Source organism: Roseobacter sp. N2S (assembly GCF_031454055.1).
GTDB lineage: Bacteria > Pseudomonadota > Alphaproteobacteria > Rhodobacterales > Rhodobacteraceae > Amylibacter.
The window spans coordinates 1-115343 of sequence record NZ_JAVDQB010000009.1; the positions used below are offsets into that span (position 1 = coordinate 1).

The 115343-nt window shown below is 56.0% G+C and carries 110 protein-coding genes, 1 tRNA gene, 1 pseudogene and 1 riboswitch (1 of these 113 running past the window's edge); of the genes and pseudogenes, 52 read left to right on the forward strand and 60 right to left on the reverse strand.

The genetic code is table 11. The features are described 5' to 3' along the window. Positions 1-17: 17 nt before the first annotated feature. A tRNA-Met gene (locus GGE09_RS17700) sits at positions 18-94 on the forward strand. A gap of 332 nt (positions 95-426) precedes the next feature. Here GGE09_RS17700 and GGE09_RS17705 read toward each other — a convergent pair. Next, on the reverse strand, positions 427-873 hold the full coding sequence (locus GGE09_RS17705) for a hypothetical protein (protein WP_309747507.1): 447 nt from the start codon (positions 871-873) through the stop codon (positions 427-429). A gap of 213 nt (positions 874-1086) precedes the next feature. Between GGE09_RS17705 and GGE09_RS17710 the strand changes: the two genes are divergently transcribed. Continuing rightward, complete coding sequence (locus GGE09_RS17710; protein WP_309747508.1) at positions 1087-2628, forward strand: DNA cytosine methyltransferase; 1542 nt, start codon at positions 1087-1089, stop codon at positions 2626-2628. A gap of 42 nt (positions 2629-2670) precedes the next feature. After that, a complete protein-coding gene (locus GGE09_RS17715) occupies positions 2671-3459 on the forward strand; it encodes a hypothetical protein (RefSeq protein WP_309747509.1) in 789 nt (262 codons plus the stop codon). A gap of 122 nt (positions 3460-3581) precedes the next feature. Here the strand turns inward: GGE09_RS17715 and GGE09_RS17720 are convergent, their stop codons facing one another. From GGE09_RS17720 to GGE09_RS17755, 8 genes are all read right to left on the reverse strand, one after another. Further along, entirely contained in the window at positions 3582-4664 is a 1083-nt protein-coding gene (locus tag GGE09_RS17720; RefSeq protein ID WP_309747510.1) for a response regulator, read from the reverse strand. Continuing rightward, entirely contained in the window at positions 4661-6853 is a 2193-nt protein-coding gene (locus GGE09_RS17725; RefSeq protein ID WP_309747511.1) for an ATP-binding protein, read from the reverse strand. The genes GGE09_RS17720 and GGE09_RS17725 overlap by 4 nt, the downstream gene beginning before the upstream one ends. 514 nt (positions 6854-7367) lie before the next feature. Beyond that, positions 7368-7955 (reverse strand): helix-turn-helix domain-containing protein, encoded by a 588-nt coding sequence (locus GGE09_RS17730; RefSeq protein ID WP_309747512.1) that lies wholly within the window; start codon positions 7953-7955, stop codon positions 7368-7370. Positions 7956-8077: 122 nt separating this feature from the next. Beyond that, on the reverse strand, positions 8078-9685 hold the full coding sequence (locus GGE09_RS17735) for a phage/plasmid primase, P4 family (RefSeq protein ID WP_309747513.1): 1608 nt from the start codon (positions 9683-9685) through the stop codon (positions 8078-8080). Continuing rightward, on the reverse strand, positions 9678-10193 hold the full coding sequence (locus tag GGE09_RS17740; RefSeq protein ID WP_309747514.1) for a bifunctional DNA primase/polymerase: 516 nt from the start codon (positions 10191-10193) through the stop codon (positions 9678-9680). Before GGE09_RS17740 ends, GGE09_RS17735 begins: the two co-directional genes overlap by 8 nt. Further along, complete coding sequence (locus GGE09_RS17745; RefSeq protein ID WP_309747515.1) at positions 10190-10405, reverse strand: helix-turn-helix domain-containing protein; 216 nt, start codon at positions 10403-10405, stop codon at positions 10190-10192. The genes GGE09_RS17740 and GGE09_RS17745 overlap by 4 nt, the downstream gene beginning before the upstream one ends. A 44-nt stretch (positions 10406-10449) precedes the next feature. Beyond that, positions 10450-11073, reverse strand: coding sequence for a hypothetical protein (locus GGE09_RS17750; protein ID WP_309747516.1), 624 nt, complete (start codon positions 11071-11073; stop codon positions 10450-10452). After that, positions 11070-12203, reverse strand: a complete 1134-nt coding sequence (locus GGE09_RS17755; protein WP_309747517.1) for a tyrosine-type recombinase/integrase — start codon at positions 12201-12203, stop codon at positions 11070-11072. The genes GGE09_RS17750 and GGE09_RS17755 overlap by 4 nt, the downstream gene beginning before the upstream one ends. A gap of 388 nt (positions 12204-12591) precedes the next feature. Here GGE09_RS17755 and GGE09_RS17760 point away from each other — a divergent pair, with 388 nt between their 5' ends. Further along, positions 12592-13794 (forward strand): GAF domain-containing sensor histidine kinase, encoded by a 1203-nt coding sequence (locus GGE09_RS17760; RefSeq protein ID WP_309747518.1) that lies wholly within the window; start codon positions 12592-12594, stop codon positions 13792-13794. A 25-nt stretch (positions 13795-13819) separates the two neighbouring features. On the opposite strand, the gene mprF is transcribed toward GGE09_RS17760, so the two are convergent. Both mprF and GGE09_RS17770 read right to left on the reverse strand, forming a co-directional pair. Further along, positions 13820-16420: a bifunctional lysylphosphatidylglycerol flippase/synthetase MprF gene (gene mprF / locus GGE09_RS17765; RefSeq protein WP_309747519.1), complete on the reverse strand. Its 2601-nt coding sequence runs from the start codon at positions 16418-16420 to the stop codon at positions 13820-13822. Positions 16421-16497: 77 nt separating this feature from the next. Continuing rightward, on the reverse strand, positions 16498-16821 hold the full coding sequence (locus tag GGE09_RS17770) for a DUF202 domain-containing protein (protein ID WP_309747520.1): 324 nt from the start codon (positions 16819-16821) through the stop codon (positions 16498-16500). A 216-nt stretch (positions 16822-17037) separates the two neighbouring features. On the opposite strand from GGE09_RS17770, the gene GGE09_RS17775 reads away from it, so the two are divergent. After that, positions 17038-17268 (forward strand): hypothetical protein, encoded by a 231-nt coding sequence (locus GGE09_RS17775; protein ID WP_309747521.1) that lies wholly within the window; start codon positions 17038-17040, stop codon positions 17266-17268. A 192-nt stretch (positions 17269-17460) separates the two neighbouring features. Further along, positions 17461-17838 carry a hypothetical protein gene (locus GGE09_RS17780; RefSeq protein WP_309747522.1) on the forward strand — a complete coding sequence of 126 codons (378 nt, stop codon included), beginning with the start codon at positions 17461-17463 and terminating at the stop codon, positions 17836-17838. Positions 17839-17911: 73 nt separating this feature from the next. Here the strand turns inward: GGE09_RS17780 and GGE09_RS17785 are convergent, their stop codons facing one another. Next, positions 17912-18478, reverse strand: coding sequence for a hypothetical protein (locus GGE09_RS17785; protein ID WP_309747523.1), 567 nt, complete (start codon positions 18476-18478; stop codon positions 17912-17914). Positions 18479-18742: 264 nt separating this feature from the next. Here GGE09_RS17785 and GGE09_RS17790 point away from each other — a divergent pair, with 264 nt between their 5' ends. After that, complete coding sequence (locus GGE09_RS17790) at positions 18743-19564, forward strand: hypothetical protein (RefSeq protein WP_309747524.1); 822 nt, start codon at positions 18743-18745, stop codon at positions 19562-19564. Positions 19565-19738: 174 nt separating this feature from the next. Next, the gene (locus tag GGE09_RS17795; RefSeq protein ID WP_309747525.1) at positions 19739-20281 is read left to right on the forward strand and encodes a DUF2127 domain-containing protein; all 543 of its coding nucleotides are present in this window, start codon (positions 19739-19741) and stop codon (positions 20279-20281) included. Here the strand turns inward: GGE09_RS17795 and GGE09_RS17800 are convergent. Together GGE09_RS17800 and GGE09_RS17805 are read right to left on the reverse strand one after the other, a co-directional pair. Beyond that, positions 20273-20707 (reverse strand): EamA family transporter, encoded by a 435-nt coding sequence (locus GGE09_RS17800; protein WP_309747526.1) that lies wholly within the window; start codon positions 20705-20707, stop codon positions 20273-20275. The two genes, GGE09_RS17795 and GGE09_RS17800, sit on opposite strands and share 9 nt — an antisense overlap. Before the next feature lie 36 nt (positions 20708-20743). Continuing rightward, positions 20744-21412 (reverse strand): GntR family transcriptional regulator, encoded by a 669-nt coding sequence (locus GGE09_RS17805; protein WP_309747527.1) that lies wholly within the window; start codon positions 21410-21412, stop codon positions 20744-20746. A gap of 263 nt (positions 21413-21675) precedes the next feature. Between GGE09_RS17805 and GGE09_RS17810 the strand changes: the two genes are divergently transcribed. After that, on the forward strand, positions 21676-23106 hold the full coding sequence (locus GGE09_RS17810; protein WP_405048568.1) for an NCS1 family nucleobase:cation symporter-1: 1431 nt from the start codon (positions 21676-21678) through the stop codon (positions 23104-23106). 26 nt (positions 23107-23132) lie between these two features. Here GGE09_RS17810 and GGE09_RS17815 read toward each other — a convergent pair whose 3' ends face one another. The 3 genes from GGE09_RS17815 to GGE09_RS17825 are packed head-to-tail and all read right to left on the reverse strand — an operon-like array spanning position 23133 to position 25203. Further along, on the reverse strand, positions 23133-23780 hold the full coding sequence (locus tag GGE09_RS17815; RefSeq protein WP_309747528.1) for an aspartate/glutamate racemase family protein: 648 nt from the start codon (positions 23778-23780) through the stop codon (positions 23133-23135). A 5-nt stretch (positions 23781-23785) separates the two neighbouring features. Beyond that, entirely contained in the window at positions 23786-24463 is a 678-nt protein-coding gene (locus GGE09_RS17820) for a flavin reductase family protein (protein WP_309747529.1), read from the reverse strand. A gap of 47 nt (positions 24464-24510) precedes the next feature. After that, positions 24511-25203, reverse strand: coding sequence for a GntR family transcriptional regulator (locus GGE09_RS17825; protein WP_309747530.1), 693 nt, complete (start codon positions 25201-25203; stop codon positions 24511-24513). A gap of 256 nt (positions 25204-25459) precedes the next feature. Between GGE09_RS17825 and GGE09_RS17830 the strand changes: the two genes are divergently transcribed. The 7 genes from GGE09_RS17830 to GGE09_RS17860 all read left to right on the forward strand — a co-directional run bounded on the left by GGE09_RS17830 (position 25460) and on the right by GGE09_RS17860 (position 33710). Continuing rightward, a complete protein-coding gene (locus GGE09_RS17830) occupies positions 25460-27031 on the forward strand; it encodes an ABC transporter substrate-binding protein (protein WP_309747531.1) in 1572 nt (523 codons plus the stop codon). A gap of 66 nt (positions 27032-27097) precedes the next feature. Then, positions 27098-28069 carry an ABC transporter permease gene (locus GGE09_RS17835; protein ID WP_309747532.1) on the forward strand — a complete coding sequence of 324 codons (972 nt, stop codon included), beginning with the start codon at positions 27098-27100 and terminating at the stop codon, positions 28067-28069. Continuing rightward, positions 28066-29007: an ABC transporter permease gene (locus GGE09_RS17840; RefSeq protein WP_309747533.1), complete on the forward strand. Its 942-nt coding sequence runs from the start codon at positions 28066-28068 to the stop codon at positions 29005-29007. Before GGE09_RS17835 ends, GGE09_RS17840 begins: the two co-directional genes overlap by 4 nt. 12 nt (positions 29008-29019) lie before the next feature. After that, on the forward strand, positions 29020-30216 hold the full coding sequence (locus GGE09_RS17845; RefSeq protein WP_309747534.1) for an amidohydrolase family protein: 1197 nt from the start codon (positions 29020-29022) through the stop codon (positions 30214-30216). Further along, entirely contained in the window at positions 30216-31688 is a 1473-nt protein-coding gene (locus GGE09_RS17850; RefSeq protein ID WP_309747535.1) for a chlorohydrolase family protein, read from the forward strand. The genes GGE09_RS17845 and GGE09_RS17850 overlap by 1 nt, the downstream gene beginning before the upstream one ends. A gap of 1 nt (position 31689) precedes the next feature. Beyond that, positions 31690-32703 (forward strand): ABC transporter ATP-binding protein, encoded by a 1014-nt coding sequence (locus GGE09_RS17855; protein ID WP_309747536.1) that lies wholly within the window; start codon positions 31690-31692, stop codon positions 32701-32703. Then, the gene (locus GGE09_RS17860; RefSeq protein WP_309747537.1) at positions 32700-33710 is read left to right on the forward strand and encodes an ABC transporter ATP-binding protein; all 1011 of its coding nucleotides are present in this window, start codon (positions 32700-32702) and stop codon (positions 33708-33710) included. The genes GGE09_RS17855 and GGE09_RS17860 overlap by 4 nt, the downstream gene beginning before the upstream one ends. Here the strand turns inward: GGE09_RS17860 and GGE09_RS17865 are convergent. The 4 genes and pseudogenes from GGE09_RS17865 to GGE09_RS17880 all read right to left on the reverse strand — a co-directional run. Next, positions 33707-34849 (reverse strand): annotated as a pseudogene (locus GGE09_RS17865) (Fic family protein); the annotation flags it as partial. The gene GGE09_RS17860 and the pseudogene GGE09_RS17865 overlap by 4 nt on opposite strands. 79 nt (positions 34850-34928) lie before the next feature. After that, on the reverse strand, positions 34929-36149 hold the full coding sequence (locus GGE09_RS17870; protein ID WP_309747538.1) for a CaiB/BaiF CoA-transferase family protein: 1221 nt from the start codon (positions 36147-36149) through the stop codon (positions 34929-34931). Continuing rightward, on the reverse strand, positions 36142-36639 hold the full coding sequence (locus GGE09_RS17875) for a PaaI family thioesterase (RefSeq protein WP_309747539.1): 498 nt from the start codon (positions 36637-36639) through the stop codon (positions 36142-36144). Before GGE09_RS17875 ends, GGE09_RS17870 begins: the two co-directional genes overlap by 8 nt. Before the next feature lie 3 nt (positions 36640-36642). Then, a complete protein-coding gene (locus tag GGE09_RS17880; protein WP_309747540.1) occupies positions 36643-37428 on the reverse strand; it encodes an IclR family transcriptional regulator in 786 nt (261 codons plus the stop codon). A gap of 148 nt (positions 37429-37576) precedes the next feature. Between GGE09_RS17880 and GGE09_RS17885 the strand changes: the two genes are divergently transcribed. From GGE09_RS17885 to GGE09_RS17910, 6 genes are all read left to right on the forward strand, one after another. Further along, entirely contained in the window at positions 37577-39136 is a 1560-nt protein-coding gene (locus GGE09_RS17885) for an AMP-binding protein (RefSeq protein ID WP_309747541.1), read from the forward strand. Between the two features lie 36 nt (positions 39137-39172). After that, complete coding sequence (locus GGE09_RS17890; RefSeq protein ID WP_309747542.1) at positions 39173-40309, forward strand: MaoC family dehydratase N-terminal domain-containing protein; 1137 nt, start codon at positions 39173-39175, stop codon at positions 40307-40309. Between the two features lie 32 nt (positions 40310-40341). After that, positions 40342-40833, forward strand: coding sequence for a TRAP transporter small permease (locus tag GGE09_RS17895; RefSeq protein ID WP_309747543.1), 492 nt, complete (start codon positions 40342-40344; stop codon positions 40831-40833). 41 nt (positions 40834-40874) lie between these two features. Continuing rightward, a complete protein-coding gene (gene dctP, locus GGE09_RS17900) occupies positions 40875-41876 on the forward strand; it encodes a TRAP transporter substrate-binding protein DctP (protein WP_309747544.1) in 1002 nt (333 codons plus the stop codon). Positions 41877-41950: 74 nt separating this feature from the next. Continuing rightward, positions 41951-43240, forward strand: a complete 1290-nt coding sequence (locus GGE09_RS17905; RefSeq protein ID WP_309747545.1) for a TRAP transporter large permease — start codon at positions 41951-41953, stop codon at positions 43238-43240. A gap of 126 nt (positions 43241-43366) precedes the next feature. Beyond that, positions 43367-44422, forward strand: a complete 1056-nt coding sequence (locus tag GGE09_RS17910; RefSeq protein WP_309747546.1) for a GlxA family transcriptional regulator — start codon at positions 43367-43369, stop codon at positions 44420-44422. Here GGE09_RS17910 and GGE09_RS17915 read toward each other — a convergent pair. Genes GGE09_RS17915 through GGE09_RS17940 form a run of 6 tightly spaced genes read right to left on the reverse strand, consistent with a single transcriptional unit; the run spans position 44419 to position 50501 of the window. Next, complete coding sequence (locus GGE09_RS17915; RefSeq protein WP_309747547.1) at positions 44419-45402, reverse strand: DUF6925 family protein; 984 nt, start codon at positions 45400-45402, stop codon at positions 44419-44421. The genes GGE09_RS17910 and GGE09_RS17915 overlap by 4 nt on opposite strands. Continuing rightward, positions 45395-46066 carry an adenosylcobinamide amidohydrolase gene (locus GGE09_RS17920; protein ID WP_309747548.1) on the reverse strand — a complete coding sequence of 224 codons (672 nt, stop codon included), beginning with the start codon at positions 46064-46066 and terminating at the stop codon, positions 45395-45397. The genes GGE09_RS17915 and GGE09_RS17920 overlap by 8 nt, the downstream gene beginning before the upstream one ends. Continuing rightward, on the reverse strand, positions 46063-46821 hold the full coding sequence (locus tag GGE09_RS17925; protein WP_309747549.1) for an ABC transporter ATP-binding protein: 759 nt from the start codon (positions 46819-46821) through the stop codon (positions 46063-46065). The genes GGE09_RS17920 and GGE09_RS17925 overlap by 4 nt, the downstream gene beginning before the upstream one ends. Continuing rightward, positions 46818-47798 carry an iron ABC transporter permease gene (locus GGE09_RS17930; protein ID WP_309747550.1) on the reverse strand — a complete coding sequence of 327 codons (981 nt, stop codon included), beginning with the start codon at positions 47796-47798 and terminating at the stop codon, positions 46818-46820. The genes GGE09_RS17925 and GGE09_RS17930 overlap by 4 nt, the downstream gene beginning before the upstream one ends. Continuing rightward, positions 47798-48661 carry an ABC transporter substrate-binding protein gene (locus GGE09_RS17935; protein WP_309747551.1) on the reverse strand — a complete coding sequence of 288 codons (864 nt, stop codon included), beginning with the start codon at positions 48659-48661 and terminating at the stop codon, positions 47798-47800. Before GGE09_RS17935 ends, GGE09_RS17930 begins: the two co-directional genes overlap by 1 nt. After that, positions 48636-50501: a TonB-dependent receptor domain-containing protein gene (locus GGE09_RS17940; protein WP_309747552.1), complete on the reverse strand. Its 1866-nt coding sequence runs from the start codon at positions 50499-50501 to the stop codon at positions 48636-48638. Before GGE09_RS17940 ends, GGE09_RS17935 begins: the two co-directional genes overlap by 26 nt. Before the next feature lie 127 nt (positions 50502-50628). Next, positions 50629-50834: riboswitch (cobalamin riboswitch) on the reverse strand. A gap of 104 nt (positions 50835-50938) precedes the next feature. Between GGE09_RS17940 and GGE09_RS17945 the strand changes: the two genes are divergently transcribed. Then, positions 50939-51517 carry a histidine phosphatase family protein gene (locus tag GGE09_RS17945; protein WP_309747553.1) on the forward strand — a complete coding sequence of 193 codons (579 nt, stop codon included), beginning with the start codon at positions 50939-50941 and terminating at the stop codon, positions 51515-51517. 8 nt (positions 51518-51525) lie between these two features. Here GGE09_RS17945 and cls read toward each other — a convergent pair whose 3' ends face one another. After that, positions 51526-52956 (reverse strand): cardiolipin synthase, encoded by a 1431-nt coding sequence (gene cls / locus GGE09_RS17950; RefSeq protein ID WP_309747554.1) that lies wholly within the window; start codon positions 52954-52956, stop codon positions 51526-51528. After that, positions 52956-53672 (reverse strand): endonuclease/exonuclease/phosphatase family protein, encoded by a 717-nt coding sequence (locus GGE09_RS17955; RefSeq protein ID WP_309747555.1) that lies wholly within the window; start codon positions 53670-53672, stop codon positions 52956-52958. Before GGE09_RS17955 ends, cls begins: the two co-directional genes overlap by 1 nt. 387 nt (positions 53673-54059) lie before the next feature. Here GGE09_RS17955 and GGE09_RS17960 point away from each other — a divergent pair, with 387 nt between their 5' ends. From GGE09_RS17960 to GGE09_RS17995, 8 genes are all read left to right on the forward strand, one after another. Further along, entirely contained in the window at positions 54060-54536 is a 477-nt protein-coding gene (locus GGE09_RS17960) for a hypothetical protein (protein ID WP_309747556.1), read from the forward strand. 95 nt (positions 54537-54631) lie between these two features. After that, the gene (gene rnk, locus GGE09_RS17965; protein ID WP_309747557.1) at positions 54632-55060 is read left to right on the forward strand and encodes a nucleoside diphosphate kinase regulator; all 429 of its coding nucleotides are present in this window, start codon (positions 54632-54634) and stop codon (positions 55058-55060) included. Between the two features lie 460 nt (positions 55061-55520). Next, positions 55521-56342 carry a DeoR/GlpR family DNA-binding transcription regulator gene (locus GGE09_RS17970; RefSeq protein ID WP_309747558.1) on the forward strand — a complete coding sequence of 274 codons (822 nt, stop codon included), beginning with the start codon at positions 55521-55523 and terminating at the stop codon, positions 56340-56342. A gap of 229 nt (positions 56343-56571) precedes the next feature. Next, positions 56572-57555, forward strand: coding sequence for a phosphate/phosphite/phosphonate ABC transporter substrate-binding protein (phnD, locus tag GGE09_RS17975; protein ID WP_309747559.1), 984 nt, complete (start codon positions 56572-56574; stop codon positions 57553-57555). A gap of 58 nt (positions 57556-57613) precedes the next feature. Further along, the gene (gene phnC, locus GGE09_RS17980; RefSeq protein WP_309747560.1) at positions 57614-58390 is read left to right on the forward strand and encodes a phosphonate ABC transporter ATP-binding protein; all 777 of its coding nucleotides are present in this window, start codon (positions 57614-57616) and stop codon (positions 58388-58390) included. Beyond that, the gene (gene phnE, locus GGE09_RS17985) at positions 58387-59190 is read left to right on the forward strand and encodes a phosphonate ABC transporter, permease protein PhnE (RefSeq protein WP_309747561.1); all 804 of its coding nucleotides are present in this window, start codon (positions 58387-58389) and stop codon (positions 59188-59190) included. The genes phnC and phnE (GGE09_RS17985) overlap by 4 nt, the downstream gene beginning before the upstream one ends. Next, the gene (phnE, locus tag GGE09_RS17990) at positions 59187-59990 is read left to right on the forward strand and encodes a phosphonate ABC transporter, permease protein PhnE (protein ID WP_309747562.1); all 804 of its coding nucleotides are present in this window, start codon (positions 59187-59189) and stop codon (positions 59988-59990) included. Before phnE (GGE09_RS17985) ends, phnE (GGE09_RS17990) begins: the two co-directional genes overlap by 4 nt. Further along, a complete protein-coding gene (locus GGE09_RS17995) occupies positions 59987-60907 on the forward strand; it encodes an HAD hydrolase-like protein (protein WP_309747563.1) in 921 nt (306 codons plus the stop codon). The genes phnE (GGE09_RS17990) and GGE09_RS17995 overlap by 4 nt, the downstream gene beginning before the upstream one ends. Positions 60908-60910: 3 nt before the next feature. Here GGE09_RS17995 and GGE09_RS18000 read toward each other — a convergent pair whose 3' ends face one another. From GGE09_RS18000 to GGE09_RS18025, 6 genes are read right to left on the reverse strand one after another with little or no spacing between them, the layout of a single operon-like run. Beyond that, entirely contained in the window at positions 60911-61756 is an 846-nt protein-coding gene (locus GGE09_RS18000; RefSeq protein WP_309747564.1) for an alpha/beta hydrolase, read from the reverse strand. Continuing rightward, positions 61753-62832 carry a branched-chain amino acid ABC transporter permease gene (locus GGE09_RS18005; protein ID WP_309747565.1) on the reverse strand — a complete coding sequence of 360 codons (1080 nt, stop codon included), beginning with the start codon at positions 62830-62832 and terminating at the stop codon, positions 61753-61755. The genes GGE09_RS18000 and GGE09_RS18005 overlap by 4 nt, the downstream gene beginning before the upstream one ends. Next, a complete protein-coding gene (locus GGE09_RS18010) occupies positions 62833-63825 on the reverse strand; it encodes a branched-chain amino acid ABC transporter permease (RefSeq protein WP_309747566.1) in 993 nt (330 codons plus the stop codon). 8 nt (positions 63826-63833) lie between these two features. Then, positions 63834-64538 carry an ABC transporter ATP-binding protein gene (locus GGE09_RS18015; protein ID WP_309747567.1) on the reverse strand — a complete coding sequence of 235 codons (705 nt, stop codon included), beginning with the start codon at positions 64536-64538 and terminating at the stop codon, positions 63834-63836. Continuing rightward, positions 64535-65302 carry an ABC transporter ATP-binding protein gene (locus GGE09_RS18020; protein WP_309747568.1) on the reverse strand — a complete coding sequence of 256 codons (768 nt, stop codon included), beginning with the start codon at positions 65300-65302 and terminating at the stop codon, positions 64535-64537. The genes GGE09_RS18015 and GGE09_RS18020 overlap by 4 nt, the downstream gene beginning before the upstream one ends. 59 nt (positions 65303-65361) lie before the next feature. Next, on the reverse strand, positions 65362-66561 hold the full coding sequence (locus GGE09_RS18025) for a substrate-binding domain-containing protein (protein ID WP_309747569.1): 1200 nt from the start codon (positions 66559-66561) through the stop codon (positions 65362-65364). A 112-nt stretch (positions 66562-66673) separates the two neighbouring features. Between GGE09_RS18025 and GGE09_RS18030 the strand changes: the two genes are divergently transcribed. From GGE09_RS18030 to GGE09_RS18075, 10 genes are all read left to right on the forward strand, one after another. Next, complete coding sequence (locus tag GGE09_RS18030; protein ID WP_309747570.1) at positions 66674-67264, forward strand: LuxR C-terminal-related transcriptional regulator; 591 nt, start codon at positions 66674-66676, stop codon at positions 67262-67264. A 245-nt stretch (positions 67265-67509) separates the two neighbouring features. Next, complete coding sequence (locus GGE09_RS18035; protein WP_309747571.1) at positions 67510-68529, forward strand: substrate-binding domain-containing protein; 1020 nt, start codon at positions 67510-67512, stop codon at positions 68527-68529. Between the two features lie 89 nt (positions 68530-68618). Continuing rightward, positions 68619-70166: a sugar ABC transporter ATP-binding protein gene (locus GGE09_RS18040; RefSeq protein WP_309747572.1), complete on the forward strand. Its 1548-nt coding sequence runs from the start codon at positions 68619-68621 to the stop codon at positions 70164-70166. Next, a complete protein-coding gene (locus tag GGE09_RS18045) occupies positions 70163-71155 on the forward strand; it encodes an ABC transporter permease (RefSeq protein ID WP_309747573.1) in 993 nt (330 codons plus the stop codon). Before GGE09_RS18040 ends, GGE09_RS18045 begins: the two co-directional genes overlap by 4 nt. Positions 71156-71165: 10 nt before the next feature. Further along, positions 71166-72146, forward strand: a complete 981-nt coding sequence (locus GGE09_RS18050) for a sugar-binding transcriptional regulator (protein WP_309747574.1) — start codon at positions 71166-71168, stop codon at positions 72144-72146. Further along, positions 72136-73131 (forward strand): aldo/keto reductase, encoded by a 996-nt coding sequence (locus tag GGE09_RS18055; protein WP_309747575.1) that lies wholly within the window; start codon positions 72136-72138, stop codon positions 73129-73131. The genes GGE09_RS18050 and GGE09_RS18055 overlap by 11 nt, the downstream gene beginning before the upstream one ends. 59 nt (positions 73132-73190) lie before the next feature. Next, entirely contained in the window at positions 73191-74897 is a 1707-nt protein-coding gene (locus tag GGE09_RS18060) for a glycerol-3-phosphate dehydrogenase/oxidase (protein ID WP_309747576.1), read from the forward strand. A gap of 12 nt (positions 74898-74909) precedes the next feature. Next, positions 74910-75752, forward strand: a complete 843-nt coding sequence (locus GGE09_RS18065) for a class I fructose-bisphosphate aldolase (protein ID WP_309747577.1) — start codon at positions 74910-74912, stop codon at positions 75750-75752. Next, positions 75745-77244, forward strand: a complete 1500-nt coding sequence (locus GGE09_RS18070; RefSeq protein ID WP_309747578.1) for an FGGY-family carbohydrate kinase — start codon at positions 75745-75747, stop codon at positions 77242-77244. The genes GGE09_RS18065 and GGE09_RS18070 overlap by 8 nt, the downstream gene beginning before the upstream one ends. Further along, on the forward strand, positions 77241-78860 hold the full coding sequence (locus tag GGE09_RS18075; protein WP_309747579.1) for a GMC family oxidoreductase N-terminal domain-containing protein: 1620 nt from the start codon (positions 77241-77243) through the stop codon (positions 78858-78860). The genes GGE09_RS18070 and GGE09_RS18075 overlap by 4 nt, the downstream gene beginning before the upstream one ends. Positions 78861-78865: 5 nt before the next feature. On the opposite strand, the gene ureG is transcribed toward GGE09_RS18075, so the two are convergent. From ureG to GGE09_RS18110, 7 genes are read right to left on the reverse strand one after another with little or no spacing between them, the layout of a single operon-like run. Next, positions 78866-79501 (reverse strand): urease accessory protein UreG, encoded by a 636-nt coding sequence (gene ureG / locus GGE09_RS18080; RefSeq protein ID WP_309747580.1) that lies wholly within the window; start codon positions 79499-79501, stop codon positions 78866-78868. Then, on the reverse strand, positions 79498-80145 hold the full coding sequence (locus GGE09_RS18085; RefSeq protein WP_309747581.1) for an urease accessory UreF family protein: 648 nt from the start codon (positions 80143-80145) through the stop codon (positions 79498-79500). Before GGE09_RS18085 ends, ureG begins: the two co-directional genes overlap by 4 nt. Then, a complete protein-coding gene (locus tag GGE09_RS18090; RefSeq protein ID WP_309747582.1) occupies positions 80135-80608 on the reverse strand; it encodes an urease accessory protein UreE in 474 nt (157 codons plus the stop codon). The genes GGE09_RS18085 and GGE09_RS18090 overlap by 11 nt, the downstream gene beginning before the upstream one ends. A gap of 7 nt (positions 80609-80615) precedes the next feature. Continuing rightward, on the reverse strand, positions 80616-82325 hold the full coding sequence (gene ureC, locus GGE09_RS18095; protein ID WP_309747583.1) for an urease subunit alpha: 1710 nt from the start codon (positions 82323-82325) through the stop codon (positions 80616-80618). Further along, a complete protein-coding gene (locus GGE09_RS18100) occupies positions 82325-82630 on the reverse strand; it encodes an urease subunit beta (RefSeq protein ID WP_309747584.1) in 306 nt (101 codons plus the stop codon). The genes ureC and GGE09_RS18100 overlap by 1 nt, the downstream gene beginning before the upstream one ends. A gap of 9 nt (positions 82631-82639) precedes the next feature. Continuing rightward, positions 82640-82942, reverse strand: a complete 303-nt coding sequence (locus tag GGE09_RS18105) for an urease subunit gamma (RefSeq protein WP_309747585.1) — start codon at positions 82940-82942, stop codon at positions 82640-82642. A gap of 3 nt (positions 82943-82945) precedes the next feature. After that, positions 82946-83710: an urease accessory protein UreD gene (locus GGE09_RS18110; protein ID WP_309747586.1), complete on the reverse strand. Its 765-nt coding sequence runs from the start codon at positions 83708-83710 to the stop codon at positions 82946-82948. A gap of 505 nt (positions 83711-84215) precedes the next feature. Between GGE09_RS18110 and urtA the strand changes: the two genes are divergently transcribed. The 5 genes from urtA to urtE all read left to right on the forward strand — a co-directional run bounded on the left by urtA (position 84216) and on the right by urtE (position 90169). After that, complete coding sequence (gene urtA / locus GGE09_RS18115; protein WP_309747587.1) at positions 84216-85493, forward strand: urea ABC transporter substrate-binding protein; 1278 nt, start codon at positions 84216-84218, stop codon at positions 85491-85493. A 74-nt stretch (positions 85494-85567) separates the two neighbouring features. Continuing rightward, complete coding sequence (urtB, locus tag GGE09_RS18120) at positions 85568-87553, forward strand: urea ABC transporter permease subunit UrtB (protein ID WP_309747588.1); 1986 nt, start codon at positions 85568-85570, stop codon at positions 87551-87553. Between the two features lie 4 nt (positions 87554-87557). Beyond that, positions 87558-88733, forward strand: coding sequence for an urea ABC transporter permease subunit UrtC (gene urtC / locus GGE09_RS18125; RefSeq protein ID WP_309747589.1), 1176 nt, complete (start codon positions 87558-87560; stop codon positions 88731-88733). Continuing rightward, positions 88730-89470, forward strand: coding sequence for an urea ABC transporter ATP-binding protein UrtD (gene urtD, locus GGE09_RS18130; RefSeq protein ID WP_309747590.1), 741 nt, complete (start codon positions 88730-88732; stop codon positions 89468-89470). Before urtC ends, urtD begins: the two co-directional genes overlap by 4 nt. A gap of 3 nt (positions 89471-89473) precedes the next feature. After that, on the forward strand, positions 89474-90169 hold the full coding sequence (gene urtE / locus GGE09_RS18135) for an urea ABC transporter ATP-binding subunit UrtE (protein WP_309747591.1): 696 nt from the start codon (positions 89474-89476) through the stop codon (positions 90167-90169). Between the two features lie 6 nt (positions 90170-90175). Here the strand turns inward: urtE and GGE09_RS18140 are convergent, their stop codons facing one another. Genes GGE09_RS18140 through GGE09_RS18165 form a run of 6 tightly spaced genes read right to left on the reverse strand, consistent with a single transcriptional unit; the run spans position 90176 to position 96140 of the window. Beyond that, on the reverse strand, positions 90176-91624 hold the full coding sequence (locus tag GGE09_RS18140) for an aldehyde dehydrogenase (protein ID WP_309747592.1): 1449 nt from the start codon (positions 91622-91624) through the stop codon (positions 90176-90178). A gap of 12 nt (positions 91625-91636) precedes the next feature. Beyond that, positions 91637-92359, reverse strand: a complete 723-nt coding sequence (locus tag GGE09_RS18145; RefSeq protein WP_309747593.1) for an ABC transporter ATP-binding protein — start codon at positions 92357-92359, stop codon at positions 91637-91639. After that, complete coding sequence (locus GGE09_RS18150; RefSeq protein WP_309747594.1) at positions 92352-93080, reverse strand: ABC transporter ATP-binding protein; 729 nt, start codon at positions 93078-93080, stop codon at positions 92352-92354. The genes GGE09_RS18145 and GGE09_RS18150 overlap by 8 nt, the downstream gene beginning before the upstream one ends. Beyond that, positions 93077-93994, reverse strand: coding sequence for a branched-chain amino acid ABC transporter permease (locus tag GGE09_RS18155; protein ID WP_309747595.1), 918 nt, complete (start codon positions 93992-93994; stop codon positions 93077-93079). The genes GGE09_RS18150 and GGE09_RS18155 overlap by 4 nt, the downstream gene beginning before the upstream one ends. Position 93995: 1 nt before the next feature. Continuing rightward, entirely contained in the window at positions 93996-94862 is an 867-nt protein-coding gene (locus GGE09_RS18160; protein ID WP_309747596.1) for a branched-chain amino acid ABC transporter permease, read from the reverse strand. A 60-nt stretch (positions 94863-94922) separates the two neighbouring features. After that, positions 94923-96140, reverse strand: a complete 1218-nt coding sequence (locus GGE09_RS18165; RefSeq protein WP_309747597.1) for an amino acid ABC transporter substrate-binding protein — start codon at positions 96138-96140, stop codon at positions 94923-94925. A gap of 183 nt (positions 96141-96323) precedes the next feature. Between GGE09_RS18165 and GGE09_RS18170 the strand changes: the two genes are divergently transcribed. Next, positions 96324-97175, forward strand: coding sequence for a helix-turn-helix domain-containing protein (locus GGE09_RS18170; protein WP_309747598.1), 852 nt, complete (start codon positions 96324-96326; stop codon positions 97173-97175). 65 nt (positions 97176-97240) lie between these two features. Here the strand turns inward: GGE09_RS18170 and GGE09_RS18175 are convergent, their stop codons facing one another. The 5 genes from GGE09_RS18175 to GGE09_RS18195 form a co-directional block, all read right to left on the reverse strand. Continuing rightward, positions 97241-98527 carry a 4-aminobutyrate--2-oxoglutarate transaminase gene (locus GGE09_RS18175; RefSeq protein ID WP_309747599.1) on the reverse strand — a complete coding sequence of 429 codons (1287 nt, stop codon included), beginning with the start codon at positions 98525-98527 and terminating at the stop codon, positions 97241-97243. Between the two features lie 282 nt (positions 98528-98809). Beyond that, positions 98810-100207, reverse strand: coding sequence for an FAD-dependent oxidoreductase (locus GGE09_RS18180; RefSeq protein WP_309747600.1), 1398 nt, complete (start codon positions 100205-100207; stop codon positions 98810-98812). A gap of 45 nt (positions 100208-100252) precedes the next feature. Next, positions 100253-101251 carry a polysaccharide deacetylase family protein gene (locus tag GGE09_RS18185; protein WP_309747601.1) on the reverse strand — a complete coding sequence of 333 codons (999 nt, stop codon included), beginning with the start codon at positions 101249-101251 and terminating at the stop codon, positions 100253-100255. A gap of 144 nt (positions 101252-101395) precedes the next feature. Then, entirely contained in the window at positions 101396-101719 is a 324-nt protein-coding gene (locus GGE09_RS18190) for a hypothetical protein (RefSeq protein ID WP_309747602.1), read from the reverse strand. 287 nt (positions 101720-102006) lie between these two features. Continuing rightward, positions 102007-103278: a polysaccharide biosynthesis/export family protein gene (locus GGE09_RS18195; protein ID WP_309747603.1), complete on the reverse strand. Its 1272-nt coding sequence runs from the start codon at positions 103276-103278 to the stop codon at positions 102007-102009. A 108-nt stretch (positions 103279-103386) separates the two neighbouring features. Between GGE09_RS18195 and GGE09_RS18200 the strand changes: the two genes are divergently transcribed. From GGE09_RS18200 to GGE09_RS18220, 5 genes are all read left to right on the forward strand, one after another. Continuing rightward, positions 103387-104817 (forward strand): hypothetical protein, encoded by a 1431-nt coding sequence (locus tag GGE09_RS18200; RefSeq protein WP_309747604.1) that lies wholly within the window; start codon positions 103387-103389, stop codon positions 104815-104817. 123 nt (positions 104818-104940) lie between these two features. Further along, on the forward strand, positions 104941-105549 hold the full coding sequence (locus GGE09_RS18205; protein ID WP_309747605.1) for a sugar transferase: 609 nt from the start codon (positions 104941-104943) through the stop codon (positions 105547-105549). Beyond that, on the forward strand, positions 105546-106247 hold the full coding sequence (locus GGE09_RS18210; protein WP_309747606.1) for a PIG-L deacetylase family protein: 702 nt from the start codon (positions 105546-105548) through the stop codon (positions 106245-106247). The genes GGE09_RS18205 and GGE09_RS18210 overlap by 4 nt, the downstream gene beginning before the upstream one ends. 4 nt (positions 106248-106251) lie before the next feature. Next, positions 106252-107412, forward strand: a complete 1161-nt coding sequence (locus GGE09_RS18215) for a DegT/DnrJ/EryC1/StrS aminotransferase family protein (RefSeq protein WP_309747607.1) — start codon at positions 106252-106254, stop codon at positions 107410-107412. Continuing rightward, entirely contained in the window at positions 107409-108494 is a 1086-nt protein-coding gene (locus GGE09_RS18220; RefSeq protein ID WP_309747608.1) for a glycosyltransferase family 4 protein, read from the forward strand. Before GGE09_RS18215 ends, GGE09_RS18220 begins: the two co-directional genes overlap by 4 nt. On the opposite strand, the gene GGE09_RS18225 is transcribed toward GGE09_RS18220, so the two are convergent. The 7 genes in view from GGE09_RS18225 to rfbF are tightly spaced (at most 39 nt apart) and all read right to left on the reverse strand, a layout consistent with a single transcriptional unit that may run on beyond the window. Then, positions 108484-109488 carry a glycosyltransferase family 2 protein gene (locus tag GGE09_RS18225; protein ID WP_309747609.1) on the reverse strand — a complete coding sequence of 335 codons (1005 nt, stop codon included), beginning with the start codon at positions 109486-109488 and terminating at the stop codon, positions 108484-108486. The two genes, GGE09_RS18220 and GGE09_RS18225, sit on opposite strands and share 11 nt — an antisense overlap. Positions 109489-109500: 12 nt before the next feature. Then, complete coding sequence (locus tag GGE09_RS18230; RefSeq protein WP_309747610.1) at positions 109501-110442, reverse strand: NAD(P)-dependent oxidoreductase; 942 nt, start codon at positions 110440-110442, stop codon at positions 109501-109503. Positions 110443-110455: 13 nt separating this feature from the next. Continuing rightward, complete coding sequence (locus GGE09_RS18235) at positions 110456-111682, reverse strand: class I SAM-dependent methyltransferase (protein ID WP_309747611.1); 1227 nt, start codon at positions 111680-111682, stop codon at positions 110456-110458. After that, positions 111675-112760 (reverse strand): acyltransferase, encoded by a 1086-nt coding sequence (locus GGE09_RS18240; protein WP_309747612.1) that lies wholly within the window; start codon positions 112758-112760, stop codon positions 111675-111677. Before GGE09_RS18240 ends, GGE09_RS18235 begins: the two co-directional genes overlap by 8 nt. A gap of 24 nt (positions 112761-112784) precedes the next feature. Then, positions 112785-113972 carry an aminotransferase class I/II-fold pyridoxal phosphate-dependent enzyme gene (locus GGE09_RS18245; protein ID WP_309747613.1) on the reverse strand — a complete coding sequence of 396 codons (1188 nt, stop codon included), beginning with the start codon at positions 113970-113972 and terminating at the stop codon, positions 112785-112787. A 39-nt stretch (positions 113973-114011) separates the two neighbouring features. After that, a complete protein-coding gene (gene rfbG / locus GGE09_RS18250) occupies positions 114012-115088 on the reverse strand; it encodes a CDP-glucose 4,6-dehydratase (RefSeq protein ID WP_309747614.1) in 1077 nt (358 codons plus the stop codon). Positions 115089-115100: 12 nt separating this feature from the next. Continuing rightward, on the reverse strand, positions 115101-115343 hold the final stretch of the coding sequence (rfbF, locus tag GGE09_RS18255; protein ID WP_309747616.1) for a glucose-1-phosphate cytidylyltransferase. The gene runs 573 nt beyond the window's last position; the window shows 243 of its 816 coding nt (coding positions 574-816); its start codon lies beyond the right edge, outside the window; it ends in the stop codon at positions 115101-115103.

Genomic DNA, 115343 nt, shown 5'->3' on the forward strand with positions numbered 1-115343 from the left:
TCACCACTCTAAACTGTCGCGGGGTGGAGCAGCCCGGTAGCTCGTCAGGCTCATAACCTGAAGGTCGTAGGTTCAAATCCTACCCCCGCAACCAATAAAACAAGGCCTCAGAGCGATAACTCGTTCGAGGCCATTTTTGTGTGTCCGGCTAGTGTCCGGTTCCCGTTCCATTTTGATAACTCCTTTTAATGGTCAATCTGAGGATAGTCAGAACCCACTAGACCCTTTCTTATGTCCTTTTGCAAACAAAGCAGGGAGACAGTGGCGCATTCAGTCACAGGAAAATTTTGGAATTTCTAGTGGTTCATTTTGGTGCAAAGAACCGAAATGGCCATTCTAGCATGGGCATACAGAAATATTTGAGCTCGGGTTTGCCAGGATGAACGCGAGTTGCAAAAAATGGCAATTAAACATCACCCTGTTTGATCATTTACCTTTGGAAACGGACGGGCTGGATAATTGGGTTGCCATCTCTCGATGAGAAAGAGCGCAGCCGCACTTGCAGCATGGATCGCTAAGTGAACGATCCGCAAATTGACACGGGGATACCGTCCCAAGATGTTGAAACGCAGCATTGCTGAAACCGGCAAGCCGGGTAGAATCCAGAAGTTCGCTGCATTTGCCAGTCAAGCCTTCCATATCGCGAAACCAAACATTGCGAGTCCCACACTCACTCCATTTTCGTGTAATGATGTGTTCGAATCCCTTGGCCGCCGCCACCTTTGGTCTTATTGAAAACGTCAAAGCGGTTGACAGGTAAAAAGGAACGCTGGCCTCAAAGGACCAAACTTTCAATCCGTTTAAATCGTTATAGTCATGCGTGGCAAAATATGAGAGTGTCAACGTAAAATAAAAGTCGCCGAGTTCGCTCATATCACTTAAGCGATTGGGATGGGCACGCAAGAGATTCTTAAAGCTGTGTCTAGAGCCGAATTCTTGAGGTAATACTATCACTCGTCATCTAATTTGAAGCCGAACGAAAATTGTTTGTTAAGCGATTGATTCTCAATTTTTTCGATTTCATGGCCTGGATGAACAAAGAAAAGAAATGTATGCCTAGGGGGTCCTGCTAGGGCGACTGGGTAGGTGACGGTGAGTTCCAAAATTCATATTGTTGATTTGTTCTCGGGGCCTGGGGGGCTCGGTGAAGGTTTTTGTGCCTACACGACTGAGAAAAACTCCTTGAAGTATCACCTTGCGGTTTCTATCGAAAAGGATGCGGCGGCTCACAAAACCCTACGTTTGCGTGCATTCTTAAGGCGTTTTGAAAAATTTCCGGATGAGTACTATAGGTTTTTGGCGGGAGAAGGTGCACTTCCGGATTGGTCAGCATTACACCCAACTGAGTGGAAGGCTGCGATTGAAGAAGCTTGGCACGCGGAGCTTGGAACACCTGAGACGGCTGCGGCATTGGCTGCAAGAATTCAAACAATTAGGAAAACCACTCAACGGCGAACACTACTGATCGGTGGACCGCCTTGCCAAGCTTACTCCTTAGTCGGAAGATCGCGAAATGTTGGTGTTAAGAACTACATCCCGAGTAAAGATCAACGGCATTACCTATATAAGGAATATTGCCGTGTGCTTTCCGAGTTCTCCCCCAGTGTCTTCGTAATGGAGAATGTGAAAGGTATGCTCTCTTCTTCTGTTGGGGGTTCGGGGATATTTGACTCTGTTCTTAATGACTTAGAAATGTCTGGGGAAGGCTATCAGTTGTTTGCGTTGTCTGGGAAAGGGCAGCGCTTTGGCCGTCCTAATCCAAAGGATTTCGTTCTACGGTCAGAAGAGTTTGGAGTACCACAAGCCCGTCACAGGGTAATTATTGTTGGTATCAAACGTTCAATCGTTGAAAGACTTCCCGCTGATATTCTGCCGACGCTTCCGGTACATGTGAGTACATCAAAGGTCAAAGATGTTCTGCAATGCATGCCGAAACTACGAAGTGGCCTAAGTCGTAATGATGATCAGTCAAGCTGGTACGCTGCGCTTTCCGAAGCTCTTGTCGCGGTTCGGAGAGAAACATATGATTATTCAGGATCAAACAAGAAAAAGTTTCTGAACGAGTTAGACCGAGTTGCATCCACTAGTTCCAAACAAACCAAATCACGTAGATCTTCGAATTATGGCGTTTATCCGAAAAGTATCAGTGAAGACCTAAAAAACTTCCTCTTTGATGAGTCAATTTTAGGGCTCTCATGTAATGAAACTCGTGGTCATATGAGATCTGACCTTTCTCGCTATCTATTTGCGAGCTGCTTCACCCACGCTGAGGGAAGGAGCCCTAAGGCTAAAGAGTTCCCTAAGAACCTTGCACCTAACCATGCAAATTGGGAAACTGGCAAGTTTAGCGATCGTTTTCGCGTCCAAAGTTGGAATTCGCCGGGGACGACAGTAACCAGCCATATTTCTAAGGACGGTCATTACTATATTCACCCGGACGCATCACAATGCCGGAGCTTGACCGTGCGCGAGGCGGCTAGGCTGCAAACGTTCCCTGACAACTATCATTTCTTGGGAAACCGCACAGAGCAGTTTGTGCAAGTAGGCAACGCTGTACCTCCGTATTTGGCCCGCCAGATCGCCGAAGCAATCTGGCCAGTGTTCGAATGGATACATCGCGAAGAGTAGATGACTTGGCTATCTTGGGTCAGGGAAATGAGAGGATTTGACTTGGAAATTCAGATTTTTGGAGACGACGAGCGGCCCATCGATGCGTTGGTTGAGATAAAGGAAAACTCACTAACACTTCAAAGTCGTGGTGGAACAAAAGGGACTTCCCGAGCCAAAAATACAGATTACTCACTCGGTTTAAGGCTGCTTTTGAAGCGCCTCCATGAGCAAGGTTTTGACTTCATCGAGGCCTTTGTGGATAGCATTCGCGTGCAAGAATTATCCCTAGATGATCGGCGAGTATTGTCTGTTGATGAAATTGACAACACCTCAACAGAACAACTTTTTACTCTCGTTAGCAAACGAATGCAGGCGGTTGGAAAGGTTGATAAAACCAAGCTACATACGGGTAATGCTAACAAAAGGCTTAAGTTCAGCTTTTTTGAAGCGTCGGTAGAAGACTTGTTAGAACTTGTGAAGAGTACACGCGCTGACCATGGATTAGGACGACGGTCCCATCTCTCCTCAAGCGAACAGATTTGGACGGAAGGGAAGCCAGTCCTTGTTTCGCATCTGCGGCGGGAGCGTGCCGGAGGGCTAGCTCGGGCGAAAAAAGAAGCATTTATTCGCGTAAATGGTAAATTATTCTGCGAACGCTGCAAACTTGATCCCGTAGCTCATTACAGTGATCCGGTTGCCGAAGCCTGTATCGAAGTTCATCACAGTGTGACAGAAGTGGCAAACATGCTCGAAGGCCACATGACACGGTTGGAGGACTTGGAGTGCCTCTGTGCCAACTGCCACAGGCTCGTTCATGCTATATTGAAGCGGGATGCTCTTAGGTCGTGATCGATTTGGCTATAATTTAGCAAATGATCGAAAAAGTTATAGCTGCCCTTCCGAGGCTTTAATAGTCCGCTACATAGCACATAGATCACTGCATGACTGTCAGAATTTTGCCATCGAACGGGCTAGCTTTCAAAGAAGTGCACTATGTCAATGTTGGGTTGGCCAGTTCTACTGACGAACGCTCCAAACCTTTGTATAAGGTTGCTTAAAAAGGGGGTGGAAACAGAGCCAAGTCGATGATCAAGAATCTTATTTAGCTCTTCAAGAGGTTTGGTTTGAATAACTGAGAAATCAACCAACAAGGGCTCGTTTTCACCGGGCAGCGGAGGCAAGAAGTGCTTCGACTTTGAAAAATCTTGGTCAACGAACTTCTTGATTACTTTCCTAGATCTATCGCGATCTGGGGTCACTTTTAGATGGTCAATGTGAGTAGTCCAGTCTTTGTGACCTATTGTGCACTTAGCCAAAAGTACGTTCGGAACATTGGCATTTGCCATGTCACACTGCGGGCTGAGCACAATCCAAATGTCATCTGTCAGATTGAATAAGTCACCTGTGTGAGTTCTTTCAGAAGTCAAAGCCGGAACAATGTAGTTTTCGTAAGGGTGCCAGTCAGGGTTTTGATCGGTATCGAGGCCAAGTAGATCAGAAATATGACTTGCAAACTGCCGGGTCACTATTTTTGCTTGCCGTTCCGGGCTGCTGCCTGACAGAGCAGGAGTATTTTGCCATTGCGGCCAAAGTCTCTTCGAAAAGACCTCGGCGCTTGCGGCTTCAATCTGTTCTCTAGACTTTCGCAATGTGGTCATCAAATCCCATTGGTCTGATAACCAGTCTACTACAGGGCCATAACCATGACTTTTGGAAAATTTTCGGAAATGCTCCAGCTTTTCCAGCTCTGCCGATAACTCAACTACGTGTCCTGATACAACCGCCACAGGGATGCCTCGAGAATTCACCATTGAAGCGGCAAAGTCATTACCATTATCTGCGGAGCTGCCCTCGTTGTTTTTGTCAGGAAGTCTCAAATCCACGATTGCCGCATCAAATCGGCTTTGGTGGGCTCGCAGCAAACTTTCGGCATGTATCACATTGAGCTGTTTCCCTTGTTCCTTGTTGTTAGCGTTCCATTCCTCGACGGTCGTATCGAACATGTCAATCATCGCCGAGTCATCATCAAGGATTAAAATATCTAAATAATTCATGCACTTATCTTTTTGGCCGGAAATCTAATTTCAAATTGCGTTCCACCCACAAATCCTTCGTGGAAGAAAAGCTTCGCGTCTGATCGAGCAAGGGTCTCCCTCGCAATGTTGAGGCCCAAACCAGTGCCATTGTTTTTCAACGAAAACCCAACCTCAAATATTTGCTCAGCGAATTCTGTGGGAACTCCTGGTCCATTATCTTCAATTAATATGATGGCAATGTCGTCATCGCGACTGATTTTCACTTTGACGTATGGGTTCGGAATTTTGTGTTCTGTTAGCCAATAAATTGAGTTCCCAATTATGTTGATAATCGCAGTAGTAAGATCAGACGGGTATCCAATAAGTTCAAGATTTTTTGTTTCTGCAATAGTCTCGATGGGGATGTTGTGGCTAGCAAAAAGCTCTCTAGCGCCGTCAATCGTTCTGCTTGGATAGAAAAACTGCGGTTTTCCTCGTTTCCCACCGGCCAAGGGCTCCAAATTTATAAACAGGCTATTGAGTTGGAAACCGTAGTCCTTGATAAACGGTAACTTCCGTGAAAAGAACTTTTTACTTGCATCAAACCCTGGGCCTTTGCCCTTCAAAAGCGACTTGTACCTTAATAACAACTGGTCTGACGCTTCAGCTATGTAACGCGCAGCTGGAGTACCTTCATGTAGGATCTCACCAACAATTGCTCCCAAAGAAGACTTAGCCTCCAGTATCCGATGCCTCTCTTGGAGCTGCTCGATGCGATCCTGAAGTTTCGCAGATTGCTCAGAAATAATACGTTCTGCCTGCGCTCGCTCCTTGGGTTCGAGCTTTGAAACCAGCTTTCGAATTTTCGTTAGTTCTGCTAGTTCACGTGTTTCGTCAAAGGTTACATCTCTTTTGCGGGCGATCCCGGCATCACTTCGAAAAGCGTACCTCTTCGGTTCAGCGAATTGATCCAACAAAAGCAGAACGAGATCTGTAAGTCGTTGAAATGCAGCATTATCCTCAAATCCTTCCCGGCTGCTACGTTCGAGAAGGCCTGTGTCATGTTGGTCTCCAACTGAAATGACCCCGGAGATTTGATTGCGGCCAATTTTCATGGACGGGTTCTGAACTCGGCGAGAATCCAAGGTTAGCCAGTCATTCTGACTGTCACCGTAAGGCCTAATACGGAAGCCATTTCGAAATATCGAAACCCCAGAAATGCTATCTAGCATCTTTTTCGCTTCGGCCGCGGTCGTATCGCTCATACCCGCAGCCCTCATATTATTTTTTATAGTCTCTGATTCACGGTCAAAGATTGAAAGTTGAACATGAAATGCTCCAGGTGAAAGTGCACCATCATTTTTCGGAGCTTCAATTGCGATTGTTTCTGGTGCGCGGCCCGCACGTTTTATTTGGAATGTTCCGTCGAATTTTCCGGCCTCATCAAAGCTACCAATCAGTTCGTAGTCACAGGCCGTTAACAATGGAAACGCTAGAACTTGATGCTTGTCCTTCGGTTTTAGGTTAGCACTTGGAGTAACGATTTGGTCACCTGAAAAGCCACAGATGCTCTTCGTACACAACGATAAATCAAGGAAAATTTTAAAATCCTGCCCCTCATCATCAAGAACAGCTCTTGGAGATATTAACTTTCTTAGCTCCAAGTGAAGTTGCTTCAGGCGGGCTTCGTTCCAAGTCTCTTTTGTATTTCTGATCTCAATTAGTGTGCCTGTGTTGTCAGACGCAGGTTGCGAAATATAGTCAATCTCAATGTCTTTCAAGTAAACATCATCAGTGAAAATCGACCAATCCAGCTCCGGAATGAGAATTGTTTGTAATCGCCCACTGTCCTCTGCCGTCGAAACAAGTGACATTATGTCACCAAGCTTTGCTGAAGCAAAACGTCCAATTCCTTTTGAGCCCATTACCTTTCGGCTTTTCGATCTAGACAGCCTTTGCGTGGTCTTTGAAGCAGTGGCAGGTTCCATCCACTTCTGTCGAATGTCATCCAAAGTCATTCCATGCCCGTCATCCGAGACTTCGATGCGGCACTCACCTTCGTTCAAGGGTGGGAAAAATTTAACCGAAACGTAGCTTGCGTCTGCATCATAAGAGTTTTTGACGAGTTCTATTATCGCCGCTTCCGGACCGCTGATGAGCTGATCACCAATTGTTCGGATAATTTTGGCTCTAGGTTGGAAGGTTAGTTTTTTTGCCTCGCCCTGCATCGTACATATTTCCGTTGTGAAGCACCCCATCAAAGCAAGGGCGAACCTATTAAAATGGGCAGAAATTCGATATACTGAATCCCGTTTTTCGAGCCAATGTGTTTAGCCTATTATAAGAATGATAACAGGTCCATTGCCTTTGCGTCATAACGACTTATCGAAGTCTCAGGAAGAGTTCGGGATTATCTCGAGGTGGGGAGCGCTGCAGGCAGGGATGATCATATTCAAGCTTAGTTTAGTGTAACATATGGTAAGAAGTAAAACTTGTTTTGGCCAATATGTCTGACGTCAGCGCCCACTCCTTACTGAGTTTGGCATGAACGTCACTTGTGGGGTTGGGAGCAGCCGTTAGATATGTTTGTCATCGACGACGGCTTTGGGCCGGAAGTACCTTCAACACAAAGGGTGGAAAGCGGGAGTTCGGCCTCAATAAGAGCGGTGATCAAGGTCGTTTGCAGTTGTTTAAGTCAGAAAAGGCCAGACTCCCCATTAGTCTGGCCTAAGGTTGAGATCTTTAGGTGGGCAGGAGGTGTTCCAAACCCTCAGTGGGAATGTCGATTTCGAACTCGAATGGGCCACAAAATGGAGGTTTTGAGGCGGGGTTCCTGAAGCGGGGCTGTTTAGCGAAATATGTGTCCAAATACCCAAGGTAGTTCTCTTCCCAAAGGGTTGCTTCCGCTCCTACTCCAGCAAAGAATAGGGGGCCGAGGCCAATTTGGATGCGTTTTCGATCCATCTGAAAAACATGGTCGAAAGTTCTAGCTGACTTTTCCAATGGAGAGGCCGATTTTGCCATAGGTGTGTCTTCGCTTTTCAAAAACCCGTTCAACTGAGTGTCAAAAGAGAACGAGAGCCCGAGGCAGGACGCTGCCCATTCTCGAATATCCCCGTAGCGGTAATACATAGGGTCACCCTGTGTCGGGTGCAAATACATAGGAGGGACCGGATCGGGCCCTTCGCCACGGATGCGCCAGCTCTGCAGGGTCGCTGGTTTAATATTCAGGAGGGCTGCGGCTTGTGGGCTTGGCAGCAGCCACCAAGGGGGGATTAGCGGCCACTGCGCCGGTTCTTTAAATAGTTTTGCTACGGTTTTAGTGCTCATTATTTTCCTCGGTTTAGTTATCAAAGTTGGGGAGTGTAGGGTGTGCAGCCTGAGAATATACTTTCCCTTTTTTTCTTCCCTATCGGGGGTTAGAAAAAAGAATACACACCCTACACAATCTATCAGACCTGCGGCGGCGAATGCCGCACCCCAATCCCTGGCCACACGTTCCCTTTACTTGTTCGTTTCTGGCTCTGGTTCGTCCGTTTGGTAATCTCCGCCTTGAAGGTTGGCTGAGTGAAGGGCTTGGTTCCACCGCTCTCTGACCAGCGTTGATATGATCGATACAGGGCAGATGCGGAAACCTGCTGGCAAGTGCCCAGTAAACAACAGTCATCGAGGAATGCTTGAATTAAGTCCGAGCCTTCCACGTAGCGATCAGCAGCAGACGCCAGAGTGCCTGGTACCTGTAAGCCATTTTCTAAATAGTCGGCGCAGCCGTCAAGGATGCGGTTGAAAATCCCGCTCGCTTCTGCACGCAGTTTGGCAGGAAGTTCTGGGTCACAATCTGCGATGGGGATAATTTTTTCAAATGGAACCAAGATCAAGCGGCGCGCCAAAGCAGAGTCACCGCCATCGATTACCGGCAAATTGTTGGTGACCATGAACATGACGAACTCGGCTCGGAACTCGAAATGTTCTTTGTACAAAGCCCGTGCAGCGATAGTATCACCGCCTGTGATGCGCTTTACCAATGCCGCGTCGAGGATCTCGCCTGTTGAGAGTTCGGAAGTAGAAACCATCCGGGCACCCTTCAGGCGGGCGAGATCATTCCTTACACTCGCATTTTTCTGTTTGATGAAGCTGCTAGGTTCCGCGCTGCAGGCATAGTCCCCCATGATGTGCGAAATAATCTCTACCAGTGTGGACTTGCCGTTTCGTCCTGGCCCATGGAGGATTGCAAAAACTTGCCGTTTGGGCTCGCCCAACAAAGCATAGCCGAAAAGGCGAAGGACAAAAGCGGCCTCTTCTGGAGCCAAACAGGCCGTCAGGAAGGCGTCGAAAGTAGGGCATGCGGCTGCTTCATCGTAGTGCGCGTTGGCAATTTTGGTCAGATTGTCCTCCTTGGAATGGGAGCGGAGTTCCCGTGAGACCAGCGATAAAGTACCATTCGGCAGGTTGATTTCGTTGGGGGCCTTGTCAAACTCATCGAATGGCTGGACGATCCGCGGATCGGTGGCGATCAATTCGACCATACGCTTCACCTTTGACGCAGTTAGAAGCTGCCCCGCAGCCTTGAGCGCGGTACGGTCTCCCGTGGCAGTCATTTGTGCAGAGTGATTTTCAAGCGCACATTTCACCTGCTCTGTGACGTGCGCAGCCCCGAAGTCGGGAACCCAGTGGGTCCCAGCGTAACACAACCAGTTGGTTGCTCCTGTACGACATACAGTAGGGGCTACTTCTTGGGCGATGCGACGGGCAAGGGGAATGTCATCCACTTCCACAGATACTGCCGGTTCGTAGCGGGCGATGCTCGTGGCGATTGCATCTACTTCATCCAAAGGGAGTGGAAACGCTGCCATTTGATTTGTTAAATGCAGCTGACTTGCGATTTGTTCCTCAGAATGCCCTTTGCGGCGTAACCATCCAGCTTGACTTGCAAGGTCACTGTTGCGAGAGCCCGGCTGCATCAAGCCAGTCGGCGCGCGGTTGGAGTTGGCTGCAGGGCGCTGCAGGGTGGTGAGGCGTGCCATAAGTTTGGAGGGAGCTTCGGGAATTCTTTTAAACATCTTCGTTCATCCATTCGTATTGGAAACCGGACTTGTGGGTAGAGGGTGGAGCGATGACGTACCCCCCGTTGGCGCGGACATCGATGTGTTCCGCAATCTTGCTGGCTGAGTTATTGATCTCTTGGTTATGCATTTTCAGGTAGATGTGAAGACCACCGCTACCTGTCTTTACGAGGGCATCTTTAGGCAGGCTTCCAACTTCGGTTTCGAGAAACTTCAACGATGCCGCGCCCGACTTTCCGTTGGCGACATCGACGTCGATCACGAAGACACCGGAAACTTCTCCGGTTGCGATTGCGACGTTGGCGTTGGGGTAATCATTCCACCATGCCTTGATGGTTTCAGCATCCATCGAAGCAATCTTGAAACCTCCTCCAAGGATCGGATGCTTGCCTGGGCTTGAGCAGGCGATGTTGCCGCAAGAACACTGACCGTCTTCGATCCATTGGGTCGGAAAGACGGCGAGCCCTTCCTCAGCATATCTGAGAGCGTATTCCAACGTGTTCATGCGACACCTCCCGTAAAGGAACGGGTTGGCTGTGTTTCGTTGGCTACCAGCCATGCCTCTACTGCGTTTTTACGGTAGAGAATGGTTCGGCCGACGGATACTCGGGGAGGTCCGACGCGAAGGGCGTGCCAGCGGCTCAATGTCCGCCGAGAAACGCCGAGACACCTGGCTACTTCTCCTGGGGTCAGGTGGTTTGCATTGTTTGACATCATATTTCCTCATGTTGCTTCGAATGAGGAAATAATATCTCTACCTGTCAGACACCGCTGGCGATTGAAACGTCGATGCCGGTATCTCCCATGTCAAAAGCGCCTTCGAATTCTTCAAGAGCGCTTAAGTATTCCTTGACTGCGTCCAGCCCTCGACGGCCATCGATCACACCTGCGCTTCCCCAAAGGTCGTGTTTTCCTTCCAGGATCGAAAGAAGCATTTCTGGGTCGGTAACGAACGACTCTCGAGAATACCAAACTGCGAGAAAAGCGTATAGGCGAGGAGGCATTTTTGGTTTTTGGCCACCGCCTTGCCGTGTGAGACCCAGAATTCGATTCACATGAGAGGAGGTAAGTGTGATGTCTTTGTGTACTTGATCGCTGTTGTAGTCCAACAAGTAAACATGCTCTACGCCTCGATGCTTACCTGGCAGTCGCAAGTCAAAGTACTTCCAGCTTTCGCTGCGCAACTCGTGTTTCTTGTTATCGAACCGCGAACTCGTGTCATTACCAAGCCAATGGATGAAGGCAGTAGCCTTGAGTCCCCCTTGGCGGAGATTTGAAAGCACCCTTTCAAATTGAAGGTCGTCCAAGTGTTTGAAAAGATAGTCGGCCGTTACAGTTCTGTTAGGCAGCGGGTCTGAAAGGCCAGATTTGAGTGAGATATTCAATTCGAAATCATCCCCGGTATTTTGTTTGCAGCACGTCTCAATGGGTCGTCCATCAGGTGCGCGTAACGCATTGTTGTTTGGTGCTGGGAGTGCCCCAACAGCTTTCCAATTGTTTCAAGGGTTTCTCCGCTGGACACCAGGATTGAAGCAAAGGAGTGGCGCAAGTCGTGAATGCGTAAATCGGGAAGTTCCACTTCTAATCTCAACCACCGCCATGGGCTGTTGAGATCAGACATATGTGTCCCTGTTGACGTTGGAAACAGAAATTTACTGCCCGCCGTTTCATGCATACTCGCCAACAAAAGCAATGCTTCGTTGGATAACGGGATCCGTTTTTTCTTTCGATCTTTACTTTTGTGTGGCGGGCGATTCCATATCCCAATATCTAGATTCAGATCCTCCCACTCCAAACCGAGAACTTCTCCTCGGCGCGCGCCAGTCAGGATTAGTAGTCGAACGGCATTGGCTGCCTTTTGGTTTTTCATATTTTCCAAAGCCGCAAATACACGCTCATATTCTTCAGCGGTCAGGTATTTCTCACGAGCATGCTCGGAGTTGCGTCGAAACCCATCTGCGGGATTTTTCTCGATCCATTCCCACCTGATAGCAAGGTTGATAGCCTTCCTAAGAACCTCCAAAACCCGGTTTGCGCGGGTCGGGGTCCTTTCGCTAATTTTGGCATGCAGGCGGTCAATTTGGCGACTACTCAGCTCTCTAAGTGGAATTGGGGACAGTTCCGGTAGGATGTGGTTCGCCCACATCCCTTTTTGGTCTGTCTGGCTTCTCTGAGATAGGGTTGGAAAGTGAACCTTCTCGTATTCCAACCAAAGGTCTCCTACGGTTGGAGCCTCTCGGCGCTCAATTCTCTTGTCTAGAGGGTCAATCCCCTGATCGATTAGGCGACGCAGCTCACGGGCTTTCTCACGGGCTGCAGCCGCGCTCCAGGCAGGCCACTTGCCTATCGTGAACCTGCGCTCTCGTCTGTTGATATGGTAATTCAGAATGAAGGACTTGGTACCGGCCTTAGTGGCTCGAATACCAAAGCCAGGGATTTCGCTGTCGTAATGAATTTTGTGGTTGGCTGTTGGGGGTATTATTTTTTTAACAATAGTCTCGTTGAGCTTTGGCATAATATGTCCGTGCTGTGTCCGGCAAAGTGAAGGTTGTTAGTGGCATTCCGTGACGCCTTGTGTCAAACAGAAGTCAATCAATTTCATGAAATCAAAGGGAAAATCACCATATTCATGTGATTGTTGTCCCCATGGCACGCAGGCTCATAACCTGAAGGTCGTAGGTTCAAATCCTACCCCCGCAACCAAAATCATGGTTTAGAATAAAGCCCCCTGTTAAATACGCAAAGCCGAATTCTTGCCTCGATGTGACGTGCGAGCGTCTGGCTGGTGTCTTACCGCAACTAAGACGGAAAAGATGGCTGGTCGGCCGTTCTTGAACTTCCTTTGTGTCACCAAGCTGCTATGCCCCGCGCACAAGAATAAGCTACAGCAGGCACAGAGCACCATGATCACGCATCCTATTCCTTTTAATGAAGACTCTCGCGTACAGGCGACGTTGAATGTTCCCGGTCTGACACGCGAGAATGAGGTGCTTTTTGACACGCTGTGTTCAGCGGCGGCATCGCTTTTGGGCTGTCCGATTTCCCATATCAGCGTCGTTGAGGAAAGCACGCAGTGGTATAAGTCCGTGGTGGGCATTGCGCTGGATGAGATGCCGAAGAACAATTCTTTTTGCACGCATACAATCATGTCCGGCGCGCCGATGGTGATCCCCGATCTTAGCAAAAACCCGAAATTCATGGATCATCCCATGGTGGCGGAAGGCGGGCCGCAGGCGCGGTATTATGCGGGTGTGCCGCTGATCCTGTCGTCCGGGTTTCGGTTTGGCAGCCTGTTTGTGCTGGATTTTGTACCCCATGACAGGCCGACAGACAGCGAACTGGCAACACTTGAACATCTGGGCCGTGCTGTTGTTGCCGCCTTGGAAAAAGCCCCTGCGGCCCCCGCGAAAGAGCTGGGGGGATCAGTTGAGGACACGTTTTTGACCTTGGTGGGGCATGAATTGCGCACCCCTTTGACGGTGATCCACGGGGCGATTGGCATGTTGGATGCGCGGATGACGGACGCGCTTAACAAAAAATTATCCACCAGTGCGGTAAAGTCCAGCCAACACCTGTCAAAACTGATTTCAACGATTCTGGATTTCAGCGATCTGCGCACCGGGGAGTTGCGTTTGAATGAAGAAGCCACCGACCTTACTGCACTGGTCGCCGAGTTGCACCAAGATCACGTCGCCGCGACGCTTGCGGCTGGCAAGACGTTTGCAACGCCGATCTGCGAGCTGACACAGCCCGTTCTGGTTGATGGAGCGCATATTAAGGTCTGTATGATCTCTTTGTTGATGAATTCTGTGCTGCATGGCGGCCCGTCGATTGCGCTGAATGTTGGGCGGGATGCTGATGGGAATGTGGAAATTCGGGTCAGTGATGACGGGCAAATTGATGACAGTGTGGAACTGTCACGGCTGTATAAGCCCTTTATTGTGGGCGGTAATCTGAACAATCGCGGCACGCAGGGCGGGCTGGGGCTTGGGTTGCCGCTGACCCGTCGTTTAACCGAATTGCACGGGGGCGAATTCGAAGTGATCGTCAGCGAGGCGGGCACCACGGCTTGTATCCGTCTGCCAAAATGGCGCTGTATGGTTTAACCTTTTGCAAGGGGCTGGTCTGCCGTTAAGGTTTTGCCAACCCCTGCCGCAACCCGCCTGATACAAGCGTTGCTGCGTCGGCGGCGATCAGCAGAACGTTTGCGTGGGGCGGGGCGACCAGATATCTGGGGTGCCAGTTTGGGTCGAACTTGTTCTTAAAGTTTCGCAACCCGTCGAAGTTGTAAAAATGCCCACCGTACCGATAGACAAATGCGCCAAGCTTCATGGTCCAGCGGCTGCCACGGCGGGTTTCCAGACCGGCCAGCGGGGCCATGCCAAGGCTGAAATTTGCGTAGCCTTCAGCTTTGAGGTGCAGCATCAATTCGGTGAACAAATAGTCCATCAATCCAGAGGGGGCATCATCAACGTGGCGCATCAGATCAATGGTTGCGGTGGCTTTCTGGGCGGTGCTTAACACATTGGCAAAGGCCACAACGCGGCCTTCAAAACGCACCACGGCGATGGGGAACTGACGCAGGTAATCGGGGTCAAACCGCCCGACAGAGAACTGCTTTTCCGTGCTGTTTTTATCGGCCAGCCATTGATCGGAAATGATCCGCAAAGTGGACAGGGTATCATCGTCAACGGGGGCGGGCAGAATGTCAAAACTTAGCCCGTCGCGGCCTGCGCGACTGTGGGCGGTGCGCAGTTTTTTACGCGCGCTGCCGTCCAGTGAAAATTCTGCCAGCGGGACCACGGCTTCTTCGCCCATTTTATGCAGGGCGAACCCCATTTCGATCCACAGGCCCAGATTGTCTGGTGGGACTTCGTAAAACACGGGCCGCGCGTTTGCGGCATTTGCCGCATCGACGAATTCCCAAGCCAGTTGCGCGGATTCTGCGGGGTCGCCCACAGGGTCGCCAAGGGCAATCCACGAGCGGCCTTGGACGCGGTACATCAAAAATGACCGTCCGCTGTCAGAAAACAGCAAGGATTTGTCACCGGTGAGTGCGAAATTTGCGTCCGGATTGGGTTGGGTGGCGATGACGTTTCGGGCTTGGGCGATTTCGTCAGGGCTGGCCAGTCGGGTGGCCACACGGGGTGGACGCAGGGAGGCCAGCAAGGCAAACAAGCCGATGGCCAAGGCTCCGATTAAACCCGCTCGCATAGCGCGGGGCGCGCTTTGGTCGGTGGCGAATTGCCACCATAATTCATGGCGATAAAGCGTGGCTTTATGGGCAAAGAAATAGACCGCGAGTGCAGCGATGATGATGGAACCCAGCAAAAGCAACCAGCGCAGGGACAGCGGGTTTCGAGTCAGGCGGGCGCTGCGGTAGAACTCGCGGCGGCAGGGCAGCAGGATCAAGGTCATCAGGAACAGTATGGCGGCCCGTTCATAATCCAGCCCGTGCAGAAGCGAGGCGACCATGCCAGCGATCAGGGCGGTTAACGCCAGCCAATAAGCGCCCTCAACCCGCCGGAACAACCCGTGCGCGATGATTAAAAGAGCAGCCCCGATGGCGCTGGACAGCAAGGCGCCGCCTTCAACAAAGCCAAGGGGCAGGATCATTTCCATTTCCTCGGCCACGGCGCTGGAGGCGGGGATCAGGGCGGACAGCAGCAAAAAAACGCCAGAGACAAAGATCATGCCGGACAGCGCAAGGGGGGCGACCGAGCTGACCGCCTTGAAGATCGGCGCAAGGGCTTGCATCTGCACAGATTGGGTTTTGGCGCTGGCCATGCGCAGCTCGCTTAACGCAAGAATGACCAAGGCCAAAGCGAAGGGGACGATGTAGTAAATCAACCGATATAGCAGCAGGCCTGCGGCGGCTTGGTCGACGGGCACCGAGTCGGGAAGGGCGGTGAGGATGACGGTTTCAAACACGCCCACACCGCCCGGCACATGGCTGGCAACCCCTGCAAGGATCGCGGCGGCAAAGACCGCAAGGAAGGTGGCAAAACCCAGATCGCTGGGGGGCAGCAACAGGTATAAAACGGTGGCGGCCATCAGAATATCCACGGCTGTAAACAGGATTTGGCCCCCGATCAGCGGCAGGCTCGGGCGTTTAAAGCGGTGGCCGCGAAAGGTTATTTCGGATTTGCGCAGGACAAGGGCCAGCAATAGTCCAACGGCGACCAACAGCGCGGCGATGCCGATCAGCCGCAGGGTGTGGGGCGCAACCGTGGTTAACGATTGTAGCGCATAGGGGTGATAAGCCAACGCACCAAAGCCGATGATCGTAGCCCCCAGCCCAAAAGCCACAGAGCCAAACACCGCGATGGCGGCAATATCATAGCCCGTCAGCCCCAGCGAGGCGTAGATCCGATAGCGCACAGCCCCCCCTGTGACGGGTCCAGCGCCGATGGTATTGCCCAATGCATAGCCCAGAAACCCGCCTGTCATGATCACCGGCAGGGGCAGCTTTTTACCCAGATAGCGCAGGGCGGACCAGTCGTATCCGATCAAGGCGGCGTAGCCTGTCAGCATGGCCAGAAGGGACAGGGCGATAATGTGCCAGGGGGTGCCACGCACCTGTGCCATCACGTCTTTGAAATTAACCGGTTTTAGCAAATGATACAGCGCAAAAGCCCCAAGCGCGAACAACCCCGCTGTCAGCAGATAGGGAAACGCGGCTTTCAAGCGGCTCAAGACAGAGGTTTGTGTCGCATTTTCGGTTTCAGCCATGGGTTCATACTCTATTGGTTGGTGTGGTTTGCTCATGGGTTCTGCGCGTGGATTAATCAATCTGCGCGTTTGCGGGGCTATTGAACAAGGCGCAGCAGGAAAACGAACAGGGTGGCCAGAAGGAGCGCCAGCATCATGGCGAACATGACCTCTATCCAGCCGAATAACACGCCGTCAGAATGCTGCCTGTTCAACTGTCCGCGCGTTGCCAGAAAGCGCAGCGTTGACAAGATAACCAGCAGCGCGCTGAGCCCGACGAGGGCTTGGCCTGTCCACAGGGCGGGGCTGACGTCGGGGATTTTTTCAATCAGGATGCCAAAACCGGCAACAGCGACGGCTGTTCTGATCCATGACAGGAAGGTTCTTTCATTGGCGGCGTGGTTCTGGAAATTGTCGATCATTGGCGGCCTCTGGTGGGGGTGCCTGTGGTCTGAACCGAAGGCGGGCAATTGGTTTTGGTCTAGTTTAGTGGATTTATCAGATTTTCAGAGGATTAACTTGAAGAGTGGCAGCACATAAACCCCAAGAAAGAAACATTACACAGATGTAATAAAGCGGGCAGGCAGGTGTCATATCCAATTCTCAGATCTGTAGAGAAGCGAAAAGGAGAGTGAAACATGGACAAGATTAAAACAGCAGTGGCCAGCGGCCTGACCGCGATGGTTCTATTGGCGGGCTTGGGGCTAAGTGTGATGATGCTGGGCTTTGCAGTTATTTTGGGCGGGGTGCTGGCGCTTGCGTTGCGGTTGGGTGCGGGCGTGTCGTTTGAGCAATCAAACCCGCCCCGCACGAATGATGACACGTCGGTCCAAGGCCGTGACACACACGGGCAGGCAGCACCGGTTTAACCCTACACATCCCCGTAATCCTTCAGGGCGGCAAGGAAACTTGCCACCCTTTTTGGTGTTGGGTTTCGGGACGGGCAGGCCCGCAAACAAGATTACAATTTGGTAATGCCCCGTGCAGGGTCGCGACATGCCAAGGGTCCATATTGCGGGTATTGGACGACACACCGTTGTCCTGCACACAGGAGACTACCGATGAAACGGAACAGATTTTTCACCGCTGCCACGACAACTTTACTGGCGCTGAGCGCGGTTTCGGGGGCGGCTTTGGCCTCGGAAACCCATGATGCTGCGGAATTGCAGCAATTTCTAAAGGACAACCCCTCCATGACCGCTTTGGTTGATCCTGTCCAAACAGCCACGGGGGGCACCGTTGTCGGAATGGAGTTGGACGATGAAAAAACCGCAGATGTGACGCTGGTAGAGGTCGATGTGAAAATGGCCGATGGGTCAACGCAGGCTTTTATGGTGAACCCGCAGACCAAAGCGGTGATGGCGCAGCAGGAAAAGCGCGATGACGAAGATGGCGACGGCGTTGATAGCGGCGCTGAAACCGAGGTTGAAAACGACTAGGCGCACGGTCTGTTTTTTGATTTGCGAAAATCTGTGTGGCCTTACGGGGCCGCACACTTATTTGTTTTAAACGTTATTTTACGCTGTGCCGCGTCAGGGCAGACTCGGCCAGAACCCCCAAGGGCAGCATCAGCAAATGGGCAAAATCGGCGATCGGATCGGGTAGGAAAATAAGTTTGGCCACAAGCAGGGTCATCAGCCCCGCCACAGCGATGCCACGCCAGTGCAGGTGATAAAGGCTTGCGCCGATCAACCCGAAACCACCCGCCGACATGCCCACATCAAAAGTATCTGCAAGGTTTGACAGCCCGTCGAATACGGCCCATTCAAGGCCATTGATCAGGCCGAACATCAAAATCAACGTCCCACTGATATCAAGTGTAAAGAACATCAGGATCGCCCGTTTGGTGCCTTGATGCCATTCATACCAACCGATTGCAGCAGTGGCCAAAAGCACCTGACGGATCAGCATGCCCGTGTCATGGGACAAAAAAGACCCGCTGATCAGGCGATACCATTCGCCCTGTTCAAGACGGGTCAGGCTGACACCATAGCTGGCCAGATCGCTGAAACGCAGGTCTTCAAAAACCACGCCAAGGCGGGTGTTGCTGATCAACATGATCCCGACAAAAACGGGCATAAACAACAACCGCAAGCCAGGCCTCGGGCGCGGTGAGGGGGTGTTTTTCATGGCGTGACGGCTCGGGTTAAACAATCAGGGCTGGGGTTTTACCTGTCTGACATCAACACGATGTGGCGGGCGGGTGCAAGTCTGCGGCGGGGCGCAAATATTACCAAATTGTATTGTGCCCCGAATGTCAGCGTAACGCGGGGATGTTCAGCAGGGGCACCGGATCCCGCAGGCAGCAGGACACCGGTTCACCCCTTTGAAAGGAACCGACCCATGGGACAGACCCCCGCAGTGAATGTAAGCAGTGGTAATGCGCAATCGATGACCGACGCGACAACAGGGAGGGTGATTTACAACCGCGTTCCGCAAGTGACCTGGGATTTCTGGTTGGTCAAATTGCTGGCCGTAACCGTGGGCGAGACCGCCGCCGATTTGATCGCGGGCAATCTGGGGATGGGGCTGACCAATACCTCGGTGATTATGTCGGTGTTTCTGGCTGTGGCGCTGGTAGTGCAGTTTAGGCAACAAAAATATGTGCCATGGATTTACTGGCTGACGGTTGTTCTGGTCAGTGTGGTTGGCACGCTGGTGACAGATAATTTCATCGACAATCTGGGATGGGCCTTTACGCCAATCACCTTGATGTTCGCAGCGGCACTGGCGGCGACCTTTGCGCTGTGGGCCTTGGTTGAAAAAACCCTGTCGATCCATTCAATCTATACCTTCCGCCGCGAGGCATTTTACTGGCTGGCGATCCTGTTCACCTTTGCGCTTGGCACATCCGCGGGGGATCAACTGGCCGAGGGTTTAGGCGCTGGCTTCCTGTTGTCCGGCGTGATGTATGGCGGTGTTATTCTGGGGATTACGGCCTTGTTCTACACCGGAAAAATGAACGGTATTCTGGCCTTTTGGCTGGCCTATATCGTGACCCGCCCGATGGGGGCCTCGTTCGGGGATTTCCTGTCACAGCCTGTGGCGGATGGCGGGCTTGGCTTGGGCACCATCGTTACAAGCCTGATCTTTTTCGCCGCAATCGGGGGGACGGTGCTGTATATGACCCGTTCCAAAGACGGGTTGGAGCAAGCCGCGCAATAGCCGGTTCCGCATCCCATATACACTGACGCGAAACAGACCCGCCTTATTCCGAAAGGCGGGTTTTTCGGCCCCTTCCGACCAGCATCGGGGATTGGGGCAAGCGGTGTCGGGCTTGGGTGGTTTACAATCCTTGCAAGACGGTTATAGCCCTATGTGTTTCTACAGGAGTTCACCGTGAAAAGCACCGTTTCGCCAAGCCCGCAAGACAGAGCAGAGCTCTGGAGCCACCGGTTGTTCCTGTTGACGATTCTTGGCAAGGGACTGTTGGGGGTGATCCAGATTGCCACGGCGATTGCGATCCAGATGGGGCTTATTCAGGCGTTGCCTGCGATTGCCAAGTGGGTGTTCAAAGAAGAACTGGCCGATGATCCGAAAGATTATCTCGCCACTAAAATTGTGGAACTGGCGGGCATCATTCCCCAATCGGAACTGACCTTTTACACGGTCTATTTTGCCGCCCACGGGGCGTTGCATGTGGTAGTGGTTGCGGCGCTGTTATACGGGGCCAGATGGGCCTATCACGCGGCGATTTTTGTGCTGGCGGCCTTTGTCGTCTATCAGATGATTGAATGGTTTTCGGTCGGTGGACCGGTGCTTCTGGTGCTGACAGCCATTGATCTGGTGGTGATTTATCTGACGGTTCTGGAAGAAAAGCGCAAAGAAAAGCACGGGTTTAACACGGCCTCGAAAAACCCGCCTGAAAACCAGTCAGCTTAGGGCGACCAGAACCGATCCGGTGGCGATAAATGCCACGCCAGCCCAGCCCATCGCGCTGAGCTTTTCGCCAAGGAAGATCGCGGCGATCACAGCGACGAAGACAACGCTTAACTTATCGACAGGCGCCACTTTAGAGGCCTCGCCAAGATGCATGGCGCGGAAATAACACAGCCAGGATGCGCCTGTTGCCAGCCCCGACAGCACCAGAAATCCCGTGGCTTTCGGGGTTAAATGGGACAGGCCCGTGGCGTTTTGCTTCCATAAAACGATCAAGCCCAGCAGGATAACGATGACGATGGTGCGCAGAAATGTCGCCATATCGGGGTCGATTTCAGACACGCCAAGTTTGGCGAAAATTGCTGTCAGGGACGCAAAAACAGCCGCCAAAAGCGCCCAGAATTGCCAGTAGCCTGCCAAATATGCCATGTTATCGTCTTTCTGTTAGGGTCAGGTTTGCGCGTTTCAATCCGGAATGCCCCACCAAACCAACGTGCTACGCAAATGGGTGCGGATGGCGGTGAGGGTTGCTTCTGTATCGCGGGCTTCAAGGGCGGAAATGATTGTCAGGTGTTCTTCCATGGCCGATGCGATGCGATTGGCAAGAAACGGGCGGGTGTTCTGGATGATCGAAATCCGCTCGCGGTTTTCAGTATAAAGCCGCGTGGCCAGCGGCGAGGTGTTACCCGCCGCCAGCGCATTGTGCAGCGATAAATCGGTTGTGATTGCCCGCAGGGTCAATTCGGGGCTCATCTGTGTTTGGGCGGCATCGCGCAATTCTTCATGGGCGTCACGCAGGGCGGCGAGGGGGATATGCTCGGACTGTTCGATCAAACGGCGCGCGCCCTCGCAATCAAAAACCATCCGCAATTCCATACATTCGCGCGTGGTGTCCGGCCCCGCATCCATGATCATCACGCCCCGTTTGGGGATGACGCTGACAAGGCCACCTGCTTCGGCCCGTTTAACAGCGTCGCGCACGGCGGCCATGGGCAGCTCCAGCTGTTTCACCAACACTGGCATGGACAAAAAGGTGCCGCTGCCCAAACGACCGTCGCGCAATTGGGCGATCAGCGCCTGATAGGCCTGTTCGGTCATCAAATCCGGCGGGGTTGAACCCGAATTATCTGGCATAAGCTGAAAGTCCTTCTGGATTTTAGAGTGTATCGCCTGAAAGAGATATTATCTAACATTTTACATGCAATAGCACGTAAAATCTAGGACAACATTCCAACACATAAGGGATTGGTTAAACGGGTAAGGCGTTGAAATATAATCCGTAATGCCAGTTTTGGCACTGCGGCTGTGCCCGTTTCCGGTGGTTCGCATTGCGTGATCCTACAGGGGGCAACAGCCGGAGGGCCGCTACAACAAACAAAAGACAAGGGAGTCTACACATGGACAGCACGACAGTCGGAGCAATGACAGGCGATGGGGGCGGCGATGCGCTGCGCCCTGTAACGCCGGATGAAAAAACATGGGGCTGGTTCGCCATCTTCAACATTTGGGCCAATGATATTCAATCGCTGTTCGGCTATTCGCTGGTGGCGTCTTTGTTTATTTCATACGGGGTGAGCGGCTGGACCGCCTTTGCCGCGTTGATTGTGGCCGGTTTGATGGTGATGTATCTGGTCAATCTGTCTGGTGCCGCGGGGGAACGCTACGGGGTTCCCTACCCGGTTTTTGCACGGGCCAGCATGGGCACGGCGGGTGCGAAACTGCCTGCGGTCTTGCGTGCGACGGTGGCGGTTTTCTGGTACGGGGTGCAGGTATATTTTGCGTCCACAGCGGTTGCTTTGCTGATCCGGTCCGTCACAGGTGCCAGTGGCGGTGCCGAGTTTTTGGGCCTGACGGGCATCGACTGGCTGTCATTTATCATCGTCTGGGGCTTTCACATCGTCATTTTCTGGCGCGGCATGGATTGGGTTGAAACCTTTTTGAACATCGCAGGCCCGTTTGTCTATCTGGTGATGATCGGCCTTCTGGCGATTCTCTGGGTGAAATCGGACGGTCAGCTACTGTCACAGGCGCAGACGATTTTTGTGAATCCGGATGCAACCTGGGGGACCGAGTTCACAGGCTTCATCGCAATTATCGGCACGATGGTGGCCTATTTCGCCGCTGTGATGATCAACTTCAGCGATTTTTCCCGTTACGCCAAAGACAAATCCGCCATGGTCAAAGGCAATCTGGCAGGGTTGCCGTTCAACATGATTCTGTTTTCTGCGCTGGCTTTGCTGACAACAGCAGGGGCGGCGGTTGTTTATGGTGAAAAAATCACCAATCCAACAGAGATCGTGGCGCGCACCGATAGTGTTTTGCTGGGGGTGATTGCGGCAATCACCTTTTTTGCGGCCACTGTGGGGATCAATCTGGTGGCGAATTTCATTCCTGCGGTGAACGGGATCGCCAATCTGTCCCCCTCCACCATCAGCTTTCGCAAAGCGGGTCTGATCACTTCGGGGTTTGCGCTGGTGATTGGGGGGCTGTGGACCGCCTTTATCAGCCAGTTCGGCATCGGCGGGTTTGTGAACACGCTGGGGGCCACGCTTGCGCCGCTATACGGGATTTTGATCGTGGATTACTACATCTTGCGGAAACAAGAGCTGAAACGCGATGATCTCTACAATATGCAGGGTGGTGACTATCACTATGGCAACGGCTGGAACGATCATGCGCTGGTGGCGTTTTGTATCGCTGCAGTGTTTTCGGTGGCCACGGTCTGGGTGCCTGCGCTGGGGCAATTGTCGGGCTATGCCTGGATCATCGGGTCGATCCTTGGCGGGGTGATCTATTACATGCGCAGCCGGAAATCCTTTGGAGTTTAGGTAAAAGACCACCGGCCTGATCGGTTTTAGGATCGGGCCGGTGCTTTCATCAGGGCAAGGGCGGCGTCTATGGCGGCTGGGATCGGGTCGATTATGGCGATGTCCACAGCGTTTTGCAGTTCGGCGGCCAGCCCGCCCATCCCTGCACAGCCCAAAACGATGGTTTCGATTTCGGGATGATCGCTTAGCAACACCTGTGCGGCGGTTATCAAGCGGGCAGAGGCCAAGGCTCTGTGTGTTTCAAAGTCCAACACTTCAATCTTGCTGGCGCGGATACAGACCAGATTTACGTCCGCACCGTAGGCCTGCGCATTGGCGGTCAGGATCGGTACAGACAATTCCGAAGTGGTTAACACAGCATAAGGCTGCCCGGTTTGATCCGCCTGCCGCATGGCAGATTCACCCAGCCCGATCACCGATTTGACAGGGGTCTGTGACAGGCCGGTATCGTCAAAACAGCCGATCACAGCCACGTCAAACGGGGTCTGCGCCAACAGCGCGAGCGTGCCGGGTTGGGCCGCAAGGCCATCGGCGTGCCCTTGAATAGAGGCAGGGCCGTCCAGATTGGTGCGCAGGATCAGATCAATGCCCTTGGGCAGATGGCGCGTCACTTCGGCCCCGATCCGGTCGGTCATTTCCGTGGTGGCATTGGGGTTCAGAACCAGCAGGCGCATGGGCATTATTCGGCTGGGGTTGGGGCGGGGACGGGCTGTTGAGCCGCCCGCCACTGGGGTTCGGACGGGGTGGCCAGATCAAAGGTTTCGGTGCTGCGGCAATAGCCGTGACCGCCCATCCGCCCCAGCGCGTCCAATGCGACGGGGTCCACGTGGTAGCGGTCATTCACAAGGCCCGAGCGGGCGTGCATGGCCAGTACTTCGCCCAATATGATTTCGCGGGATTTGCCGATGTTCAGGGTGACGTGGCGTTTGCATTCAAAGCGGATCGGGGCCTCGGCGATTTGCGGGCATTTGACGAATTCGCCGGGGATCATGGTCAGGCCCGCCGCTTCGATTTCATTCACGTCAGCGGGGAAATTGACGGCTGTTGTGTTCATGGTGTGCAGGTTGGCGTAATCCACGATGTTGACGGTGAATTCTTCGGTGACGCGGATGTTGTGGCCAGTGTCTTTGAAGCGCATGTCGTCGTGGTTTTCGACACCGAGGGCAAGGATTGCGGGGTCTGATGACAGGCAGTTGAAAAAGCTGAAAGGCGCGGCATTCGGGCGGCCCGCGGCGTCTACGGTTGTGACCCAGGCAATCGGGCGCGGCACGACCGACCCGATCAGCAGTTTGTAGCGATCCCGCGCGGCAAGTTTAGCAAAGTCAAAACGGTCGGATTTTGAGTCGGACTGGTCCATGAATACACCCATAAGTTAGCAGTAATGAAAGAAAGAAACGTGCGGAATCAGGCGTTTGGCGTGACGTAGCGCGCAAGGATATCGCTGACGTTGTCTTTATCCTGATCATCGGGATTTAGCAGGGCGCGGTCTTGGACACCGTGCAAATGCGTGTGCATTTGTGCGATGGCGCGTTCTGCGTCGCCCGCTTCAATGGCGGCGATGATTTCCGTGTGTTCATCCAGCCCGCATTTGGCCGAATGGGCCTGTGCAAATCGCGCAAGAACTAGGGAACAGCGAGACACGATTTCATTGACGTAATTGGCAAGGATCTTTGATCCTGTCAGTTCCGCCAGCAAAATGTGAAACTCTCCGGCCAGTCGGATCGAGCGTGTGGTGTCCACATGCAGGTATTTCTTTTCCTCGGCCAGATGGGCTTTCAGCGCTTTGATGATGGGTTTGGAATCCATTTTGCACAGGCGCTGCATGACCTCGCGTTCCAGACATTGACGCATTTCGAAAATGTCATGGGCTTCTTCGATCGTTGGCACCGCAACAGAGGCCCCGCGATTGGGTTGCAGGTCTACCAGTCCCTCGGCGTCCAGACGGACCAAAGCGCTGCGCACGGTGGTGCGGCTGACGCTGAAAGTGTCACCGATCGAATCCTCGGGCAGCTTTACGCCAGGCTTGAGCGCTTGCTCGATAATGGCCTGTCGAAGCGAATCGTATACCGGAAAACTGCGAGTCGAAGCTTTGTACATGTGGAACCTATATCATATGCGCCAAAAACATTGTCAGCGATTGTGCTCAGAGTATTGGATACAATGATTGAATACAATCTTTTATTTTTTTGTAGCCAAATCGAATTTTTGACCCTAACGTCCCATGGTTATAGGGCTGTATTGCGAATCTTGGCGCCGAATAACACCAGTGGCGCCCTGTGTAAGGCAGGTCTTTCAAGAAAACATGTATACAAACTGTGATTAATTTGTGTGCAATAACAGGGAAGCCGAAACAATGAACTTGTCACAAAAACTACACCGCGCTGCTTTGGGGGGGATTGCTGCTGCACTGCTTGCAACCTCTGCTTCTGCTGAAACCATTCGCTGGGGGGCGCCGCGTGATATCGTGTCGCTGGACCCGTATTCTTATGGCGACAGCTATACGATCAACTTTCTGAACCACATTTACGAAGGTCTGGTGCGGTATAATCGCGATTTACAGATCGAACCGGCGCTGGCCACAAGCTGGGAAATCGTGTCGCCGACCACATGGCGGTTTACCTTGCGGGACGGTGTGAAGTTCCACGATGGTGCAGATTTCACCGCCGAAGATGTGCTGGCCAGTCTGCAACGGGTCAGTGATGACACCTCGCCTTTGAAGGGCAATCTGCCTGCCTATAAAAGCGCCACTGTTGTGGATGACCACACGATTGATATCGAACTGACAGGGGCCTATCCGCTGTTGCTGAACGATCTGACCAACATTCATATTTTTGACAAAGGCTGGTTGGTTGCCAATAACGCCGAGAAGCCGACGGACGTTAGCGCGGGTATCGAAGGCTATGCCACGTTCAACACCAATGGCACCGGTCCGTTCATTCTGGAATCCCGCACCCCCGAGGCGCAAACCATTCTGACGGTGAATGAAAACTGGTGGGATGAGGCGAAACACAATCTGACGCGGATCGAATTCCAGCCGATTTCATCTGCCGCCACACGGGTTGCGGCCTTGTTGTCTGGCGAGGTTGATTTCGTCGATTCTGCCCCTGTGCAGGATTTGCCCCGCCTTGCTGCCGCTGACAATCTGGAGGTGTTGGAGCGCACCGACCTGCGCACTGTGATGCTGGGCTTTAACCGCCGCGACGAACTGGTTGCGGGGGGTAAGAACCCGATGAATGATTTGCGGGTGCGTCAGGCTATGCAAATGTCTGTGGATATGGAATTGATCCAGGCCAAAGTGATGCGTGGCAAATCCCGCAATGCAGGTGCGTTGGTTGCGCCGTCCATTCCGGGATATGCTGAGTCGCTGGACACCCCCGCAGCCTATGATCCTGAACAAGCCAAGACCTTGCTGGCCGAAGCAGGCTACGGCGACGGGTTTGAATTTGATTTTGTTTGCACCAACGAAAGCTATGTGAACGAAGAACAATTCTGTCAGGCAATTGCGTCCATGTGGTCGCGCATCGGGCTGAAGCCGAAGTTGGATATCGGGCCGACCGCCAAACAAACCCCGAAGCGGGCCAATGGCAAAGCGGATGTTTACACGCTGGGCTGGGCGACGCTGCCGGTATTGGACACCTATTCGCTCCTTGTGCAGGTTTTGCATTCCAAAGTCGGCAATTCCGGCGTGTTCAACTGGGGGGGCTGGTCTTATCCCGAACTGGACAAACTGACCCAATCCGCTGCGGTTGAACTGGATCAGGACACTCGTTTGCAGATGGAAACAGATGCGCTGAAGATCGCCAAGGATGAAATCATCATGATGCCGCTGCACCAGCAGCCGATGGCTTGGGCCGTGTCCAAAGAATTCAGTGACTTGCCACAGTTCCCCGACAACAAGCCGCGGATGTGGTACGTTACCAAGTAATTCTCCCCCCCTGGGGCGGCGCAGAACCGTCGCCCCTTTTTTCCTCTGATTTCAGGGATTTTTGATATGCTGGCTTTTATTATCAAACGCCTCGCCAATGCCGTCTTTGTCATGCTGTCCGTGACGTTTCTGGCTTTTGTTATCTTTCGCTTTGTGGGCGATCCTGTGGATCAGATGCTGAACGAACAAGCCACCCAGGAACAGCGCGACGATCTGCGCGAACGTCTGGGGCTGGATAAACCGTTTCTGATGCAATTCACCACTTTCGTCGGGCGTGCCGCAACGGGCGATTTCGGGATTTCCTTCCGCAACCAGCGTGATGTGCTGGATATGATTTCCGAACGGTTTCCGGCCACCTTTGAACTGGTGCTGGTGGCCACTTTTATTTCCTTGATCGTCGGGGTGCCCATGGGGGTGATTACCGCGATCAAACGGCAAAGCTGGTATGCCGAGACCATGCAGTTTACCTCAATCATTGGCATATCCCTGCCCAGTTTTGTTGTCGGGATCGGGTTGATCCTTGTATTTTCGGTCTGGCTTGGCTGGTTCCCTGCTTTCGGGCGCGGCGACACGGTGGATCTGGGCTGGTGGACGACGGGGCTGCTGTCTCATTCGGGGCGGATGTCGATTGTTTTGCCTGCGCTGTCCCTGTCGCTGTTCCAGATCACTTTGGTGATGCGACTGGTGCGGGCTGAAATGCTGGAAGTGTTGCGATCCGACTTTATCAAATTCGCGCGGGCACGGGGTATTCCGGCGCGATCCATCCACTTCCGCCATGCGTTGCGCAATTGTTTGATGCCGGTTGTGACCATGACCGCCATGCAGATCGGCGGGCTGATCGCCTTTGCCCTTGTAACCGAAACCGTCTTTCAATGGCCGGGTATGGGGCTGCTGTTCATACAGGCTGTGACCTTTGTGGATGTGCCGATCATGGCCGCTTACCTGTGTATCGTCGCCCTGATCTTTGTGGTGCTGAATGCCATCGTCGATATGACCTATGCGGTGATTGACCCCCGCCTGCGAGGAGCCGAAAAATGAGCGACCAAACCTCTGGTAAAGCCGTGCCGACACGGATGGAACGTTTTTGGGACAGTGATCTTTGGTGGTCTTTCAAATCCCACAAATCCGCAGTGGGGGCCGCGATTGTCCTGTTGCTGGTGATCATTACCGCCTTTCTGGCGCCTGTGCTGTCCCCCCAGAACCCCTATGATCTGGCTGCGCTGGAGCTGTGGAACGCCGAGCTGCCGCCGATCTGGATGGAAGGCGGGCAGATGCCCTTCCTTTTGGGGACCGACGTGCAGGGGCGCGATATTCTGTCGGGTATTTTATATGGCACACGGATTTCGATCATCATCGGCATAGCATCTGTTGCGGTGTCGCTGGTGGTGGGTATCGGGTTGGGCCTGATGGCGGGCTATTATGGCGGCTGGATTGACAATGTGTTGATGCGGATTGGTGATGTGCTGCTGTCGATCCCGATTGTGCTGGTGGCGATCCTTGTCAGTTCGGTGGCACAACAATTCCTGCCCCCTGCGTTTCGCGAAATTGGTGTGGCGGCGGTGCTGGTGCTGGCGATTGCGATGTATTCATGGGTGCAATACGCCCGTGTGGTGCGTGCGCAAACTATGGTGGAGCGGCGCAAGGAATATGTGATGGCCTCACGCTTGGTGGGAACCCCTGCGCGGCGTCTGATGCTGAAACATATCCTGCCCAACACGCTGACACCGATTTTTGTGGCGGCCACGCTGAACTTTGGTCTGGCCATCCTTATCGAAGCGACCCTGTCGTTTCTGGGTGTCGGGATGCCGCCCAACCAACCCTCGCTTGGCACGTTGATCCGTGTGGGCAATCAATACCTGTTTTCAGGGTCTTGGTGGATCGTGTTGTTCCCGTCGATCCAGCTGTGCATCCTTGTGGTTGCTGTGAATATGCTGGGCGACTGGCTGCGCGACGCGCTGAACCCGAAACTGCGTTAAGGAAAAGAACCGATGACTAATCTACTGATCAAAAACCTGCGCGTTCTGGATGGCGAACCTACCGATCTGCTGATCGAAAACGGTCGCATCGCGAAAATCGCGCCGGATCAGGACGCGGGCACCACACCTGTAGAGAACGCAGGCGGGTGCATCGCGATCCCCGCATTGAGTGAGGCGCACACCCATCTGGATAAATCCCTGCTGGGGTATCCGTGGTATCACAACGATGTGGGCGGCGGCAATCTGATGGCGATGATTGATAATGAGCGCCAGATGAAAACCCGTCTTGGTATGGACCCCCATGTGCAATCCATGCGCCATGCCTTGAAGACCGCCGCTTACGGCGCAACCCTGATCCGCAGCCATGTGGATGTGGATACCACAGGCGGGTTGCGCGCGCTGGAAGGGGTGATGGAAACCGCAGAAAAACTGGCCGATGTGGTGGAAATCCAGACCGTGGCCTTTCCGCAATCGGGTCTGATGATCAGCCCCGGCACTGCAGAATTGCTGGATGAGGCGCTGAAAATGGGCGCGGATTTGATGGGCGGATTAGACCCTTGTGGTGTGGATCACGATCCCAAAGGCCATCTCGACACAATCTTTGCGCTGGCTGACAAACACGGCAAGGGCATCGACATTCACTTGCACGAGCGGGGCGAACTGGGCGCATTTTCCATGGAGCAGACCCTTGATCGGGCCGAGGCTTTGGGCATGAAAGGCATGATCAGCATTTCCCATGCCTTCTGTCTGGGGATGCCGGATCAGGCGCGGGTCGAGGGTTTGCTAGAACGGCTCGCCGCGCTGGACGTGGCGATTATGACCACAGCGCCCGCCAGCAGCCCTGCGCCGATGATCAAACAATTGCAGGCCCATGGTATTCGGATCGGGGCGGGCAATGACGGTATCCAAGACACTTGGGGTCCCTATGGCAACGGCGACATGCTGGAGAGGGCGAAATTTGTCGGGCTGCGCAACAACCTGCGATCTGACAAGGAAATGTATCAGGCGCTGGATATTTGCGCAGGCGGTGGGGCGGTTTCAATGGGGCTGGAACGGCGCGAATTGAAAGTCGGCGCGCCCGGTGATCTGGTGCTGGTCGAAGGCGTTGCCGTGGCCCATGCCATCGTCACCCACGCACCGCGCAAGCTGGTGGTGAAAGCGGGCAAAGTGACCGCTCGCGACGGGGCAACCCTGATGGAAGCCCCATAATGCGCTTTACCGATCTTCCCCTTGGTGAACGCCCCCCCGGTCGTTGGGCGCTTGCGGCTGACTGGATTGTGCTGGACACAGCACAGGGCAGGCGGCTGCTGCACAAGGGCGAGGTCGTGATCGAAAACGACCGTATCTTATGGGTCGGCCCGCGGTTTGAAGGAACGGTGTCTGCGCGGTTCGACATGGGCGCGGCGCTGGTTGCACCGGGGTTTGTGGATCTGGACGCGCTGTCCGATCTGGATACAACCCTGCTGGCCCATGACAATTGGCCAAGCGAGCAGAAAGGCCGCGTCTGGCCCCAGTCCTATGTGGATCGCGGGCCGTATGAAATGTATTCCCCCGAAGAACTGGCCTTTCAAAAACGCTTTGCCTTTGGGCAATTGCTGTTGAACGGGATCACCTCTGCCGCGCCGATTGCGTCGTTGTTTTACCGTGAATGGGGCGAAACCGTTGCCGAATTCACCGCCGCTGCGGATGCGGCCGAAGATATGGGGCTGCGGGTCTGGCTTGGCCCTGCCTACCGCGCGGGCGGGATGGTGGTGGACGGGTCCGGCAAGATGCGCGCGGTCTTTGATGAACCCCGCGGGCTGCAAGGGCTAGAGAATGCCATCGGCTTTGCCCAACAGATGCAGGGGCGCGATCTGGTGTCACCGATGCTAGCCCCTGATCGGGTGGAAACCTGCACGGCCACCCTGTTGAAACGGACCATGACGGCGGCCGAGGATCTGAATTGCCCTGTGCGCCTGCATATGGCGCAGGGGCAGATGGAATTGCAAACCGTGCTGGCGTTGCACGGGATGACCGCACCGCACTGGCTGGATTCTTTGGGGTGTTTGTCACCGCGATTGCTGGCCCCCCATGCCACGGTGGCCACGGACACCGATCTGGAACGCTATCGCAACAACGGGGTGACGGTGGTGCATTGCCCGCTGGTTTCCACCCGTCATGGTGGCGCGTTGCGCAGCTTTGCCAAGCTGCGTGCGATGGGGATCAATCTGGCCATGGGCACGGATACCGCCCCGCCTGATATGGTGCTGAATATGGCCGTGGGCCTGATGGCCTGCCGACTGAATGACGGGCTAGAGTCGGTGACATCCGCCCATATGTTTGACGCGGCCACGATCAACGGGGCCAAGGCGTTGAACCGCGATGACATCGGTGTTTTACGGGCTGGTGCCAAGGCGGATATTGCGGTGTTTGACATGAATGACGCCTATATGGCGCCGCGGATTGACCCGGTGCAGACCCTGATCCTCGGGGCGACGGGGCGGGTGACGCGGGCCACGATTGTCGACGGGCGCCTGTCCATGCGCGACGGCGCGGTTGCGGGCATCGACATGGCCGCAGCGCGCGCGCAGGTGCAGGCGCAATTCGACGGTTTGATCGAAAAATACCCCGAGCGCACTTTGGGCCACCCCCCAGTGTCGCAGATATTTCCACCGACTTTTCCAATGATGAATGGAGACTAGCATGATGGTTCAGCCCATTCCCGTGCCTGAACAAGAAAGTGACACAACGCCTGCGCTGGACGTGCAGGGGTTGAGCGTGGAATTCCCCACGCGGCGCGGTGTTTTGACTGCGATTGACGAGGTGTCCATGCAGATCGCGCCGGGGGAAATCCTGGGTGTGGTGGGTGAAAGCGGGGCTGGTAAATCCATCACCGGACTGGCGGTTCTGGGCCTGCTGGAACATCCGGGCCGTATTGCCAAAGGCGCAATCCATGTAGGCGGGCGGCGTGTTGATACCCTGACCGAGGCCGAGTTAACCAAGGTTCGTGGCCGCGAAATGGGCGCGATTTTCCAAGACCCGCTGACCGCGCTGAATCCGTTGTTCACCGTGGGCAAGCAACTGGTGGAAACCATCCGTTTGCACAATGATATGACCCGTCCTCAGGCAAACGAGCGTGCGCTGGAACTGCTGCGCAGCGTCGGAATTCCCGCGCCCGAAGAACGCCTGCGCCAGTATCCCCACCAGTTTTCAGGCGGGATGCGGCAGCGTGTGGTGATCGCGCTGGCGCTGGCGGCGGGGCCGCGTTTGATCATTGCGGATGAACCGACAACGGCGCTTGATGTGTCGATACAGGCGCAGATCACCGCTTTGTTGCGGAAATTATGCGATGAAACCGGTGTGGGTATTATGCTGGTGACCCATGACATGGGGGTGATTGCCGAAACTGCTGATCGGGTCTGTGTGATGTATTCGGGGCGCGTGGTGGAAAGCGGGCCGGTGAAGGATGTGATCCACAATCCGCAACACCCCTATACCAAAGGCCTGATGGCTGCGATCCCCAGCCTGCATGACCGTGTTGAAATCCTGTCCCAGATTGACGGGTCCATGCCACGGTTGAATGCGCGGCCCTCGGGCTGTGCCTTTCATCCCCGTTGTCCCCAAGCGGGGCCGAAATGCGGCGTGGAAAACCCTGCGCTAAAGATGGTGGATACCACAAGTGCCGCCTGCTGGTTGCAACAAGGAGGAACCCGATGACCGTTTCCACAGCGACCCCTGAACCGACAGCTACACCCCTGCCAGCGGGCAGCCCCGCCCTGTCTGTCAGCCATGTGAGCAAAGTCTTTGATGTGTCGGCCCCCTGGCTGAACCGCGTGATCGAACGCCGTCCCAAACTGTTCGTTGAGGCAGTGTCGGATATTTCCTTTACCGTGGAAAAGGGCACCTGTTTCAGCATTGTCGGGGAATCCGGTTGTGGCAAATCCACCGTGGCGCGGCTGGTGACGGGGCTTTATGCCACATCATCGGGGGATATCAGCTTTGGCACCGGGGAAACCGGACGGCCGATCAAGGTGCAGATGATATTTCAAGACCCCCATTCCAGCCTGAACCCCCGTTGGCGGGTGGGGGATATCATTGCCGAACCGATCCGCGAGATGAAGCTGCGCGATAGCGAAAAGGAAACGCTGGATCGGGTGCGCGAGCTGTTGGAGACCGTCGGTCTCGGGGCTGATGACGCGCTGAAATACCCACATGAATTTTCAGGCGGCCAGCGCCAGCGGATTTCCATCGCGCGGGCTTTGGCCTCGGAACCTGAATTGCTGGTCTGCGATGAACCCACCTCGGCGTTGGATGTATCGGTGCAGGCGCAAATCCTGAACCTGATGCGCCGTTTGCAAGATGAACTGGGGCTGACCTATCTGTTCATCAGTCACGACCTAAGCGTGGTGCGCCATATGTCCACCCATATTGCGGTGATGTATCTGGGGCGGATTGTGGAACAGGCCCCCGTCGAGGCGTTGTTCACCAACCCCCAGCACCCTTATTCCAAGCTGTTGCTGGCGACGATCCCCGATATTGAAAACCCCAAACGCCGCGTTGAAGCCCAGGCGGGCGAGCCGCCAAGCCCGTTGAACCCGCCAAGCGGTTGCGCGTTTCACCCCCGTTGCCCTGTGGCCGTGGCCCAATGCAGCGCGGTGGCGCCGGACCTGTTTCAAGCGGTGTCCAGCGGGATGGTGGCCTGTCATCTGGTTGAAAGGGCCTAGGGTGCTGGCAGGTCTGTATCTGCAAACAGGTTCGGGAACAGGCGTTGGCGGTAGTCCAGCGGACAGCCAAGCCGCACAGGGCTTTCACAGAGGCAGATGTAAAAACCTGCCCCTGTCAGGCGTTTTAACGTGTTACGCGCGGTTCGCTCTGAAGTTTTCAAGGCAAATTGCGTCTCGCCCCGTTCCAGCGCGCCGTGGCGCAGCACAGCCGAGATCAGGTCGGGGGCGCGTTTGTCCTCGATCAGATCGGAAACAAGGCGGCGATAGCGCCGGTCCAGCCCGCCCAGATCAAAGAGTTTGGCCGAAAACGTGACCTGATCCAGCGCCACATTCAAAAACCACGCGCAAAAGGTTTTCAACGCCGCCTCTGACAGATTGCCCCGCCCGTCCCTGTCTCCGCGTCGGGGGCTGTCGGCCATATCCATCATCCGTTTGTATTCGCCCCGATCCGTCACTCCCCGCGCAAGACCGCGGGAAATGGACCACAGGGCAATGCCGCCAATCCCCGCATTCAGGGCCATGGCATGGGACATCAAACGGCTGACCCGTCCGTTGCCATCGGGAAACGGGTGGATAGAGTTCAGCCGGTGATGGGCCGAGGCAATGGCGATGATCCGGCCACTGGCAGAGCGGGCGGCGATCTGAAAGCGTTTGTCAAAGTGATCCATAAAAGCCGCGACGCAGGGCGAAGACGGGGGGCGGGACGAAGACGGGGGGCGGTGCCGCCCCACCGCCACTTTGGCATCGCCTGCCTGCCGCATCTGGCTGGGTATAATAGGGCTGGTGGTGCCGTCGGGATGATGGATGACGCGGAATTCCGCAGGCATTTCATCGTAAAACATCCTGTGCACCCCTGTCAGAAACCCGACCGAGGTGGGCGGGGGCAATGTTCCGGCGCGGAACATATCGTCAATGTGGCGCTGCACAATCACATGGGCGCGGGCCTTTAGGGCGAGGGGGCGGGTTTCTTCCACCAGTTTCGCCCCTGCAAGCGCCTTTTCGATGTCACGGGGGCGGGTGTTGTGACCCTCTATCAGGTTGGAATAGTAGCAGTTCATCACCCGCACAAAATCCGCCAGCTCTGCCGCGCTGTCGGGATGCAGACCTTGGCCCAACTGTCCGGCCTCCCGTTGCCGATCTTGAGGATGCTTAAAATCCCGCAATTACAGGCAGTTTTGCGGGATTAACGCAAGTCTTTGCCGATATGTCTTGCCGATGTTAGCTGCCGTTCACCACCCCTTTGGCCTGAAGCCGAGCAATGTCATCCACCGCCATGCCCAGTTGGTCGCGCAGAATCTCGGTTGTGTTTTCCCCCAGCAAGGCAGGGGCGGTGGCAGGCGACGGGCCTGCGCCGTCAAAGCGGATCGGGCCGCGCACCAGTTTCATTTCTCCGATTTGGGGATGGTTCACGGTTTCGATCAGGTTTTTCTGTGCCACATGGTCTTGTTCCAAGGCTTCGCCAATTGACAGGATCGGGGCATTTGGCACGTCAAAGGCCACCAGACGGTCCAGCCAGTAATCGGTGGTGTCCTGCGTCATGCGGTGGTGGATGATCGGTTCCAGCGCGGATCGGTTGGCAAGGCGGTCGGCATAAAGCGCAAAACGCGGGTCGGTGATCAGGTCTTCGCGGTCCAGACTGCGGGCGAAATTATGCCAGAACCGTTCGGTCAGGCAGGCGACAATCACGTGGCCGTCTGATGTGGGGAAAGACCCGTAGGGCAGGATGCTGGGGTGCTGTGTGCCAACGGGTTGCGGGCTTTGGCCGGTGACGAAATAGATTTGCGACAGATAGCCTTGCAGGGCGATCAAACTGTCGAGCATGGCGACCTCTATGTGGCGGCCCTGTCCGGTGGTGTTGCGTTCATGCAGGGCGGCCAGCAGGCCGAACAGGGAAAAGATACTGCCCGCCATATCGCCCATCGGGATGCCCAGTTTGTTGGGGGCCTGTCCGGGTTCGCAATTGACGCTCATCACGCCGGACAGGGCTTGGGCGACAATGTCAAAAGCGGGTTTATCGCCGTGGGGGCTGTTGGTGCCAAACCCCGTAATCGAGCAATAAATTAGCCGTTCATTGGCTGCGCGCAGGGTGTCATAGCCAAGGCCCAGACGGTCCATCACACCGGGGCGAAAGTTTTCCAGAACCATGTCGCTTTGCTGGGCCAGATCTTTGGCGATCTTCTGGCCCTCGGGGGATTTCAGATCCAGTGAAATACTTTTCTTGCTGCGATTAAGGGCGATATAATAATGGCTTAGATCGCCTTGGAATGGGGGGAAGTTGCGGGTCTCGTCGCCCTTTTCGATGGGTTCGACCTTAATGATTTCCGCGCCGAGATCGGCCAGTACCATGCTGGCATAAGGACCAGAAAGGATGCGTGAAAAGTCGAGAACCTTGATCCCCGCCAGCGGGCCGGATCGGGGGGGTGTGGGCGTGTCAGTCATCGGATCGTCCTGTAGATTGTTCTGTCGTCTGTTTTGTGGTCTGTTCTGTTGGAACAGTAAGTTTCATCACCGCTGTGGCGCTGGCGATTGGCTGGTCGGCGCATAGAATTTCTGCGTCAACAAAGGCCAGCGCGCGGGTTTTATGGCGCAGGGTTGCGCGGATTTGGAGGAAATCCCCGACCTTGGCCGCGCCCAGAAACCGTGTGTCCATTTGCACGGTCACAACCGGCTGTCGGTCCACCGCGTTCCATGTCACCAGCGCGATCACCTGATCCAGCAGGCTGGTTAAAACACCGCCGTGGATGATGCCCAGATGGTTCTTGTGCCGCGTGTCGGTTTGCAGGCCGAAGGTGTCACGGGTCGGGCTGTCGGTCGGGTGCAACAACTGCCCGATGTGATCCATAAACCCGTCCAATTTAAGCGCGGTCCAGCCGTCTGGTACGGTCTGTGCCTGCGCATGTGCCTGCGCTTGTGTCTGTATTTCGGTCAAACCCTAGCTCCCCGTGTCAATTTGAATGTCTTCAATACCGGTGCGAATGGCCTGCATGGCTTTGGCCAATTTGGGGACTTCCTTATCCTTCAGACGCTCTGAAATCCCGATGGCCACGATGGAACGGGTCATCCTTCCGCTGGTGCCAAACACCGGAACCGCCACCACGGTCACGCCGGAAATATAGCTGCCCTGATCCACCGCATAGCCCTGCGCGCGGGATTCGTTTACCTGCTCTGTCCACAGATCGAACGAGGGCGGGTGATCCCAGACCAACCTGTCGAATTCTCCGCGCAGGGCGGTCTGGTCCTTGGCGTTATGGGCCGCAAACAGCCGCCCCGTGGCGCTGATCAGGGCGGGGAAGCGGCTGCCCAGATCCACTTGCAGGCGGAAGGGCATGGTGGATTGGGACAGGGCAACCACCACCATCTGACCCGGTTCGGACAGTTGCGTGGCAATGCTGGTGACGTCGAATTTCTGTGACAATTCGGACAGGCGCGGCTGGATCAAAGTGGAAAATGTATTGCGTTGCAGCGCCGATCTGGCCAGCGGCAGGATACCGATTCCGATGGAGTAGCGTTTGGTGTTCGAATCAAAATCCACCAGCCCTTCGTCCTGAAGCACGCGCAAAATATGCAGGCAGGTGCTGGGGATCAAATCCAGTTCCCGTGCAATCGGATTGACCCCGATCGGATCAGGGGAACGGCCCAGAAAACGCAGTATAGCAAGGGCTCTGGTGACTGCGGGCACCTGCCGTTTGGTGGGTGTGGTCTTCTCTTCTTCGGTCATTTTCGCCCCTCTCAGGCCATGGTTTTGTTGTCTATATACAATAGATAAACCATATTGACAATACTTTCCTAAAATCCCTACCATTGTCAACGAACCGGGCAACAGGCTTTCAAGCTGGCTCGCCAGACATTTGAAGAGGGAGACGGGAATGACCCGCCTGACACAATTCACATCTTATGCCGATGCGCAGGCACAGTATTCCAAAGAGAAGCTGTGGGAGCTGTTTGGCGGCGATCGGTCCAGTTTCAACATTGCCCATGAATGTATCGACCGGCATGTGGCGGGTGAAAACGTGGCGCTGCGGATTGCCCATGCGGATGGCCGCGACGAGGTGCTCAGCTTTGCCGAGGTGTCGCGGCGGTCGTCCCAGATTGCCCATTACCTAGAGGCTCAGGGTGTTCAGAAAGGCGACCGTGTTGCCGTAATGATCGAACCGTCTTTGGCGTTTTACAGTGCCATGTTCGGGGTGATCAAAAGCGGCGCTGTGGCGGTTCCGATGTTTTCGCTGTTCGGGCCGGACGGGATTGCCCTGCGGGTGGGGGATTGCACGCCGCAGGTGTTTTTCACCAGCGCCGAGAAAGCCCCCGATGCCACAGCGGGCGGGGCCAAGAATGTGACCGTGGTGGATCAGGATTTCCTGAACGGTTTGGATGATCTGCCCGCGACTTATGACTGGGATACGGCGGGCAGTGATCTGGCGGTGTTGCAATATACATCGGGCACCACGCGCGCTTTGCCTGCCGCGGTGAAGCACAGCCATCAATCCATCGTCACCCTGATGGTGGCGGCGCTGTATGCTACGGGCATCCGCCCCGGAGACCGGTTTTTCTGCCCGTCCTCGCCCGCTTGGGGGCATGGGTTGTGGCACGGCACTTTGGCGCCGCTGGCCATGGGGGTGTCAACGGGCACTTATAGTGGCAAGTTTGATGCGGCACGCTTGTTAAAGGGTTTGCATGATTTCAAGATCACCAACCTGACAGCCGCCGCCACCCACTATCGTATGATGCGCAATTCGGGGGTGGCCGAGAATTTCACCTATTGTTTTGACAAGCTGTCCTTCACCGGCGAACCGATTGATTCCGAAACCGCCGCCTATGTGGAAGCCACCTTTGGCACCAAAGTCTGCTCCATGTACGGCACCACGGAAATCGGCGTGATCATCGCCAATTACCCCGGCGCAACCGATCTGGAAATCCGCGACGGAGCCATGGGCAAGGCGGTTCCAGGGGTAGAGGTTCAGGTGCAACGTCCCGACGGATCGCCCGCCGATGCGGGGGAAACCGGCGAGTTGATGGTGAAAAAACGGGGCGTCTGGTTCCCGACCAAAGACTTGGGCCGTGTGGACGCTGACGGGTATTTCTATCACGGGGGCCGCGCGGATGATGTGATCATTTCGGCCGGTTGGACCATCGGCGCGGTTGAGGTTGAAGACGCGGTTCTAAGCCATCCCGCGGTTTCCGAATGTGCCGTGATTGGCGCACCGGATGCGCTGCGCGGCTTGGTGGTGAAAGCTTACATCATTCTAAAGACGGCCGAAACCGAGGGTCTGACCCAAAGCATTCAGGATCACGTGCGCGCCCGTTTGGCCCGCCATGAATACCCCCGCCAGATCGAATTTGTCACCGAGCTGCCAAAGACACCGGCGGGCAAGGTGAACCGCAAAATCCTGCGGGACCAGCAAGACCAGAACAAGGCCGCAGCGGAATAAACCGCAAGGCATCGCATTATCCAAGGAGAGTAGAAAATGAATAAAATGGTACGGAAATTTCCGAAAATAACGCAGGAAGGCATCGACGATCTGCGCAAGCGTATCGGTGTGAAAATCGAACGCACAGTAGAGCCGTGGTGTTATGAAGCAACCCGCGACAATATCCGCCACTATGCCCATGGCATCGGCGACGACAACCCGCTGTGGTGTGACCCCGAATACGCAAAAACCACCAAATACGGTGATGTGATTGCGCTGCCCAGTTTTCTGTTTGCCACCAGCCGGATCATTTCAGGCTATGTGGGCGGTCTGCCCGGGGTTCATGCCATGTGGTCGGGGGCCAACTGGATCTGGCACAAACCGATCCTGCGCAACACGGAATTTCGCACCGAAGCCTATCTGAAAGACCTGATCGAGCATGACACCCGTTTCGCGGGCAAGTCGATCCAGCAAATCTATCACGTGGATTTCTATGATGCGAACACCGGTGAAATGCTGGCCGAGGCTGACAGCTGGTGTTTCCGCACCGACCGAGATCAGGCCCGCGAAAACGGCACGAAATACACTGAAGCCAAGGAAAAAGGCCGTCGCGTCTATACTCAAGGCGAATTGGATGAATACAACCAATACTACGAGCGTGAAACCATTCGCGGTGCTGAAACCCGCTATTGGGATGATGTGTCCGAAGGCGACGATCTGCCTACAATGGTGAAAGGTCCAATGACGGCCACAGGCTTTATCGCTTATGCGCAGGGCTGGGGCGGGCTGTATATTCGCGCCAATAAACTGGCGTGGAAATTGCAGCAAAAACACCCAAGTGCGGGCATTAAAAACCGCTTTGGCATTCCGGATTGCCCAGAGCGGGTGCATTGGGAAGAAGAGTTTGCTTTGGAAGTGGGCGCACCCGGTGCCTATGACTATGGACCAGAACGCACGTCATGGCTGACACATCAAATCACCAACTGGATGGGCGATGACGGCTTTCTGGCACAGGCTAAATGTCAGGTGCGGCGGCACAATCCCGAAGGCGATATCATCCTGATCCACGGTGCTGTTGTGCGAAAATATGAAGAGGACGGGCGGTATCTGCTTGAAATCCAACAGCGCGCGGAACAGCAAGACGGGGAAATGTCTGCGATCGGCTCTGCCATTGTGGAATTGCCCAAACGATAGGACCATCACCGCAGAACCGCTGGGAGGCAAGGGTGCGATACTTTGGAAAAATACTAAGTAAAACAGAGGATATTCTCCATCTTGGGGGGTGCCTCGGCCTTGTCGCGGTCGCGGTGTTGATCAACGCCGATATTCTGCTCCGGTTGATTTTCAACCGACCGGTGCAGATCCAGTTCGAAGTGACCGAACTTTACCTGATGCCGATGCTGGCCACGCTGTCCCTGTCGCGGGTGTTTCGCGATGGCGGGCATCTGGCGCTGGAGTTCATGCCAGAAGATTTGCCCGGCCGTTTCGGACGGCTGATCAGCAGTTTGCGCCTGTTGTTGCCCGCTGCGTTCTTTGCAGCCGTGACATGGATGTCGGGCAAATTCGCCCTAGAGGCGTTCTTGCACGGGGATGTGGAATACGGGGCGATGGATTGGCCGCTTGGCTGGGCTTACGGCGTGATCCCTTTGGGATGCGGCGTGCTGGTTCTGCGGCTGCTCTATAACGCTGCGGCACAGGGCAAAGCGGTAAAAACATAAATCAACACCACAACCATAATATTTAACGGGAGGAAGATATAATGAAACAGTCAAACGCGATTAAAGGCATATTTGCCACTGCGGTTACCCTTTTGGGGGGATGGGCGCAGGCGGAAACCCTGCGGCTTGGGGATTTCCAGTCCACCAGTCATATTGTGTCTGTGGAAGGCACCAGTAAATGGATGGCCGAGGTGACCAAAGCCACCGACGGGGCGATCACATTCGAACATTTCCCATCCCAGCAAGCGGCGAAATCCAAGGCGCAACTGGATGCGGTGAACAACGGTATTCTGGATGCGGCCCTGCTGGGCACGCTGTATCACGCCGAGGCGTTGCCGCTGAATTCGGTGGTTGGGTTGCCGGGGTATTACGGGTCTGCGGTGCAGGGCACAACCGCGCTGCAAACCATGTTGAAAGAGGGGCCGCTGCGGGACGAAATCCTTGCTTCGGGCGTGACACCGATCTTTGGTTTTGTGCTGCCGCCCTATCAGGTTCTGGCCAAAACGCGGCTGGGGATGCCTGCGGATTGGGATGCGCTGGATGTGCGCACATCAGGGTCCACACAGGCGATGACAGCGCGGGAATTGGGCGCAGTCGGGATTTCAATCCCCGGCCCCGAGGTTTACACGGCTGTGGAACGGGGGCGTCTGGATGCGGTGTTATTCCCGCTGGCATCGGTTCCGGGATATAAGTTGAACGAGGTGGTCAGCCATATTTCCACCAACGCATCTTTTGGCGGCTACAGCTTTGTGATGGTGGTGCGCAGCGATCTGTTTGACGGGTTTTCTGACACTGTTAAGGCAGAGATGCTGCGTATTGGGGATGAAACCGCCAGCCATGTGGCACAGGCCCAAGACGCCTCTGTTGCGGGTTTGATCGACGCATGGAAAGCCGAGGGTATCGACACTTACCAACTGTCTGCCGAGGAACTGGACTCTGTGACCAAAGCGCTGGTGACGGTCAGTGCGGATTGGGTTGAACGGATCAACAACGATCAGGCCAGCGCCGTGCTGGACACTTATCGCAAGCTGACCAGCGAATAATCCGCTGAAATGAAGCCCTGCGGCAGTCGCCACATCTGGCGGCTGTCACCACTTAATAAGGGTGCGCCCAGACCATGCTGACATTTACTGCCATAGTTTTCCTGCTTGCCGTTTTAATGGCATTCCGCGTTCCAATTGCCTTTGCCATGGGGATCACCGGCACCTTGGGGCTGGCTGCGCAACTGGGGTTTAAGCCGGCCCTTGCGGTGCTGGAACGCACGTTTTTTGATACCTCGGCCTCGTTCATTCTGGTGGCGATCCCGTTGTTCATCTTTATGGCCGAACTTTTGACGGCGGGGGATGTGACGCGGCGCGCTATTGTGGCCTGTCAGTCGTGGATCGGCCATGTCAAAGGCGGGCTGGCCATGGCGACAGTGGCGTCATCCGTGTTGCTGGCCGCGCTTGTGGGCAGTTCAACGGCGGCAACAGCGGCGATGGCGTCTTCGGCCTTTCCCGAAATGCGTCGTCACAAATATTCTGACCGCCTGTCTGCGGCAGTGGTCAGTGTGGGCGGGACTTTGGCGGTGGTTGTGCCCCCGTCCATTGTGCTGGTGGTCTACGGTGTGCTGACCGAAACCTCGATCGGGAAACTGTTTATTGCGGGGGTTATACCAGGTCTATTGACGGCCGTGGGTTTGGCGATTGTGATCAAGATTATCGCCCACACCACGGATCAAGCCCCTGCAGGCGAGCCTTTCGAGTTGAAAAAAGCAGTGAAAAACAGCCGTCATGTGATCCCGATGGTTCTGTTGATGGTGGCGGTGATCGGCGCGATTTATGGGGGCATTGCATCGCCTTCCGAAGCGGCGGCGCTGGGGGTGATGGGGTCGCTGATCATCGTGTTGTTCCAGCGCAGTCTGAAATGGGTTGCCTTTAACCAGTCGATCAGCAGCGCCATCCGCGCTACGGTGATGATTGTAACCATCGTGGCCTGTTCGGCGATCTTTTCCAACTATCTGGCCTTCACACGGATCACCCACAGCCTGCTGGAATTTGTCGCCACCACCGATATGCCCCGTGAGATGATTATGGGTATCATCATTTTGACCTTGCTGGTGATGGGCATGTTCATGGACCAACTGGCCATTCTGTCCCTGGCTATGCCGCTGGCTTTCCCAACGGCTATGGCACTGGATTACGATCCGGTCTGGTTTGGCATTGTGGTCACAAAAACCGTGGAAATCGGCCTGCTAACCCCGCCGCTGGGATTAAACGCCTATGTGGCGGCGGCGCAGACGCGGGTGCCGCTGGGTACGATCTTTCGCGGGATCCTGCCGTTTCTGGCGATGGAGGTGGTTGTTCTGATCCTGTTGATGTCATTCCCGCTAATCACCCTGTTCCTGCCCGAACTGATGGCCCGTTAGGGGCAGGCGCGGCGCGATGTAAACTGCACGCGCCGCGGCGACTGTTGGTGACAAAACCCGCTGTTGGGTGCAAAAAGGGTCTGGTAAACACAGGTCTGGCCTGTGATCCCTAAAAAGTACACGTGAATGGTTCCCTCACCCCCAAATCCGCCCAGACACGGCGATGTAGTGCCAGCGGGCGCGTTCAGCTACCCGGTGGCTGTGGTGAAAGAGACCCGCTGGTTCGGGTTTCTGCTGCTGCCTGAATTTACCCTTCTGGCCTTCAGTTCCGCGCTTGACCCGCTGCGGATTGCCAATCAACTGGCGCAAAAGCCGCTGTATGGCTGGGTGGTTCTGTCTGAAACCGGCGGTGCGGTTTGTTCGTCGTCCGGTGTGGATGTGGGGGCCCATTGCGGGTTGGACGGGCTGGCGGCGGATATGCCGCTGTGGGTCTGTTCGGGCAATCGCGGCACCGAGGTGGCCTCGGAGAATGTGCTGAATATTCTGCGCAAACATGCCCGTTTCGGTGGGCCTGTGGGGGGGATTTGCACAGGGGCGGCCAGTCTGGCGCGGGCGGGATTGCTGAAAGACCGACGCTTTACCCTGCATTGGGAAAACCAGCCCGGGTTCATTGAAACCTTTCCCGATCTGACCCCCAGCAATCGCCGGTTCGAAGCAGACCGCGATCTGTATACCTGCGGAGGCGGGGCAGCAGCCACGGAAATGATGCTGTCGATCATCGCGGATGATTATGGCGTGGATTTCGCCGCTGCCGTGTCTGATATGTGCCTAAGCGCAGGGGATTTATCGCCCACGCGGGAACAACGCTCGTCGATTGCCAAAGCGATCAATTCGCGCGATCCCAAGGTTCTGGCTGTACTGCGGGCCATGTATGAAAACATCGAAACCCCGCTCACGCTGGAAGAACTGGCGGATCAGGGTGGATTTTCCCGCCGCCAGATGGAGCGTCAATTCAAAAAGCTGTTCGCAGAAACCCCCGCCACAGTCTATCGCAACACGCGGCTGGACCGCGCGCAGACCTTACTGGCGGAAACCAACATGACCGTGACCGAAATCGCCATGGCGGCGGGGTTCAGTTCGGGCGGGTTGTTCACGCGGCACTATAAAGCGCGGTTCAAAGAAACCCCCTACGGTCGGCGCGGCAAGATGCGCGACGCCAAGGCAGGCGGGGCTGCGGATTAACCGCCGCCCACGCTTTTGGGATCAAACACTGTGCACCAGCGATCCAGCAACGGGCTGTCGCCGTGTATCCGCCGCCATTGCCGCAATCCGTTGCGCAGGCCAGTGCGCCCGACCCGTGTGGCAGGTTCTGTCAGGGATGCAGGCTCTTGGTGCGCATCAAGCGCCGCCCAACAATCTGATTTTGCAGCCAGATAATCAGCGGCGCCCCAAGTTTGCAAAAGCTGCTGGAAGGCGTCAAACGCGGCTGGATCAAAGTCTTTATCCGCGCCCATCGGTCCCTCGACGGGGCTTTCAGGGTAAAGTTCACAGCAGGGCACCCAGCCTTCGGGGATCGGTGTGTTGGCCGCGTGGCTGCGCCCTAATCGCAGCATTTTGTAAAAGATATGGGTGTGCGGCCCGTCAGGTGCCGTGCCGTCAGCCCCCGCGCCGCCAATATTTTGATAGACCTCAATGCGGCCCACGCGGGTCAGGGTCACGCGGTGGGGGTGGCTGGCGATAATGGCATCCATCGCGGGGTTTTCGGGGTCCATAATGGCGCGTCCCTGATTGGCGCGCAGGATTTCCAGCAGATGCGGATCAGCGGTGCGGATGCAAAAATCCAGTTGGGGTTGGGCCAGTCCCAAGTCAAATAAGATACCGTCTTGGTCCTGTGCGCGCAGGGCGTGTGTGTCTGCGCCCAATTCGGTCAGGGTCGCGCGGCGGTGCATCAGGGCGTCGTCCAGCGGCAGGCATAAGGCTAGCGCCTGCGTCCAGCGGTTGACCTTCGGGCTGAGCATTTCATAGGCCACGGCCTGCACCCCTGCCAGTTGACTGATCCGTATGCCACCCAGATCGGTGATTTGCGTCAGCGGAGCGGTAACGGCGGGTGGGGTCGCGCCCCTTCGATAGCAGAATTGCGCAATCGCCCCGAATGAGCCCATTTTCCAGCCTGCTTTGGCCTGTTGCAGACCGGAGTCCAGAACCTGTTCCAGATCAAGCATTGGTGTTCTCCGTGAGTTTGAGTGATGTCATATCCGCTTTCCACTGCTGTGCCCCTGACAAGGTAGCACGATAGACCGCAGCGCCGAGGGCTTGCCCCAGATCAGTGTGCAAACCGGCATAATCATGCGTCCCTTCGGGTGCGGCAACGGCGATGCAGTCGGTTCCCGTACCTGTGGCCAGCCCGTGGGGCAAGGGCAGAGCCATATCAAGGATCGCGGTGGTGCGGGCTTGGGTGGCGATGCTCAAAGCCTCGATCAGGCCGGTTTGAGACAGCGGAGTGCCCAAACGCAGGGCGATGTTAATGGTGCCCCAATCCTGTGCGCGGCGATCCATGCGATGGCCGATGCGTTCCGCATTGGACAGGCCGACAGTGGCAAGGCAATCAGCGGTTACAGGGCCGATAGTGACGCTTTCCCAGCTATAACGCGATACATCACGCGAGGTTAGAAAGGCGACAGTGGCGTTGTATTTGTGGCGTTTCAGTTCCTGTTCGAACCATGTTTTGACGTCCAAATCGCGGGGCAGGTCGGCATTGCGCACTTCGCGCCAGATGATTTTGCGGGCGGTGACAAATCCGGGGCGATTGATCGCCCAGCTTAGCACATGCATGGGGCTGCCCAGATCGAATTCCAACCACGGTCGCTGCAGATGTAGCGATGTCATCCCACCACCTGAAGCGGTTGAAACACCAGTCCTTGGGGGGTGTCCTGTAAAAAGGCGCTGATCCCGAAAGTGTCGCGGATCAGATCGGGGGTCAGCACGTCCAGCGGCGGGCCATCCGCTGCGATCCTGCCTTTGTCGATCACGATCAGACGGGTGCAATGGCGGGCCGCCAAACCCAGATCATGCAGCGAGACCAGCACTGAATGGCCCTCTTGCGCGAGCGTGCCAAAGGTCTGCATGGTGGCAATCTGATGGGCGGGGTCCAGCCCTGCAATCGGTTCATCCACCATCAACAGCGGGGTTTCCTGCGCCAAAGCACGGGCAATCAGCACCCGCGCCTGTTCGCCGCCCGACAGCCGCGTGGTGGTGCGGTTTCGAAACGGGGTCAGTTCCATCCTTTGCAGGGCTTTTTCAACGGCGGCGTGGTCGGTGTCTTGGGGGCGCTGGCCTGCGCCCAGATGGGGCGTGCGGCCCAGCATCACCAGCGTTTCCACATCTATTGGCCAGGCGATTTCGCGCGATTGGGGCATCCATGCCACCGCGCGGCCCTTGGCGCGGGGTGACATTTCCGCAAGGCTGCTGCGCCCTGCAAAGGGGATCAACCCCAGCGCGGCCCGCATCAGTGTGGTTTTCCCTGCGCCATTCGGGCCGATAATCCCAACCAGTTCCCCCGCGCCAATGGTCAGGCTGATCCCGTTCAAAATCGCCCGATTGCGCCGTGTGACTGATAGGTTTTCCAAGGATAACAGCGTCATAGCCCCTGTCTCCGTGTGCGGTAAATCAGGTGCAGGAACAAAGGTGCGCCGACCAATGCGGTGACAACCCCAAGTTTGAGATCCCGTTCGGGCAACACCACGCGCACCAGAATATCCGCCGCCAGAACCATTGCTGCCCCGCCAAACCCCGAGGCCCAGAGCAGCCGCCCCGGCTGGGATTTCACCAGCGGGCGCAGCAGGTGGGGCACCACTAGACCGACAAAACCGATGGTTCCCGCAACAGCGGTTGACGCCCCCACAACGGCGGCGGTGCCAAAGATCAGGGTCAGTCGCAGGCGACGCAGGTTGATGCCCATGGCCTCGGCGGCGTCTTCGCCCAATGTCAGCGCGTCCAGCCCCCGTGACAGGGTGGCAAGCATCCCCGCGCCAACCACAATCAGGGGCAGGGCGATCCACACATGGGTCATGGAACGATCCGCCAGTGATCCCATCATCCAGAACACCATTTCATTGGCCGCAAAGGGGTTTGGCGACAGGTTCAACACCAAAGATGTGAAAGCCCCCGCCAGTGCAGAAATTGCAATTCCCGCAAGGATCAGCGTCAGGGATGACCCTCTTGGCCCCGCCAGAGCCAGCACCAGAAACACGCCAATCAGCGCGCCAGCCAAAGCGGTCAGGGGCAGGCCAAAGGCAAAGCTGGCGGCCAATCCCGTCTGGATGGCCAGCACCGCGCCAAGGGCGGCAGAGCTGGACACGCCGATCAGCCCCGGATCTGCCAGCGGGTTGCGCAGATAGCCTTGCATCGCGGCCCCTGCCAGCCCCAGCGATCCGCCGATCATCACCGCCAACAGCGCACGGGGCAGGCGAATTTCGCGCATCACCAGCGACATCGGGCCTTCATCCCCTGTAAGCAGGGCATTCAGGCTGGGCCAGATGCCGATGTCTGCGGGGCCGATTACAAGGGCAGTGATAAACAGTGCGATCAGCAGGGCCGTCAGGGTCACAAAAAGGCGCATCAGGGCTGTCCCGCTGGTATGGAATGACGCAATTTCACCATATCGTCGATGGCGCGCAACACAAAAGGCGTGCCGCAAATCCAGTCGTGATCTGTCAGGGACGGGCCGGAAACCGCGCCGCGCAGGGCGGTGATGACGGGGTGGTCCTTGATTTCATCAGCGCGAGAGGCGGCGGGGTAGGGCTTGCTGGTGATCACCGTATCAGGGTTCGCCATGGCTAAAACTTCAAGCGGCATCAATCCGCCCGAGGCAAAGCCTGCCTCTGCCGCGATATTGGTTAATCCAGCTGCTTGCAGGATTTGCCCTGCAAGGGTCTTGTCGCCCGATGTATAGCCGTTCGCATAGTATAGCGCGACGCGGGGGCTGTGGGTTCGGTCTTGGCGATAGTTGGCAAGGCGTTGATCAAAATCGGTAATTAATCCGGCTGCACGGTTTTGCTGGCCCAGAACCTCACCCATTTGGGTAAGCCGTGCGCGCACGTCATCCAGGGAATAGGCAGCGTTGAAAATTGCCACCGGAATGCCCAGCCGTTTCAGCATATCCACCGTGGCCCGCGCGCTGAACTTACCCGCCAGCACCAGATCGGGCTGCATCAGATAGATTTCCTCGGCCAGCCCGTGGTTGGTTTCATAGCTGCCCGCCTGATCCACCATGGCAGAACTGCGCGGGTCTGATGCCAGAGCCGATACGGAATAAAGCTGCCCTTTGCCTGCAACCAGCATGGCAAGCTGATCGGTGCACAGGTTCATCGACACAACCCGCAGCGGGCGTGTGTCAGACTGTGCGGTCAGCGGTGCACAACACACCGCTAGGATCAGGCAAAGGGCGCGGATCACATCAGAACCGCGCGCTGAGGCCGACATAGGCCGCGCGGCCCCGTGCGGCATAGCCCCAGACATCTACCGCGTCTGTGTCAAACAGGTTGGTGATCCGCCCGTTCAGGGACACGGCATCCGTCAACTGATACTGCGCTGCCAGATTGACGGTGGTATAAGAGGGCAGTTCAACGGTTTGATAGGCCCCCCAGTATTGGGTGTCAAAATTGCCCGCAACATGGCGGATATCGGCGGAAACAGACCCTTTGCCGCCAAAGGTATCCAAGGTCGCGCCAAGGGTCAGTTCATGTTTGGGGCGGCGGATTTCGATGCTGTTGTCAGGGTTGGTGGCATCAATATAGGTATAGGCCATCCGCAGTTTCAAATCATCCGTGGCCTGAAACCCTGCGGCGATCTCAATGCCTTGGCGTTTGCTGTCGCCTGCTTGGTTGATCAGACTATAGGTTCCCGGGCCAGTGCTGACATCGGTGATTTCATCCGTAAGAACCTCGTTGAAATAGGTCACATCAAGGCTGCCACGTCCTGCGGCAAAGCTGAATTCCGCCCCCAGATCAAAGCTACGATTGCGTTCGGGTTTCAGGTTGGGGTTGCCTGTGTAGCCAAAGGCATTGGCGTAAAGTTCAAAATATGTCGGGTTCACGATACCTGTCCCTGCCGAAGCATGCAGCCGCACATTGCTGTCTGGGATCGCATAAGACAGGCCCAAAGTCCATGTAGCCGCGTCTTGGAACACATCGTTGTCATCAAACCGCACGCCTGCTTGCAGGTCCAGCCCGTTGCTGAAACTGCCGCGATATTCCAGCGCCGCAGAGGTTGATTTGCGGCCATATTGCGGGTTGGAACTGCTGGAATCCTCTTGGTGTTCCAGCAACAGGTTCAACAGGTGATCCGCGTCAGACACCGCGCGCCCGTCTAGGCCAAAGCTCAGTCGGTATTTAATCGCTTCGGTCTGTTCCTTGGTCGGCGCACCGCCGTTGAAGGTTGAGGTGTAATCGGTTTTTGCGAAGGACAGACGGTGTGTCAGGCGGCCGCCCAGCATATCATATTCCGCATAGATACTGGCGGTACGTTCATCGCGTGTGCTGAACTGGGTGGGATCATCGACCACATAACTGGCGGCATCCGTGGCGGTGAAAGGTGATGTGTCATAGTCGTACTCTTCATCTGATCTGCGCAGGGTCAGGCCGAGTTTTAGGTCATCTGTCAGCAGGTAATCGGCAGACAGGATCGCGGTTGTGCGTTCCAATCCGTCTTTTTCCCCGCCATCACCCGATTGATCATAACCCCGATCATCGCTGTGGGAAAACGCCAGTGACACCCCGCCCCGTTCGGTGCGGTTGGCCAGAAAGGCGGTGGCAGTTGTGGCAGCGCCAAATTCAACGGATGCTGAATAGGTCTGGCCGATGCCGCCTTTACGGGTGATGATATTCACCACCCCCGCTGATGCGTTTGACCCGTAATAGACCGATTGCGGGCCGCGCAGGACTTCGATTTTTTCGATGTTGCTGGCCTCTAGCCCGCTTAGGTTATAGGCCGCGTCTCCGCCTGCGGCCTCGATCCCGTCGATCAGGATCAGGGTGTGGTTCGCCTCGCCTCCGCGAATGCGCACCTGAATGGAACTGTTGCTGGTGCCGTTGACCGAAACACCGGGCAGGGCCCGCAGCGCATCTTGAACTGTGGTGATGCCGCGATCCTTGATCTGATCGGCAGTGACAACACTGGCGGCGCGGCCAAGGGCGGATTGTGCAATCGGGGACAGCCCGCCGGACAGGATCAATTCCCCCAGATCAAGGGTGTCTTGCGCGAAAACAGGGGTGAACTGGAAGGTGGACAGGGCCACAGTGGCCAATAAGGTAGAGCGGTGCATAAAAACATCCCTAGGATTTGACCCGAACGGGCCAACAGATACAGACATGTCATCAGAGGGATTTCCCCCCGCAGACGGTGAAAACACCACGAGCGGAAGATCCGCAGTCCAAACGCCCCACGCGCCCAAACAGGGTGATTGCCTCGGCAGGTCTCCTGACTCGCGGGTCGATGCTGGGCCGGTCCTTCCCATTGCGCAGGGCGCAACAGTGGTATTTTCCGGCTTCGCTCTCCGCCTACAGTTGCGGGGGCAGTCGTGGATTTGGCGCAGGCCGGACCACGTTCCCTATTATCCAAGCGGCGAACCGCCCAGACCGAAGTGGGGTTTAGATACGCAGAAATTGCGGTTTTGGAAAGGGGGTTTTATGGCTTGGGTTTGCGGGGTGGATGCTGGTACAGGCATGCGGGGCGCCGCCGATACTGACCAAGGAAAAGACAATGACCAACAGACCCGATGTTTACTTGCTGCGCCACGGGGAAACCGAATGGAACAGTACGGGGCGGATACAGGGGCAGATGAATTCTGACCTGACCGCGCTGGGGCAGGCGCAAGCGGCACAACAGGGTGCAATTTTGCGGCGGCTCGGGGATCAGGTGGCCGAGTTGGACCGTTTCGCCAGCCCGCTCAGCCGCACAAAAGCCACCGCGCGAATTGCGTTTGGCGGGGATGATTTCACCACCGACCCGCGGTTGATTGAAATCGGTTGCGGCGGCTGGGAGGGCATTACGCCAGCCCAAAGACAGGCCCGCGATCCTGAATTGGCGGCCCGCAGCATACGGGATCTGGACCTTTATTTTAACGCGCCCGAAGGAGAAGGTCTGTCTGCCCTGCGCGCGCGCATTATGAATTTTTTGAACAGTCTGAACGCACCTGCAATCATCGTGTCCCACAAGGTTTCGCTGATTGTGATGCGGGCCTGTCTGACGGGGATCACAGACGCGGATATGTATGATTTGACTGCAACACAGGGTACGGTGATCCGGATTTCGGGCGGTATTGAAACCCATCTGTCCTAGGGGTCAGGTTACAAAATCGGGCCGACTGTGGCGATCACATTGTTCCAAATCCGCCGCAGATAGGGCCAGTTTTTCACGTCGGAATGGGACACGGAATCAGAGCGGTCTATATAGTCTTGCTGGCGCGAGCGGATCATTTGGGTCAGCGCTGTATCCTGAAGCAAGATGTTGTTTTCAAAGTTCAAATCAAAGCTGCGGATGTCCAGATTGGATGATCCGATCAGGCCAAGACTGTCATCAATGGTCAGGGTTTTGGCGTGCAGCAACCCGTCCCTGTATTCATAAATTTCACAGCCCGCTTCCAGCAGTTTCAGATAATAGCTTTTGCTGGCGGCCGCGACGATTTTACTGTCGTTCTTTTTGGGAAACACCAGCGTCACCTGCACCCCGCGCAAGGCGGCAGTGCACAGCGCGTCAAGCACGGTTCCATCAGGCACAAAATAGGGCGTGGACAGGACAATCGTGTCCCGCGCACTGCTAAGGGCGGTGGAAAACAGTTGCGGGGTTGCGCCGCGACGTTCGGTTGGGCCAAACCCCAGCGCTTGGGCGGGAAAGCCCCCATCAAACGGCGCAGCAGGCTGGATCAGCGTGTTCAGGCTTTCCCCCGTGGCCTGCGCCCAATCGGTCACAAACAGCAGTTGGTTCTGGGCGACCACCGGGCCTTGGAAGCGCAGCATGATGTCGACCCAAGGGGCATATTTTGCCTTGACCAGAAATGCAGGATCGGCGGAATTTCGGCTGCCACAATAGGTTATGCTGCCGTCGATCACGGTAATTTTACGATGGTTGCGCAGGTCCAGACGGCTGGTCAGGATCGTTAGGAACGGGCGGTCCAGCGGCAGGGCCACAGCAAGCTGGACGCCTGCGTCTTTCATCTGCTGCCACAGCGGTGATTTTATCAGGTGGCGCGATCCCAGACCGTCCGCCATTGCGCGGCAGGTAACACCCCGTTTGGTGGCGCGGATTAACGCCTCGGCCAGTTGGGTGCCGGTGTGATCTTGCAGCCAGATGTAGTATAAAACATGCACATGATCCTGCGCCGCGTCGATGTCTGCCACCATGCGATCCAGCGTTTCAGACCCGTCAGCCATCAGCGCGGCAGTGTTGCCCGCCACAGGAAAAAACCCGTTGATCGAGGCCCCGTAGCGGAACACCGCTTGGTATTGCGCGGGGATCATCTGGCCCAGATCATCCGCCGTGCCTTTGACCCTGCTGGCGCTTTGATGGATGTTTTGCGATATGGAAATCCGCGCCTGTTTGGCCTTTTTGCCCAGATCAATTTCCCCGAACAAAAAGTAAATCGCGCTGCCCACAAAGGGCACCACATTCAGCACCACAAACCATGCCAGACGGGCAGGCGGCGACAGGTCATCGCGCAGTAAAATCCGCAGGGTAAAAAGCAGGACCACAAAGCCGTGGAGAAGGAGCAAAAGGTTCATCAAGGGTCTTTCAACAAGGCGACTTCGATCACAATCGGCAGGTGGTCTGATGCGCGTGCTGCAAGGTCCGATCTGTGAACCCGACTCGATTTATGGCGGATTTTTCCTTTTAGCACAAAACGATCCAGCGGGGTGGTTGGACGTGCGGCGTGAAAGCTTTTGCCGGGAATAACCATTTCACAGCCATCGCCCAACGCGTCGATCACACGGCCATCTTGTGCCCAGATATTGAAGTCTCCGGCCACCAGAACGGGATGCTGCGCGCGGTCCATATAGGTTTTCAGCGCGGCCAGTTGTTTGGTGCGAATGCCCTTTGTCAGGCCAAGATGCACGCCGATGACCTCTATCCTCGGGGTGGCAAACAGGGCCGAAACCGCACCGCGGGGTTCCAATGTGGGCAGATCAATCCGCGTGGTCTGGTCCAGCGTCAACACCTCGGGGCGGTAAAGGATCGCGTTTCCGTGCCAGCCGTGGCTGTCAGGGCGGGTGGAAAATTCTGCAAAAACATAGCCGAGATCCCGTTTTAATTGTTGTTCCGGCAAGACGCCGGACCGTTTGCCGACCCGTTTATCGGATTCCTGCACCACCACCACATCCGCGTCGATTTCTTCGAGAACCTGCAAGATGCGATCCGCATCGCGGCGCCAGTCCAGCCCCACGGCCTTGCGGATGTTATAACTGGCCACGCGCAAAAAGCTGCGGTTTACATCAGGCACAGGACCGTCCTGTTCTGGCCCAATCGGGCTAAACCTGTCTGTATCGCGCGCATTTTGGGGCCTTTGAAAGCGAGTATTAAAAGGAATTTCAGTCTGTTATATAAGACAGTGACAGGGCAAGGCAAACCAGCCTTTTTGGTGCAAATCCAAAACCGCGCGGGTTGATTTCCGCCTATGGGGTCAGAAGATTTTCGGGGAATGATTGACTATTCACCGGATCGTACCTAGCTCTAGGGGTATGTTGGACACTGCAGATCATATCCGATTTCTTTTACTCAACCGCCCCTGACCCCGGGCGGTTCGGGCGCATCTGCGCCTGCCACACCACCTGGGGCTTCCTGAACATTGTGTAGCGAAACAGGACGATCCGTCGTCCAAGGAGACATCATGACCACGAGCAAGCGGACCCCTGATATGTGCGATGACCGTGAAACCCGCGGCGCAGCTTTGCCTGCCGCGCGGCCTGCCAGTTTGCCTGCGCTGACAGGCGGGTTGCCGGATGTGGATCGCGCCCAATTGCAGCGGCATTTGCGTCAGTGTGAAAGCGCGCGGCGTCCGTCTTCGTCTGTGTTGACGGCCGTTTTGAAACGCAAGATTTCAGGGGCGCGGGCTTTGGGCAATGCGCGGCCTGATGATGCGGTCACGGGAGGCTGTGTGGTCAGTTACTCCATTGATGACGGTCCATTGCGATCCGGTTTGCTGGTACACCGCGCCAGACCGGGTGTCGGGGGCGGGGTTATTCCGGTGTCTTCGGTTCTGGGGGCCACGTTGATCGGCATGCGGGTCGGGCAAGGTGCCTTAATGTTGTGTGATGACGGCAGTCGCGCCATGGTTCACGTCGCACAGGTTGACGCCCCAAGCTGACCTGAAATTCCCTTCCAAGTTCCGGTTCAAACGCAAGGTGCGGCCCCTGCCGCGCCTTTTCAATGTTCAATTTTTCACCTTTAAGGAGACAAGCTATGACCCTTCCGGTCGCCGAAATTCGTAAAAACCGCAGGCCCCGTGCGCCCAAGGTCATCATCAATGCAGATGAGCTGGCCCATATTGAATCGCTGGCCGAGGGCGCGATGACGCGCAATCCTGATCTGGCCGACCGTTTGCTGGATGAACTGGGCCGTGCGCGTATCGTAAAACCTGCCAAAATGCCGGAAAATGTTGTCTCTATCGGGCGCACCGTGACCTATCGGGATGAAGCCACAGAGCAGGTGAAATCCGTCACGCTGGTCTATCCCGAGGATGCGGATATTGATCGTCAGAGGATTTCTGTCATGACGCCCATCGGGGTGGCTTTACTGGGCCTGACTGAAGGGGCCACCTTCTTTTGGGACACCCGCGAGGGTGAGCGCCGTACCTTGAGCGTGATTAAAGTGGCGCAGGCGGAGGCCTGATTTTGGCGGGGCATTTCACAAGAACCCGAAATACAGGGACCAGTGCCGCACATGGTATCCCCGAAGCGAGACGACCGACGGTTTAATCCGCAGGCAGGCTTTCTTCGGGGACCACAGCAGTTATCCCTTTTCCCTGCCTTTTCGGAGTGTCCGATGCCCCTTCATTCTTCTGCCTGTCGCAGCTGTGCTGCCTGCCATCAACCTTTGCCCCGCGCCGCGCTATACCGCTGTCCGCTGTGCCGCGAACCGATTGTAACTGCGCAAGCGGGGATTAATGTGCGGTGTCGGACATGCAAATCCCATTTGCCTCGCGCCCATGCGGGAAAATGCCCGATTTGCACTGCTTCTGGCAGGGCGCGGACGACGGGAAAGCGGGTTTCCCTGACTTAGAGTTTGGATTTGTTAGTATTCTGTTACAGAAGTCTGCATAGTTATCGGGAGTCCAGTTCTGAAAGCGGATATGTCAGGCACTACAGAAACCAGCGTTGAAACTACAGCCGAATTGACGGGGGCCCAAACACGGCTGCGCAAGAAAAAGCGTCATGAGCAGATCCTGATGGAACTGCGCCTTGCGTCCCATGTGCGGGTGTCCGATCTGGCGGCGCGCTTCGGGGTTACGACAGAAACCGTGCGCCGCGACATCGAAGATTTGAACCGCGCGGGGTTGCTGGAAAAATCCTACGGTGGGGCGTCTGCCCGATCGCCGGGCGCGCATCGCGGTCTGGATGAACGCCGCCGTGAACGCATTGGCGAGCGGGAGTCGTTGGCCCGCCGCGCGGTGGCGATGGTGCGTGACGGGCAAAGCCTGATGGTGGATGCAGGGGCCACAACCATGGAATTTGCCCGTGCGCTGGCGCTGGCTGGAACGCAGGTCACGGTGATCACCAACAGCTTGCAAGTGGCGATGATCCTAGGCACTTCGCGCAAGGCCCGTGTGGTTATGACGCCGGGGGAATACCTGAACGCCGAGGCTGCATTGGTTGGCCCTGACACCTGCGAATATCTGCATCGCTTCAACGTGGATCGCTGTTTTATCGGGGCATCCGGGCTAAGTGATGGGGGCGTAACGGAAGCGGTTCAAGGGTTTGCCGAAGTGAAACGCGCCATGATGGAACGCAGTCTTGCGCCCACATTCCTGATTGATTCCAGTAAGTTCGGGCAGGTCTATCTGTCACAGGTTGCCACGGTCAGCGAAATCGGCACGCTTATTACGGATGCAAAACCCTCTGACCGGCTGATGAAATCACTGGGATCACAGGGCGTCGAGATGGTGCGTCCTTAATCCCAATCCCTGAATTTTTCTTTTGCACATCATGGCGCGGCTTTGGCCGTGCGATGGTTTTTGTGAAATGTCGGCCAACCCTCCCCATTTTTCCCAGAAAATTTTGCAATTGGCAAATATGTTAATCAATTATGTTGCAACTCCCAACATTTAGTGGTGTCATCCGCGTGACCAAGCCTGCGTTTTCGCGGGCTTAGGCCGTTAGTACTGGAGGAGGAGGAACCCCATTATGCGTAAGGATAAACTTTTAGGCACAGCTTTGCTGGCGATGATGTCACTGGCCGGGCAATCTGCATTTGCCGATGAAACCTGTGCAAGCCGCGGCGATCTGGATGTGATGTATTGCGATGCGGATGGCGATCTGGTGGCGGATGCCCCCACGGATGCCAGCAAATTGCGCGACCCCGGCACGTTGGTTTTCGCCTATACACCGGTCGAAGACCCCGCCATTTACGCCGATATCTGGCAGCCGTTCATTGAACATTTGCAAACTGTAACTGGCAAAAAGGTTCAATTTTTTGCAGTTCAGTCCAATTCAGCCGAGGTCGAGGCCATGCGTTCAGGCCGGTTGCACATTGCGGGTTTTTCAACGGGGCCAACGCCTTATGCGGTGAACCTTGCGGGCAGCGTGCCTTTTGCGATCATGGGATCGGATGACGGGCGCTTTGGCTATAAACTGCAAGTGTTCACGCAGGCCGACAGTGACATCAAAGAAATGGCCGATCTGAAAGGCAAGCGGGTTGCCCACACCTCGCCCACGTCGAATTCAGGCAACCTGGCGCCGCGCGCCTTGTTTCCGGGTCTGGGTGTAACACCTGACACCGATTACGAAGTGACCTATTCAGGGTCGCACGACCAATCCATGCTGGGCGTGGTTGCGCGGGATTATGACGCCGCCCCTGTGGCATCGGAAGTGGTGGATCGTATGGCGGAACGGGGTCTGTATGACACTGATGATGTGCGGATGATCTGGGAAAGCGATCCGTTTCCAACGACTTCTTACAACATGGCCCATGATCTGACGCCCGAGTTGCAAGAAAAAATCCGCGAGGCGTTCTTTAGCTTTGATTTTGCAGGCACGGCCTTGGGTGAAGAATTCAGCGGCGTGCAGAAATTCATCCCGATCACCTATAAAGATCAATGGGCTGTGATCCGTGAAATCCAGAAAGCCAACGGTGTAAAATACACACCCGAAGGTCTGGCGGCCGAATAACCAAACGCCCAAGCGGTCCGGCCCAGTGCTGGCCGGACCCACAGCGGAGCATCCCAAAATGTTAAAAATTACCGACCTTGTGAAACGCTATGGCAGCGGTGAACCGGTCTTAAAAAATCTTGACCTGTTGATCGAAGACGAAAGCGTTGTGTCGATCATCGGGTCATCCGGTGCGGGCAAATCCACCTTGCTGCGCTGTATCAACAAGCTGGTTGAACCGACCTCAGGCAGTATTGATCTGAATGGAACCGAACTGACCAAACTGCGCGGCAGTGATCTGCGCAATGCGCGGCGTAAAATCGGCATGGTGTTTCAGGGGTTCAACCTTGTGGACCGTCTGACGGTGATGGAAAACGTGCAATCGGGGCGGTTGGGGTATATTTCCACATGGGCCGCCGTGACGCGGCGCTATCCCAAAGAAGACATCCGCCGCGCCTTTGAATTAATGGAACGGGTGGGTATCGCGCAATATGCGGACAAGCGCGCCGATGAACTGTCTGGCGGCGAACGCCAGCGGGTCGGGGTGGTGCGGGCCCTGATGCAGCAGCCTGAAATCCTGTTGGCGGATGAACCGACCGCGTCGCTTGATCCCAAGACATCCGAACAAATCATGGGTCTTTTGCGGGATCTGTCGCGGGAATTGAAACTGCCTGTGCTGATCAATATCCACAACGTGAATGAGGCCAAGCAATACACCGACCGCATCGTCGGCATGCGCTACGGACGGATTATTTTTGACGATCTTCCTGCCCAACTGGATGAGACCGCAATGGATGCGATCTATTCCGGAAGCCCCGCTGCCGATCGTGCAGGCGGGTTAAAGGATGCGTCATGACCGCCAAAACCCCAGTTGTGCGTGACACATGGCGGCGCCCTCCGTTCATCGCAAATCCGGTTTTGCGCTGGTCGGTTTACATCGGCGTTGCGGTTTATGTGATCTGGATCATGGCCACCCTGCCGATTGACTGGAACCGCGTCAGCGAGGGTCTGACCCGCGCCGCACGGATTTTCAACGGTGCCTTCCCCCCCAGTTTCGAGCGCAGCGGATTGTTAATAGACGGTTTTCTGGAAAGCCTGAAAATCGCCATTCTGGCCACAGCAGCAGGGGTGATCCTGTCGATCCCCATCGCCTTTATGGCCGCGCGCAATGTGGCCCCTTTGCCGGTATTTTATCTGGGCCGTGCGCTGATCATCATCGCACGCAGCTTTCATCCGGTGATCGTGGCGATCATCTTTGTCAAAGCTGTCGGTTTTGGCCCCTTTGCAGGGGTGCTGACCCTGATCGTCTATTCCATCGGTTTTGTCGCCAAGATGCTGGCCGAACGGATTGAAGAAATTGATTTCGGTCAGGTAGAGGCCATGCGCGCCGCGGGTGCGCCCTATTTTTCAACGCTGTCATATGCGATTTTCCCGCAAATCATGCCGCGTCAGATCGGTCTGACGATCTATCAACTGGATAGCAACCTGCGGGCTTCGGCGGTGGTTGGCATTGTCGGGGCAGGGGGGATCGGGTCGACGCTGGCCAATGCCTTCGGGCGTTATGACTATGACTTTGCACTGGCCATCACCATCGTGATCGTCGGCGCCATCCTTATTTCCGAGGCCGTCAGCGGCCAGATCAGGAAACGCCTATGACTTTGCCAAAAATAACGCGGGACGATTGGACCCGCTACACGCTGCAACAACGGCTGCAACGCTATGGGGTTTTTGCGGTGTCCGCGCTGGTTATCGCTTGGGCGCTGGGGTCGATTGATGTGATTTGGGAATGGGTTTGGGATTCCCCCGAACAGATGGGCGATCTGTTCGGGCGGATGTATCCACCCGACCCGACCAATCTGGGCGTGATCCTTAAGGTGTTGTGGGAAACGGTGAATATCGCCACCATCGCCACCGGATTCGCGGTGATCCTGTCACTGCCTGTGGCCTATATGGCGGCGATGAACACCACGCCAAACCGCGCGACCTTGTGGCTGGGGCGGGTGATCCTTGTGTCCTCGCGCTCGATCAACACGATCATCTGGGCGCTGCTGTTTGTGGCGATCTTTGGGCCCGGTATTGTGGCAGGGATCGTGGCAATCATGTTCCGCTCTATCGGGTTTGTGGGCAAACTGCTGGGCGAGGCGATTGAGGAAATCGACCCCCGTCCGGTTGAGGCGTTGCAAGCCACAGGTGCGTCCCATTTCAAGGTGATCGTCTATGCGATCATCCCGCAAGTGCTGCCCACATTCTGGGCCGTGACCATCCTGCGCTGGGATATCAACCTGCGGGAATCCACTGTGCTGGGGTTGGTGGGTGCGGGCGGGATTGGCATTATCCTGCAAGGGGCCATCGACACGTTCAACTGGCCCGAGGCCGCAACCGTTCTGCTGGCGATCCTTGCGCTGGTGGTGCTGGGCGAAGTGGTTTCGGCGTTCTTGCGGCGGCGTATTCTGTGAAGGATTTGCAGGCGGGCGGGGATACGGCGGAGTGGGTGTTTCAAACCTATGAATCCGTGCGCCACCGCCTGCCATCTGCCCGTTTTACGCGGAATTTCAGCTTTGCCCCGTCACTGGAACAGGTGGCCGCGCCTTTTGATCTGATCCTGTTTGATGCCTACGGGGTGTTGAATGTGGGCGAAACCCCGATTGATGGTGCCGCCGCCCGCATCACTGCACTGCGCACGGCTGGGAAATCGGTGATGGTGGTGTCCAATTCGGCAGGCTATCCCAAGCGGTTGATGATGGAACGCTACGCCCGTTTGGGCTTTGATTTCACCCCGTCCGAGGTGGTGACAAGCCGTGATGCCCTGTTACATCACCTGACGCAAATCCCGCCGCGCCATTGGGGGGTGATGCTGAACCCTGCCCATGGGACCGAGGAATTTGAGTCCCATCACCTGTCGTTCCTTGCCGATGACCCAGCAGTTTATGACGGGGTTGATGGCTTTTTACTGGTGGGGTCGGACGGCTGGAGTGATGACCGCCAATCCCTGCTGGAAACGTCACTGCGCCGTGCCCCGCGCCCCGTTATTGTGGGCAATCCAGACATTGTTGCCCCGCGCGAAGGCGGGTTTTCGCGGGAACCCGGCTATTATGCCCACCGCCTTGCTGATGCCACGGGAATTGCGCCTGTGTTTCTGGGCAAGCCCTTTGCCAGCGTGTTTGAATTGGCCCTGTCGCGCCCCGATCCGCCCGTCAAGAAGACCCGTGTTCTGATGGTGGGGGACACCATGCAAACCGATATTCTGGGCGGGGGGTTGATGGAGGTGTCTACCGCGCTGGTCACAGGGTTTGGCGCGCATTTCGGGGCCGATCCCGCTGATCTGATCGCCCGTTCGGGAATCGTGCCGGATTTCATCATCCCGCATATTTGACCGCTAAGTCATGCCTGACAGAATGCGGCGGATCAGGGCCACGTCCTCGGACCGTGACAGGCTAGGGGCATGCCCGCAGTCTGCGATTTCGGTCAGATCGGCCATCGGGCCGCTGTCACACATCCGCTGTGCAACATCGGCGGGCAGCATGTCGGAGTCTGCGCCGCGCAGCACATGGGTGGGCGTTTTGATCTGGTTCCATCGCGGCCAGCTGGACAGCTCATTTGCCGAGGCGGAAAACTGGATGGTGATCTGCGGGTCATAATGCAGGGTCAAATCCCCCTGCGCGGTGCGGCGCAAAGACGTGCGGGCCATGCGCTGCCAATAGGCGTTTTCGGCCATGCCAAACGGATGATACGCGGCGCGCAACCAAGCCTCGCCCGCGGCAAAACCGCTGAAACGGGGCAGGTCGCCCACATAAGACAGGATGCGGTCAATGGCGGATTTCGGCACCTCGGGGCCGATATCATTGATCACCAGACGGTTGATCCGATCCGCATCATGCCCCGAGGCCAAGCGCATCCCGATCAGCCCGCCCATGGACGTGCCCAGCCACGCCACTTTTTCCAGCCCATAGACATCCAACAAATCCGCGCTGATGCCTGCGTAATATTCAATGGAATATTCCGCCTCGGGGTTGGCGGACCAACTAGACAATCCGCGCCCGATCATATCGGGGCAGAGCACATAATAGCTGTCGGATAGGGTGCGGGCCAATTCGTCAAAATCCCGTCCTGTCCGTGCCATGGCGTGGGACAGGATCAGGGCAGGGTTTGACGGATCGCCCCATTCGGTGACGTGGATTTCATGATCCATCACCGGCACTAGGGCAAAGCGGGGTTCTGTCATCCGCGCGCCCCTTTTTGGGTGATGGTGCCGACGATCCCTTTGGGGAAGAAATAAACCAGCAGGATAAAGATGATCCCCAGCCAGAACAGCCAGCGATCCGGATTTAACAGGTCGGGCAGCAGGGGGATGTTCGCGGTGGCCTCGGCGGCAACGCCCATCAGATCGCGCAGGTAATATTGCGCCGTGACCATCAGAACCGCGCCAATCACAGCGCCCCACATGGTGCCCATGCCGCCAATCACCACCATCAACAGAATGTCGATCATAATGGCAAAAGACAGGCTGGTGTCAGGGCCGGTGTATTTCAGCCAGACCGCGTAAACCGTGCCTGCCAGCGACGCAATCGCGGCGGACAGGCAGAACACAAAGGTGCGGTAGGCGACAACGCGGTAGCCGATCGCCTCGGCGCGGGATTCGTTTTCGCGGATGGCTTTCAACACGGTGCCAAGGGGCGATCCGACCACCCGCAGCATGGCGAAGAACAACAGGGCGCAGCTGACAAAGACGAAGTAATAAGCCGCCAGTTTGCCATTCAGTTTCACATCAAACAGCCGCATCACCTTGCCGTCCGCGTCCGTCATCAGTTTGAATGCAGGTTTGAACAGATCAGGCGCGCGGTAGGTAATCCCGTCCTCGCCTCCTGTCAAATGGGACAATTGTGATGCCAGCACCAGCGCAACCGAAGCGGCTGCAAGCGTGATCATTGCAAAGAAAATCGCCTTCACCCGCAGGCTTAGAAGGCCAATGGCCGTGGCTACCAGCAGGGATACGCCAACGCCAGCCAATCCGCCCAACAGCACCGCGTCCCAACCCGGCCCCATCTGGCGCAGCAGGATCGCCGCGCCGTATGCGCCAAAGCCAAAGAACATGGTGTGGGCAAAGCTGACGATACCCGTGTAACCGATCAGCAGATCGTAGCTGGCCACCAGCACGATAAAGACACAGATACGGGCGGCGACCTCTAGGGCGCGCACATCCTGAAACAGGAAGGGGGCAAAGCACAGCATGGCGCCGATCAGCATCACGGTGGCTTTTACAGCCAGATCGCCATAGCTCATTTTAGTTAAGGTATTCATCTACTTCACCGCCGGACGCAAGCCGTTTGGCCGCCACAAAAGGATTATGGTCATCAGGATCATGTTTGAGGCCAGCGCCAGTTTGGGGGCCAGAAAGCCAACGTAATTTGCCGTCAGCCCAACCATGATTGCGCCCAGCAACGTGCCCTCAATGGACCCCAACCCACCGATGATCACGACGATAAACACGACGATCATCATCTCGCCGCCCAAGGCAGGGGTGATCAGGGTTTCATAGCCCGCCCACATGGCCCCGCCCACAGCTGCAAGCGCCGATCCCACCATAAAGACGCCGATAAACAGACGATCAATGCGAAAGCCGAGCGCTTCGACCATCTCGCGGTTTTCCACGCCTGCGCGGACCAAAAGGCCGATGCGCGAGCGGTTAAGCACCAGATACAGGCCGATAAAGGCCACAAGCCCCAGCACAAAGGCAAACAGGCGGTAGATTTCAACACTGACATTGCCAAGGATGATCGCGCCTTCCAGAAAATGGGGGCGCAGGACGGTGATCGGTGTGCCGCCCCACAGCGCCAGAATGATCTGTTCAGACACGATCAACGCGCCCATGGTGATCAGGATTTGCCGCAAATGATCGTGGTAAACGGGGCGGATGATCACGGTTTCAAAAAACCAGCCCGCCGCCAGACCAAAGGAAATCGCCGCAAGCAGGGCGAACACCAACGCCATGGAATTCAGGAACACACTGTCGGCCCCGACCCAACCGCTCAGCGCGGAAAGAACACTGGCGGCCACAAAAGCACCAAAGCTGATAAAGGCGGAATGGCCGAAGTTCAGCACATCCATCAGCCCGAAAATCAGGCTAAGGCCAGATGCCATCAGGAACACCATCATCCCCATTGAAAGGCCAGCGATGGTCAGCGTGGCCCAGGATGCCGGCGCGCCAATCAGCACAAACGCCCCGAGCGCGAGACCGACAGGCAGCAGGTAAACACCGCCAAAACGCCCTAAAATCTGTGAGAGGTTTTCCATGATACTCCTTACGCAGACAGGCTGAGCAGCCGCTCTTGCAATTGTGTGTCAGCGGCAAATTCCGCCATCGGTCCTGCGTAGGCCACAAGCCCGTCGTCGATCACCGCCATGTCGCGCCCGATGCTTTTGGCGAAGTGAAAGTTTTGTTCCACCAGCAGGATCGTGGCGTTTTGCGAAATCTCGCGAAAGGCCTCGGCCATGGCGGCAACAATAGACGGGGCCAGCCCTTTGGTGGGTTCATCAATCAGGATCAGCGCGCGGGGCTCGATAATGGCGCGGGCCACGGCCAGCATTTGTTTTTGCCCGCCAGACAGGCTCCACGCCTGTTTGGTCCAGAACTGTTCCAGCGCGGGGAACAGTTGGTAAATCCGTTTCAGGCGGGTCTGATCAAAGCGGCCTTTGGCGGTGGCGAGGATCAGGTTTTCCTCTACCGTCAGCCCGCCGAAAATGCCCATGTTTTCCGGCACAAAGGCGATCCCCTTGCGGGCGATGTCCGCGGTGTGCAGGCCGGTAATATCCTCGCCGCGAAAGCGCACCGATCCGGGGGTGGGTTTCCACAGCCCCATGATCGAGCGTAGCGTGGTGGTTTTACCCGCGCCGTTGCGCCCCAGCAGCACAAAGACGCCGCCTTCGGGCACGTTCAGGGTGATCCCGTGCAACACAGCGTATTGGCCGATGTTGGTTTTCATATTGTCGATACTTAACAGGGTCACGCTGTTTCCTCTGTTGCGGTGCCAAGGTAGACGTCGCGCACGATCTGGCTGGACATCACGGTGTCCGGCGCGCCATCAGCCAGCAATTCGCCGTTGTGCAACACGATGATCCGATCCGCCAGTTTGCGCACCACATCCATTTTATGTTCCACCAGCAGCACGGTTTTGCTCGGGTCTGCCTTGATCTGGAAAATCAGGTCCAGCACATCGGGGGCATGATCCAGCGACATGCCTGCGGTGGGTTCGTCAAACATGTAAATGTCAGGTTCCATTGCCATCAGCAGCGCCACTTCCAGCTTGCGCTGATCGCCGTGGGGCAGGGCGGCGGCTGTGGTATGGGCCACCGACGACAGGCGGGTGGCGTCAAGGTATTGTTCGGCTTTTCGGGTCAGGGCAGGGATGCTGCGGGCCGCGCGCAGCACACGCCAGCCATCGCCCGACCGCGCCTGAACCGCCAGACGGATGTTTTCCAGCACGCTGAGTTGCGGGAACAGGTTGGTCAGTTGAAACGCCCGACCGACCCCTTGGTGCGCCCGCGCAGAGGGGGACATGCGGGTCAGATCGACACCGTTCTTTAGCACCTGACCGGACGAGGCCGTCAACTGCCCCGACATCAGGTTGAAATAGGTGGTTTTGCCTGCCCCGTTCGGCCCAACGATGACCGTCAGTTCGCCGGGGTGAAAGGCGCAAGACACTTTGTTTACAGCCACATGACCGCCAAAACGAATGGTCAGGTCCCGCGTGACAAGGGATGGTTCGGACATAAAGATTGGGTTCCTGTTGTCAGGACCGGCGCACGGGTTGCGCGCCGATCCTGTGGCAATCAGTTGTTGTTGCGGCCGATGGGGATGTTCATTTCATCGGGTTCGATAATGCGCACCAGATCGGGGATCGCCCAGTCTACGGCATCATCCACACGGATTTTGAAATGCACCATGGATTGCAGCGCCTGATGATCCTCGGGGCGGAAGGTCATGGTGCCTTTGGGGGTCTCCCAAGACATGCCTTCCATGGCGGTGATCAGATCGTCGGTTTCCAGACTGGCGGATGTTTCGATGGCTTTCACAACAGCCAAAGCAGCCGCCATACCCCCTGCGGTAAAGAAATCCGGCGGGCTGTCAAAACGGGCTTGGTGCTCTTTGACCAGCCAGTTGTTCACTGGATTGTCGTAAGCTTCGTAATAGTAATAAACCGCGCCTTCCATACCGGGGAAACGTTTATAGGTTGGCAGTACCGGCAGGATGTGACCGCCCATGGAAATTTCAATACCATAGCGGCTGGGGTCCAGTGCCTGAATTTTACCCGGCGCATCACCGCCGCCTGCGATGTAAACCAGAATAACCTTGCGGCCTTCTTTGTCTTTCAGCGCGTTGAACATGCGTTCGGCGGCGGCAGTGAAATCGGCAGTGCCTTGAGGCACGTATTCCTCGGACACCACGGTTGCGCCTGTGCCTTCAAGGGCAGTCTTAAAGGCGGCGATGCCGTCCTGACCAAAGGCGTAATCTTCGGCGATGGTGGCCACAAACAGGTTTTCATCAGGCTTAAGCGCCAGCGCCTGTGCCTGCATATCCATAGATGAATTGCGTGAGGTTTTGAAAATATAGCGGTTGCTGTCCGGCCCTGTCAGACTGTCGGCCACAGCCGGTTCCACGATCAGGATTTTTTCGTATTCTTCGGCAATCGGCAGCATGCCCTTGGTCACGCCGGATGATGTGGCACCCACGGCCAGCAGGACTTCGTCGTCGCCATAAGCCTCGGCCAAAACGGCGCGGGCCACATCGGGTTTGAACTGCGTGTCCTTGATGATCACCTCAATCGGGTGGCCCTTGACGGTGTTTGTGCCATTGGTGGCATATTCCAACCCCAGTTCGAATCCGGTTTGCGCTTGTTTGGAAAAAGCTTCAAAGCTGCTGCCTGACAATCCGTGGATCAAAGCAATTTTAATCGGGTCTTCGGCCATGGCCGCACCCGCGAACGTGGCAACGCCCGCAAGTGTGGCGGCCAGACGTGTTAATGTCTTCATAATATCCTCCCATAACAGACTGCACAGCGGTTGCTCTGCACAGAGCCGTTGTTTAGTTTGAAAGGACAGCGTCCTGTATTTGGCAGGTTTGGGCAAGATGGTGGAAATACGTATGACCGAAGGGTTTGGGGATAACGCGTTGGCAGAGCTGGCTTTTATCCATGCGCCTGTGGGTCTGGTTGTGACCCAGAACCGCGTGATCCGTGAATGTAACATCGCTTTTGCCCAGATGTTCGGCTACACGCGCGATGATTTGCGCGACCAGTTATTTTCGATCCTCTACCCCTCGCAAGAGGAATTCGTGAACATCCGGGATCGCGGTGTGCAGCAGTTGCGTGCCACCAACACCTATTGGGACGAACGGATTATGGCGCGTAAGGATGGCACGCTGTTCTGGTGCCGTGTGCGCGGGCATACGTTTACGCCGCAAAGCCCGCTGGACCGCGCGGTCTGGAGCTTTGCCGATCTGTCTGCCAACCGCCCCTATCTGCCCCTGACCCGCCGCGAGCGGGAAATCCTGAGCCACCTGTCCGACGGGCTGACCAGCAAGGAAATCGCCCTGCGGCTGGATATTTCCTATCGAACAGTCGAGGTCTACCGCGCCAAACTGCTGAAAAAATTCGGGGTCAGCAACACCGGCGGGCTGTTCCATTCGCTGGGGGGAATCGACAGCGCCCATGTTGTTTCCGGCACGCGAAAGTAATCGGGATGGCGATTGTGATGCCAGAATTCATAGGGTTTTGCTAAAAAATCCTGTGCTGACGGGTCAAAATCTGCAATAAATTTCAGTTAACGATATTTTACGCACTCAGTGTTGACCGATCCCGTATTCCTGTCCCATTCAGGGCGCATCGCAACAAATTGCGGCAGGCGGGATAACTTGCAAATTTAAGGTTGGCCCGCTCTGATTCATCCTTGGCGCAAGCCAATACTTCTGGGAGGAAGGTTATGAAGAAATTTACATTCGCAGGTCTTGCGGGGACCATTGCCGTGACAGCATCCCTGCTGTCAGGCACTGCCGCATCTGCCGAAGGCACCTTGAAATGCGAAGCGGGCGAGACCTATATCATGAACGTGATGGTTTCCAGCCACCCCTATTGGGTGCCTGTCTATCAGGGCTTCAAACAGGCCGCGGCTGCCTTTGGCTGTGAAACCGTATTTTCCGGCACACCCGATTACGACATCACCAAACAGATTGCGTCATTTGAACAGGATATGGTGAAAAGCCCCGCAGGCATTCTGGTGCATCCGATGCAGGCCGACCCGTTTATCGAACCGATCAACCGCGCCATTGATGGCGGGATTCAAGTGTCCACTTTCGCGGCAGATTCCCCGAATTCAAACCGCGCGTCCTATATTACATCCGACAATCTGGCCGAGGCTAAATTCGCAGCGGATGAGATCGTCAAACAGATTGGCGACAGTGCGGAATATGCGGTTCTGGAAAACCCCGGCCAATCCAACCATGATCTGCGGGTGACAGCGCTGTTGTCATATATGGAAGAGAATTATCCCAATATGAAACTGGTGGGACGTCAGGCGACCAATCAAGACAGCAATGCCGCCTACCGCGCGACGGCCTCGATTGTGCAGGCCAACCCGAACCTTGGGGCGATCTGGATTCCCGAGGCTGGCTCTGCCGAGGGTGCGGTTGCTGCAATCCTAGAGGCCAAGGCCGATGTGCTGATCATGCACGCCGATGTCACCCCCGCCACGCTGGAACAGATTAAGGCAGGCAACATCCACATGGCGCTGAACCCCAATCAGGGCATGCAAGGGTTCATGGGCTTTATGGCGATCTTTATGGCCGCGCATAGCGATGTGTTTGACCCGTTCAACGATTACAAAGTGTCGGGCTATAACCCGATGCGGATTCCCTACATGGACAACGGGTTTGCGGTGATCACCAAAGACAACGCCGACAGCTTTGATCTGAACGCCTATATGGAAGGGCGCGATCCGAAATAAGCGCAGTTCCCCTTAGGGGCGCAAGGACGGTCTGACCCGATCTGCGCCCCTGTTAACCCCATCGATCCACCCCGTATTGGCCTTTTCCCATGACCGACGATCTTCTTTTACAGCTGTCGAATGTCTCAAAATCTTTTGGGCCTGTGCGTGCGCTAAGCCACGTGAATTTCGACCTGCGCAAAGGTGAAATTCATGCGCTGGCAGGGGAAAACGGTGCGGGGAAATCCACCTTGATGAATATCATCGACGGTATTTTACAGCCCGATAGTGGGGAAATCCGGCTGGAGGGCGAGGTCGTCAAGATTACCTCTCCGACGCGGGCACAGCAGTTGGGCATCGGTTTTGTCCATCAGGAAATTGCGCTGTGTCCCGATGTCAGTGTGGCGGAAAACATCTTTATGTCTGCCACCAATATCAGCAAATCGTTTTTCATGGATTACAAAGCTTTGCATCAAAAGGCAGCGGCGGTGCTGGGGCAATTGTGCGATATTGACCCTGCTACCCTGATCCGGGACTTGTCGATTTCCAACCAGCAACTGGTGGAAATTGCCAAGGCTTTGACGCTGGACTGCCGCGTTTTGATTTTGGACGAACCCACCGCCGCGCTGACCGAAAAAGAGGCGCAAATCCTGTTCGGGATCATGCGGCGTCTGGCGGATCGCGGGATTTCCATCATCTATATTTCCCATCGTATGGTGGAAATCTTTGACAATTGCGACCGCGTCACTGTGTTTCGCGATGGCAAGTTTATTATCACCCATGATGTGGCCGATATTGGCCCAAGCGATGTGGTGAACGCCATGGTCGGGCGGGTGCTGGATACGTTTTACCCCGAGAAACAACCCGCCCACGCCCAAAGTGACGCGGTGATCCTTGATGTGCGCAACCTAAGTGACGGGGCACGGTTCTTTGGGGTGGATTTTCAATTGCGGCGGGGCGAAATTCTGGGTCTGGCGGGGTTGATCGGGTCAGGGCGCAGTGAAATTGTCAAAGGTGTCTGCAAACTAGACAGCAGCCCCACGGGGGAAATCCGTCTGAACGGGCAGCCCCTTGAAGCGCGGGATTACCAGCACAGTATTGATGCGGGCGTGGTCTATCTGTCCGAGGATCGCAAAGGCGACGGGATCTTTCTGGATATGCCCATCGCGGTCAATGTCTCGGCGTTGAACCTGTCGCAGGTGTCATCCCGATTGGGGATCATCCGCCGTGAAAAAGAATACGCACAGGCCGCAGAACTGGGCGCGCAGTTGAACCTGAAATACGGGCAGTTATCGGACGCTGTTTCGTCGCTTTCAGGGGGCAACCAGCAAAAGGTTGCGATTGCCAAAATGCTTTCGATCCACCCCAAGCTGATCTTTCTGGATGAACCCACGCGGGGCGTTGATGTGGGGGCCAAGGTGGAAATCCACCGTATCCTGCGCGATCTGGCCCAAAGCGGCGTCGGCATTGTGGTGATTTCATCCGAGTTGCCTGAACTGATCGGCCTGTGTGACCGGGTCTTGGTGGTGCGCGAGGGCCGGATCAGCGGCGAGGTCGCCGGCGCAGATATGACCGAAGAAAACATAATGGGTCTGGCCTCTGTGATGGACAGCCCGATGCCCACCTCTCATTCCTCCAACAAAAGGGTCCACTCGTGAACAGCCTTGCCCAGCCTCGCACAGATCATTCGGACAGGATCAGCCCCTTGGGGCGGATCTTGCGCATGCGCGAAACCGGATTAATCGCCATTATTCTGGTCCTGTTTATCGGCATGTCCTTTGCATCGCCCTATTTCCTGACCTGGGTGAATATGCGTGCCATGGTGATGGCCTTTGCCGTCGAAGGCATCGTGGTGATCGGCATGACAATCCTGCTGATTTCCGGCGGCATTGATCTGTCCGTGGGGTCTGTCACTGCATTGGCCATGGTGGTGGCGGGCTGGTTGTTTCTGGCGGGCGTCGATCCTTGGGTGGCGTCAGCCATCGCGATTATGGTCTGTACCGGCATCGGCGCGATCATGGGGTTTTTCGTCACCCGCGTGGGGCTGCATCATTTCATCGTTTCACTGGCCGTCATGGTGATTGCGCGCGGCGTGTGTTTGCTGGGCACGGGGGGGCGCCCATTGGGGCTGTTCACCCTGCCTGCGGAATTCAAATTCATCGGCCAAGGGTCCATCGGACCGGTGCCCTTGGTGATCATCATTTTCATCGTAGCCGTGGTCGCCTTTGATCTGATGCTGCGCAAAACCACCTTGTTTCGCAAAGTGTTCTACACTGGCAGTAACGAGCGGGCGGCGGCCTATTCCGGCATTCGCACCAAAAAGGTAGTTTTTCTGACCACGACACTGTGTTCCGCATTATGCGGCGTGGCGGGGATCATTTACATGTCCCGTTTTGGCTCGGCGCAGCCCACATTCGGCATCGGGATGGAACTGAACGTGATCGCGGCTGCGGTGATCGGCGGGGCCAGTCTGAACGGCGGCACCGGCACGATCTTTGGCGCGATCCTTGGGGTGGTTTTGTTGTCGGTGGTGTCCAGTTCGCTCGCCCTGTTGGACGTGTCGGTGTACTGGCAAGACATCATCCGCGGCTCTATCCTGCTGGCGGCGGTGTCCATCGACCATTACCTGCACAAACGGCGGCGATAAGGGGACTGATATGAGCAATTCCAGCGAAGATTATGATCTGGTCCGGCAAATCCATAGCGTTCTTGTGCTGCATTTCATCGAAGGTTTGAAACAGTCTGAAATCGCCACAAAGCTGAACCTGTCCACGTCCAAAGTGAACCGCCTGATTGCCCAAGGGCGCAAGATGGGGATGCTGAAAATCGACGTGGAAAGCCGGTTTCAGCGGTTGGCAGATTACGAAACCAACCTGATCGCCGCCACATCCCTGACGGGGGCGGTGATCACGCCAACGGTGTCGGGCAACCCTGATACCACGCTGCAACAGGTTGGGCGCTCTGCGGCCAATCTGCTGCTGGAATCCATCCGCGACGGCGATGTGATTGCCATTACCGGCGGTAAAGCGATCAGCGCCGTAGTGGATAATCTGACAACGGAACGGTCTTTTGACGTGACGGTTGTGCCTTTGACGGGCGGGGTGCAGGGCAAATATTTCACCGATGTGAACCATCTGGCCACCCAACTTGCGGATCGTTTGGGGGGCAAGGCCATGCTGGTCCACGCCCCGCTGTTTGCTGAAAGCAGCGCACAGCGCGACATGCTGCGCGAGGTCGGTTCGGTGCGTGAAGTGTTCGATCTGGCCCGCAAGGCAAATGTGGCGCTGGTGGGCGTTGGTTCGATCGAACCCACAGGATCAAGTTATTATGACCTGAATCCTGTGCCCGATGCGGATCGCAAAATGCTGGTGGGCATGGGCGTGGTCGGGGAACTGCTGGCCTATCTGATCGGCGCGGATGGCAGCGTGGCGAATTATGCTTTGAACACCCGTCTTGTGGCACTTAACCCCGGTGAACTCGGGGCCTGCGGGCGGGTGATTGGCGTAGCCACGGGCGCGCAGAAAACATGGCCGATCCGCGCTGCGCTGAACGGAAATTATCTCGACGCTTTGGTGTTGGATGAAGAAACTGCACTGTCGGTGCTGGATATTACAGAAAGGTCTCATCATGTTGCATGACATGCTTACACGCCCCATCGGGGCCAGCGGAATAGAGGCCTCGGCCATCGGTCTGGGCACATGGGCCATTGGCGGCTGGATGTGGGGGGGCACCGATGAAACCCGCTCAATCGCGGCGATCCAGGCCTCGATTGACGAAGGAGTCAGCCTGATCGACACAGCGCCCGCCTATGGTCAGGGGGTGGCGGAAGAGATCGTCGGCAAAGCCATCAAGGGACGGCGCGACAAGGTGGTTCTGGCCACCAAATGCGGGCTGGTCTGGCACACCCAACAGGGCAATCCCTTTTTCGATTATGACGGCAAACCGGTCCACCGCTATCTGGGCAAAGACGCCATTGTCTATGAGGTAGAACAAAGCCTGAAGCGGCTGGGCACTGATTACATCGACCATTACATCACCCACTGGCAAGACCCCACCACCCCTATCGCCGAAACCATGGAGGCGTTGGAGACCCTGAAAACCCAAGGAAAAATCCGTTCTATCGGGGCCAGCAACACCAGCGCGGCGGATATTACGGCCTATGTGGCCGCAGGTCAGCTGGACGCAATTCAGGAAGAATACAGCATGGTAAAGCGGGATATCGAAACCACGCTTTTGCCTGTTGCCATGGCGGCGAATGTTTCGGCGCTCAGTTATTCGTCTTTGGCGCTGGGATTGTTATCGGGCAAAATGGGGCCGGATCGCCGCTTTGAAGGCGACGACCAGCGCAAGGATAATCCACGGTTTTCTGCGGCGAACCGCCAGAAGATTGCCGCGCTAATGGAGCAGATTTCCCCTGTGGCCGAGACCCATAACGCCACATTGGCGCAGACGGTGATCGCATGGACATTGCAACAACCCGGCATCAGTTTTTCACTGTGCGGCGCACGCACCCCCGAACAGGCCCGTGAAAACGCGGCGGCAGGACGGTTGCGCCTGTCAGAGCAGGATTTGACCCCCATCGGGGCCGCTGCCTCGGCCCATTTGCAAGACCTCGACGGGTAAAACCGAACGTCCTTTCAGCCTTATGACACCGAAGCGCGCTTTCGGTGAACGGAGACCCTATGTCCGCCCAAAGAGACAGCAGCTTTGCAGCACTCTGTGACACCCCAGCGTTTGACGTTGTGGTGGTGGGTGGCGGCATCAATGGCATCGGGGTCTACCGCGAACTGGCCCTGCAAGGCCTGCGCGTGCTGTTGGTGGAACGCCACGATTTTTGTTCAGGGTGCAGCGCCGCCCCGTCCCGAATGATCCACGGCGGGCTGCGCTATCTGGAAAACGGAGAGTTCGATCTGGTGCGGGAATCCCTTGCCGAACGGGATGCACTTTTGGCAAACGCCCCCCATTTCGTGCGCCCTTTGCCGACCACAGTGCCGGTCACATCGGTGTTTTCGGGTACGCTGAACGGGGTCACGGCGTTTTTCGGGTCTTCGGGGAAACCGGCCAGTCGGGGGGCTTTGCCGATCAAACTGGGGCTGTCGCTGTATGATTGGGTCACCCGCAAACGCCGCGTGCTGCCCCGCCATGTGTTTCGCGGTAAACAGGCCACACGGCGGCGCTGGCCTGCGCTGACGGACAGGCTGCGGTTTTCGGCAACCTATTATGACGCGTGGATCAGCCACCCCGAGCGGTTGGGGCTGGAACTGATCCTTGACACTGCGCGGGATGCGCCAGAGTCAGTTGCGCTGAACTATGCAGAGCTGACGCCGAAGGGCGCGGGCTATCAGTTGCGGGACCGTCTGAGCGGGCAAACCTATGACATCACAAGCCGCGCTTTGGTTAATGCCACGGGGGCTTGGCTGGATGAATCCGTAGCACTGATCGCGCCAGATGGCGGGCCGCAGGAAAAGATGGTATCGGGCACCAAAGGGTCCCATCTGATTTTGGAAAACCCCGCCCTTCTGGCCGCGCTCGACGGTCATATGATCTATTTCGAAAACGACGACGGGCGCATTTGCATCGTTTTCCCCTACCTTGGCAAAGTGTTGGCGGGATCCACCGATATCCGCGTGGAAACCGCAACCCGTGTGCGGTGCGAGCCTGCGGAACGGGATTACATCCTGTCTTCCTTGCAACTGGTGTTCCCGGCAATCGGGATCAACGCCGATCAGATCGTGTTCAGCTACAGCGGCATCCGCCCCTTGCCCAAAAGTGATCTGGATTTTACGGGGCGCATTTCGCGGGGTCATTCTATCAAACGTCTGGCAGGAACCACGCCACAGTTCTGTATGGTGGGGGGGAAATGGACCACCTTTCGCGCCTTTGCCGAGCAAACAGCCGATGCGGTCCTGCAGGAGCTGGGCCACGGACGCTGTCAAGACACCCAGAACCGTACGATTGGCGGCGGGGCAGGCTTTGAACAGGATGGTCTGCCCCTGATCGCGGAGCTGTCGCAAACCTATGGCATTACGGATGCGCGCGCCAAGCATCTGGTTGATCTTTACGGCACCCGCGCCCGCGCGGTTCTGGACTATTGTGCAGGGCAAACAAAGGACCAGCCTTTGCTGACAGACTGCCCTTATACCACCGCAGAAATCGCGTTTTTGGCCACCCGGGAACACGTCACGGCCCTGTCTGATATTATACTGCGCCGCACCGATATTGCCATCACAGGGCAGGTTTCAATCCCGCTGATTGCCCGGATTGCGGCGGTTCTGGCGCAGGAATTGCACTGGTCAGACCGCGAAACCCAACAGCAACAACAGGCCCTTGTGGCAGAATTGCAAAGCTTTCATGGCCTGTCTTTTGACGCGCCACCCCAACCCTCATAAAAGGAAAACACAATGCGTATTAACACCAAAGCCCGAATGAACCGCTTGTTCACCAATGGCGGCTGCCTGGATGTGGCACTGGATCACGGGGTGTGTAACGAACCCAGCTTTCTGGTTGGCCTTGAAAACATGGAAGGCGTCATGAATGCCGTGATCGACGCCAAACCTGACGCGATTCAAGTGGCTTACGGGCAAGCAGACCTGCTGCAACGCCGCCCCGAAAAAGACAAACCCGCGCTGGTGATGCGTATTGATATGGGCAATCCCTATAATGATCAGCGCCACAAGGTCATGTGGTCCATGCTGCAAAATGCTGATGAGCCGATCATCGGGGCGTTGGAAATGGATGCGGCAGCGGTGGTTGTTAACCTTTTCATGCTGCCGGATGAGCCCGAGTTGTTCCGCCAGTGTGTCGAAAATATCAGCCGTGTGCGTGCCGCGTGCAACACCTATGGCATGCCCCTGATGATCGAGCCGCTGGTCATGCTGCCCAATGATGTGCGCGGTGGCTATCAAGTGGACGGCGATGCGGATAAGATCGTGACGCTGACCCGTTTGGCCAGCGAAATGGGGGCCGATATCATCAAAGCCGATCCAACCGATAACCCCGAAGATTTCCACCGCGTGGTGGAAGCTGCGCGCGTGCCTGTTCTGGTGCGTGGCGGCGGCAAAGAAGACCTGCAAACCGTGCTGGCCAAATCCGCTGCAATCATCGCGCAGGGCGCCAAAGGCATGGTCTATGGCCGCAATATCTATCAACACGACAACCCCAAAGCCGTGGTCGCAGCCTTGATGGCGATCATCCACAACGGCGCGGATGGCGCCGAGGCGTGGGACGTTTACAACCGTGGTTAACGCAGAAAAATACCTGCTGGGGCTGGACGCTGGCAACACGGTGATCAAGGCGGTTCTGTTCGATCTGTCAGGCCACCAGATCGCCATGCATGCGCTGGACGGCCAGTCCAGCACGCCGCAACCGGGCCATGTGGAACGGGACTTGAACGAGCTGTGGTCAAACGCCCAAACCGCCATTCGTGGCTGTATAGAATCCGCAGGTATCGACCCTGCACAGATCGCGGCGATCGGCTGTGCCGGCCATGGGAACGGTTTGTATTTGCTCGATAAATCTGATGCGCCGCTGATTGGCATTCAAAGTCTGGATTCCCGTGCGGCGGGGCTTGCTTCGCAGATCAACGGGCAAAACGGCACAGCGATTTATGACATTTGCCGCCAGCGGCCCTGGCCGTCCCAGACGCCAGTTTTGTTGGCGTGGATCAAACAGCATCGCCCTGAAATCTTTGCCTGCACAGGCACCGCCATGCTGTGCAAGGATTTCATGGGGTTCAAGCTGACCGGCGAAAAATTCGGCGATATTTCCGACATGTCAGGCTGCGGGCTGACATCCATGCCCGACTGTGGCTATTCAGACAGGTTAATGGCGCTATACGGTCTGGCCGATGCAACGCCGATGCTGCCCCGCCTGTGTGACCCTGCCGAAATCGCAGGTCACGTCACTGATGAGGCCGCCGCAATCACCGGACTGACCGCAGGCACCCCCGTGATTGCGGGGTATTTCGACGTTGTCTCCTCGGCGCTTGGATCAGGCGTTTCAGCAAACGGCGAGGCGTCAATCATTGTGGGCAGTTGGAGCATCAATCAGGTGTTTTCCGATACCCCCGTCAACGATGAGCGGGTTTTTATGGCCGCAGGCTTTGGCAAAAACCGCTTTTTGAACATCGAATCCAGCGCCACTTCGGCGGCAAATCTGGAATGGTATGTTCGTGAATTTGTCGAACGGGGCCAGCACCATGACGACCCTTTCGGCTATTGCAACGATCAGATTGCAGCCGTCCAACCTGCAAAAGACGACCCGTTTTTCCACCCGTTTTTATACGGCGCACGGCAGGGCGCGGAATTTCGGGCAGGGTTCTATGGTCTGGCTGGCTGGCACACCGAAGGCCACATGCTGCGCGCGATTTTTGAAGGGGTGATGTTTGAACACCGCCGCCACATTGATGTTTTATCCACGGCAGGTGTGGTGATTGAACGGGCCGCACTGTCTGGCGGCGGATCGCGCAGCCCCCATTGGCCGCAGATGTTTTCCGACGGTTTGGGCATGCCCATCACCGTGGCCGAGGCCCGCGAAACCGGTGCCTTGGGGGCTGTGATTGGGGCGGGAATTGCTGTGGGTTATTTTGCAGATTACGAAGCTGGCGTGGCGGCGATGACACGGCCCCGCCAGACTTTTTCGCCCGATCCAGCAAAAAAGGCTTTTTATGACGCCCGTTACGCGGCATGGCTGGACCTGACCGCACGCATGCGTGGATTTTGGAGTAGCCTAAAATGACAAGTGTACAGACGCTGGATGGAACCTATGATTACATCATCATCGGGGCGGGTACGGCGGGCTGCGTGCTGGCCAACCGCCTGACACAAGATCCAAAAACCCGCGTGCTGTTGCTGGAAGCGGGCAAATCGGATGCCTATCACTGGGTGAAAATTCCAGTAGGCTATCTGTACTGTATCGGCAATCCGCGCACCGACTGGATGATGAAAACGGCTGCTGAACCGGGGTTGAACGGTCGGTCGCTGGTTTATCCGCGCGGCAAGGTGCTGGGCGGCTGTAGTTCGGTCAACGGCATGATTTACATGCGCGGGCAGGCGGCGGATTATGACGCTTGGCGGCAGATGGGCAATGGCGGCTGGGGCTGGGACGATGTGCTGCCCTATTTCCTGAAGTCCGAGGATCACCACGGCGGGGCAGGGGAATTGCACAGCGCGGGCGGCGAATGGAAAGTATCTAAGCAACGCCTGAAATGGGATATTCTGGAAGCGGTGCAAGAGGGTGCCAAAGAGTTCGGCATCGACCCACGCGCGGATTTCAACGACGGGGATAATGCGGGCTCCGGCTTTTTTGAGGTGAACCAGAACAACGGCGTGCGGTGGAATACCGCCAGTGGCTTCCTGCGCCCAGCCATGAAGCGCCCCAATCTGCGGGTGGTGACCGAGGCCCATACCGAGCGGCTGATCCTGAACGGAAAACAGGTGACGGGCGTGCGCTATCATCATAACGGCAAGGTGGTCAAAGCCTCTGCCACGCGTGAGGTGTTGCTGGCGGCGGGGGCGATCAATTCCCCCAAACTGCTGGAACTGTCAGGCATCGGCCAGCCCGACCGCATCGCCGAACACGGCATTACGCCCCTGCATGAAAGCATCGGTGTGGGGGAAAACCTGCAAGACCATCTGCAAATCCGCACGGTCTATAAGGTGCAAAACACCAAGACCTTGAACACGATGGCCAATTCCATGCTGGGCAAAGCGCGGATGGGGATGCAGTATTTACTGGCCCAAAGCGGCCCCCTGTCCATGGCACCCAGTCAGTTCGGCATGTTCACAAAATCCGACCCCGCACTGGAAACCCCCGATCTGGAATATCACGTGCAACCCCTGTCCACGGACAAGCTGGGCGACCCGCTGCACCCGTTCCCTGCCATCACTGTGTCGGTCTGTAACCTGCGCCCTGAAAGTGTGGGCAGTTGCCATCTGGCCAGCGCCGATCTGCACCAACAACCCGATATTCGCCTGAACTATCTGTCTGCCGAGCGGGACAAACAGGTGGCCGTGCAATCCCTGCGCCAAGCCCGTGAAATCATGACCGCCAAGGCGCTGCACCCCTATGCCCCCGAAGAAATCCTGCCCGGACCAAAGTTCCAAAGCGATGCGGAGCTGTTGGAACAGGCGGGCAATATTGCCACCACAATTTTCCATCCCGTTGGCACCTGCAAAATGGGCAGTGATCCTGCCGCGGTGGTGGGGGCGGATTTGCGGGTCCACGGGCTGAACGGGCTGCGGGTGATTGATGCGTCCATCATGCCAAAAATCGTGTCAGGGAACACGGCCTCCCCCGTTGTGATGATCGCGGAAAAGGCGGCGGATATGATCCTTAGGGACGCCAAGGCCTAAGGCGGTCAGCCGGCCTTTGATCTGGCAAAACGCAAACCGCCGAAATCGGTGATAAAGTCGATCACCGCATCCACACCTTCGCCGTGGCGCAGGGCGCAGAACACAAAGGGGCGCTGGCCGCGCATCCGTTCACTGTCGCGGTGCATCACGTCCAGTGACGCGCCCACATGGGGGGCCAGATCGGTCTTGTTGATCACCAGCAGATCGGATTTCGTGATGGCGGGGCCACCTTTGCGGGGGATTTCCTCGCCTGCGGCCACATCAATCACATAGATCGTCAGATCGGCCAGTTCAGGGCTGAACGTGGCCGACAGATTATCGCCGCCGCTTTCGATCAAAACCAGATCCAGATCGGCGTGGCGTTTGCGCAGCTCGTCGATCGCGGCCAGATTGATAGAGGCGTCCTCGCGGATCGCGGTATGGGGGCAACCGCCTGTTTCCACACCAATAACCCGATCCTGCGGCAGGATTTGCAGGCGCATCAGGGCCTCGGCGTCTTCTTGGGTGTAGATGTCATTTGTGATCACCCCGATGGATAAATGGGGGTGCAGCGCACGGGCAATCGCTGCTGTAAGGGTGGTTTTGCCAGCCCCCACAGGGCCGCCGATTCCAATGCGCAACGGGCCATTCATCTGGGTCATGAGCGGAAAATCCTGTGGTCTAAAGTTTCATGTGTCATCGCGGCGATGTCGGATAAAAAGCAACTGCTTTGCAGGTTGTCCAGCGGCGTGTTGTCGGTGTCATTGGCAATCTGGTGGCACAGGGGTGACAGGGCAGACAGTACCGCCTGGCCTTCGGTCTGGCCAAGCGGCACAAGGCGCACGGCGGCGGAAATCAGAGTGCTGGTGAAGGCCTGCAGATACATGGCGGCGGCAAGGGGGGCTGGAATATCCAGCCGTTTCGCACCGTACCCAACCGCCACGGGGTAGGTCAGTTCGGGCAGGGGCGGACCGCTGATTGCAGAGGTGGTTTTGCAAAATGCAGCACCTTGCAGGGCGGTTTCGCGCAGACGTTCGGCGGCAGGAACATTGGCCCGCGCAACGGCATCAACGGCGATTGCAGCGTGGTCGGTTTCGCAGGCATAGGCCGCGTGAAACAGGATGCAATCGTTGCGGCCCGATCCAAAGGCCAGCAGGTCGCGCAGCCAGTCCTGAACATCCGCGGCGGTTTGGATTGTGCCATATTGGATCGCGGTTTCCAGCCCGTGGGAATAGGCAAACGCCCCAACCGGATAGGCGGGCGACAGCCATTGAGACAGGGTCAGAATCGACAGGTCAGTGGTCATGGGCGGTGGCGCCGTGTTCGTGGGAATGGGTGCGCCCGTGCCCGTAAGCGCCGCCTTCGGGGGTGAAGGGACCGCTGACTTTGGTCACGGTGGCGCCCAGATGTTCCAGCATATGGCCGATCACAGGATCATCCTGAATCAGCAGATGCCCCGCACCGATCTGGCAGGGCGTGTGGCGGTTGCCAATGTGCCATGCCAGCCGCGTCAGGTTCGCCCCTGTGATCGACAGCAGCGTTTCATCGGCGGCAATGATTTCAATCAACCCACCGTCCGACAGTTCTAGCGCATCCCCCTGATCCAGCGAGAGCGTCTGGGGCAGGTCCACCAGAAAGCCCCGTCCTGCGGTGGTTTCCAGCCTTTTACGGCGCAAAAACCGCGCGGTATAATCCAGTTTGCACGGCTCGGCAGGGCCAGTCCAATGGCCTTGGCGGTGCAGGGTTTGGGCGACGGGCAATTCGGTCATAGCAGCCTCAGAACATGAAATAGCGTTGTGCCATCGGCAGCACTTCGGCGGGTTGGCAGGTTAGCAATTCCCCGTCGGCGCGCACCTCGTAGGTTTCGGGGTGGACGTCGATCTGCGGGGTGGCGTCGTTCAGGATCAGGTCTTTCTTGCCAATGTTGCGGGTGTTTTGCACCGCGATGGTTTGCTTTGCCAGTCCCAAGCGTTCAGCAATGCCACAGGCCTGCGCCGCACCTGACACAAAGGTGACCGAGGACTGTTCCAGCGAACGGCCATAGGCCCCGAACATGGGGCGCGTGTACACTGGCTGCGGTGTCGGGATCGACGCATTCGGATCGCCCATTTGCGCCACAACAATTGTGCCCGCCATCAGCACCATTTCAGGTTTCACCCCGAAAAAGGCAGGGTTCCACAGCACCAGATCGGCCCGTTTGCCCACGGCGATGCTGCCCAGAACATGGCCCACGCCCTGCGCAATGGCGGGGTTGATGGTGTATTTTGCAATGTAACGGCGCACGCGGAAATTATCGTTTTCGCCGGTTTCTTCAGCCAAACGGCCCCGTTGTTTCTTCATCTTATCAGCGGTTTGCCATGTGCGGATCAGCACTTCTCCGACGCGGCCCATAGCCTGACTGTCAGAAGCGATGATCGAAAACGCGCCCATGTCGTGCAGGATGTCCTCGGCGGCGATGGTTTCGCGGCGGATGCGGCTTTCGGCAAAGGCCACGTCTTCGGGGATGGATTTGTCCAAGTGATGGCAGACCATCAACATGTCCAGATGCTCCTCAAGCGTGTTGACGGTGAAGGGGCGTGTGGGGTTGGTGGACGAGGGCAAGACGAATTCTTCGCCGCAGACTTTGATGATGTCAGGGGCATGGCCGCCGCCTGCGCCTTCGGTATGAAAGGCGTGGATGGTTCGGCCTTTCATGGCCCCAAGCGTGTGTTCTACAAAGCCCGATTCATTCAGCGTGTCGGTGTGGATCATCACCTGCACGTCCATGTCATCGGCCACGGAAAGACAGCAATCAATGGCGGCGGGGGTGGTGCCCCAGTCTTCGTGCAGTTTCAGCGCACAAGCGCCGCCCTCGACCATTTCCACCAAGGCTTCGGGCTGGCTGGCGTTGCCTTTGCCCGACAGACCGATGTTCATGGGGATGCCGTCAAACGCCTGCAACATGCGCCCGATATGCCAAGGCCCGGGGGTGCAGGTGGTGGCAAGCGTACCATGGGCTGGCCCCGTGCCGCCGCCAAAACAGGTGGTGACGCCGGAATGCAGGGAATCTTCCATTTGTTGGGGGCAGATAAAGTGGATGTGGCTGTCCATCCCGCCTGCGGTCAGGATGCGCCCCTCGCCTGCGATCACCTCGGTTCCTGGACCAACGATAATATCGACGCCTGATTGGGTGTCAGGGTTGCCCGCTTTGCCGATGGCGTGGATCAGCCCGTCTTTCAGGGCCACATCGGCCTTATAAATGCCCGAATGATCCACGATCAGCGCGTTGGTGATGACCGTATCCACCGCCCCGCCCGCGCGGGTGACTTGGGATTGGCCCATGCCGTCACGGATCACTTTGCCGCCGCCGAATTTCACTTCTTCGCCGTAGGTGGTCAGATCCCGTTCTACCTCGATCACCAGATCGGTGTCGGCAAGGCGCAGGCGGTCGCCTGTGGTGGGGCCGTACATGGCGGCGTATTGGGTGCGGGGTATTTGGACGGGCATCAGAGGTCTCCCATGATTTTGGCGTTAAACCCAAAGATGCGGCGATCGCCCCCGATGGGGATCAACTGCACTTCGCGGCGTTGGCCGGGTTCAAAGCGTACGGCAGTACCAGCGGCGATATCCAGACGCATACCTCGGGCCTGTTCGCGGTCGAATTCAAGCGCGGGGTTGCTTTCGGCAAAGTGATAATGGCTGCCCACCTGCACGGGGCGGTCGCCCGTATTGGCCACCATCAGGGTGATCGCGGTGACGCCTTCGTTCAGGGTTAACGTGCCGTCGGCGCAAAACAGTTCTCCGGGGATCATGGCGCTCTCCTATCGGATCGGGTTGTGGACGGTGACCAGTTTGGTCCCGTCGGGAAAGGTGGCTTCGACCTGAACTTCGTGGATCATCTCGGCGATGCCGTCCATACATTGATCGCGGGTCACAACATGGCCGCCTGCTTCCATCATATCGGCAACCGAGCGCCCGTCGCGGGCCCCTTCGACCACGGTGTCGGTGATCAGGGCTATAGCCTCGGGGTGGTTTAACTTTACGCCACGGGCCAGCCGCTTTCGGGCCACCTCGGCGGCCATTGCGATCAGCAGTTTGTCTTTTTCACGGGGGGTCAGTTGCATTGCTCAAAGTCTCCATGACGTGGGCAGAGTGTTTTGGGTCAAAAGGTTCAGGACAGGCACCAAAGAGCGGCGCAGTTCAAAGCTGTCTGTGGCCAGCAAGCGCAGGACCAGAATATCGTCAGCGATCAGACTGGCCCCCGCAGTTGCGGGCAGCAGGGCGCGTATTTTGGGCAGATAGACAGCAGCATCCGGCACGACACAGACCAGCGAGGCCATCGCGCCTGCGCCTTTGGCAACAGCAGGGCGGGCCAGATGGGCGCTGGCATCGCCGTGCAGATCAACCCCGTCATAATAGATCGGCTGCCCGTCGCGGGTAATGCGGATACGGTCCTGAAAGGTGATGTCGTTCAGGGATTCGCCCATGGCTGCACGGCCGAACACCAAGGGTTCGACCATCAGCAGATGTGCATCTGTTGCAAGGTCTATGGACAGGTGACGGTGCAGGGCGGATTGATCAAACAGGATCATTTCCTGGGGCAGCCAGTTCAACCGCCCACCCGCCGCAACCGTCAGCGTGGTGGTCAGCCGTCCGATTTCACCCGCCTGCGCGCGGTAAGCCCGTTCCGCTGCCTGTGTGGTGATCGACAGGCAAGCCCCCGCGCCCACATGAGCGGTGGTTTTATACTGGTCCCCGCCCGTGATCCCGCCTGCGGTATTTACCAGAATAGCCTCGGCGTCTGGTCGGTGGGTTTGGGGGAAGACCAGCTTTAGCGATCCGGACTGGCGCAGGTTAACCAATCGGGTGCGCCCTGCGGTATCCGCGCGCACAGACACTGCCGCCGCACCGATGGCGCGGGGTTGCAGGGGCGCCGTTTTGGCTGATGTAAGGGGGTAGACTTGGTTGATAACCCGCTCCTGAAACTGGTTCGATTTACTGCACGGTTTTAAAGCGCTGTCATGACTTTCCACCACATTTGGCAGTAAAGCGGCAGTAAATGGCTGTAAAAATCGACGGCAGGTAGCAATTATGGCAAAATTTTGCTCACCTCGGCAAACTATGCACAATATTTAAGCAAACACATAGAAGAACCTCTGTGCCTTGGTTCAAAAACTATTAATCCCGCTGCATCGCAGCAATCATTCCCCATCCCTGCATGACGACTCAAGTCAGAGTTCGAAACGGCATGTAATTGAAGGGGTGTGTGACGGCCGGTCGAATTGGACCTCGGGCCAGCCGCCACACGGAACGCAACACTTGGTTGCGGGGAGAAGGTAGTGCGCGCCCTCAAGCGGGGCAAGGCACAAACCGACCGCCCCGCCTGGAGATTTATTTATGAAAACCACATCAACCGCCCTTGCAACACTGCTTGCCATGGGTGCTGCCCTGCCTGCATTCGCTGTGGATTGCCCGATCAAAGTCGGCGTCCTGCATTCCCTGTCTGGCACTATGGCCATTTCGGAAACCACGCTGAAAGACACAATGTTGATGCTGATCGACCAGCAGAATGAAAAAGGCGGCGTATTGGGCTGCCAATTGGAAGCAGCCGTCGTTGACCCTGCATCCGACTGGCCGCTGTTTGCGGAAAAAGCCCGCGAATTGCTGACCGTGCAAGACGTAGACGTGATCTTTGGCAACTGGACCAGCGTCAGCCGCAAATCGGTTCTGCCAGTGATCGAGGAACTGAACGGCCTGCTGTTCTATCCGGTTCAGTACGAGGGCGAAGAATCCTCAAAGAACGTGTTTTACACAGGCGCGGCCCCGAACCAGCAAGCCATCCCCGCTACGGATTACTTCCTTGAAGAACTGGGCGTCGAAAAATTCGCGCTGCTGGGCACCGATTATGTTTACCCGCGCACAACAAACAACATTCTGGAATCCTACCTGAAATCCAAAGGCATTCCCGCCGAAGACATCTTTGTGAACTACACACCTTTTGGCCATTCCGACTGGTCTAAAATTGTGGCTGACGTTGTGGCCCTTGGCGCAGACGGCAAAAAAGTTGGCGTGATTTCCACCATCAACGGCGATGCAAACATCGGCTTTTACAAGGAACTGGCCGCGGCAGGCATTTCCGCAGATGACATTCCGGTTGTGGCCTTTTCCGTGGGCGAAGAAGAACTGTCAGGTCTGGATACCAGCAACCTTGTCGGGCATCTGGCCGCTTGGAACTATTTCCAATCCGCTGACACACCTGCAAATGCAGAATGGATCGCCGCATGGAAGGCCCGCATGGGCGAAGAGCGTGTGACCAATGACCCGATGGAGGCCCATTACATCGGCTTCAACATGTGGGTGAACGCGGTAACGGCTGCGGATTCAACTGACGTTGATGCCGTGCGCACGGCTATGTACGGTCAGGAATTCCCCAACCTGACAGGCGGCACAGCCGTTATGTTGCCAAACCACCATTTGGCGAAACCTGTGCTGATCGGTGAAATCACCGAAGACGGCCAGTTTGACATTATCAGCCAAACTGCCGAAGTACCCGGCGATGCCTGGACAGATTTCCTGCCAGAATCCGCCAAGCTGAAATCCGATTGGAAAGATCTGGGATGCGGTATGTACAACACAGAAACCAAATCCTGCGTACAGATCCTGTCCAACTACTGATCTCTGTCTTTTGACAGCCTCGGGGGCGCAGAACATTTTGCGCCCCCTTTCTCTGGACCCTCCGGAAGATTATTATGAAGTCGATGCTTTTTGCGGTGCTCGCGGCACTGTTCACGATCCCTGCGGCCTTTGCCCAGACGGACCCTGCACAAACCGACCTTACATCGGCTGATCCGGTACAGGCAGTGCTGCAAACCCACCGCGCACTGATCGAGGAAAGCTCGCGCCGCACCATCGGTCCTGCCATTGACGGGATTGCCAACAGCGGATTGCCCCAGATGCAGGCGGTTTTGGAAGCATGGCAAGCCAAGGACATGTGGCAGCGCAGCAGCGACGGGTGGTTCTTTGCCGCTACTAAATCGGGTGCAGACAGCTATGAGCTGACCAATTTTGCAGATGGCAGCGTTGTTGGCACCTACCCCAAAGGCGAAGTGGCCCAGATCAAACCCAACAGCGGTATCCGTGCCATGATCGCCACCGCGCTGGTGCAGTTCCAGCTTTCCGATCCTGATACAATGCGGCGCAGCGATGCGCTCGATTCCATTTCCCGCAACCCCGAGGCCGCTTTGCTGGCCCCCTTGCGTGCGTCGATCCCGACCGAGTCCGACCCTGATCTTTTGGCCCGCAAAATCCGGATCGAGCGGCTGATGACCATGGCCTACGACCCTGAGGCAGATGCCCGCGTGACCGCGATACAGGCGATGGCGGGTGATCTGGGCGTGGATTTCCGCGCGACGCTGAACCCGATCCTTGCCACACGGATTCAGGTGCTTGGCGCAGGTGAATCCCCTGATGGCAATATCGCCCGCGACGTAACACCGGGCGGGGATGAGTTGACCCGCGCCCAAGCCTATGCGCTGCTGGTAGGGGCTGGCAAAGCACAGGTCGAAGTGACCGAGGACGCCCGCGATGCCGCCCTAGAGGCCCATATCACAGACGGGTTGGTAGCAGGCACCCGCGTCGCCCAGCTAGATTCCGAATCCGCCCGCGACGCCGCCTATAAAACACTGGCGGACCAAGGGCTTGTGCCCGCCTTGGTCACCGCCAACGATGTGGATACAACCCTGCAATCCTACCGCTTTGTGGCGATCTATGCAGAGCCGTCCAGACAGGTCACAGATGCCGCCGCCGCCGCTTTGGCGAAGTCCGAAATCCGTGTCCATGTGGGTCAGGCTGTTGATCTGGGGCTGGATGCGCTGTCGCTTGCGTCGATCTATTTTCTGGCGGCCATCGGGCTGGCGATCACCTTTGGGGTGATGGGCGTGATCAACATGGCCCACGGCGAATTTATCATGATGGGCGCTTACACGGGCTATGTGGTGCAGCAGATCATTCCGAACCACACCGCATCCATCATCGTCGCTGTGCCGCTGGCATTTGCGGTGACGTTCGCCGCAGGTGTGGCGCTGGAACGGCTGGTGATCCGCTGGCTGTATCACCGCCCGCTGGAAACCTTACTGGCCACGTTCGGTGTGTCCGTGGCGCTGCAACAACTGGCCAAGAATATCTTTGGCACGCAGGCACGCCCGCTAACATCACCTGCGTGGCTGGACGGGGCTTGGGTGATCAACGATGTGGTGGCAATCAGCTATATCCGCATTGCGATCTTTATACTGGCGCTGCTGTTTCTGGCCCTGTTCCTGTTCATAATGAAGCGCACACGGCTGGGGCTTGAAACCCGCGCAGTGACCCAAAATCCGCGTATGGCGGCGGGGATGGGCATCAATCCGGACCGCGTCAACATGCTGACCTTCGGGCTGGGATCTGGCATCGCAGGCATTGCAGGCGTGGCCATCGGGCTGTTCGCCAAAGTCACGTCTGAAATGGGCGGGGATTACATTGTGCAAAGCTTCATGACCGTGGTTGTGGGCGGCGTTGGCAATATCTGGGGCACGCTGGCTGGGGCGGCGATGATCGGCGGCTTCCAAAAAGGGGTTGAATGGCTGAACCCGTCCAACACCCTGGCCGCGCAGACCTATATGATCATCTTCATCATCATTTTCATTCAATTCCGACCTCGGGGCATTATCGCGCTTAAGGGTCGGGCGGCGGGGGATTAACGCCATGAACCGTTCCTTTATCGCGCGCAATCCGTCTGTCTTGATCTTTCTGGCCTGTCTTGCCCTGTTCACCCTAGGTGTCACCGCCCTGTCCGAAGGCTTTGGCGTCGGGATTATTTCCACCAGTTTTGTCAAAACGCTGGGCAAGACCCTGTGCCTGTGTCTGATCGCTGTGGCGATGGATCTGATCTGGGGCTATGCGGGTATTCTGTCGCTGGGCCATTTCGCGTTTTTCGGGCTGGGGGGCTATATGATCGGCATGTGGCTGATGTATGAACGCACCCGCCAGATCGTGGAATCCGCCCTGTCCGATGGTATCCTGCCGCCAACACCCGAAGAAATTCAGGCGGGCATCGGCAACCAGATTTTCGGCGTGGTGGGCAGCAGTGACTTTCCGCTGATCTGGATGTTCGCTGACAGCCTGACCCTGCAACTGGCCCTTGTGGTGCTGGTGCCGGGGCTGCTGGCGCTGGTGTTTGGCTGGCTGGCGTTTCGCAGCCGCGTCACAGGGGTTTACCTGTCGATCCTGACCCAAGCCATGACGCTGGGCCTGTCGCTGTATCTGTTCCAGAACGCCAGCGGCTTGCGCGGCAACAACGGGTTGTCGGGCTTGCAAAACCTGCCCGGTGTGACCGCGCCCCAATCGGCGGTGTCGCTGTGGTTTTTCTGGGCCTCGGCGTTGGCGCTGGGGCTGGGATATCTGCTGGTGGCTTGGGTGGTGTCGGGCAAATTCGGCTCGGTCATTCGGGGCATCCGCGACAATGAAGCCCGCGTGCGGTTTTTGGGCTATTCGGTGGAATCCTACAAACTGGCGGTGTTCACCCTGACCGCCTGTATTTCGGGCATCGCGGGGGCGCTGTATTACCCCCAAGCGGGCATCATCAATCCGACCGAGGTCGCGCCCATCGCGTCCATTTACCTTGCCGTCTGGGTCGCCATCGGCGGGCGCGGCAGGCTGTATGGTGCTGTGATCGGCACCGCCTTTGTCAGCCTTGTGTCCAGTTGGTTCACAGGTGGGCAAGCCCCTGATATTGCGCTTGGATTTTACACCATAAAATGGGTGGATTGGTGGCTGGTGCTGCTGGGCATCAGCTTTGTGCTGGTCACGCTTTACGCGCCGCGCGGGATCGGCGGGCTGTTTGATCTGATCCCACGTCGCAAATCAGAGGATGCGCCATGAGCAGCTTGTTAGAAGTCTCGGGTGTGTCCGTCAGCTTTGACGGGTTTCGCGCCATCAACAACCTGACCTTCCAGATCGGATCGGCCGAATTGCGTGCTGTAATCGGGCCAAACGGGGCGGGCAAAACCACCTTTATGGATATTGTCACGGGCAAGACCAAACCTGACAAAGGCGTGATCCTGTGGGGTGAAAAATCCGTGTCCCTTATCGGCATGTCGGAAGCAAAAATCGCGCGGGGTGGTATCGGGCGCAAGTTCCAGAAACCCACCGTGTTTGAAGACCAAAGCGTGCAGGAAAACCTGCTGATGGCCCTGCGCAAAGACCGCAGCCCGCTGGCGGTGCTGTTCTTTAAGCCAAGCGCCGCCGATCTGGACCGTGTGGCGGAACTGGCGGGGGATATTGGCCTGTCAGACGCGCTGTTGCGGGTGTCAGGAGAGTTGAGCCACGGGCAAAAACAATGGCTGGAAATCGGTATGTTACTGGCGCAGGAACCCCGCTTGTTGCTGGTGGATGAACCCGCTGCAGGGATGACGCCCGCCGAACGGGAAAAGACCACGGCCATTCTGGTAGAGGCCGCAAAAACCCGCGCTGTGGTGGTTGTGGAACATGACATGGAATTCGTGCGTCGCCTGAATTGCAAGGTGACGGTGCTGCACGAAGGGTCTGTTCTGGCCGAAGGATCACTGGATCACGTGACAAAAAACCAAGACGTAATTGACGTCTATCTGGGGCGCTAGGATATGTTGAACGTTGAAAATCTGAACCTGCACTACGGCAATTCGCAAATCCTGAACGGGGTATCCATGTCTGCACAAGCGGGGCAGGTGACCTGTGTGATGGGCACCAATGGCGTGGGCAAAACCAGCCTGTTGCGGGCAATTTCAGGGGCGCATCCGCGATCTGGCGGCGATGTCAGTCTGGACGGCGCAGCGCTTGGGGTGCTGCCTGCCCATCAACTGGCCCGCGCGGGCATCGGCTATGTGCCCCAAGGGCGCGATATTTTTCCACTGCTGACGGTGCGTGAAAACCTGCAAACGGGGTTCGCCTGTCTGCCAAAGGCGGATCATAAAATCCCCGATCACATCTACGATCTGTTTCCTGTGCTGAAAGACATGGATCATCGCCGTGGCGGCGATCTGTCAGGGGGTCAGCAACAACAACTGGCCATTGCCCGTGCGCTAATCACCCGCCCGAAATTACTGCTGCTGGACGAACCAACCGAGGGTATCCAGCCCAACATTATCCAGCAAATCGGCAAGGTTATCAGCCTGCTGCGTGAACAGGGCGACATGGCGATTGTATTGGTGGAACAATACTTTGACTTTGCCTTTGACCTGGCAGACCGCACGGTTGTGCTGCGCCGTGGCGAGGTGATCAAAAACGCCGCCAAATCCGAGATCAAACGAGAGGAACTGCTCTCGCTTGTCTCGGTCTGACCGCGCTTAAAGCGGATAGTGGATCGGCCCGTCCTGTAGTGTTATCCAGCGCAGTTCGGTGAATTCCGCAATCCCCCAATTGCCGCCGAACCGCCCGTAGCCAGAGGCTTTGACACCACCAAACGGCATTTGTGCCTCATCATGCACAGAAGGTCCGTTGATGTGGCAAATCCCGCTTTCAATCCGCTTGGCCACAGCCAAAGCCGCCATGGTATCGCGTCCGAAGACCGAGGCCGCCAAACCGAATTCGCTTTCATTGGCGATGCGCACGGCTTCATCCACCGATCCCGCGCGGATGACTGATACTACAGGTCCAAAGCTTTCCTCGCTATACAAGCGCATTTCAGGGGTCACATGATCCAGCGCCGCAGCGTTCAGGATCGTGCCCGTGCCACCACCCGCAATCAGCGTGGCGCCCTTATCCACCGCGTCGCCGATCAATTCGCGCACCCGATCTGCGGCGGCCATATTGACCAGTGATCCCAGTGGCGCGGAACCGTCCCGCGGGTCGCCTGCCATCAGGGTTTTGACCTTTTCCGCGAAAGCCGCAACAAAGCGGTCGCCCGCGTCGCCCACGGTGATGATCCGCTCTGTGGACATGCAAATCTGGCCTTGGTTCATAAAGGCCGCAAACCCCGCAGCGGCGACTGCGGCGTCAATATCCGCGTCTTCAAGAATAATCATCGGGGCCTTGCCGCCCAGTTCCAGCAGCGCAGGTTTCAAACTGCGCCCCGCCAAGCCACTGATAATGCGGCCCACGCGGGTCGATCCGGTGAAATTGACCCGACGGATGGCGGGATGGAGCACCAAAGCCTCGACCACTTGGGGGGCCTCGTCGGGATCGTTGGAAACGGCGTTCAGCACACCGTTGGGAAAGCCTGCCTCGGCCACGGCTTCGATGATCAGGGCATGGACGCGGGGGCAGAGTTCGGATGTTTTCATCACCACCGTATTGCCACAGGCCAAAGGCGTTGCGATAGAGCGCACCCCAAGGATCACCGGCGCGTTCCAAGGGGCCATTGCCAGCACCACACCTGCGGGCTGGCGCATGGCCATTGCGGTTGATCCGGGGCGGTTGGACGGGATAATTTCGCCCTTGATCTGGGTGGTCAATGAGGCCGCTTCCACCAGCATATCAGCGGCCAGCATCACGTTGAACCGCGCCCAAGCTTCGGTCGCGCCGATTTCATCTTTCATCGCTTGCACGATGTCGTCGCCCCGCGCCGTCAGGTTTTGCGCCGCTGCCAACAGCTTGCGCCGCCGCTCACTGGGGCTGGTGGTGGACCAGCCTTCAAAGGCCCGCGCGGCGGCGTCTACGGCCTTATCCACATCGCTAAGGGATGCGGCGGCGGCCTCGGTTACCACATCGCCGCTGACCGGATTGCTGCGGGTAAACACCCGCCCGCCTTCGGCTGCAACATAGGCACCGTCAATATAAAGGTCGATTTTTTCCATGGGGGTCTCCTGTTAGCTGTCCACGGCCAAAGCGCCGCCCAGAAAGGCGCGCACCACGGCAGGGTCGGATTTGATTTGGGCGGCGGGGCCTTCGCCAGTGACGCGCCCCACCTCGATTAAATAGGCGTAATCGGCCAGTGCCAGCGTCGCCCGCGCGTTCTGTTCGACGATCAAAAGGGTCAGCCCCGTGGCGCGAATGCGCGACAGGGCGGCGAAGACCTCTTTTGCCACAATCGGTGCCAACCCGAGCGAGGGTTCGTCCAGCAGCAACAGATCGGGCTTTGCCATCAACGCGCGGCCAATGGCCACCATCTGCTGTTCCCCGCCAGACATGGTGCCCGCAATCTGCGTGCGCCGTGCGGCCAGTTTGGGGAACAGGTCAAACACCTCGTCCTGACGGGCGGTAGCTCCGTTGCGGGCACGTTCGGGCAGGGCACCCAGCTTTAGATTGTCGCCCACGGATAGGGCGGGAAAAATCCCACGGCCTTCGGGAACAAGGGCGATGCCTTCTTCCACCAAACGGTGTGCGGGCAGGTCCAACAGGGATTGCCCGCGAAAGCGAATGTCGCCGGACGCGGGTTTCACCCGTCCACCGATCGCCCCCAAAAGCGAGGATTTCCCCGCGCCGTTTGCCCCCAGAATGGCCACCATCTGGCCTGATTCCACCTTCAAAGACGCCTTATCCAGCGCGATGTGTTTGCCATAAGCCACGGTCAGGTCGGTCAGTTCAAGCATCGGTTTCCTCCCCCAGATAGGCGGCGACAACTGCCGGATCAGATAGCACCCCGTCGGTTGGCCCGTCGGCAATCAACTTGCCCGAATTCATCACCACCACACGGGGGCAGAGCGCGCGCACTGCGTCGATGATGTGTTCCACCATCAGGATCGTCAGACCGCCGCCCTGTAACTGGCGGATCAGGGCGACGCCCTCGGCCAGTTCCGTGGGGTTCAGCCCTGCCAGCCATTCGTCCAGAAGCAAAACATCGGGTTCCGCGGCCAAGGCGCGGGCCAGTTCCAGCCGTTTCTGGTCAATATAGGTCAGCTCGCTGGCGGGTAGTTTGGCGCGGTCCAGCAGGCCGACTTTGGCCAGCGCATCCTGCGCCACCTGATCCGCCGCCGTGCCCCAATGAGCATTGCGCCCGAATACGGCGGCGATTTTCACGTTCTCGGTCAGGGTCAGTGACGGCAGGATGCGCACCAATTGAAAGGTCCGCGCCACACCCGCCCGCGCGATTTTATCACGGCGCAGCCCTGTCAGCCGTTGACCATCCAGCGATACCACACCGGATGTAGCGGGCAGCGCGCCCGACACCAGATTGATCAGCGTGGTTTTGCCAGACCCGTTCGGCCCGAGCAGCCCGACGGTTTCACCCCGTTGCAGGCTGAACGTCACATCATCCACCGCTCGCAGGCCACCGAATTGTTTCACCGCATTTTGGATTCTTAAAAAGCTCATGATGTGCCCTTTCCTTTGCTGCGCGCACGCAGCTTGTCGATGCCGGCCAGCACACCGTCAGGCAGGATAAACACGACGCCAATGAACAAAAGCCCCAGAAAAATCGGATAGGTGTCGGGGAAATGGATCGACAGCCATTCAAAGGCCAGAAACAGCGGCACCGCGCCAAGGGCCGGCCCCCACAGGCGGTTCGCGCCGCCGAGCAAAGCCATGATAACGGCCAGAAAACTGACTGTCGGATTGAACACAATGGCCGGTTCCACATAGACATAACGGGGTGAGGTGATCGCCCCTGCCAGCGTCAGGATCACTGCGGACAGCACAAAAGCCACCAGTTTTGCGCGCGCCAGATTGATGCCGGAATGGGCGGCAACAGCCTCGTCATCGCCAATCACCCGCAGCGCCATTCCGATGCGGGCGCGTTGCATCCACGCGGTCAGCGCAATGGTCGCCGCCCCAAGTGCCAGCATCTGCCAATAGATGCCCCGTGCGGTCACATCCACAAAGATATAGCGCCCCAGTGTTCCAGTGACATTGACCTCATACCAAGTGATCAATTGGCGCACCAACTCGGCCAGACCAAAGCTGAAGATCACAAAATACACCCCTTGCAGGCGCAGCGTGGACAGGCCGACGATCAGGGCCATGACCGCCCCGATCAGACCCGCGCACAACAGCACCAACCCATAGGGCAGGGTCTCGTTCAGGACAGCAACCGAATAGGCCCCCACACCGTAAAACGCGGCTGTGGCCAGTGAAATGTAATGGGTTTGCCCCGAAAACAGCGCCCAGCCAGATGCGAGCGTCACATAGGTAACGACCCCGATCAGCAGGCCCAGCCCGTATTCAGAAACAAAACCGGGCAGAAATGCCAGTGCGCCAAGGGCGATCAGCGGTAGGATAAATCTGGTCATTTCAGCGCGCCCCGAACAGGCCCTGAGGCCGCCATAACAAAACAATCAGAAAGATCGCAAAGGTCGCGGCCAGTGTCAGGCCAGGATCAATGGCGGTGGCAACAAAGGTTTCCAGCAGCCCCAGCGCCAGCCCTGCGAACAGCGCGCCGCCCACATTTCCGACCCCGCCCATGATCACAATCACCAGCGCCTTCATGGTGTAATCCACGCCAGCCGTGGCCGAAAACGTCTGGTACATGGCAATCGACGCCCCCGCAACCGAGGCCAGCGCGGTGCCAAGTGCAAACCCCTGACGGGCCACCCGGTTCACATCAATCCCCACCAATGGTGCAGACCCGGGCGTCAGGGCAACAGCCCGCATCACCAGACCCCAGCGGGTTTTGGCCAGCGCCAGCACCAGCGCGCCGCCTGCCAGAACACAGATGCCAAGGGCAATCAGGCGGTTCAGGGCCACAGGCACACCAAATACGCTAACCCCCCGATCCAGATAGGAAATCGAGGTGAAGTTTGCGCCGAACGCCAACAGCAACACCCCTTGGATCACAAAAAGCAGCCCGAATGTGGCAAGGATACTGTCCACCTCCAGTCGGCCACCCGCACCAGCGCGTTTGACCAAAGGCCGCATCATGCCCTGATACAGCAGCCAGCCAAAGACATAGCCCGCAGGCGCGATCAGCACCAAAGCCAGCAGCGGTGACAGCCCCAGTTGTTGGAACAAAGTGACCAGAACAAAGGCCGCGATCAGGGTCATTTCACCATAAGCAAGGTTCATGATCCGCGCGATGCCGTATTGCAGGGTCAGGCCAAGGGCCAGCAACGCATAGGTGCCGCCCAGCACAAGGCCGAGGATAAGTGTGGTCAGAAACATGGGAGCTCTTTTATCATAACGGGCGCGAAGGGGGTTCCCCTCGCGCCGGTTGGTGTGGGTTTACCACTCGGTTTTTGGAAGGATAGCGTCGCTTGCGCCGGATTTATCAGAGGGGTTGATGGCGCGGAATGCCCCGCCTTGCCACTGGCCAACCCACCACAAATCGCGCAGCTGGTTGTCCTCTAGTTTGATTTCACCTGCCACGGTCTGGAAGGTTCCGGTTGAAATTTCCTTGGCCAAAGCCGCGTGATCCAGACCGACCCGTTCAATCGCCTGTTCCAGCATTTCAAGGGAGGCATAGGTGATCGCCGAGGCCCAACTGTCAGGTGCCTTGCCCACAAACGCGGTGTGACGGGCGAAATAATCCTGAATGGCAGGGCTGTCGGCATCCACACCGCCAATGGCCATCACGCCTTCGGCTTTGCCATCCGCAATGCCGGGGTAAATCGGAAAGGCGCCGCCCACGGAAATGTAGAATGCCTTGGGGTTATAGCCCATGGACTGTGCGGTTTTGGTCATGCCAAAGCTGCCGGGGGGATAGGAAAACGCCACAAAACTATCCGCGCCTGATCCCTGAGCTTCGCTCATGATTGCAGCGAAATCTGCGGTACCAAGGGGGTAGCTTTCGTCATAAGCCAGTTCAAATCCGGCCTCTTCAAAGGCTGGGCGGGCGCCTGCGATCAGGTCGATGCCAAAACCGTCAGCCACCGATACAACCGCGATTTTATTGTTGATTTTGCCAGCGTCCCGCGCCTGTGCCAGCACATCCACCAGACCTTTGGCATAGTCGTGACCGCCGCCCAGCATCCAGAAACTGCGATCCCAGCGGGCTGCAAATTCGGGGGCTTTGTCGGTCACCGCAGTCACCGCCAGTTGGGGATAGCCGAACCGTGCCATCAAAGGCGCAATCGCCAGATTTCCGCCTGTGCCCCAAGGCGGCAGGATGATGTCTACCTTGTCTTGCGTGGCCAGCCGTTCAATCGCGCGCACCAAATCCTGATTTGCCGAACGGTTGTCATATTCGATGACTTTGACCCTCTTTTGCGACCCGTCGGGCAGCGTCAGACCGCCCGCTTTATTCACCGTATCCACCCATAATTCGTAGTTCGGGATCGTGGTAATTCCAGCCCCCGTGGCGCTTGGCCCTGTGCGGGCTACTGCATAGCCGATGGTGATTGTGTCATCCTGCGCCTGTGCTGCGCCGGCTGTCAAAACCAAGCCTGATGCCACAGTGAAAGAAAGCGCGCGCATGGTTGCGCGCAAAGAAATGCGTTTCATGATGTCCTCCCTGATGGCTGGATCAAGCCCAGCCGCATGTCTGCCCGACAGGCGCCGATGTGGCTGTGTCGAACCGTGTGACAGCATAGACCAGTTTCACAACGGCCATAAATGCACACATGGGGTTAAGAATTGTACTTTTGCTTGACTTTAAGGGGCAAATTCTGGCCAAGTCTGAAAACCATGGTGACCCTTCCTTCAACCGCGCGGCGTGAACAGGCCAGTGTTTTGCGATTTGCGAATCCGCAAACCCGCACGGGATACAGCCTGCCGCTTGGCCAGACCCATCTGATATTGCTATTTTCTGGCACCGCTGGGCTGCGCAACGGGGATAGTTTTTCTGGCCCGCGTCTGGTCTGGCACGCAGACGGCGGCGGCGAATTACTGGTGGAAAGCGGGGCACGGGGCATTTTATTGTCGATCCCGCATGTGTCGTTGATGCAGTCCTTGCCACCCACCCAACTGGGCGAACAGATGCGCCGTACCCTTGGCAAAAACCTGTCTTTCCCGCTGGATTTGTCCCTGCGCATCGCCGAACTGGTCGAAGGTTTCGCGCTGGAACATACTAGCCGAGAGCCGGGATCGAACCTTGCGGAAACCCACTATCTGGGGCTGGTTCTGGTGCAAATCTGGCGGATTGCCCGCACCGATATCGTCGCCCATGGCCGTGCGCCGCAGGGTCTGACCGAACGTTTTTTGATGCTGGCAGCCCAAAGGGCGCGGGATCACTGGACCGTTGAAACCTACGCCGAGGCCCTGTCCGTCAGCCGCGACCGCCTTGGCTCTGCGGTCAAACGATCCACCGGATTATCCCCGCAAGCCTATCTACACCGCGCCCTGACCCGCGAGGCGATGGAGCTGTTAACCAACACCGGCGTGCCCATCGCACAAGTGGCTTTTCGTCTGGGATTTGTCGATCCCGCCTATTTCACACGGTTTTTCAAGCGGCAGGTCGGTCAGAACCCCGCAGCCTTTCGCAAGGCCCATCGCATCCAGAATGACAGCGCCCCACGGTCCTTTGCAGCTTGGCCATAGTCGCCCCAAAACGCAATCAGCGCCGGAAGAACCGACGCTGACAGCTGTTTCAAAGTCTTTTAAACTTACGCGCCGACGGATTTTTTTGCGGCACGAACGGCGTTTTCGATGATGTCCAACGCCTCGGCGAAAACATCGTCTGGCACGGTGATCGGCGCCAGAAAGCGGATCACATTGCCGTAAACACCGCAGGTCAGCAGGATCAGGTTGTTTTCCAGCGCATGGGCTTTCACCGCATTGGTGAATTCCGGGCTTGGCGTGGCGGTGCCTGCGACGTTGAATTCAATCGCTGTCATAAAGCCCGGGCCGCGGATATCTGTGATTTCAGGAATATCACCACGCAGGCTTTCCAGCCGTTGACGCAGACGCGAGCCAAGGAAATTCGCGCGATCACAAAGCTTTTCCTCTTCGATCACATCCAGCACCGCATGGGCAGCCGCAACACCCAAAGGGTTGCCGCCATATGTGCCGCCCAAACCGCCGGGGTTAGCACCGTCCATCACCTCGGCCCGCCCTGTGACCGCGGCAATCGGGAAACCGCCGCCCAGACCTTTGGCCATAGTGGTCAGGTCCGGCACCACGTCGTGATGCTCCATCGCGAACATTTTGCCAGTGCGGGCAAAACCGGTCTGAACCTCATCCGCGACCAATAAAATACCGTGTTTGTCACAAGTTTTGCGCAGATAGGTCATCAGCTCTTTGGGGGCTTCATAAAAGCCGCCTTCGCCTTGGACAGGTTCCAGAATAATCGCCGCCACACGGTCCGGATCAACATCGGCTTTGAACAGTTTTTCAAGCGCGTTGATGGAATCTTCAACCGAAACCCCGTGCATCGACATAGGGAAGGGCGCGTGGAACACATCGCCCGGCATCGCGCCGAAGCCTTTTTTATAGGGCTCAACCTTGCCAGTCAGCGCCATGCCCATGAAGGTCCGGCCATGAAAGCCACCCGAAAACGCGATAACCGCGGACCGTCCCGTGGACGCGCGGGCGATTTTGATGGCGTTCTCACATGCCTCGGCACCGGTGGTGACAAAAATCGTCTTTTTGGCGAAATCACCCGGGACAATTTTATTCAACCGTTCAGCAAGGCTAACGTAGTTTTCATAGGGCACGACCTGATGGCAGGTGTGGGTGAATTTATCGAGCTGGGCTTTCACCGCTTCGATCACTTTGGGGTGACGGTGGCCCGTATTAACCACGGCGATCCCAGCGGCGAAGTCGATATACCGCTTGCCCTCAATATCCCAGATTTCCGCGTTTTCCGCACGGTCCGCATAAATCTGCGTCATCATGCCAACGCCGCGTGCAATCGCGTCATCTTTACGGGTGGAAACATCTGAATTCAGCATTGGCTTTCCTTTTTACTGCGAAATTTCGAGGAAGGGGTCTAAGGCAGCAGAACCCTTTGCGTCACAGGCTTAAAGCCTATTTTTTGTCAGGTGCAAGCGATATTGTTGGTTTTCAGGGCGCAGTGGCTGGACCAAAACAGTGTAGTTTGTAGAAAGTGCTGGGATGGTAATGACTTGGCCGAAGTGTAGATCGGGCCAGCGCGGTGTTGCATTTCATTTGTGAACCCAGCCGTGCCTAGCAAAAACGTATAATATTATTTATGTTAAACATTGTGAATTTTCTTACCGTTCTTCCAAACGGCGAGCCGGATCAGCCAAGCGGTCGAACTCTTGCCTGTCGCTCTTTGCAATCGCGCGTCCGGCTAACAGGCCTGCATAGCTTGCCCAGTCAGAGCCGGGGCGATTGACGTGGAACAGGGGTTTCAAAGGTCGGATGGCTTCAAACAAAGCCGCGCGCGCCTGCCCTTGTTGTTCCCGCCAACTGGCCGCCGCATTGGTGCGCTGTTTTCGAATGACGTGAAAGCCCATCATCGCCGGTTCATCTATCAAAGATGCAGCGCTACATTCCTGTATTGCAAGCGTCCTTAAATCCTGATCATCCCACGCCAAAAGTGGGTCGTCGGAATTGCAAAAGAACTCCACACACAGGCAGGTTTTTCCCTGCGGGACCATTTTCCCGTTAAACGCAGCATAATTGACGATCCTACCGCAGCGCAGGTTGGGATCATTCACTTCGAGCCAAGCATGAGGAAATCTTGGTGGCGTCGCAAAAAACAGATATACCAGAATGACATTTCGATGCACGGTCGGCTTGTTCAACAGAGGCTTTTCTACCCGACCGTTGTGATTGATCCCGTCGGACGACAAAATCTCACTGAAACGCTCAATTGGCATGCTCGAAATCAGATAATCCGTGGTCAACGTGGTGGTTTTGCCGTGGCAGGTGACCTGTAATTCAAAGGGACCATTCGCAGATTTGGTTATTTTGATAACTTCGCTAGAAAAGCGAATTTTCCCGCCGCCCCGCTGCACTTTTTCCGACAGCATTTCAAATATTTGGCCCGCCCCCCGTTTCGGGTGCCGCCATCTTTTTTGCTCTGTCGGCGCGCCGCTTTTGGCTATTTTCATAGTTTGCCTGATTACCCCGCTGGAATGGGTGTGATTGTTTTCAGGTAGCGGCATCTGCGCCCAAGACTGCCCGCGAAACTTCTCCCAATAGCCCTGCGCGAACATGCGCGCGAAGGAAGGTCCTGCACGGGCATGCCAAAACTCTTCATAGGTGCGCGGCGACTTGAACCCGGCCTTTCCCCAAGCCACGGCAAGACTGACGCCGCCCGCCAAAAGCCACGACACAGGGACACCCCGAAACATCCCGCGCCAAGCTGAGGAGGTTTCAATAAGCTTGTTTTTATACAGGCTCCCCACGCGGTGGGGGTACTCCTGATACTGGTCGCCTAAAATACTCTCCCACAGCGCATTGACCTCAGGAATGCGCGCATAAAGTTCCTTACGCCCGATATCCAAGATGAAATCTTGCCAAACGGGCGAATGCATTAACCCGCCCACATGATCGCTTTGCTCCAAAATGATGGGTTCCAACCCGTACTCGCACAACTCTAACGCGGCGCTAAGCCCTGACGGACCTGCGCCGATTATAATGGTATTCTTGGGGTCGGGCATTCCAATTTCCTGACACTATGAAACTATAGATTCGTTAAAAAATTATTATCTTTCCAAGGTTTCCAACCGCGCGGCCTCTGCCATCGAATAAGACGGCCAGCCAAATTCTGCGTCCAGTTGTTTTGCGCAATTCATAATCTGGGACAAAGCTGCAAGATTCTCATCCTGATTGACACCAAAATTATGTGGATGTGTCCAAAGGTGAAAAAAATATTTGTTTTCAGCGCAATAGCGCATGGATTCTAGGGTGCGGTTGATCCGCCTATCTTCCAGCGGGCGCAATCGGGGGGCATAGGGCCGCAAAAACCGGCTGGAAGGTAAATTGATGCTCGAACCTGCCATCTTGGGGATGAATCCGTGGTGACCTGACAGATTAAAATAACTATCCGCCAGTCGGCCAAGCCGTTTAAGCTGCCCCTTTCCAATAGCGGATTGTGGGTGATAGATTTTCGATTTCTCGGTCCCGCGATAGGCCGTCAAACCCTTTGCCTGACAGAGCTTTACATGAGCCAAGTTCACTTGATTCCTGGGGAAGACGAAACTCTTCAACGAGATGTCTTGCTGCCCCGCGACAGCGATCGCTGCGTTCAAATCAGAGTCAAAAGCGGCATCAGTCATTCCGGCTTCGAGACTGTAAATATGCGAAAAACTGTGGCTGGCGATTTCCTGCTTCGGTGTTTCTGCAATCCGCTGAATGAGAGAGAGGCCAAAATGGTAGGGATCAGTTTTTTCGTCTCGCCCAATGTTTGGCAAATAGGAATAGGCAGAAAGGGACGCGTTCTTATAGCATGGTTTGACTGTAGGCAGGCCCGCCATCAAAGCTTCTTTATCTTCAAAAAACAGCAGCCCTACAGTGGCCCAGGTCGCCGAAATATTATGGTTTGCAAACATATCCAACATGCGCGGAATTGCCTGCCGCGCCCCGAGAATATTGGCACCATAATCAGCAATTGTACGCTTGTCGCAAACACCCCACATGAGTTCGAAGTCTAAGCTGAAAATTAGACCGCCCGCGTGTTTTGACCTGCCAGAATGAATGTCCATGCACATTTATCCCGCAACACTTAGGTTCTGTCCAGCTTTGAGCATGTACAGGCAGGAGATTGGCTGCAGCCGCTTACCACCCCAAATCGCAAGATTTTTAGGTATTTTTGCAAACAACGCCTTTAGAAAAGGTTTGGCCCGCGCCTAAGCCTCAATACCGTTTTCGAGTTCGTAGTCGATGATCAAAGCACATAGATCATCTGCACGTGCAGCCATGGTAGAGCGCCAATCACCGTTTTTTATGCGTTTAAGGGCAGCAAGGTATTCCACCTTGGCCTTTTCATAACTTTCCAGGCTATCTATTTTTGATACGGATGGCAGATCACCCAGATGTCCGAGCGCAAAGCCGTTCGGTTCAACCACAGCAGGAATCATATCAGCTGCGGCAGTGTTATTCGTATAGTTTCCGTCCGCCATTTTAACCGCCCGATCGCCCGTTTCTTGACGTGTGATTTTTTGCTTACGCATTTACCCTGATCCAATCACACAAAACCACCTTGAAAGCAAGAGAGTACTCCACCATTCAACCTCAAGTTTCAACCAAAAAGATTAAGAAATGGTTTACAACAGCGGAGCGCGGGATGTCAGCACCCCGTTTAAGAACCAACGAAAACGTTCATAAAGAGACAGAATAACAAGTCAATTATCGACTGAAACGTGAACTAAATATGGCTGAAACGTGCCAAATTTGGGGCGCATTCGGCGGATTTTCGTCATTTCATGGGGCAGATTTACTCTATTTTAACGGGATGATCCTAAGGATTGGGTATGTTGTCGATTCCTGATGTTGGTATTCTAACCACAATTGTATCACCTGGTTGCAGCACGGTCTGCTCTGACCCGCCGCGCGCGTCGCTTGGCGTTTCCCCTCCCGTCGCCCCGTTGCCAATAACGGAAATCAGCAACGGCAGGTCTGTAGCGTTCTTCAATGCATTTCCCGCAAATTCAAGGGTTGAGGTGTACAAATCAGTCTGCGTTTCAATGGTCAGGGCAATTTCACTCAGCTTGGTGCGCGACGCATCAAGCTCTACCAGCAAGGCTGCCATGTTCTTTTTCCGAATATCAATTTCTTCATGTTTGGCTTGTATCAATGACTGTTCTGCCTGCAATTTTTGCACTGTCAGTTCAATTTCCCGAATCCGCTGCTGGGATAGGGTCCGGCTGGCCGCCGTCACGTCGCTGGCGCGAACCGTCCCGTTTTTCAGCAGTTGTTGCTTGTTTTTCAGATCCTCGCTGGTCAAGGCAATCTCTTCACGCACCAGGGTTAACTGGCTTTCCAGCCCCGCAATAACCGAGTTTAAAAGACGCGAAAGTTCATCAATAGACAGCACGCGCTGGCGCAGGGTTTCTATGTTGTTTGCAAATATTTCCTCCTCCAGATTGATCAGGCCGATATCTAGCAATTTGTCCTGAATTTCCTTGGGCGGTGTGAATGTATCGGCATTTGATATCTCTGCTTCCAGCCGCGAAATGCGCAGCAGTAATCTCTGCTGGCTTAGGATCAAAAAGCGCCGCTGGCCGTAAGATCGCAAAATACTGTGGTCGATCTCCAAACCGCTAGCCCCACCACGGGTGACCCCCCCTGCCATTGCAATGGCCTGGCGCACTGTCGCCCCTGGGCGGAACTTGTATTCACCCGGTCGGCTTACGTCGCCAGCGACAAAGATCGGATTATACTCGGCGATTTCAATTGCAACCGCAGGGAGTTGCAATAGACCAATTTTAACCTTCAAACCCTGTGCAATCAGGGTGGAAATCTGATCGAGCGTAACGCCTTTCACGGGCAAGGTTCCTACATAAGGGAATGAAATATTCCCTGCCGCGCCAACAGTGTAGTTGCCGCTTAAGCCGTTCCACTCTTCGTAAGTGCTATTGACCCCGTCCCAGTTTCCGACGCGAATTTTTAAAACGTCCTGCGTGTTGACGGCATATTGTTCTTCGATTCCCGTCTGTGCCGACGCAAAGCCAGCTTGAAAGACAAAACAATGTGCGAGAACAATTAGAAAATTCCTAGTCCAGTTTTTCATGGCTGCCTCATCACTTTCAAATTTATGTTAAAACCTAAGTATTAATTGAAAATGCGTTTATAACAACAGGGCATAGACCCTTTGGCGCCGGACGGAGGCCTTTGATCAATGGTATTTCGCAAAGATATTTTACGATTTTCAGCTTTTCCAGCCCAATGCCTACGCATTTTTAGTACGATTCTTGCCATCCACGGGTCCGCCTATGCAGCGCAACCAGCTTTTCCCAATGCCATCGGATTCGGCAAAACTGCGGTTGGTTGGCGTGGTGGCGAAGTGGTTGCCATAACAAACCTGCAGGATTCCGGCCCCGGGTCCCTACGCAATTGCGTTGAAAACACAAAAAAGCCCCGCGTCTGTGTGTTTGATGTGTCTGGGACAATTTTCCTAAAGCGCCCGCTTTTCTTTTCCTCGAACCTTTATCTTGCGGGGCAAACGGCGCCCGGTCAGGGGATTCAGCTGCGCTTGCAGGCCGGGAATTCTACGCCTGTGATCCTTAAAAACACCACAAATGTTTTGATCCGGTTTCTAAAGATACGCCCCGGTGCAGGCCCTAAAGAAAGCGCAAATATTGATGCGATTACGGTGGAAAGCAGCCAGTTTATCTACTTGGATGCCCTGTCCATGCAGTTCGCTTCGGATGAAACTTTTAACATCCATGTGAACAAAATGGCGGTGCAAAATGTGACGCTGGCGCGATCCATTCTTTCCCATTCCCTTGATCATTCTGTCCACCCCAAGGGCCGGCATTCAAAAGGCGCGCTGATTTGTTCCCACGAAGGGCCTGCCAGCATGCCGCTGGGCTGTGGTGTAATCAGTCTCGTGCAGAATTTATTCGCCCATAACCGCGACCGAAATCCTGATGTGAAGGGCACAGACATCGGCCCAATCGAAATTATTAACAATGTTTTTTACAATCCGATCAGTCAGTTGGGCGAATTTTATGACCTGCTTGGCACAGCGACTATTTACTATATTGGCAATGTCACACAGTCTGGTCCTAGTACGAAACGCGCCCCGCTGACATCGGTTGAGGCGTTTGACTGGCATGATGATTTTGATCTGCGGATATTTGAACAGGATAACATCAACCTCTGGCGCAACGCCTGTGCCCATCCAACGCGCCTGCCGATTCTTGACCCTGAAGCGGAAAAATTCCGTATTCTGATCCCGGAAAATGAGTCGGGGATTGTACCACGCCCTGCTGAAACCTTACGGGTAGAAATCGGCGGGCTGGTTGGCGCACAATTGCCCCAATGGGGCGGATTGGACAAATTGGATGCGCAGGCCGTAATGGATTTCGAAACCTGCGAGGGTAAGGTTATCGACACACCGGAACAGGCCGGTGGGTGGCCCGTTTTGATCAAAGCACGTCGTGACCCTGACAGTGATGGCGACGGCATGCCAGACAGTTGGGAAAATATGAAGTCAGGACTCAGTGCCTCTTTGGGGGGGCAGGCTTGGGGGGATCGTGACAATGACGGCTGGTCCAACCTCGAAGAGTATCTGTCGTGGTTGGCGGGTGATACACAAAAACCCTAATAATCCGTCAATCCTCTATGGCGAGGTTTCCGCTCATTTCTTGAAAAACCTTGACTTTTAACCCCGAATGGGTGCCAATTAACCATTATTTAAGCCCTTCTTGGGCGAAAAAGGTTTTTTGAAATGCCAAGGTTTTTGGAGTTGATCTTCATTTTGACCGTCACGGTCCTGTGTCTTGTGCCGATGTGTTTAACAGCCGCGGTCATCTATCTGACCTTGGGCCCGCCTGTGTTTTTTCGGCAGGTGCGCGCGGGCAAATCCAAACATCCGTTTGAGATTTTGAAGTTCCGAACCATGGGCACACAAACGGATCAAAACGGACATTTGCTGGCGGATCATTTGCGCCAGACCAGACTGACCCAGATCATCAGACGCCTAAGGTTAGATGAGTTGCCGCAGCTTTTGTCCATCCTGAAAGGTGACATGGCGCTGGTCGGGCCGCGCCCCCTGCTGCCCGCGACAATTGACGAATTTAACCAATTGGGCGTTCAAAGATGCCGCGTGCGCCCCGGTTTGTCAGGCTGGGCGCAGGTCAGTGGAAATGTGAATTTAACCAATATAGAAAAGGTTATTCTGGACGTTTGGTATGTGCATCACAGAACTCTGGCGCTTGATCTAAAGATTTTGGCGGAAACCTTCTTGGTGCTGATTTCCGGCGAAAGGGTGAACTCTACACGCATTGAAACGGCCAAAAAATGGGCCGCTGGAAATGGATTGCAGGTAGAGCCATGAACAGCATTTTAGACAGTATTCCAGATGGCGGTGCTGGTTGCGCCTTGGTTGTGGCGCCCCATCCGGACGATGAAATCCTTGGGGCGGGTGGCACCATTTCAAAAATGCTGAAAGCGGGGCGGCAGGTTCACGTCTGCGTTGTCACAACAGGCCGCGCACCTTTGTTCGATGCACAGCAAGCGCGCACCGTGCGGCTGGAAACCGAAAAAGCCCATGCTTTTCTGGGCGTTACCCAAACCCACTGGCTGGACTTGCCCGCCGCAGAACTGGCTGAAACCCCTCAACGTGAGTTGAATGGCGCCATCGGAAACCTTGTCGCCACGCTTAAACCCGAAATCCTGATCATCCCCCATGTGGGCGATATACATATTGACCATCAATTGGTCCATCTGGCCGCAATGGTCGCCGCCCGCCCCCATCAGGAATGGCATCCTGCGGTGATTATGGCCTATGAAACCCTGTCCGAAACAAACTGGAACACCCCATCGGCGACGCCGCCATTTGTGCCGAATGTATTTGTGGATATTTCCCAACATCTGGAACAAAAGCTCGCTGCTTTTGCGATTTTTGAAAGTCAGGCCAAACAGCCCCCCCATGAAAGATCGGTGAATACGTTGCGGGCACTGGCCACCTTGCGCGGGGCAACCGTCCACAGGGACGCCGCTGAAGGTTTTATTTTAATCCGGCATATTGGATGATGACATGGCAGCTTGGCCGCATTTTGACGAAGAACAAGTGGAGGCCGTTGCCGCAGTTTTACGCTCTGGCAAGGTGAACGCATGGACCGGCAGTGACGTCGATGATTTCGAACGGGCTTTCGCCGCAAAATTCGAGTCCACCCACGCCATCGCATTGGCCAATGGCAGCGTTTCCCTCAATCTCGCGCTACAGGTTCTGGACCTTCAACCGGGTGACGAAGTCATCGTGTCCCCTCGCAGCTTTGTCGCATCGGCGTCCTGTGTGTTGTTGTTTGGCGCAATCCCTGTGTTTGCCGATGTGGATGCAGATTCCCAGAACATCACCGCCGCCACAATTGCCCCCCTTATCACTGCAAAAACCAAAGGCATCATTCCCGTGCATCTGGCGGGCTGGCCCTGTGACATGCCCGAAATTATGACGCTTGCGCATCAACATAACCTCTGGGTTGTGGAGGATTGTGCCCAGGCTCATGGTGCTAGAATCCAAGGCCAACAGGTGGGCAGTTTTGGCGATTTTGGTTCATTTTCATTCTGTCAGGACAAGATTATGACGACGGGCGGCGAAGGCGGGCTTTTGACCTGTCAGGACCGGTCTTTATGGACCAAAGCCTGGAGTTTTAAGGACCACGGCAAGTCTTATGAAACAGTACATCGCAAAGATCATCCCGCCGGTTTTCGCTGGCTGCATGAAAACCTTGGCACGAACTATCGGATGACCGGCCTTTCGGCAGTAATCGGCGCGATCCAGTTGCAGCGGCTGGACGACTGGACCCAGACCCGCGCCCGCAATGCGGATATTTTGTTTCAGGCCATCCGCGATCTGCCGGTTCTGCGCACGCCGATGCCGTCAAATGCCACCACCCATGCATGGTATCGTTTTTACACCTTTGTGCGCCCCGAAAATCTGGCCAAAGGTTGGACCCGAGATCGCATTCTATCCGAAATCTCGGCACAGGGTTTTGCCGCGTTTTCAGGCAGTTGTTCGGAAATTTATCGTGAAAAAGTCTTTACGGATCGCAATTTGGCCCCCGCACACAGGCTACCCGTTGCCAAAGAACTCGGCGAAACCAGTCTTGCGTTTTTGGTCGATCCGATGATTTCAAAGGACGAACAACACGCTTTGGGTCAATGTATCGCAAAGGTATGCGCACAGGCCTGCGCATGAGCAAACGGCTGGTGTTTGTGCAATCGGGATTGGGGGCGGGTGGCGCTGAAAAAATTATTAACCTAATCGCGCAGCACAGGGCGCGCCTTGGGGATGAGGTATTTGTGCTGGCCTTTCATGACAGCCCCGACAGCAGTTTTTTCCAATACCCCCCATCGGTCGTGCTACGCACCATGCAAAGTGAAATCAGCGCACCTGTCGCGGGTGGGCAAGGCTTCCTGCGTCAGGTCCGTTGGTTGCGTAAAACCATAGCTGAAATCCAGCCGGAACGGGTTGTGTCCTTTCTGACCAAAATCAACGCGATCAGCGCAATCGCCCTGTTGGGGACGGCCCCACATCTGATAGTGTCAGAGCGTAACAATCCGTTAAAACAACGCCCCGGTCGGTTTTGGAAAGGTTTGATTTCATTCACCTTTAACCGTGCTGATTGCATCGTGATGCAAACGGGTTCTGCGCAAAAACTGCTAAACCGTGCGGCGCGCGCTAAGTCTTGCGTGATCGCAAACCCCTGCATCATGGTGCCACCTGTAGGGTCCGAAACCTCGAAACAGGTAATCGCCGTGGGCCGCTTGACCCAGCAAAAAGGGTTTGATCTGTTGATTGACGCCTTCGCAGCGGTACTGACCAAACACCCCGACGCGGGGTTAACCATCTGGGGGGAAGGGCAAGATCGCGCCAAGTTGGAAAAGCGGATCAATGATAAGGGACTGAATTCAAATATTTTCTTGCCCGGATTATCCGATGGTACGCAGGCTTGGGTGGATCAAAACGCGATTTTCGTCTTATCCTCCCTTTATGAAGGCTTCCCGAATGTTCTGGCCGAAGCCATGTCCGCAGGTCTGGCCTGCGTTGCATTTGACTGCGATTGGGGGCCGTCCGATCTGATTGAACATGGTGTAAATGGGCTATTGGTCCCCACAGGGGATCGGGATAGCCTGTCCCAAGCCATTTCCAGCCTGCTTGATTCCCCCGAACACCGCAAAACTTTAGGCGTCAATGCCCGTAAAAATGCAGAGAAATACGCGCTCGACACCATTTTGCAGCAATGGGATCTGGCGATAGATGGCGGCTCTAACGGGTAGATTTCATCTTGGACATTTCCATGGGCTGTTCAGCGCTGATCCCCAGTTTTTCCGGAAAATTTAACCTATGCTCAATAATTGGCACGTTAAGCTGTTTGGACTGCATAAATATCCGGCCCAAATATTCGCCGACAATACCCAAAAACATCGCATTCAGGGTGATCGACATCAGCAACAACACGGTTGTTGTGGCAAAACCAGCGGGCCAGTCCTGCCCGAAAACCAGTTTGGCGATGGTGTAAAACATCAGCAGGAAAAAGGTCAGCGCGCCGATCCATAAACTGCAAATGGATGCAATGCGCAGCGGAATAAGCGAGTGGTTTACGATGCCATCCACCGCCAATGCCAACATGGCGCGAAAGGGAAACTTGCTTTCCCCTGCTACCCGCGCCTGTCGGTCATATTCAAACCCGACCTGCGAAAATCCCATGGCGCTGATCAGCCCCCGCACATAAGGAGACGTATCGCGCACCTTGCGCAATTCTTGCAAAATGCGTCGATTGACCAAACGGAATTCTCCGGCGTTTTCAGGCAGTTCATCCTCGCTTAACTTGTTGATCAACTTATAAAAAAGCCGCCGCATCGCCGCCACCACAGGGCCGTCTTTCAGGCTGCGGCGGATACCATAGACCACCTCATGGCCTTCCTGCCACTTGTCCAACATCTGTGGGATCAACGACGGCGGGTCTTGTAAATCGCAGTCGATTTGGATCGCACAATCGCCCGAGGCCGCCTGATATCCCGTCAGCACCGAGCGTTGATAGCCCACATTTTTGGAAAAACGGATCACCCGCAGGCGGGGATCGGCAGCAGCGATTTCGCTTAAGATTTCAAAGGTCCGGTCCGTAGAATGATTGTCCGTGACCACCATTTCAAAATCATGCTCGGGGAGGTCGTCAAATACGTCTTTGACAGCCAGATAAGCCCGCTCCACATTCATTTCTTCATTGAAGGCGGGCACGATTATGGAAACCAGTGTTGTGTTCTGTGTCACGGTATCATTTCCTTATTCAGTATCAGACAATTCGGCTAAAAGGGTCTGTTCCAATCCATGGTCAAGCGAAGTTTCTGCGCGCCAATTCAACACCTTATCCGCTTTTAAAGTAGAGGTTCGAAAATCCGGCATACCGCTGCTTTGGTCTGGGGTTCCGCATTTCAAAAGTCGGGAATCCGCGCCCGTGGATTGCAGAACAAGCGCCGCTACATCGCGCATCTTATGGGTTTTTCCTGTGGCGATGTTCATCACCTCACCCGCCGCTTGGGGGCATCGGGACAGGGCCATCAGCCCCCCGATTACATCCTCGATGTAAATCAAATCGCGGGTATCTTCGGGATGTTTGAGTTCAATTTCCAACCCCGCTTTGCATTTCTCAATCATCGCCGGAATTAGAAAATCCTTCGATTGCCCGGCGCCATATGTCAGCGCCAAACGCCCTGTAACGGCTGGAAAATTCAACCTGTTTTGCAACATTTGCAAAAATTGCGTTCCCGCCAACATAGAGGCTGCATAGGTGTTCAGCGGCAAGGCAAGTTGTGACTCCTGAAAGGGGGGGGAGGCCCCACCATATTCAGCAAGCGTCCCGGCCCTGACGAAGGTTTTCAACGGGTGGGGCAAGGCAGAACAGGCGGACAGCAAGCGCATCAAAAGCCCCAAGTCAGACTGAATACTGTCTTGCACATCAGACAGGTCCACAACCGCCGCCCGCCGTGTATTAGAGGCCAAATGAAACACAATTTCCGGCTGAATTTCGCTGACGAGCTGATCCAGCGCCCCGCCATCTGCCGTGTCTATAAGATGCAGCGCGGCCTGTGAAACACCCGATGCGATCCGGTCCAGATTGGACGTGGGGCGCGCCAGAATATGCACATCGTCGTTCTGCGCCAAAAGGCGGCGCACCAGATGTGATCCGATAAAACCAGCGCCGCCAGTGACTAAGACACGTGCCATTTGAAATCCCCGCTCAAGACACAAGCCTTGGCGTGGGCAGCGGCACCAGAAACTTCCCGCCATTGGCGCGAAACGCGGCTTGTTGTTCGTAAATCTCGTCGAAGAAATTCCACGCGAGCACCAAAAGCACGTCCGGTTTTTCCCGTTCTATCGCCTCTGTCCCGTAAATCGGAATCTTCATCCCCGGCGAATACAGACCCTGTTTCAACGGGTTGCGATCCACTAGAAAGTCTAGCGTATCCGTGCCGATCTGGAAGTAGTTCAACAATGTATTGCCTTTGGCGGGTGCGCCGTAACCCGCTATCTTCAAACCGCTTTTCTTCATATGAGACAGCTGCGCCAGCAGTTCTTCACGCATTTTTTCTACCCGCGCAGCGAAGTCGTCATAAGTGGCCTGCTTGGTCAGCCCCGCGGCAGTTTCTTCGGCCAGCATTTGACCAACGATCTGGCTTGGCTCTTCATTGGCCGAAGCGTGCCGCATGAAAACCCGCATGGACCCGCCGTGCACCGCCAGTTTGTGAACGTCCACAACCTCTAGGTCGAAAAACGCACCCAATTTGACCACAGACAGCAGGCTCATTTCGGAAACATGCTCGTGATAGACGTTGTCGAACTCGTTGGTTTCAACAATCGCCTTGGCCCAAGGGACCTCGATCACAAAGGTTCCTTTGTCCGCCATAAGGATTTTGACACCGGTCATAAACGTATGCAAATCTCCGATGTGATTAAAGGTGTTCGTGGTGGATATCACCTGTGCTGGCCCGTGTTTTTCCAAAACCTCTTGGGCGGTTTGCGGATTGAAATAGGCCACATGCACATCAACCCCATTCGCTTTGGCCAGCTCTGCAAGGTTCGCCGCCGGGTCAATCCCAAGGGTTTTCGACCCCTGTTTATTAGCCGCAGACAGCATCAAGCCATCGTTGCAGCCGATGTCTACAATCAAACCACCTTGCGCGCGTTTTTCCAAAACCTGCGCCAGTTCCGCAAAATGCGTGTGCATCGTGGCCGCCCCTGAAGGGACGTATAAATAGTGACGGAAAAAATCCGCAGGTATTTGATCTGCCACCTGAATAAGCCCGCAATTCAGGCAAGCTTGGGTGTTCAACGGATAGGCCGGTTGGTCTTTGTCCCGCTCTTCGGGGCGCACAAACATATTGGCAGGCGGGTGGTTGCCCATGGGCAAAAACAGGGTCAAATCGCTGGACTGACAGGTCCTGCAGGTCTCAAGCGTACTATTCATTTGTCGGTACTCCAGCTTTAATTGGGATCAATTTATGGGGTGAAAAAACGTCTTTGTTAAATCGCTTTTGGTAGGGTAATTTTTCGAGATAAATATGTGTGAAATGGGTGGCGATCAGGGTTAAGATCGACACGGTTGTGATAAAGAAAGCCAATGAAAGCGGTATGTTATCTGTAAATAATCCCAGTTTGATAAACACTGTGCGCATCGGCATATAAACATAAGGATGCACCAGATAGAGACTGTAACTGACCGTCCCCAAATACATCACCCAGCGCAGATTCAGCGCCCGACTGGTCAGGCTGTTCAGGTCCACCGCAAAGTAGAAATACACCGCCGTGGCCGCCATGGTCCCCAGCGCCACAGGATCGCGCATTTCCGGTTGGTAATAGCCAAAATGCCCCTGACTTGAGACCGCAATCAAAGCCACCAAACTGGCCATTTCAAGCCACGGTTTAACCGAAGGCGGCAAGACCCATTTTCTGGAATGCAGATACCAAGTGCCCATCCCGATCAGAAAGAACAGGGCCGCTGGAAGTTTAACCACAAATGCAATCGCCAAAACAACCGCCACCGCAGCCCCCAGTTTAGAAGGGCGGGTAACCACGAAATAAAACACCGTCGCGGCCAGCCCGTAGAACATCACCTCATAGGTCAGGCTCCACGCGTTCGGGGTCAGTTGTTCGGTGCCCACCAGAATATTTGTAAACGTCAGCCCCGCAACAATAGCGAGGGGGGTGTTCACCTCTGGGATCAGGTTGGTCGCGTAATTGGCACAGATGAACAGAAGGGTGAAAAACAGGTAAATCGGGTAAATCCGCCAGAACCTGCGGATGGCAAAATCGCCGATGGAATAGCGAATGACGCTGGGCACAATCACAAAACCGCTGATCGCGAAAAACAGATAAACCCCGTAGGTTCCAAAGTTCCAGAATGGTACGATCCCGTCCACATAGGCGGTGCGATCGGCGTAGACATGTTCAGCAGCGCCCCCCAAAAGATGCGCATAAAACACCATGATGGAGGCCACTCCCCGTAGTCCGTGAACCGCTGCGTTAAACTGTCGAGTCCTTTCCATTGCTAAGCGCCATTCATTCAGGTTTCAGAATTGTTTCGCAAAATCGGTGAAAGTTTCGTGCATGTAATCAATCTGCGGCTGGTCCAGCCCGTGGTGACAGGCCAGCAAAACACCGCCGCGCATCACATCATCGGCCACCGGATATCCGCCCGATCCGGTTTTCACCGCAACGCCTTTCATGGCCGGTTGGCGCAGAATATTGCCGGTAAACACAGGCCGCGTCTGGATGTCCTTTTGTTCAAAATAAATTTGCATGTCGCGCCGCGTAAACGGTGCGTTTTCGCGAACCGTTATGGGAAATGACAGCCAGCCCGTGCGGGAATTTGGCAGTTGGCGCGGCAGGACGAACCATTCCTCAAAGGCTTTAAAGAAAGCCAGCTGCTGGCGGAAATTTTCTTCGCGGGCTTTGATGTTTTTATCCAGTTTAGACAATTGCACACGCCCGAAAGCCGCCCCCATTTCAGAGGGTTCCACATTATAGCCCAGATCTTCAAACAGGAATTTCGCATCATAACTGAACCCTTCCACTTCGACGTTGAAACGGTTTTCAATGGTTTCGGATTCCACAAACAACGATGATGTGCGCCCCCAAGAGCGCAACAACGTAGCCTTGCGCGCAAGGGACTCGTCGTTGATGCAGATCATCCCGCCGTTGCCCGCCGCATTGATCACATGAGAGCCGTAAAAACTGGTGGTTGAAATATCAGAATGCAGCCCCGTGCTGGCCCCGTTGATCGTCGCCCCTAGGGTGTCAGCGCTGTCTTCGACCACCATCAAGCCGTGCTGATCCGCGATCTCTTTGATGCGTATCCAATCAGGCAGATTGCCGATCAGCGAGGGGATCATAACCGCCTTAGTCTTGGGGGTGATCATTGCCTCTATTGCATCTACGTCGATGTTATAGGTGCCCTCTTCTACGTCCACAAAGCTGGGGATCAGGCGGTTTCGAACAATCGGCGCGACTGTGGTGGCAAAGGTCAGGGCGGGGGTGATCACCTCATCACCCTCTGCCAAACCCAGTATTTCAATTGCAACATAGTTCGCCGATGACCCCGAATTTACCATAATGCCGTGTTTTTTAGCGAATAATTCCGCGACACCCGTTTGCATCGCGCGCACATTGTCGCCCATCTGGGTGGATGTTCGTAGAACTTTTACAACGGCTTCAATTTCGTCTTCACCGTGTACGGTTTGTCCATAATTTACTCTCATTTCGGTCCCTCACCTATAAAATTACATTGTTAAATAAATTCACGCATTCTGAATGGCCGCGTAATGCGATATCTGCGTGTCCGTTAAATCAATCAGGTCTTTCCCTGCAAAATAAGCTTTGTACCAATCCACTGTCCAAGCCACCGCCTCATCCAGCGAAAGCCGGGGACGCCACTGCAATCGCGTTGCGGCTTTTGTGCTATCAAGCCGCAGCACTTTGGCCTCGTGAAGCGCGCTGTCACCCGCGCCGAACAGGAATTGCGGCCCCCCTGCACCCCAGTTTGACTGGAACAAATTCGCCAAATGCCGCACATCGGAAACGCCGTTTGTGTCGGGGCCAAAATTCCACCCCTCGCCGTAGGCATGGCCCTGTTCCACAAGGCAGGCGGCCAGTGAAAGATAGCCTGACAGCGGTTCAAGCACATGCTGCCACGGGCGCACGCTGGACGGGTTGCGCACCTCTGTTGCATGGCCGCCAACCACCGCGCGGATAATGTCAGGGATCAACCGATCACGGGCCCAATCGCCACCGCCAAAAACATTTCCAGCACGCACAGTCGCCAGAGCCGCGCCTTTCGGATCGTGAAAAAACGACGCCCGATAAGATGCCGCCAACAGCTCGGTGCAGCCCTTAGAGGCGCTATAAGGGTCCGCCCCCCCCATCGGATCGTTTTCACGATACCCCCAATCCCATTCCTTATTGTCGTAACATTTGTCGCTGGTCACAACGATAACTGCCTGTAAGGACTTCATTTTTCGCGCAGATTCCAAAACATGTGCAGTGCCCATCACATTGGTTGCAAAGGTATCTACAGGCGTTGCATACGACTCCCGCACAAGGGATTGAGCAGCCATGTGAAAGATAACTTCAAAATCATCTCCTTTCAGGACCGAGTCCAAGGCCGCTGCATCACGAATATCGGCCAGGCGGCTGTCGATGGTGTTGCCAAGGTCGGTTGCCGCAAAAAACGACGGCTCACTTGGGGCTGGCAGGGACACGCCAACAACCTCTGCCCCCAGTTTGCGCAGCCAGTGACACAGCCAGCCGCCCTTAAAACCAGTGTGTCCCGTCACAAGAACCCTGCGGCCTGCCAAAACTGAAAAAGGTACCCGCACTTTGGTCTCCTGCTAGTTTCGTTTGGGGTTCAAAGACGAGCGAACAGGCGTGGTTTGACACTTGAAATCCATCCAGGGCGGGTCACCATCGCTGACCAGACTATCCAGATAATCACGATCGCGGACCGTATCCATCGGGTGCCAAAAGCCCTTGTGCTTATAGGCCATTAATTCACCGTCCCGTGCGATATTTGTCAAAGGCGACAGCTCCATCGGTTCGGAATCCCCGGGGATGTAATCAAAAATTCCCGGCTC

Coding starts and splice junctions, on each gene's coding strand:
- GGE09_RS18020 (WP_309747568.1), bottom strand. CDS start 65,302: ATGTCCGAACCATCCCTTGTCACGCGGGACCTGACCATTCGTTTTGGC.
- GGE09_RS18105 (WP_309747585.1), bottom strand. CDS start 82,942: ATGCAACTGACCCCCCGTGAAAAAGACAAACTGCTGATCGCAATGGCC.
- phnC (WP_309747560.1), top strand. CDS start 57,614: ATGTTAAAAATTACCGACCTTGTGAAACGCTATGGCAGCGGTGAACCG.
- GGE09_RS17705 (WP_309747507.1), bottom strand. CDS start 873: ATGAGCGAACTCGGCGACTTTTATTTTACGTTGACACTCTCATATTTT.
- GGE09_RS17845 (WP_309747534.1), top strand. CDS start 29,020: ATGACTAATCTACTGATCAAAAACCTGCGCGTTCTGGATGGCGAACCT.
- GGE09_RS17970 (WP_309747558.1), top strand. CDS start 55,521: ATGTCAGGCACTACAGAAACCAGCGTTGAAACTACAGCCGAATTGACG.
- GGE09_RS18215 (WP_309747607.1), top strand. CDS start 106,252: ATGGCAGCTTGGCCGCATTTTGACGAAGAACAAGTGGAGGCCGTTGCC.
- GGE09_RS17785 (WP_309747523.1), bottom strand. CDS start 18,478: ATGCCCGTTTTTGTCGGGATCATGTTGATCAGCAACACCCGCCTTGGC.
- GGE09_RS18190 (WP_309747602.1), bottom strand. CDS start 101,719: ATGCGTAAGCAAAAAATCACACGTCAAGAAACGGGCGATCGGGCGGTT.
- GGE09_RS17830 (WP_309747531.1), top strand. CDS start 25,460: ATGAACTTGTCACAAAAACTACACCGCGCTGCTTTGGGGGGGATTGCT.
- phnE (WP_309747561.1), top strand. CDS start 58,387: ATGACCGCCAAAACCCCAGTTGTGCGTGACACATGGCGGCGCCCTCCG.
- GGE09_RS18140 (WP_309747592.1), bottom strand. CDS start 91,624: ATGGAAAAAATCGACCTTTATATTGACGGTGCCTATGTTGCAGCCGAA.
- GGE09_RS17770 (WP_309747520.1), bottom strand. CDS start 16,821: ATGATCGACAATTTCCAGAACCACGCCGCCAATGAAAGAACCTTCCTG.
- GGE09_RS18155 (WP_309747595.1), bottom strand. CDS start 93,994: ATGACCAGATTTATCCTACCGCTGATCGCCCTTGGCGCACTGGCATTT.
- GGE09_RS18180 (WP_309747600.1), bottom strand. CDS start 100,207: ATGCCCGACCCCAAGAATACCATTATAATCGGCGCAGGTCCGTCAGGG.
- GGE09_RS18235 (WP_309747611.1), bottom strand. CDS start 111,682: ATGAATAGTACGCTTGAGACCTGCAGGACCTGTCAGTCCAGCGATTTG.
- urtC (WP_309747589.1), top strand. CDS start 87,558: ATGAACCGTTCCTTTATCGCGCGCAATCCGTCTGTCTTGATCTTTCTG.
- GGE09_RS17855 (WP_309747536.1), top strand. CDS start 31,690: ATGATGGTTCAGCCCATTCCCGTGCCTGAACAAGAAAGTGACACAACG.
- GGE09_RS18150 (WP_309747594.1), bottom strand. CDS start 93,080: ATGAGCTTTTTAAGAATCCAAAATGCGGTGAAACAATTCGGTGGCCTG.
- GGE09_RS17735 (WP_309747513.1), bottom strand. CDS start 9,685: ATGTTTAAAAGAATTCCCGAAGCTCCCTCCAAACTTATGGCACGCCTC.
- GGE09_RS17725 (WP_309747511.1), bottom strand. CDS start 6,853: ATGCAGGGCGAGGCAAAAAAACTAACCTTCCAACCTAGAGCCAAAATT.
- GGE09_RS18160 (WP_309747596.1), bottom strand. CDS start 94,862: ATGTTTCTGACCACACTTATCCTCGGCCTTGTGCTGGGCGGCACCTAT.
- GGE09_RS17835 (WP_309747532.1), top strand. CDS start 27,098: ATGCTGGCTTTTATTATCAAACGCCTCGCCAATGCCGTCTTTGTCATG.
- GGE09_RS17870 (WP_309747538.1), bottom strand. CDS start 36,149: ATGACTGACACGCCCACACCCCCCCGATCCGGCCCGCTGGCGGGGATC.
- dctP (WP_309747544.1), top strand. CDS start 40,875: ATGAAACAGTCAAACGCGATTAAAGGCATATTTGCCACTGCGGTTACC.
- GGE09_RS18075 (WP_309747579.1), top strand. CDS start 77,241: ATGACAAGTGTACAGACGCTGGATGGAACCTATGATTACATCATCATC.
- GGE09_RS17925 (WP_309747549.1), bottom strand. CDS start 46,821: ATGACGCTGTTATCCTTGGAAAACCTATCAGTCACACGGCGCAATCGG.
- GGE09_RS17780 (WP_309747522.1), top strand. CDS start 17,461: ATGAAACGGAACAGATTTTTCACCGCTGCCACGACAACTTTACTGGCG.
- GGE09_RS18210 (WP_309747606.1), top strand. CDS start 105,546: ATGAACAGCATTTTAGACAGTATTCCAGATGGCGGTGCTGGTTGCGCC.
- GGE09_RS17960 (WP_309747556.1), top strand. CDS start 54,060: ATGACCACGAGCAAGCGGACCCCTGATATGTGCGATGACCGTGAAACC.
- phnE (WP_309747562.1), top strand. CDS start 59,187: ATGACTTTGCCAAAAATAACGCGGGACGATTGGACCCGCTACACGCTG.
- GGE09_RS17905 (WP_309747545.1), top strand. CDS start 41,951: ATGCTGACATTTACTGCCATAGTTTTCCTGCTTGCCGTTTTAATGGCA.
- GGE09_RS18240 (WP_309747612.1), bottom strand. CDS start 112,760: ATGGAAAGGACTCGACAGTTTAACGCAGCGGTTCACGGACTACGGGGA.
- ureC (WP_309747583.1), bottom strand. CDS start 82,325: ATGCCCGTCCAAATACCCCGCACCCAATACGCCGCCATGTACGGCCCC.
- GGE09_RS18220 (WP_309747608.1), top strand. CDS start 107,409: ATGAGCAAACGGCTGGTGTTTGTGCAATCGGGATTGGGGGCGGGTGGC.
- GGE09_RS18200 (WP_309747604.1), top strand. CDS start 103,387: ATGGTATTTCGCAAAGATATTTTACGATTTTCAGCTTTTCCAGCCCAA.
- GGE09_RS17930 (WP_309747550.1), bottom strand. CDS start 47,798: ATGCGCCTTTTTGTGACCCTGACGGCCCTGCTGATCGCACTGTTTATC.
- GGE09_RS17790 (WP_309747524.1), top strand. CDS start 18,743: ATGGGACAGACCCCCGCAGTGAATGTAAGCAGTGGTAATGCGCAATCG.
- GGE09_RS17730 (WP_309747512.1), bottom strand. CDS start 7,955: ATGAGCACTAAAACCGTAGCAAAACTATTTAAAGAACCGGCGCAGTGG.
- GGE09_RS18025 (WP_309747569.1), bottom strand. CDS start 66,561: ATGAAGACATTAACACGTCTGGCCGCCACACTTGCGGGCGTTGCCACG.
- GGE09_RS17860 (WP_309747537.1), top strand. CDS start 32,700: ATGACCGTTTCCACAGCGACCCCTGAACCGACAGCTACACCCCTGCCA.
- mprF (WP_309747519.1), bottom strand. CDS start 16,420: ATGGCTGAAACCGAAAATGCGACACAAACCTCTGTCTTGAGCCGCTTG.
- GGE09_RS17880 (WP_309747540.1), bottom strand. CDS start 37,428: ATGACCGAAGAAGAGAAGACCACACCCACCAAACGGCAGGTGCCCGCA.
- GGE09_RS17890 (WP_309747542.1), top strand. CDS start 39,173: ATGAATAAAATGGTACGGAAATTTCCGAAAATAACGCAGGAAGGCATC.
- GGE09_RS18040 (WP_309747572.1), top strand. CDS start 68,619: ATGACCGACGATCTTCTTTTACAGCTGTCGAATGTCTCAAAATCTTTT.
- urtA (WP_309747587.1), top strand. CDS start 84,216: ATGAAAACCACATCAACCGCCCTTGCAACACTGCTTGCCATGGGTGCT.
- GGE09_RS17775 (WP_309747521.1), top strand. CDS start 17,038: ATGGACAAGATTAAAACAGCAGTGGCCAGCGGCCTGACCGCGATGGTT.
- GGE09_RS18205 (WP_309747605.1), top strand. CDS start 104,941: ATGCCAAGGTTTTTGGAGTTGATCTTCATTTTGACCGTCACGGTCCTG.
- GGE09_RS18050 (WP_309747574.1), top strand. CDS start 71,166: ATGAGCAATTCCAGCGAAGATTATGATCTGGTCCGGCAAATCCATAGC.
- GGE09_RS17940 (WP_309747552.1), bottom strand. CDS start 50,501: ATGCACCGCTCTACCTTATTGGCCACTGTGGCCCTGTCCACCTTCCAG.
- GGE09_RS17910 (WP_309747546.1), top strand. CDS start 43,367: ATGGTTCCCTCACCCCCAAATCCGCCCAGACACGGCGATGTAGTGCCA.
- GGE09_RS17885 (WP_309747541.1), top strand. CDS start 37,577: ATGACCCGCCTGACACAATTCACATCTTATGCCGATGCGCAGGCACAG.
- GGE09_RS18230 (WP_309747610.1), bottom strand. CDS start 110,442: ATGGCACGTGTCTTAGTCACTGGCGGCGCTGGTTTTATCGGATCACAT.
- GGE09_RS17805 (WP_309747527.1), bottom strand. CDS start 21,412: ATGCCAGATAATTCGGGTTCAACCCCGCCGGATTTGATGACCGAACAG.
- GGE09_RS18065 (WP_309747577.1), top strand. CDS start 74,910: ATGCGTATTAACACCAAAGCCCGAATGAACCGCTTGTTCACCAATGGC.
- GGE09_RS17945 (WP_309747553.1), top strand. CDS start 50,939: ATGACCAACAGACCCGATGTTTACTTGCTGCGCCACGGGGAAACCGAA.
- GGE09_RS18195 (WP_309747603.1), bottom strand. CDS start 103,278: ATGAAAAACTGGACTAGGAATTTTCTAATTGTTCTCGCACATTGTTTT.
- GGE09_RS17850 (WP_309747535.1), top strand. CDS start 30,216: ATGCGCTTTACCGATCTTCCCCTTGGTGAACGCCCCCCCGGTCGTTGG.
- GGE09_RS17760 (WP_309747518.1), top strand. CDS start 12,592: ATGATCACGCATCCTATTCCTTTTAATGAAGACTCTCGCGTACAGGCG.
- ureG (WP_309747580.1), bottom strand. CDS start 79,501: ATGACCCAGATGAATGGCCCGTTGCGCATTGGAATCGGCGGCCCTGTG.
- GGE09_RS18030 (WP_309747570.1), top strand. CDS start 66,674: ATGACCGAAGGGTTTGGGGATAACGCGTTGGCAGAGCTGGCTTTTATC.
- GGE09_RS18175 (WP_309747599.1), bottom strand. CDS start 98,527: ATGCTGAATTCAGATGTTTCCACCCGTAAAGATGACGCGATTGCACGC.
- GGE09_RS18185 (WP_309747601.1), bottom strand. CDS start 101,251: ATGGACATTCATTCTGGCAGGTCAAAACACGCGGGCGGTCTAATTTTC.
- urtB (WP_309747588.1), top strand. CDS start 85,568: ATGAAGTCGATGCTTTTTGCGGTGCTCGCGGCACTGTTCACGATCCCT.
- GGE09_RS18005 (WP_309747565.1), bottom strand. CDS start 62,832: ATGAATACCTTAACTAAAATGAGCTATGGCGATCTGGCTGTAAAAGCC.
- GGE09_RS17720 (WP_309747510.1), bottom strand. CDS start 4,664: ATGAATTATTTAGATATTTTAATCCTTGATGATGACTCGGCGATGATT.
- GGE09_RS18245 (WP_309747613.1), bottom strand. CDS start 113,972: ATGAGAGTAAATTATGGACAAACCGTACACGGTGAAGACGAAATTGAA.
- urtE (WP_309747591.1), top strand. CDS start 89,474: ATGTTGAACGTTGAAAATCTGAACCTGCACTACGGCAATTCGCAAATC.
- GGE09_RS18165 (WP_309747597.1), bottom strand. CDS start 96,140: ATGAAACGCATTTCTTTGCGCGCAACCATGCGCGCGCTTTCTTTCACT.
- GGE09_RS18170 (WP_309747598.1), top strand. CDS start 96,324: ATGGTGACCCTTCCTTCAACCGCGCGGCGTGAACAGGCCAGTGTTTTG.
- GGE09_RS17920 (WP_309747548.1), bottom strand. CDS start 46,066: ATGACATCGCTACATCTGCAGCGACCGTGGTTGGAATTCGATCTGGGC.
- GGE09_RS18085 (WP_309747581.1), bottom strand. CDS start 80,145: ATGACCACTGACCTGTCGATTCTGACCCTGTCTCAATGGCTGTCGCCC.
- GGE09_RS17935 (WP_309747551.1), bottom strand. CDS start 48,661: ATGTCGGCCTCAGCGCGCGGTTCTGATGTGATCCGCGCCCTTTGCCTG.
- cls (WP_309747554.1), bottom strand. CDS start 52,956: ATGAACCTTTTGCTCCTTCTCCACGGCTTTGTGGTCCTGCTTTTTACC.
- rnk (WP_309747557.1), top strand. CDS start 54,632: ATGACCCTTCCGGTCGCCGAAATTCGTAAAAACCGCAGGCCCCGTGCG.
- GGE09_RS18090 (WP_309747582.1), bottom strand. CDS start 80,608: ATGACCGAATTGCCCGTCGCCCAAACCCTGCACCGCCAAGGCCATTGG.
- GGE09_RS18010 (WP_309747566.1), bottom strand. CDS start 63,825: ATGGAAAACCTCTCACAGATTTTAGGGCGTTTTGGCGGTGTTTACCTG.
- GGE09_RS17800 (WP_309747526.1), bottom strand. CDS start 20,707: ATGGCATATTTGGCAGGCTACTGGCAATTCTGGGCGCTTTTGGCGGCT.
- GGE09_RS18100 (WP_309747584.1), bottom strand. CDS start 82,630: ATGATCCCCGGAGAACTGTTTTGCGCCGACGGCACGTTAACCCTGAAC.
- GGE09_RS17815 (WP_309747528.1), bottom strand. CDS start 23,780: ATGCGCCTGCTGGTTCTGAACCCCAATGCCACCACGGAAATGACCGAC.
- GGE09_RS18035 (WP_309747571.1), top strand. CDS start 67,510: ATGAAGAAATTTACATTCGCAGGTCTTGCGGGGACCATTGCCGTGACA.
- GGE09_RS17810 (WP_405048568.1), top strand. CDS start 21,676: ATGGACAGCACGACAGTCGGAGCAATGACAGGCGATGGGGGCGGCGAT.
- GGE09_RS18060 (WP_309747576.1), top strand. CDS start 73,191: ATGTCCGCCCAAAGAGACAGCAGCTTTGCAGCACTCTGTGACACCCCA.
- GGE09_RS17820 (WP_309747529.1), bottom strand. CDS start 24,463: ATGGACCAGTCCGACTCAAAATCCGACCGTTTTGACTTTGCTAAACTT.
- GGE09_RS17915 (WP_309747547.1), bottom strand. CDS start 45,402: ATGCTTGATCTGGAACAGGTTCTGGACTCCGGTCTGCAACAGGCCAAA.
- GGE09_RS17740 (WP_309747514.1), bottom strand. CDS start 10,193: ATGAACACGTTGGAATACGCTCTCAGATATGCTGAGGAAGGGCTCGCC.
- phnD (WP_309747559.1), top strand. CDS start 56,572: ATGCGTAAGGATAAACTTTTAGGCACAGCTTTGCTGGCGATGATGTCA.
- GGE09_RS18055 (WP_309747575.1), top strand. CDS start 72,136: ATGTTGCATGACATGCTTACACGCCCCATCGGGGCCAGCGGAATAGAG.
- GGE09_RS17825 (WP_309747530.1), bottom strand. CDS start 25,203: ATGTACAAAGCTTCGACTCGCAGTTTTCCGGTATACGATTCGCTTCGA.
- GGE09_RS18145 (WP_309747593.1), bottom strand. CDS start 92,359: ATGCTTGAACTGACCGACCTGACCGTGGCTTATGGCAAACACATCGCG.
- urtD (WP_309747590.1), top strand. CDS start 88,730: ATGAGCAGCTTGTTAGAAGTCTCGGGTGTGTCCGTCAGCTTTGACGGG.
- GGE09_RS17755 (WP_309747517.1), bottom strand. CDS start 12,203: ATGCCAAAGCTCAACGAGACTATTGTTAAAAAAATAATACCCCCAACA.
- GGE09_RS18000 (WP_309747564.1), bottom strand. CDS start 61,756: ATGACAGAACCCCGCTTTGCCCTAGTGCCGGTGATGGATCATGAAATC.
- GGE09_RS17745 (WP_309747515.1), bottom strand. CDS start 10,405: ATGATGTCAAACAATGCAAACCACCTGACCCCAGGAGAAGTAGCCAGG.
- GGE09_RS17840 (WP_309747533.1), top strand. CDS start 28,066: ATGAGCGACCAAACCTCTGGTAAAGCCGTGCCGACACGGATGGAACGT.